This is a genomic window from Streptomyces sp. Ac-502 (assembly GCF_045222935.1).
GTDB classification, from domain to species: domain Bacteria; phylum Actinomycetota; class Actinomycetes; order Streptomycetales; family Streptomycetaceae; genus Streptomyces; species Streptomyces monomycini.
The window spans coordinates 6,706,229-6,820,052 of the sequence record NZ_JBHFFO010000001.1 but is presented as its reverse complement, the minus strand read 5'-3'; the positions used below and the strand labels follow the sequence as shown (position 1 = coordinate 6,820,052).

The window sequence follows — 113,824 nt, the reverse complement described above, 5'->3', positions numbered from 1 at the left end:
CTCGTGGACGATCACGGCCGCAAGGTCCTGGTCCCGGCGGACCGGCTGGCCTATGTGGAGATCGGCGAGCAGACCGTCCGCAAGGTCGGCTTCGGCGCGCTGTAGCCGGCCGCGGGCCCTTGGACGGGCCCGCGCGCACCCGTCACGAGCGGCGGCCCGGAGAGATCGTCTCCGGGCCGCCGCTTCGGTGTCCGGCCCCGGTCGCGACTGCCTGCGCCGACGAGGGTTGCCACGCATTCTCCCTGGGTACGACCGCCTACGACCGATTTGTGTCGTCCAACCGGTCGTAACCGCGGGAGGGACAAGCCATGATCTGGGAAGCTCTCGGCGCCGTGATCGTCGGACTCGCCATCGCACTGGCCGCCACGCGCAAGCTGCCGGGCCGGTTCCCCTCACGCCCCCTGACGCTGGCGACCGGCCCCGCCGCGGCCCTCCTCGGCGCCTTTCTCGCCCATTCCATCCTGGGCCCCGGCCATTTCTTCCAGACGCTGCTGGCCGCCGCCGGCCTGGGCGCGGCCATGCTCTCGCTGCTGATCCGGCCCGCACACCGGCTGACGGCGCTGCGGTCCGGGGTGTGAGCCGGGCGGGCCCGGACCCGCCCGGAGACGGGGCGGCGGCCCTTCGAGACCTGCGCTGGTCCGATGATCCCTACGCCGGAGGGGCTGGACATGTGTCCAGCCCCTCCGGCGTAGGTACGGGGACGCGGCACCCGGGGCCGCCCACCGGCCGCGGGCCGGTGGGCGGCACGGCACCGCGCACTCCGCTCCGCTACGCGGCCAGCCCCAGCGCCGCCATCCGCTTCGTGTGCGCCTCGGTGATCCGCGAGAACATCCGCCCGACCTCCGCGAGGTCGAACCCGTCGGCCACGCCGCCCACCAGCATCGTCGACAGCGAGTCCCGGTCGGCCACCACCCGCTGCGCCTGGGACAGCGCCTCGCCCATCAGGCGCCGGGCCCACAGCGCGAGCCGCCCGCCGACGCGCGGATCGGCGTCGATCGCGGCCCGTACCTTCTCGACGGCGAACGTCGCGTGCCCGGTGTCGTCGAGGACGCCCAGGACCAGGCTCCGGGTGTCGGAGTCGAGCCGGGCCGCCACTTCGCGGTAGAAGTCACTGGCGATCGAGTCGCCGACATACGCCTTGACCAGGCCCTCCAGCCAGTCCGACGGAGCGGTCTGCCGGTGGAACTCGTCCAGCGCCGCAGCGAACGGCTCCATCGCCTCGTTCGGCTCCGCCTCGATCTGCGCGAGGCGGTCCCGCAGCCGCTCGAAGTGATGGAATTCGGCCGACGCCATCTTGGCCAGCTCCGCCTTGTCGTCCATCGTCGGCGCCAGCTTCGCGTCTTCCGCGAGGCGCTCGAAGGCGGACAGCTCCCCGTAGGCGAGGGCGCCCAGCAGGTCGATCACCGCGGCCCGGTACTGCGGCTCCGCGGAGGCCGCGGCCCAGTCCTGAGCGGCGATCCCGGTGTGTTCTCGGTCATCTTCGGCGGTGTGCGCTGCGTTGTCAGGCGTCTCCATGAAGCGCACAATAGCCCGCTGCGCAACCGGGGGAAGTGGCTGGTCAGCCACTCCCGCCCCACCCGACCGAACGATTGCCCGGACACACGTCTGGCTATCCGGGGTATGGTGGTAATGCGCCCGCCGAGTATCGGTGGGTTGTTCCACGCATGCGGATGCCCGGTCGGTGGCCCGATCGGCTCCAACCCGACCGCCCTCTTTCGCAGCGCGTACGAGACGTACGCACAGCGGGAGGGACACCGCTCGCGGTTCGAGTGCTTGAGCGAAGGCAGTGGTCCCGCGCCCGTCCGGCCGATCAAGGCCGGCCCGTACGAAACCGTACGAGGGCGCGGTACGACCCCCTTGGCCGCCTCGTACCGCGTCTCACAGAAGAGGCAAGATTCTGTCTACGTTCCGAGACCTCGGGATCCTCCCCGAGACCGCCGAAGCCCTTGAGGCCGTCGGCATCATGTCCCCCTTCCCCATCCAGGAGATGACGCTCCCGGTGGCCCTCGCGGGCTCCGACGTCATCGGCCAGGCCAAGACCGGCACCGGCAAGACCCTGGGATTCGGCCTCCCCTGCTGGAGCGCGTCACCGTCCCCGCGGACGTCGAGGCGGGCCGGGCCAAGCCCGAGCAGCTGACGGAGGCCCCGCAGGCCCTCGTGGTGGTTCCCACCCGCGAGCTGTGCCAGCAGGTCACCAACGACCTCCTGACCGCCGGCAAGGTCCGTAACGTACGGGTGCTGTCGATCTACGGCGGCCGGGCGTACGAGCCGCAGGTCGAGGCCCTGAAGAAGGGCGTCGACGTGATCGTCGGCACCCCGGGCCGGCTGCTGGACCTGGCGGGCCAAAAGAAGCTGAACCTCTCGCACGTCAAGGCGCTCGTCCTGGACGAGGCCGACGAGATGCTGGACCTCGGCTTCCTGCCGGACGTCGAGCGCATCATCAACATGCTGCCGGCCCGCCGCCAGACCATGCTGTTCTCCGCGACCATGCCGGGCGCGGTCATCGGTCTGGCCCGCCGCTACATGTCGCAGCCCACGCACATCCGCGCCGCCGCGCCGGACGACGTGGGCCAGACCGTCGCCAACATCAAGCAGCACGTCTTCCGCGCGCACTCGATGGACAAGCCGGAGATGGTCTCCCGCATCCTGCAGTCGAACGGCCGCGGCCTCGCGATGATCTTCTGCCGTACGAAGCGGACCGCCGCCGACATCGCCGACCAGCTCGCGCGCCGCGGCTTCGCCTCCGGCGCGGTCCACGGCGACCTCGGCCAGGGCGCGCGCGAGCAGGCGCTGCGCGCGTTCCGCAACGGCAAGGTCGACGTGCTGGTCTGCACCGACGTCGCCGCCCGCGGCATCGACGTCGAGGGTGTGACGCACGTCGTCAACTACCAGTCCCCCGAGGACGAGAAGACCTACCTGCACCGGATCGGCCGGACCGGCCGCGCGGGTGCCAAGGGCATCGCGATCACGCTGGTCGACTGGGACGACATCCCGCGCTGGAAGCTGATCAACAAGGCGCTGGACCTGCCGTTCGACGAGCCGGAGGAGACGTACTCCACCTCCGCGCACCTCTACGAGCTGCTGGAGATCCCCGAGGGCACGACCGGCGTCCTGCCGCGCGCGGAGCGCAAGCGTGCCGGGCTGGCGGCCGAAGAGGTCGAGGACCTGGGCGAGACCGGCGGCCGCGGCCGCGGTCCGCGCCGGGGCGCGCCCGCCGTCGAGGAGGAGCGCCCGAGCCGCAGCCGTACGCCGCGCCAGCGCCGGCGCACGCGGAACGGCGCGCCGGTGGACGCTTCGGGCGCCCCCGAGGCGCCCGGCACGTCCGGTGCGCCCGGTACGCCCGAGGGCGACGCCGCCGTCACGGACGGGCCGCGCCAGCCGCGCCGCCGTCGCCGTACCCGCGGCGGCTCCGGCAACGCGCCGGCCGCCGTGACGCCGGCCCGTGCCGAGGCGGCGCCCGCCGAGACCGTCGCGTCCGAGGCCGTGCAGGCCGCCGACGCCACCGCGGGCTCGTCGAAGCCGCGCCGCCGCCGTACGCGGGGCGGCGCGAACTCCGCCGCCAAGGCGGAGACGGCCCGGACGGCGGCAGCCACCGCCGTGGACACGGCCGAGGGCTCCACCGGGACCGTCAAGGTCCCGGCGCAGGCCACCGCCGAGGCGCCGGTCGTCGCGGAAGCGCCGGTCGCCGCCGAGCCGGTCGCGGACGAGGCCCCGGCCAAGCCGCGCCGCCGGACGCGCAGCGCCAAGCCCGCGGCGGAAGCCGTCGTGGAAGCGGCGGAGAGCGCCGAGCCGGCCGTCGTGACCGAGCCGGTCGCGGACGAGGCGCCCGCCAAGCCGCGCCGCACCCGCAAGACGGCCGCCGCCAAGAAGGCCGAAGCGGAAACCGCGGTCGACACGGCCGAGGCCGCCGAGACGGTCGCGGACGAGGCGGCCGCCAAGCCGCGCCGCACCCGCAAGACCGCCGCCGCCAAGAAGGCCGAGGCCGCCGTGGAGACGGCGGAGGGTGCCGAGGTCGTCGCGGACGAGGCGGCCGCCAAGCCGCGCCGTACGCGCAAGACGGCCGCTGCCAAGAAGGCCGAGGCGGAGACCGCGGTCGACACGGCCGAGGCCGCCGAGACGGTGACGGACGAGGCCCCGGCCAAGCCGCGCCGTACGCGCAAGACCGCCTCTGCCAAGGTCGCCGAGGCGGCCGTGGAGAGCGCCGAGCCCGTCACGGACGAGGCGGCCGCCAAGCCGCGTCGCACCCGCAAGACCGCCGCTGCCAAGAAGGCCGAAGCGGAGACCGCGGTCGACACGGCCGAGGCCGCCGAGACGGTGACGGACGAGGCCCCGGCCAAGCCCCGCCGTACGCGCAAGACCGCCTCCGCCAAGGTCGCCGAGGCGGCCGTGGAGAGCGCCGAGCCCGTCACGGACGAGGCGGCCGCCAAGCCGCGCCGCACCCGCAAGACCGCGGCCAAGAAGGCCACCGCGGAGGCCCCGGCGGCCGACGCCGGTACCGCTGCGGAGGACGACGCGCCGGCCAAGCCGCGCCGTACCCGTAAGACGGCCGCCGCGAAGGCCGAGGCGGCCCCCGCCGCCGACGCCGGTACCGCTGCGGACGAGGCTCCGGCCAAGCCGCGCCGCACCCGCAAGACGGCCGCGAAGAAGGCCACGGCGGAGGCCCCGGCCGAGGGCTGATCCGACCGTACGACGGCCCGGTTCCCGCACACGCGGGGGCCGGGCCGTTCGGCATGTGGGCGGGGCCGGACCGTCGGCGTGTACGGCGGGGCCGGACCGTCGGCGTGTGCGCCCGCGCGCGATGGCTTTCCGGGCCCCGGATAGCCTCGTCCCATGAGCAGGCCGCCCACCCTCACCTTGCCCTCGTGCGCCCGCGCGCGCCGACTCGTCACCGCGCGCGGTGAGTTCGCCGTCCACGACGCCCGGCCCGACAGGACGCCGGCCGGGACCGCGCTGCTCGTGCCGGGGTTCACCGGCAGCAAGGAGGACTTCATCGCCCTCCTGGCACCGCTGGCCGCCGCGGGGTTCCGGGTGGTGGCCGTGGACGGCCGCGGCCAGCACGAATCACCCGGACCGCGTGACGAATCCGCTTATACTCAGGGCGAGTTGGCGCAGGACGTGGCCGCTCAGGCACGCGCCCTGGGCGACGGTCCGGTACACCTCCTCGGGCACTCCCTCGGCGGCCTCCTCACCCGTGCCGCCGTCCTGCGCGACCCCGCGCCCTTCCGTTCCCTGACCGTCATGAGTTCGGGCCCGGCCGCCATCGCCGCGCCCCAGCAGGCCCGGGTACGGATGCTCATCGACGCCCTCGGGACGCTGGACATGCAGGCGGTGTGGCTGGCCATGCGCGAGCTGGACCCGCCGGAGGCCGAGGACGCGTCCACCCCGCCGGAGATCGGCGCCTTCCTCCACCAGCGCTGGATGAACACCGTCCCGCAGCAGCTGGTCGCCACCGCGCGGCAGATGGTGTCGGAACCGGACCGGGTGGCGGAGCTGGCCGCCGTACCGCTGCCCAAGCACGTCGTGTCGGGCGCCGTCGACTACGCCTGGCCGGTGCCGGAGATGGACGCGATGGCCGGACGGCTGGGAGCCCGGCGTACGGTCGTCGTGGGTGCGGAGCACTCCCCCAACGCGGAACGTCCGGCCGAGACGGCGGCGGCACTCGCGGAGTTCTGGCACAGCGTCCACTGAGCGGGGCGCGCGCCCCGGCGCGCGTCGCCTCCGTACCCCCGCGAAGCCGCCCACGCGCCCGTACGTACAGCCTTCCGCCGCCCCGCGCATCGGGCGCCGGAGCCGGATCCGGAGTGCGTGCCCACCCGGCAGCTAACACTGCGCCTGTACGTGCTCCCAGAAGCCGTCCCGCAGCACCCGCCGCAGGTCCGCGTGCCCGCGCAGGGAGTGGTGCAGCAGCACCTCGGCGGCCGTCAGCAGTTCCTGGTCGACCGCGCCCGGCAGATACGGGTGGCCGGGCAGCAGCTCGCTGATCCACGGGACGCCGCGTTCGCCCAGCCAGCGCGCGGCGACCCGCGCGCCGACGAAGCGCACCTCGTCGCGGGTGGGGGCGAGCCGCCGTTGCCGGTGCCATCGGCCGCCGTGTCCCCGTGGTCGTGGACGACGGCCCGCCGGGTCACGTACGGCTTGCAGAACTCCAGGTCGAAGGTGCGCTGGCTGTCGACCTCCCACAGCAGCGGCTCGGCCTGGTTGCGCCCGCCGGCCGCCTCGATGCCCCACAGGTGGACCCGGGCGCCGTAGCCCTGGGCGGCCTCCACCGCCGAGACCAGGTCCTCGTCGCCGCCGATCAGGACCGCGTCGCTGATCGCGCGGTGCCGGGCCAGCGACTCCAGGTCGGAGCGGATCAGCGAGTCGACGCCCTTCTGCTGGTTGTTGGCGTTCAGGTTGCCGAGCCGCACCTTGACGTCCGGAAGCTCGGCGACGCGCTGCTGCTCCGTGGTGTGGATGCGGCGCCGGGCGCCGTCGTACCAGTACACGCGCAGCAGCCGGCTGTCCGGGAAGATCGTGCGGGCCTTGTCGATGAACGCCTCGATGAGTCCCTCGGCGTCCAGCTCGAAGGCCCTGCGGTCCTCGGTGCCGGCGACCAGCCGGCCGGCGGCCGCGTACACATAGCCCGCATCGACAAAGGCCGCATGGGTGGACGGGGTGGTGGCGACCTCGGCGAGCACCCGGGTGAGCAGCTCGTTGGTGCGCTCGATCCCCGAGAGCACCGCGGTCAGGTCGGGTGAGGGGCCGATGGGCCGGGCGTCGTCGTTCATACGGGTCCATTGTCCGGCCGGTCACTCAGCGCGCACAACCGCTCCCTCTACCCACCGGTATTTAGACGGCCGAAAATTTTCTTTAGCGTAGGGAATGATTGCAGGGAGCATGTCGTTGTACCCACTGGGAACGCAGGGCACCGACGCCCCGCGAGTACCCCGTACAACAGCAAAGTTCTCCGCAGGAGGATCAGACGAAGGGAGAAGCCGTTATGCGCTTCGAGATCATGCGCCTGGACGATGTCGACGGCGCCGCCGTGGACAGCACCGTCGTGGACGCCGCCTCCGTCAACCGGATCGTGCAGCAGGCCGCCGCAGTCGGCCAGCGCATCTACATCCGCCCAGCCGACACCGCCGCCCGGTGACGCCCGACCCGCGTCACTCATGAGCGCGTGACGCGCACATGTCCGGCGCACGGAGCGCCCCGCACGAAACCTTTCGCGCGGGGCGCTTCGCGCGTCCGGGCCCGGCCGGGCGCGCCCGGCGCGCGTGCGCTCAGCCGCCGCGTACGACCTGCATGACGCCGTTGATGATCTGCTGCACCGCGAGCGCGGAGAGCATCATGCCGGCCAGCCGGGTCACCAGCACCACCCCGCCGTCCTTGATCACCCGGATGATGACCAGCGAGAAGCGCATCACGAGGTAGAGCACCACATGGATGGCGGCGATCGCCGCCCACACCGACAGCTCACCGCTGACCCCGTCCGCGTGCTGCACCGCGAGGATCACCGAGACGATGGCGCCCGGTCCCGCCAGCAGCGGCATCCCCAGGGGCACCAGCGCCACATTGACGTCCTTGGTCTGCGTGGGCTGCTCCGACTTGCCGGTCAGCAGGCTGAGCGCGACGAGCAGGAGCAGCAGCCCGCCCGCGATCATCAGCGCGGGCGGGGTGATGTGCAGCCGGCCGAGGATCTGCTCGCCGAAGAGACCGAAGACGGCGATGACGCAGAACGCGACGGTGGCCGCCTGCCAGGCCATCTTCCGCTGCGCCTTGGCGGGGCGGCCGGAGCTGAGGGCGAGAAAGATCGGGATGATCCCCGGCGGATCCATGATCACGAACAGGGTGACGAAGAGCGTACTGAAGACAGCGAAGTCGAACACAGTGAAGGCCTTGCGAGAGGTGGTACGAGAGAGCGGTGTGACGAGAGAACAGCGGTAGGAGAGCGGTGGTAGGAGAGAGAAGTGGTACGAGAGAGCAGTGGTACGAGAGAGCAGTGGTACGAGAGAGCGCGGTGGTACGTCAGGGGGAAGACGGAAGGCTGGTGAGGGGGAGCGCGCGCAGCCTCACGCGCGCGGGCGCGTGAGCGGGATGCGGCAGCCCGGACAGGGCGCGGCCAGGTGGAAGCCCGCCGGCCGGAGCGCGCTCGCGCCCGTCCGGCCGGGACGGAAACCTGCCCGCCGGCCGGGACGGGAACTTCCCCGCCGGCCGGAGCGCGGTACGGTCAGCCGCCCGCGCCGGGCACGGGGAAGGCGCCGAACGCACGGCGCACGATCTCGCCGTATATCTCCGGGTCGGTGGTGTACTCGCCGAGCGCGACGGTCTTGCGGCTGCCGTGGTAGTCGCTGGAGCCGGTGGTCAGCAGACCGAGGTCGGCGGCGAGTCCGCGCAGCCGGGACCGCGCGGCGTCGTCGTGGTCCATGTGGTCCACCTCGACCCCGTCCAGCCCTGCCGCCGCCAGCTCGGCGATGACGCTCTCGGGGACGGTGCGGCCGCGCTTGACCGCCAGCGGGTGTGCGAAGACCGTCACCCCGCCCGCGGCCTTGACCAGCCGGATCGCGTCGAACGGGTCCAGCTCGTGCTTGTCGACGTAGGCCCGGCCGTCGTTGGCGAGCCACTGCGGCGTGAAGGCGTCGGAGACGGTCTCGACGACGCCCAGTTCCACCATCGCGGCGGCCACGTGCGGCCGCCCCACGGCACCGTCACCGGCGATCCGCGCCACCTGTTCCCAGGTGACCGGGACGCCCAGTTCGCGCAGCTTGGCCACCATGCCGCGGGCCCGCGGCACCCGGTCGTCGCGGACCAGTTCGCGCTCCCGGGCCAGCTCGGGCTCGTCGGGGTCGAAGAGGTACGCCAGCATGTGCATGCTCACCCCGCCGACCCGGCAGGACAGCTCGGCACCGGTGACCAGCGTGAGCCCCTCGGGCAGTGCGGCCCGCGCCTCGGCGTGGCCGCCCACGGAGTCGTGGTCGGTCAGCGCGACGACGTCCAGCCCGGCAGCGGCGGCGTTGCGCACCAGCTCGGCGGGGGTGTCCGTACCGTCGGAAGCAGTGGAGTGGGTGTGCAGATCGATGCGCACGACGCTGAACTCCAGACTGCTGCGGGGCCGGCCAGGGGACGTCAGAAGGATACCGGCCGCCCGCCGGCCCTCGAACACACGCCCGCGCGAGCCGGCCACCGGCCGCACCGGCGCCCAGGGAGCCGGTGACCGTCCTCCTCACGTCAGCAACCGCGGCGACAGCGCCCCGCACGGCAGCAGGTCGACCTCGGCGCCCGCGTCCCGGAGGTCGGTGAGGACCAGCTCGTCGTAGAGCAGCAGCCCCGACTCGGCGGGCCAGACCACGGCCCACAGCCACAGCCCGCGCGCCTCCCCGGCGAAGACCGCCCGGTCCTCGGGCGCCCCTTCGACGTGCCACAGCGGGGTCGGCCGCCCGGCTGCCAGCACCTTCACGTGCGGCGGCTTGTTCACGCACATGTGCGGGCCGGGGTCGGGGCCGTCGATGCCCGCGTACCGCGCGCCCAGGCCGACGCCCAGCTCCTCCGCGATCAGCAGCAGCTCGCCGGGCCCGCCGAGCGGTCCGGGCCCCGAGCAGGCCACCGCGGTGGCGCGCCCGCCGCTGCGGTCGTCGCCCGCGCAGGACACGCCCGTGAACAGCCAGCCGACGGGCAGCGGCCAGGGCATCCACACCGGCACCCGGGCGCGGCGGACGACCACGGCCAGCGCTTCGACGCTGGGCGGGACCACCGGTTGCAGAGGGTGCACGGTGCCGTGCACGCCGCACTGCCAGGAGTCGGCAAAGAGACCGGGCGCCCGCACCCGGCCACCGCACTTCGGGCAACTGGGTTCGCCCCTCATAGAGCCCCACGGTCCTCCCGGCCGGGCGCCGCGTCAAGGACGATCACCCATCCGGCGTCCCCGACCAGTGTGCCCAGCCCCTGGCCCATTTAGTTGTAGCTTGCATTCTTTAGGTCGGCTAACTTATTGTGTGTAGGCAGCAACGTTTCGGTGGACGCGCCGGACGACACCGGTAACCGGGGCTCGCGCCACCTGAGCAGAGACCACCCGAGCAGAAACCACCCGAGCAGGAAGGGGACAACGGCATGTCGGCACACGGCAAGAGCGGCCGGCACGGCGGCGCCGGAGACGATCCGTTCGACGAGGGCGGCACCAGCATCCTGCGCCAGCCGATGGCCGTCTGGGCCACCGCGGGCGCCTCGGTCGTCGCCTTCATGGGCATCGGCCTCGTCGACCCGATCCTCCCCTCGATCGCGCAGGGGCTGCACGCCTCCACCAGCCAGGTCTCCCTGCTGTTCACCTCCTACTTCCTGATCACCGCGGTCGCGATGCTGGTCACCGGCTTCGTCTCCAGCCGGATCGGCGGCCGTAAGACGCTGCTCGCCGGGCTGGCGCTCGTGGTGGTCTTCGCGGCCCTGTCCGGCACCTCGTCCTCGGTGGGCGAGCTGGTCGGCTTCCGGGCCGGCTGGGGCCTGGGCAACGCGCTGTTCGTCTCCACCTCGCTCGCCGTCATCGTGGGCGCGGCGGCCGGCGGCCACGCCGCGGCGATCCTGCTGTACGAGTCGGCGCTCGGCCTCGGCATGGCCTGCGGGCCGCTGCTCGGCGCGGTCCTGGGCGACATGAAGTGGCGCTACCCCTTCTTCGGCACCGCCGCCCTGATGGCCGTCGGCTTCATCGCCATCACGGTCTTCCTCAAGGAACAGCCCCGGCCGGCGCGCAAGACCTCGATACTGGACCCGGTCAAGGCCCTGAGCCACGGCGGGCTGGCCTCCGCCGCCGTCTCCGCGTTCTTCTACAACTACGCGTTCTTCACGGTGCTGGCCTTCACACCGTTCGTGCTGGACATGAGCCCGTACAAGTCCGGCGGGGTCTTCTTCGCCTGGGGCGTGCTGCTCGCCGTCTTCTCCGTACTGGTGGCGCCGCGCCTCCAGGAGCGCTTCGGGTCGCTGAAGGCCCTGGGCGGCTCCCTGGTCCTGCTCGCCGTCGACCTCGTCGTCCTCGGGTACGGCAACCACACCACGGCCGTCGTCTGCACGATCCTGTCCGGCGCCTTCATCGGCCTGAACAACACGGTCTTCACGGAGCTGGCGCTCGGTGTCTCCGACGCGCCGCGGCCGGTGGCGAGCGCGGGCTACAACTTCGTGCGCTGGTTCGCCGCCGCGGCCGCGCCGTTCCTGGCGCCCAAGATCGAGGAGTGGACCGACATCCACATCCCGTTCGTGGTCGCGGCGCTGGCGGCGCTCGTCGGCGCGGGCATCGTGGCCGTACGGCGCCGGGCGCTGACCGTACGGGCGCACGAGCTGGAGCCGCGGCACGCCACCGAGGACGGTGTGTCCGCCTTCGCCCGCTGAGGCAGCCTCACCGCGGCCGGGTACGGGCGCGGGGCTACGTCAGCGCCACGCCCGTACGCAGCGGATCACGCAGGTCCGTCCCGCCCTTGAGCCAGCGCTCCTGGAGCGCCTCGGCGCCGTGCACCCGCTTCCAGGCGGCCTCGTTGGGCGTCATCGGCAGCAGGGGCAGGAAGCGGACCGGGTCCAGCGGCTCGTCCAGCTCCAGGTCCTCCACCAGCCCGCCGGACTCCGCGACCAGTACGGAGGTGAAGGGCGCGCCCGGCCACAGCGGCTCCCCCACGTCCAGCGACGCCCCCGGCGCCACGACCACGCCCTCGACCTGCGGGGACGCGGCGAGCACGGCGAGCGGCCGGAGCACCTTGTCGACGTCGGCCCGGCCCGCCTTGACCGACAGCACCAGTTCGGCGCGCGGGCCGCGCAGCGGGTCGGCCAGCACCGCCGTGGGGTCGGTCATCGGCCGGTCCGACATGCCGAGCGTGACATAGCGCACCAGATCGCCGTCCGGGCCGCCGCCGGTGAAGCGCAGGACCTCGACCCGGTCGGTTCCGAGGAAGGTGACGGCGGCACGCGCGTCCGGCTCGCCCAGGGCCGTACGCAGGCGGGCTTCGACCAGATCGAGAACGTCAGACATGCCGCGAGCATAGGCCCGGGCCCGCGCCCGGCCGCGGCCGCCCGGCGGGCCGACCGGCCGCACGGGGCGGCTGTTCGTATGGAACGGGCAAAGGCGCGCCTGATCGGTTCTGACGGCTGATAGCCTTGCCGTCTGGTCAGGGAATGACGTTCGTCCCCCAGCGGGGACCGGCCGGAGGAGGTGGGGCTGCGGTGGATCCAAGTCGACCGTGCAGTACCGACAGTTCTCCTGTCATCCCCCAGCGCGCCCAGCGGCTTTCTTGATCCAGGGGCTTCCGTACCCCCGCCGCACGCGGTGAAACCCGTGAAGTGCCTTCGCGCCGGAAACAGATGACGGAAGAGCGCCTTCGACTCTCGTTTCCGTGTTTTCTGCGAACTGCCGTCAGACCTGCGCACGGAGCGCCGCCCGCTTTGTGGACGTACGGCCAGCGCCGTCGTGTACGTCCTCGTTCCGGACAGCGTTACGCCGCGCGCCCGCGGCTGGCGGCCGGCCCGTGAAGGAGCCTGCCCATGTCGATGATCCGCGACCTGCGTGCCGCCGTCCGCCCCTCCCGTCGGCGTGAGGACTCCCCGTACGAGTACGAGAACGACCACGGCAAGGCGCACACCAACAGCGCCATCGTGGACTGCGGCGTCTACCGTGACGGCCGGCGCGTCAGTGACCACGTCACGCCGTCCCAGGCGATGGCGGGCGTACGCGGCGACGGCGGCTTCGCCTGGATCGGGCTGCACGAGCCCACCGAGGCGGAATTCGCCGAGATCGCGCGGGAGTTCGGGCTGCACCCGCTGGCCGTGGAGGACGCGGTCCACGCCCACCAGCGGCCCAAGCTGGAGCGCTACGACGACACTCTGTTCACCGTCTTCAAGACGGTCCACTACGTCGAGCACGCGGAGCTGACCGCCACCAGCGAGGTGGTCGAGACCGGTGAGGTGATGTGCTTCACCGGCCGGGACTTCATCGTGACCGTGCGGCACGGCGGCCAGGGCTCGCTGCGCGCCCTGCGCCACCGCCTCCAGGACGATCCCGAGCTGCTCGGCAAGGGCCCGTCCGCGGTGCTGCACGCCATCGCCGACCAGGTGGTGGACGGCTACATCGCGGTGGCCGGCGCGATGCAGGACGACATCGACGAGGTGGAGATCGACGTCTTCAGCTCCGGCTCGGACGGCAAGAACGCGGGCGCCGGCAAGGGCTCCTCGAAGGGCGGCGACGCCGCCGGGCGGATCTACCAACTCAAGCGTGAGGTACTGGAGTTCAAGCGGGCCGTGTCGCCGCTGCTGCGGCCGATGCAGGTACTGAGCGAGCGGCCGATGCGGCTGGTCGACTGCGACATCCAGAAGTACTTCCGGGACGTGGCCGACCACCTGGCCCGGGTCAACGAGCAGGTGCTCTCCTTCGACGACCTGCTCAACTCGATCCTCCAGGCCAACCTGGCGCAGGCGACGGTGGCCCAGAACGAGGACATGCGCAAGATCACCTCCTGGGCGGCGATCTTCGCCGTACCGACGATGATCGCCGGGATCTACGGCATGAACTTCGAGTACATGCCCGAGCTGAAGTGGAAGTACGGCTATCCGCTCGTCCTGCTCGTCACGGTCGGCATCTGCTTCGGCATCCACCGCGGCTTCAAGCGCAACGGGTGGCTGTAAGCGGGCCGAGCGGTCCGGGCGGCGAGCGCGCCGCCCATTAGGCTGATCCCATGACGGAGACCGTGTCGCAGGCGCTGCTGGACCGCGCGCTCATCGAAGAGGCCACGAAGAAGTCCGGTCTCATCTGGGTACGGGGCGCCACCGGCCCGGCGCGGGCCCTGTGGCACGTCTGGCACGACGGCGCCGCGTGCGTCGTCGGAGCGGGCTCCGGCCGTACGGCGGACGGGCCGGCCGACCCGGCCGACGAGCAGCCGCTGCACGACCTCGGGCTGACCGACGGCGGCACCGCGACCGTCACCCTGCGCAGCAAGGACAAGGGCGGCCGGCTGGTCGGCTGGCAGGCCCGGGTCACCGAGCTGGAGCCGGACAGCGAGGCGTGGCAGGCCGCCGTGGAAGACCTCAAGGGCAAGCGGCTCAACGCGCCGGACGCGGAGACGATGCCGCGCCGCTGGGCGCGCGAGTGCCGCGTCCTGCGCCTGGAGCCGGTCACGGACGCGCCGGCCACCACGGCTTTCGACGACGGCTCCCAGGCCGCCCGTCCCCTCCCCACCACGGCCACTACCCGCGATCCCGTCCCGGCGGCGCTGCCCAGGCTGCTGCGGGGGAAGCGGCGGGGGCGCTGAGGAGCGGCCGATTCCACGGCCTCCTCTGCATACGGGACGGACGGGCGCCGCCGGTCCGGAAGGCGCACGCCGGGCGCGCGGCACACCTGGGCGGCCCTGCTCACCGCCACTCCGGTCCGGGCCGACCGCCCGTCAGCAGAAGCCGAGCATTCCAGGTGAGTCGATGTCGACGGTGACCACGCCGGGCGGACAGGCGTTCTCATCGGCGGTCAGCAGGATCGGCATGCCGGTGAACTCGGGGCGTGGCAGTGCGCAGTAGAGCGCGTGGCAGGTGTCCGGGCCGCCGTAGCCGTCGCGGATCATGGTGCCGACGCTGACAGCGGCCCTCGTGTCGAGGCTGTCGACGGCCACTGAGGAAAAGACGCAGGACGCGCTGCGCGAGGTTCGCTTCACCGGCTTCGGCCTGGGTGAGGCACAGAGCGGGGATGCTCAGGTGTTCGCCGGGTGTCTTCGCCATGTTGCCGGCCAGGAGGTTCAGCGTCTTGTGGCCGCCGGCGAGCGCCGTGACGGCGCTGGTGTCCAGGATGATCACGCTGCGGTGCCCTTGGCCGCCCGGACCTTCTCGGCAGCGATCTTGTAGATGTTGCCGAGCACGTCGGGGGCTTGCTCGAACTCTTCGTCGCGGATGCCCACGCCCATCATGCGGCGTACGGCTTCCCGGTCGGCGGCCAGCCGCTCGGCCCGCTGCGCTGCCGTCGGCTGCTCTGCGGCAAGCGCTCCGACCAGCTGGCCGATGCTCATACCGCGCTCTCCGGCCAGCTCGGCAAGGTGATCACGGGTCTCTCGCGGGACCTGAATCGTCGTCGTTGCCATGGCCGCAATACAGAGCGACTATGGCGCCGGGATTGCTGCGTTCAGTCGCCCAGTGTGATCGACTTGCCGTAGTCGATGACCTGGCTGTCCGCCGGTGCCTGGATCTCCACCGGCTTTCCCCAGTCGGTGAGACGCACCTCGCCCGCGTCGCCCGCGCGGCGCAGCCGGAGCGGGTAGGGCTCGCCCTCCAGGGAGACGTCGAGGGTGCCGCCCGCGCCCTGGCCGGCGGCGATGCGGATGGTGCGGGTGCCGTCGAGGGTGCCGCGGTCGCCGGTGGCGAGCTTGCCGTGCAGGCCGAGGAGGCTGCTGAGCAGGACGTCCTTGTCCGTGAAGCCGCTGAAGCGCTTGTAGACGGGGTCCGTGGCCGGCACCTTCACGTACTTGCCGACGAGCTTGGCGACGGACGTCTCGTCGTTCTTCGACGGGTTGGCGTTCTTCTCGCGGGCCCAGAACCCGGCGTCCGCCTTCAGATAGAGCGCGCCGCCGGCCCGCAGCAGCTGGAAGGTGGCCGCGTCGGTGGCGAGTTGGCCCCGGGCGCCCTCGGGGCCGAGCCGCATGTCCAGCTTGTAGGTGCGGCCCTGGCTGACGAGGTTGCCGGAGAGCCGTACCGTTCCGGCGCCGCGGGCGGCCGTCTGCGCCTTGGCCTGGATCTTGTCGGCGGGCAGTCTGCCGACCCCGTTGGTCCCGGCGTCCGGGTCCTTGGACGCGCACCCCGCCAGCGCCCCGGCGAGCACCGCGCACACCGCCGCCGTCAGCGTCGCCCCGCGCCTGCGACGGGGTGCGGCCGGGCGGCGGGAGCAGGCACCGGCGGGGCCTGCCGAGGGGAAAGCGGTCACGACGGTTCTGCCTCCTGATACGGATGACCTCGACGGCAGTACGGCAGCGTACCCGGGCCCGGGCACGTCGTACGGCGGAGTGCGCGGTGGACACCGTACGGCCCTTTCCGCCGGGGCGGCACCGGGTGGTGCACGTTAGCCTGATTTCGGATCAAGCCCGCCTGAGGGGCTTCACCTGCGCAGAAGCGGCAACACGTAACGCCAGGGAAGAGGGGGCGCGGCCGCGCGGCATCGCGGCGGCCCGCTACGGCGCAGCGGAACGGAAGTGGAGGCACTCGGCATGGCGGTGGTCACCCCTCGGGTGTTCGTCTCCCATCTCGCGGGCATCGCCGTCTTCGACCCCAACGGCGACCAGGTCGGCCGGGTCCGGGACCTGGTCGCGATGTTGCGGGTGCGCGGCCGGCCGCCGCGGCTGCTGGGCCTGGTCGTCGAGGTCGTCAGCCGCCGCCGGATCTTCCTGCCGATGACCCGGGTGACGGGTGTGGAGTCCGGCCAGGTCATCACCACCGGCGTGGTCAACATGCGGCGCTTCGAGCAGCGCGCGTCGGAGACCCTGGTCCTCGGTGAGCTGCTGGACCGCCGGGTGAGCCTGGTCGAGACCGGCGAGGAGGCCACCGTCCTGGACATCGGCATCAGCCAGCTGCCGGCCCGCCGTGACTGGGAGATCGACAAGGTCTTCGTACGGAAGGGGAAGGGCGGGGCGCTGCGCCGCAAGGGAGAGACCCTGACGGTGGAGTGGTCGGCGGTGACCGGGTTCTCGCTGGAGGAGCACGGGCAGGGCGCGGAGAGCCTGCTCGCCACCTTCGAGCAGCTGCGCCCGGCGGATCTGGCCAGCGCGCTGCACCATCTGACGCCGAAGCGGCGCGGCGAGGTCGCCGCCGCGCTGGCCGACGACCGGCTGGCGGACGTCCTGGAGGAGCTGCCGGAGGACGACCGCGTCGAGATCATGGGCAAGCTCCAGGACGAGCGGGCCGCCGACGTCCTGGAGGCGATGGACCCGGACGACGCCGCCGACCTGCTCTCCGAGCTGCCGGAGGAGGAGAAGGAACGGTTGCTCGGTCTGATGCGCCCGGACGACGCGGCGGACGTCCGGCGCCTGATGGCGTACGAGGAGCGCACCGCGGGCGGCCTGATGACGACCGAGCCGATCGTGCTGCGGCCGGACGCGACGATCGCGGACGCGCTGGCCCGGGTGCGCGACCCGGACCTGTCGCCGTCGCTGGCGGCGCAGGTGTACGTGTGCCGGCCGCCGGACGAGACGCCGACCGGCAAGTACCTGGGGCTGGTGCACTTCCAGCGGCTGCTGCGCGACCCGCCGTTCACCCTGGTCAGCTCGATCGCGGACACGGATCTGCCGCCGCTGCCGCCCGGCACCCCGCTGAACGAGGTGACCAGCTATCTGGCGACGTACAACATGGTGGCGGCACCGGTCGTGGACGAGAGCGGCTCCCTGCTGGGCGCGGTGACCGTCGACGACGTACTGGACCACCTGCTGCCCGACGACTGGCGGGAGGCGGAGATGCACGGGCCGCCGGGCGCGGCAGCGGACCGGGAGGGAGAGCCGGACGATGGGCGCTGAGGAACGGGACGGTGTCAAGGAGCGTGCGCGGGCGCTGAGTGCGACGCCGGGGCCCGGGCCGGGCGGCGGGCGCCCCCGGGTGCGCCTGGACCAGCCGCGCGCGCCCCGGCGCAGTCTGCTGCCGGAGTACGACCCGGAGGCGTTCGGGCGGCTGTCGGAGAAGATCGCCCGCTTTCTGGGGACCGGCCGGTTCATCGTCTGGATGACGGTGATCATCGTGGTGTGGATCATCTGGAACATCGCCGCGCCCGGGCATCTGCGCTTCGACAACTACCCGTTCATCTTCCTGACCCTGATGCTCTCGCTCCAGGCGTCCTACGCGGCGCCGCTGATCCTCTTGGCGCAGAACCGGCAGGACGACCGGGACCGGGTCACCCGTGAGCAGGACCGCAAGCAGAACGAGCGGGCCATCGCCGACACCGAGTACCTGACCCGGGAGGTGGCGGCGCTGCGGCTGGGCCTGGGCGAGGTGGCCACCCGTGACTGGATCCGCTCCGAACTCCAGGATCTGCTGAAGGAGCTGGAGCTGCGTCAGATGGTGGACGCGGAGAGCGAGCAGGAGAGCCGGCGCCGGGAGTAGCGCGGGCGCCGGGGCCGGCGAAGGCGGGCGGTGCCGCGGGCGGAGCGGCTGCCCGAAGTGACGAACACGACCGCCCGCCGGCCTTTCCGGAGGCCCCCACCGGCCCCTTACCCTTGGGGCATGGCTACCGACACGCCCCAAGGCGCAGCGCCCAGCGAGGACGCGGTCCACGCCGCGCTCGCCACGGTGAACGACCCCGAGATCCACCGCCCCATCACCGAACTGGGCATGGTCAAATCGGTGGAGATCGCGGCGGACGGCGCGGTGGCGGTGGCGGTCTACCTGACGGTCGCCGGCTGCCCGATGCGCGAGACGATCACCTCGAACGTGCGCGAGGCCGTGAGCCGTGTCGAGGGCGTCACCGGCGTCTCGGTCGACCTGGACGTGATGAGCGACGAGCAGCGCAAGGAGCTGGCGTCGTCGCTGCGCGGCGGCACCGCCGAGCGCGAGGTGCCGTTCGCCAAGCCGGGGTCGCTGACCCGGGTCTACGCGGTCGCCTCCGGCAAGGGCGGCGTCGGCAAGTCGTCGGTGACGGTCAACCTGGCCGCGGCGATGGCGGCCGACGGCCTGAAGGTCGGCGTGGTGGACGCCGACATCTACGGCCACTCGGTGCCCCGGATGCTGGGCGTGGACGGCCGTCCCACCCAGGTCGAGAACATGATCATGCCGCCGTCGGCCCACGGCGTGAAGGTGATCTCCATCGGCATGTTCACCCCGGGCAACGCCCCGGTGGTCTGGCGCGGTCCGATGCTGCACCGCGCGCTCCAGCAGTTCCTGGCGGACGTGTACTGGGGCGACCTGGACGTCCTGCTGCTCGACCTGCCCCCGGGCACCGGCGACATCGCCATCTCGGTGGCGCAGCTCGTACCGAACGCCGAGATCCTGGTCGTCACGACCCCGCAGCAGGCCGCCGCCGAGGTCGCCGAGCGGGCCGGCTCCATCGCCGTACAGACCCACCAGAAGATCGTCGGCGTGGTGGAGAACATGTCCGGGCTGCCCTGCCCGCACTGCGACGAGATGGTGGACGTGTTCGGCACCGGCGGTGGCGAGCGGGTCGCCGAGGGCCTGACGAAGACGACCGGCACGCAGGTGCCGGTGCTGGGCTCCATCCCGATCGACGTACGGCTGCGCGAGGGCGGCGACGAGGGCAAGCCGGTCGTGCTGACCGACCCGGAGTCCCCGGCCGGCGCGGCCATCCGTGCCATCGCGGGCAAGCTGGGCGGCCGCCAGCGCGGCCTGTCGGGCATGTCGCTGGGGATCACGCCGCGCAACAAGTTCTGAGGCGCCCGGCGGCCGGGGACGGCGGCCGGGACATGCGGAGGGGCGGGCCCGACGGGCCCGCCCTTCGTCGTCGTGCGGCGGGCGAGCCCGTCGGTCCGTGCCCGTGCGCCCCGCCCGCGCCCGGCTCGGTCCGCCGTCACACTTCCGCGGGCGCGTCGTGCGTCCGCGATCGGCTCAGTCCGCCGCCACGCCTTCCGCCGCCACGCCTTCCGCGGGCACGTCGCCGGTCCGCGCGTCGCCGGTGGCCGCCGTCCGCGGGCCGCTGTCGCCGCTCTCGTACGCGGCGATGTCCTTGACCACCGCGAAGCCCAGCCCGTACGCGCTCATGCCGCGCCCGTACCCCCCGATGTGCACGCCCTCCGGGCCGTCGCCCGCCGAGCCGGCCAGCACCCAGCCGTACTCCGACTCCCGGTAGCGGAACGGCGTCGGTACGCCGTCCACCGGCAGCGTCAGCGCGCTCCAGCCCTCGCCGCCGAGGTCGTCCGCCAGCTCCCAGGCGAGCATCGTCTGCTGGTCGAGCCAGTCCTGGCGGAGCGTGCGGTCCATCTGGATCGGCCAGGTGCGGGAGAGCAGGCCCGATCCGGCGAGCCAGGCCGCGGTGGACGTGGAGGTGGCGTCCAGGACCCCGGTGCCGTCGGCGCTGCGCCGCACGGGCCGGCTGGCGACGGTCACCACGACCGCGAAACGTTCCGCGTCCGGTGTGCTCTCCACCTTTATGGTGGGCTGCTGGCCGTGGCCGGTCGCGCCGTGCTCGACCGTGCCGTCCGCGGCCGCGCCGACCTGCAGCAGCCAGCGGGGACCGGTGAACGCGTCGTCGAGTCCGTACCACGGGAACGCGGCCGACAGATAACCGTCGACCTTCCGTCCGGTGCCGGCGGTGACCGCCTGAACTCCTGCCCGACCCGTCGTCTCCATCTGCGCGGAGCCTCCTATTTGCCCTGCGTCGTGGGCGGCCCGCCCCCTCAGGCGACCTCACCCCGGACACCGGGAGCATAGTCAACCCGTTCGGCACCAGCGGGCATAAGGCTTGCATAAGACGAGTCAGGTGGCATCGGGATCGAACGGAGGGCGCTCGCCGCGGGCCGGCTTCGCGCCCTTGGTGAACATGTCCGGCGCGGCGGACCCGCCGCCGGAGCCGGTCCCGGCGGCCGGGGACTCCTTGCTGAAGTTCACCCGGGACGCGGGCCCCGGGTCGGCGGCGGAGGCGCCCTCGACGCCGTGCACGGCGTCCGTGACCTCGGCCATCTCCTTCTTCAGGTCGAAGCCGTTACGGATCTCCTGGAGGCCGTACTGGTCGTTCTCCAGCACGTGCTTGCGGACGAAGTTCCTGGGCTTGAGGTCCTCGAACTCGAAGTCCTTGAACTCCGGCCCCAGCTCGCTGCGGATGTCTTCCTTGGCGTTGTCCGAGAACGCCCGCACCTTGCGCACGAACCCCATGACATCGGCGATCACCTTCGGCAGCTTGTCCGGCCCGAAGATCAGTACCGCAAGGATCACGAGCGCGACCAGCTCTAGGGGTCCTATGTCGAAGAACACCTTGCAGCTCCTTGGGTCATCCGTGGCCTACCAGGACCCAGGGGGTCTGGGGGGACGTGTCGGGCCTATGGGCCAGGCCGCCTATCACGGTACCTGGCCCGCGGCGTCCGGCGGGAGTCGCCCGTCCCAACACCGTGCAAACGCTCCCGCGCCCCGCTACTCCTGACCGGCGGCACCGAGCGTCAGCGGGGCGGTCTGCTCCTTGCCGTCCCGCCGCAGGGTCAGCGTGAGCCGGTCGCCCGGCCGGTGGCTGCGGACCTTGATGATCAGCTCCTCGCCGCTGTGCACGGGCTGCCCGTCCACCTTGGTGATCACGTCCCGCGGCTTGATGCCCGCCTTGTCACCCGGGCCGCCGGGCGTGACGGGGACGCCGCCGTCCTTGCTCTTGGAACTGACCCGCGCGCCGTCGCCCGCGTACTCCATCTCCAGCGTGACGCCGATCACCGGGTGCAGGACCTTGCCCTTGTTGATCAGCTGCTCGGCCACCCACTTGCCCTGGTTGATCGGTATGGCGAAGCCCAGGCCGATGCTGCCGCCCTGGCTGCCGCCGTCCAGGCCGCCGCCGGAGCTGCCGGCCGCGCGGATGGCGCTGTTGATGCCGATCACCCGGGCCCGGGAGTCGACGAGCGGGCCACCGGAGTTGCCCGGGTTGATCGGAGCGTCGGTCTGCAGGGCGTCCACGTACGAGATGTCGCTGCCGTCGCCCTTCTTGCCGCCCGCCGTGATGGGCCGCTGCTTGGCGCTGATGATGCCGGCGGTGACGGTGTTGGCGAGGTCGTACGGGGCGCCGATCGCCACGACCGGGTCGCCGACCCGTACCGAGTCGGAGTCGCCGAGCGCCAGCGGGCGCAGCCCGGAGACGCCCTGGACCTGCACGACGGCCAGGTCGTAGCCGCCGTCCCGGCCGATGACCTTGGCCTTGGCCGTCTGGCCGCCGCTGAAGGAGACCGATATCTCCCCGCCGGTGCCGGCCGGCTCGACGACATGGTTGTTGGTGAGGATGTGGCCCTGCTTGTCCAGGACGAAGCCGGTGCCGGTGCCCTGCTCGCTGTTGCCGCGTACGTGCAGGGTGACCACGCTGGGCAGCGCCGCCTGCGCGATGCCGGCCACGCTGTCCGGCTTGCGGCCGCCCTGGTCGCCGGAGTCCTGCGGCAGCTCGATGCTGCCGAGGCCGCCGTTGCGTTCGATGTACGCGCCGACGCCGCCGCCGACACCGCCCGCCAGCAGCGCCAGGACCACCGCTCCCGCGGCCAGCGCGCCGCGGCGGTTGCGCCGGGGAGCCGGCGGCGGTGGGGGCGGCGTGCCCAGGGGCATCGCCGCGCCGTGCTGCGCCGCCCGCCAGGGGTCGTACTGCTGCCAGTGGGGCTGCTGGTCGGCCTGGGGGTGGGGCGGGTGGGGCTGCTGGGGTGGGGTCTGGTGTGCCTGGTGGGGCTGCGGGCTCTGGTGGGGCAGGTGGGGTTGCCCGTCCGCCGGCGCGCCCGGCTGCGGCTCCGTGCTGGCCGGGCCGGGCGGCGGGGCGTGCGGGGGCTGCGGCGCGCCGTGCGCCTCGGGCGGGAGCGGGGCGCCACCGGAGGTGTCGTGCGACCCGGCGGGGAGCCGGGCGCCGTCACCGGCGGCGAACTGGGTGGTGTCCGTGCCGGGCGGCGGGGTGGCCCCGGCGGGGTGCGGCGCGGGCTGCGCCTGCGGGGACTGGGCGGACGAAGGCTCAGCGTGCGGCGGCTGGGCGGCCGAGGGCTGCGCGTGCGGCGGCTGGGCGGCCGTCGGCGACGGCTCGGCCCGCGGCATCGGCGTACGGGCGGCGGAGCCCTCGTACGGCTGCGGGCCCGTCGGAGGCTGCTGCTGGGGCGGGAACGGCTGCTGGGAGGGCGCTACGGGCGCGCCAGTGCCGTACGCGGCCCGCTGCCCGGCAGGCATCGGCGCCGCGCTCTGAGGGGCGGGAGCTGCGGCCTGCGGTGCGGGGCCCGCGCCCTGCGGCGGAACTCCCGTGCCGTGCGCCGGAGTGGCCGTCGGGCGCTGGACCGGCGGCGCGGGCGCCCAGGGCCCCGGATCGCCGTACGGAGGCGTGCCGTACGGGTCCTGGGCGTGCAGGGGCTGCCGCGGCGAAGCGGCCGGCGGGGCGCTCGGCGGAGCGGGAACCTGCTGCTCGGAACCGTGCGGAGCGGGGGCTTGCTGCTCGGAACCGTGCGGGGCAGCGACCTGCGACTCGGCGCCATGCGGTACGGAAACCTGCTGCTCGACGCCATGCGGCACGGCAACCTGCCGCTCGGAACCGTGCGCTACGGCAACCTGCCGCTCGACGCCCTGCGGTACCGGCTGCTCGGACGCATGCCGACCGGGGACGTGCGGCGCGCCGGTGCCCGCCCCCTGCCCGGTGTCCGTCGACGTACCCGGTGCGGCTCCGGCCTCCCCTGGCAGGGCCGGGAACTCCCGGGTGGCGGCGGCCGCTTCGGCGTCGGGTGCCGCGGGACCGGGCGCGGCGGGCGCCTGTTCCGACGGTTCTGCGGGCTGCTGCCCCGACCGGCTCCACCAGTTCCGCTTCGGCCCGGCGGCCGTCCCCTCGTCCATGTTCTCCCCACCGATTCGCCCGCTGTGTCAGGCGGGCACCACCACCTCGCCGGAGGCGCGCCCCCGCAGGGGACCGCCGCCCGGAAGGCGATTCAACCAGGTTCGCGCGGCCCCGCGCAGAGCCCGGTCAGCGCGGGGCCGGGTGGTGGGCGGTCATCGCCTCCCGGGAGGCCGGGTTGGCCGGTACGGCGGGCCCCGCCAGGGACTGTCCGGCGTCCGCCGGAGGCTGGTACGGGCCGGCGACGCGGGCGCCGGTCAGCGGGGCGGACGCGCTGCCCCGCGCGGGGTGGTACGGCAGCAGCTGACCGGTCTGGAGCGTCAGGACGGACCGGCCGTCGGCCGGGAACGCGATCTCGGACAGCGGCAGCGTCGGGGCGGGGCGTGCGGCCGACAGCGCCGACGGGCCGGTCAGGCCGAGCGAACTCGGGGCCGGCTCCGGGGTCGGTCCCGCGTCGGGGAGCGAGCGCGCCCAGGGGTGGCTCGTGGCGAACAGCAGGGCCTCGCCGCGGGTCGTGCCGGGCGGGCCGACCGGTCCCGGGGTGGCGCCGAGCGGCGTCATCTGGCTGCCCGTACCGTCGCCGCGGCTGCTCGGGGTGTCGACCGCCGCCTCCAGCGGCAGGGTGCCGCCGAGCGCGAACGCCGCCAGGGAGACCGCGCCGGCCGCCGCGAAGGCGAACCGGCGGCGCTGCGGCGCGGGCCGGTCCGGTTCGTGGATACGGAAGCCGCGGGAGCGCGGCTGGCGGGGCACCGCGCCGACGGCGTGGCCGCCGGACGGCAGGTACCGGAACGAGCCGCCGCGCGCCTCGAACTCGCCGCCCTCGGTGACGTCACCGCCGAAGGCACGGCTGCCGAAGCGCCCGGGGCCCAGCCGACTTCCGGAGCCGTCGGCATCACCTCCGGGCAGCCCCTGGAGACGCGCCAGCAGCCCCTCGGAGGGACCGGGGGGCGCCGTCTCGGCGAAGACGTTCTTCAGCTGCCGCTGGTCGTCGGCCTCCGCCTTGCACTTTCCGCACGTAGCGAGATGCGCGAGCACCCGCTCGCGCGCGTCATGCCCCAACTCCCCGTCGACCAGAGCCGCGAGGCGGTCGCCGAGATGATGCTCGGCGGGGGACGGACCGCCTGTACCGCTCACGCGATTCCGACCTCCCCTGTAGTGACCGAAGTGAGCGGCCGCCGGTCGCGCTCGCGCTCCTCGGCGCGCGCCGCCGGGGAGCGGTGCTTGAGCGCCTTGCGCAGGTGGGAGCGGCCGCGGTGGATCCGGCTGCGGACCGTGCCGAGCTTCACACCGAGGGTGGCGGCGATCTCCTCGTACGACAGGCCCTCGATGTCGCAGAGCACCACGGCGGCGCGGAACTCGGGCGCGAGGGTGTCCAGCGCCTGCTGGACGTCGGCGTCGAAGTGGGTGTCGTTGAAATGCTGCTGCGGGGAGGGCTCGCGGCTGGGGAGCCGCTCGGCCGCGTCGTCACCGAGCGCGTCGAAGCGGATGCGCTGGCGGCGACGGACCATGTCCAGGAAGAGGTTGGTCGTGATGCGGTGCAGCCAGCCCTCGAAGGTGCCGGGGGTGTAGGTCGACAGCGAGCGGAAGACGCGGACGAACACCTCCTGCGTCAGATCCTCGGCGTCGTGCTGGTTGCCGGTGAGGCGGTAGGCGAGACGGTAGACCCGCGCGCTGTGGGTGCTGACGATCTCCTCCCAGCTGGGCGGGGTCCAGGCCTGCGCATCCGCTTCGGCGGCGAACGTCGCTGTCGTAGCGGTGTCAAAGGCCCCTCCCCTACCCTTGAGGCCGTGGGAGCGGGAACGGTCAGCGGTGTCTGTCACGGATTTCGGCTCGGCGGCCGACCGCCTGAGACGCCTGCGCGCCCATCGGTCACCCGTCGCAGCCGCACCTCCCCTGGTGGCTCTGGTGGTGTCCAGTAGAGCCCCTACCATATCCACCTCGCCCGTTAGCTCCGGATAAGCAGATTTGACCTGCTTTTGGCCTGGCTTCGCGTCATGCCGCATATCTCGTTGGGTCTTCACCGATGCATCCCCCTGCTGTGCATCAACGCCCGGTCCCATCTGCGGGTTCCCGCACGCAGCGGATACAGTCACGGTTGCGTCAACTACGGGGACAGGAGAGGGCCATTACCGGCAACCGGCAGACGAGCTTGGCATTCGCCGAGGCGTACGGCGCCGGGACCATCGACGACGAGGCCGACGCCGCCCTGCACTGGTCCCGGGAGCGGGCGCGGGAGGCGGGCATCCGCGCGGTGTCCACCGGCACCGGCACCGCGTTGCGCCTGCTCGCCGCGACGGCCGACGCCAAGGCGGTCGCCGAGATCGGCACCGGCACGGGAGTGTCGGGCATCTACCTCCTGCACGGCATGCGCCCTGACGGCGTCCTGACGACGGTCGACCTGGAACCGGAGCGGCAGCAGTTCGCGAAGCAGGCGTTCCGGGAGGCGGGCTTCGCCGGCAACCGCGCGCGTTTCATCCCCGGCCGCGCCCTGGACGTCCTGCCCCGGCTCGCCGACGGCGGCTACGACCTCGTCTTCTGCGACGGCGACCGCATGGAGTGCCTGGACTATCTCGCTGAATCGTTGCGGCTGCTGCGCCCCGGCGGCCTGGTCTGCTTCGAGGGCGTCTTCGCCGACGGCCGTACGGTCGACTCGGCGGCCCAGCCCGCCGAGGTGCTGCGCCTGCGGGAGCTGCTGCGCACGCTCCGCGAGACGGACGCGCTGGTCTCGTCCCTGCTGCCGGTGGGCGACGGCCTGCTGTGCGCCGTCAAACGCGGCTGAGCGCGGACCGTGGTGCGTACGGGGCTGCCGGAGCGGCGTCCGGCGGGACAACCGCACGGACAAGCCGGAGCGGCGCACGACGTGACGTACGGCGGGACCACTGTACGGACGGGAGGGCCGCCGCGCACACGGGCCGGCCGCCCGGGAACGAACGCGGCCCCGGTGGGTGCCGCGCGCGTGCGCGGCGCCCACCGGGGCCCGGGTATTCGGCTGGGGGTCCAGGGGTCACCCCGGGAAACCGCAGCATCAGGGCGGCTGCTGCCCTGTCAGACGGTGACCTTCTCCAGGGCCTCGCCCAAAGCCTTGGCCTCGTCGGGAGTCAGCTCGACGACGAGTCGACCGCCGCCTTCGAGCGGAACGCGCATGACGATGCCCCGCCCCTCCTTGGTCACCTCGAGCGGGCCGTCGCCCGTCCGCGGCTTCATGGCCGCCATGCTCGTTCCCCTTCCTGAAACCAGCTCACGCAGCCGACAACCCAGGTGTCACCGGCATCGAACACATTGCTTCCAGGCCATTATCCCGCATCGCACGACCCGATGACCAACATCGGGGGCATCCCTTCGGCAACGCGCTCTCGCAAAACCACCCAATTCGGGGAGTGGGCTGCGATACTTCGCCCTCCTCCGGCGTCCGGTCCTCGCCGGTTGTTTGACGTACGTCACATGACGGGCGCCGATGATCTCCGGCATCCTGAGCGCTGGCCGCCACTGCCCGGCGGCCGCGAGCCGCGACGGAGGGACCCCTCACCATGGCCGACACCGTGCTCTACGACGTGACCGACGGCGTCGGGACGATCACGATCAACCGTCCCGACGCCATGAACGCGATGAACACGGAGGCCAAGGCCGCCCTGCGGGACATCCTGCGCGAGGCCGCCGCCGACCCGGCCGTACGGGCCGTCCTGCTGACCGCCACCGGGCGCGCCTTCTGCGTGGGGCAGGACCTCAAGGAGCACATCGGGCTGCTGGCCGAGGACCGCGCGACCGGCTCCGGGCAGACCATGAGCACGGTGCGCGAGCACTACAACCCCGTCGTCACGGCGCTCGCCGGGATGCCCAAGCCGGTGGTGGCCGGGGTCAACGGGGTCGCGGCGGGCGCCGGCGCCGGCTTCGCGCTGGCCGCGGACTACCGGGTCGTCGCCGACACCGCCTCCTTCAACACCTCCTTCGCGGGCGTGGCGCTCACCGCCGACTCCGGCATCTCCTGGACGCTGCCCCGCCTGATCGGCCACGGCCGCGCCGCCGACCTGCTGCTCTTCCCGCGCAGCATCTCCGCCCAGGAGGCGTACGACCTGGGCCTCGCGAACAAGGTCGTCCCGGCGGCGGAGTTGGCGGCCGAGGCGGCGGCGGTGGCGCGCGCGCTGGCCGAGGGGCCGACCGCCGCCTATGCCGCGATCAAGGAATCCCTCGCGTTCGGGGCCGGTCACTCGCTCGTCGAGACGCTGGCCAAGGAGGACGAACTGCAGACGCGGGCGGGCGCCTCGGAGGACCACCACATCGCGGTGGAGGCGTTCGTGAAGAAGGAGAAGCCGAAGTTCCTGGGACGCTAGGCCGGATCTGGGCCGGCAGGCCCGGCCGGGGCCCGCGGCCCCGGCCCGGTCGCGCCTCACACCTCCGCCGCCGCCTCCACCGCGTCCCGCACATGGCAGTCCGCCAGATGGTCGTTGACCAGGCCGCACGCCTGCATCGTCGCGTACGCGGTGGTGGGGCCGACGAAGCGGAAGCCGCGCTTCTTGAGGTCCTTGGCCAGCGCCGTGGACTCCGGGGTGACGGGCGCCACGTCGGACAGCGTGCGCGGGGCCCGGCGGCCGCCGCGCTCGGGCGCGTACGACCAGATCAGCCGGTCCAGCTCGCCCGGGGCCAGCTCGGCCGCGACCCGCGCGTTGCCGATCACCGCGTTGATCTTCGCGCGGTTGCGGACGATGCGGGCGTCGGTGAGCAGCCGATCGGCGTCCGCGTCGGTGAACCGGGCGACCGCCTCGATCCGGAAGTCCGCGAACGCGGCCCGGAAGCCCTCCCGGCGGCGCAGGATCGTGATCCAGGACAGCCCGGACTGGAACGCCTCCAGGCACATCCGCTCGAAGAGCGCGTCGTCGCCGTGGACCGGCAGGCCCCATTCGGTGTCGTGATAGGTGCGATAGTCGGCCATTTTCTCCGACTCCATGCCCCAGGGGCAGCGGGGCACCCCGTCCGGCGCCGTGCTCACTCCCGTCATGAGGCGGTCTTCCCCTCTTCCTCGTCCCCGGTGACCGGGGACTCCTGTGCGGCTGGTGCGGCCGGACGTTCCCCGGGCCGCTTCCCGTCCCGGTCCCCGGCCGCGGCCCCCGGGGTGTCCTCCGGGCCGTCCTTGACGAGGTCCGGCGGACCCATCGCCGCGGCGTGCGCGCCCGCGAGGGCCGCCTCCAGCTCGGCGATCCGCGCGTCCCGTTCGGCCAGCTCGGCGCCGAGCCGGTCCAGCACGTCGTCGACGTCGTTCATCCGGTAGCCGCGCACGCCCACCGGCAGGCGTACCGCCTCCACGTCGGCGCGGGAGACGGGCCGGTCGGCGGGCAGCGGCTCGTACAGCCGGTCCGGAGCGGCCTCGCCGAGCCCGCCCGCGTCGCCGCCGCCGACCACGGCGAGCGTGACCGCGGCGACCACCACGACCATCGCGATCAGCAAGAACCAGAACACGACCATCTCCCCGAGCTATGTGTTGGCACTGATCGTGCCATGCGGGTGTGACGGTTAGGGTCGCTGCCGGACCAGGAAGAGGGAGAAGCAATGCTGCGGCTGGGGAATCGAGAGTTCACCGTTCACGAGCCGGTGATCATGGCCATCGTGAACAGGACCCCGGACTCCTTCTACGACCAGGGGGCCACCTTCACGGACGAGCCCGCGCTCGCCCGGGTGGAGCAGGCGGTGGCCGAGGGCGCCGCGATCATCGACATCGGCGGGGTGAAGGCGGGCCCCGGTGAGGAGGTCAGCGCCGCGGAGGAGGCCCGGCGCACGGTCGGCTTCGTCGCCGAGGTGCGCAAGCGGTTCCCGGACGTGGTGATCAGCGTGGACACCTGGCGGCACGACGTCGGCGAGGCGGTCTGCGAGGCCGGCGCCGACGTGCTCAACGACGCGTGGGGCGGCTGGGACCCGAAGCTGGCCGAGGTCGCGGCGCGCTACGGCGCCGGTCTGGTGTGCACCCACGCGGGTGGTGTGGAGCCGCGTACCCGCCCGCACCGGGTGGCGTACGAGGACGTGCTGGCGGACATCCTGCGGGTGACGCTGGGGCTGGCCGAGCGGGCCGTGGAGCTGGGCGTCCGGCGCGACGCGATCATGATCGACCCGGGGCACGACTTCGGGAAGAACACCCGGCACAGCCTGGAGGCGACGCGCCGGCTGGAGGAGATGACGCGCGCCGTTCCGGCGGACCTCGGCTTCCCCGGGGCCGGGGACACCCCGCTGCCGGTGCTGGTCTCGCTGTCGAACAAGGACTTCGTCGGCGAGACGCTGGACCGGCCGGTCAAGGAGCGACTGATCGGGACGCTGGCCACGACCTCGGTCTCGGCGTGGCTGGGCGCGCAGGTCTACCGCGTCCACGAGGTCGCCGAGACGCGGCAGGTCCTGGACATGGTGGCGTCCATCGCGGGCCACCGGCCCCCGGCGGTCGCCCGCCGGGGACTTGCCTGACCGCTCCCTACTTCCCGGTCTCCTTGGACACCAGCGCGACCGCCTCGTCCACGTCGTCCGTGACGTGGAAGAGCAGCAGGTCGTGCTCCGACGCCTTGCCCTGCGCGACCACCGTGTCGCGCAGCCAGTCGACCAGGCCGTTCCAGTACTCCGTACCGAAGAGCACGATCGGGAAGCGGGTGACCTTGCGCGTCTGGACGAGGGTCAGCGCCTCGAACAGCTCGTCGAGGGTGCCCATGCCGCCGGGCAGCACGACGAATCCCTGCGCGTACTTCACGAACATCGTTTTCCGGACGAAGAAGTACCGGAAGTTGACGCCGATGTCGACGTGCGGGTTCATCCCCTGCTCGAAGGGCAGCTCGATGCCCAGTCCGACGGAGACGCCCTTGGCCTCCCTGGCGCCCCGGTTGGCGGCCTCCATCACGCCGGGGCCGCCGCCGGTGATCACCGCGAAGCCGGCCTCCACCAGCGCCCGGCCGAGCTCGACGCCCGTCTCGTACTCGGGTGAGCCGACGGGTGTCCGGGCCGAGCCGAAGACGCTGATCGCGCTCGGCAGTTCGGCCAGTGCGCCAAAACCCTCCACGAATTCCGACTGGATGCGCATGACCCGCCAGGGGTCGGTGTGCACCCAGTTCGTGTCGCCCTCGGCGGTGTCCAGCAGCCGCTGGTCCGTGGTGCCCCTCTGCACCTGCTCGCGTCGGCGCACCACGGGTCCCAGGCGCTGTTCCTCCCACGCCCGCTCTTCCTCGGGGCTGGCCATATCGTGCTCCCTCCGCTGCCGGTCAGTGTCCGGCAAGGGTAGATCGGCGCAGGTGACGGGCAGGGCAATTCCGGATGCCGGGACACCGGTGGGGCAGGTGGGGCCCGTGGGCTACGCGGTGAGCCAGGACCGCAGGCGCTCCTCGCAGTGCAGGATCCGCTCGACGGCGACCCGTTCGTCCTTCTTGTGCGCCAGTACGGGGTCGCCGGGCCCGTAGTTCACCGCGGGCACGCCCAGGGCGCTGAAGCGCGAGACGTCCGTCCAGCCGAACTTGGGCTTCGCGACGCCGCCGACCGCCTTCATGAAGGCGGCGGCCGCGGGGTGCGACAGGCCCGGCAGCGCGCCCGGCGAGTGGTCGTCGACGATCATCTCGGCGACGCCGCAGTCCGCGAAGACCTCCCGGACGTGGTCGAGCGCCTCCTGCTCGCCGCGGTCGGGCGCGTAGCGGAAGTTCACGGCGACGGTGCAGGCGTCGGGGATGACGTTGCCCGCCACACCGCCCTCGATCCGTACGGCGTTCAGCCCCTCGCGGTATTCGAGACCGTCGATGACGGCCCGGCGCGGCTCGTAGGAGGCCAGGCGCGCGAGGATCGGCGCCGCCGCGTGGATGGCGTTGCTGCCCATCCAGCTGCGCGCCGAGTGGGCCCGCTCGCCCTCGGTGCGCAGCAGCACCCGCAGGGTGCCCTGGCAGCCGCCCTCGACCTCGGTGTTCGAGGACTCCAGCAGGACGGCGAAGTCGCCCTCCAGCCAGTCCGGGTGCTCCTCGGCCAGCCGCCCGAGGCCGTTGAACTCGGCGGCGATCTCCTCCATGTCGTAGAAGATGAAGGTCAGGTCGCGGTTGGGCGCGGGGACGGTGGCGGCGATGCGCAGCTGCACGGCGACGCCGGACTTCATGTCGGTGGTGCCGCAGCCCCACAGGACGCCGTTCTCGTCGAGCCGGGACGGCACGTTGTCCGCGATCGGCACGGTGTCCAGGTGGCCGGCCAGCACGACCCGCTCGGCATGGCCCTGGTCCGTGCGCGCGACGATGCAGTTGCCGTCGCGCTCCACCGTCAGGTGCGGGAGCGCACGCAGCGCGTTCTCGACGGCGTCCGCGATGGCCTTCTCGTCCCGGCTGACGGAGGGGATGTCGACGAGCTGAGCGGTGAGCTCGGCCGCGTCGAGGGAGAGGTCCAGTGCGGGGGTCTGCGTAGCGGTCTCCATGCGTCCGACCCTACCGGCGCCCCTCCAGTACCGTTGGCTGCGTGTCTCCCCAGTCCTCCACCCCCTCCCGCGGCACCCGCGGCAAGCGCCTCCTGCGGGCCGGCGCGGCCTTCGCCGTGCTCGTCGGGCTGGGCGTGTATCTCGTCGTGCAGTACGTGACCGGCGGTCCGGGAGCACCGCGCTGCTCGGTGCGGGCCGCGGACGGCGGGAAGCCGTACGAGATCTCGCCGGAGCAGGCCGCGAACGCCGCGACCATCTCGGCCGTCGGCTCCGCGCGCGGGCTGCCGCAGCGGGCCGTGACGATCGCGCTGGCGACCGCCATGCAGGAGTCCGGGCTGCGCAACATCGGCTTCGGCGACCGCGACTCGGTCGGCCTCTTCCAGCAGCGTCCGTCCCAGGACTGGGGCACGGTCGAGCAGATCATGGACCCGGTCTACTCGGCCGGGGAGTTCTACACGCACCTGGTCAAGGTGCCGGGCTACTCGCGGCTGCCGCTGACGGTGGCCGCGCAGAAGGTGCAGCGCAGCGGCTTCCCGCAGGCGTACGCCAAGCACGAGCCGGACGCCGCGCTGCTGACCGGCGCCCTGACCGGGCGCGACGGTGCGGCGATGACGTGTTCGGTGAACCGTCCGGCGGACCGGAAACGGCCGGGCGGTACGGACGAGGTGCGCAAGAAGCTGGTGCGCGAGTTCGGGCCCGACGTCCTGCCGCACCCGGACGGGACGGCTCCGGGCGGCAAGGACGACGGCGGGGACGGCGGCAAGGACGGCGGCCGGGTGCTGACGGTGCCCGCGCGGGCGGTCTCCCACGGTGACGCCGAGGACGCCGGGGACCCCGGGGTCGCCGGGGCCGCGGCGGGCCCGGGGCAGGCCGGCGGCGCGTCGGCGGCCGGGGCCGGTTCCGGGTCGGCGGCCGGTTCCGGGGCGGAGCGGCGCGGCTGGGAGCTGGCCACCTGGGCGATGGCCCACTCCGGGGCGTTGGGCATCGAGCAGATTTCCTACGCCGGGAAGATGTGGTCCGCGGCCGATTCCGGGAAGGGCTGGCAGAAGGCGACCGGTGCGGCGGCGCGGGCTTCCGGTACGGACGTACGGATCGTCACCGCGAAGTGAGGCCGCGGGCCACTGCCGGAACGGGGTGAGCCACAGACAGCCGCCGGAACAGGGCGGGGCCGCAGACGACTGCCGGAACGGGAAGAGGCCGCGGACGGCCGCCGGACCACCGGCCCCGGCGAGGCGCTCGCGCGAGCGCCTCCGGAGCCCCCGCGCGGCGCCGCTCCGTCACCCGTACGGCCGTCACGCCGTCAGCCTCGTGGTCACCGCGCAGCCGTCCGGCCGGTCCCTCGGCCGAGTTAACGTCGTCAACCCCGGGCAGCGGCGCCGCATCACCGTCGCCGGGGTCACTCGAACGGCGTGGAACCCGCCCGCGCCCTGAGGCGTGACGTTTCAGCACCGTACTGCGCACGGCGCAGTTTGCCCGGTTTCCTCCGGAGCAGATTATGTGACCCCCCACTGATTCTTTACCAGCCGTGCCGCAACCTTCCCGGGCCTGGCGCGGTAGTCACGTCGTGCGTCCGGCAGCCACCGCGCCCCGCCGGCGGACACGGCACGTCTGTCAGAAGAACCAGTCCCTCTCCGTAAAAGGAGCACCATGTCCCTCCCCCTCTCGCGTCGGATCGCCCGAGCCGCGCTGCTGGTAGCAGCCGGCGCAGCCCCCGTGGTCGGTGCGGGCTCCGCGAGCGCCGTGGAACTGCCGCACTCGTCCGACCTGGGCGGACTGACCGCAGTGGACACCGCGAGCCTCGCCGACACCGCCGACGGCGCGGTCCAGGGTGCCGGCGACCTCGCCGGCGAGACCGGCGCGAACGCCACCGAGGCCGGCAGCAAGGTCGTCCGCAAGGCCGTACCGGCCCTGAGCAAGACCGCGGGCAAGACCGCGGGCAAGACGCTCGGGGAGACCGCGCCGGCCGCGAAGCAGGCCGCGGGCAACGCCGCCAGCGACACCGCGGACAGCGCGGGGGACATCCTCACCGACACCCTCCACACCGCCACCGAGGACGGCCTGCCGACCGACGGTCTGACCGACGCGCTGCCGGGCGACGGGCTGTCCACCGACGGGGTGACCGACTCGCTGTCCACCGACGGCCTGGCCCAGGCGGTCGGCGACAGCGGTCTGGCCTCGGACCTGCTGCCGACGAACGGGCTGCCCATCAGCTGACGGAGCACCGCCGCACAGCGAAGCCCGGAGCGGACGCCTGAGGTACGGCGTCCGCTCCGGGCTCGTCGCGTGTGCGGCTGGTGCTCCGGGCGTGCGGCTACGGGCTACGGCGTGCGGCTACTGCGCCAGGCGCCGTACGGCCTCGTCCACCCGCTCGTCGGTGGCGGTGAAGGCGACCCGTACGAACCGCTCCCCCGCGCTCCCGTAGAAGTCGCCCGGCGCGACCAGGATGCCGCGCTTGGCGAGGTCGCCGACGGTGTCCCAGCACGACTCGTCGCGGGTCGCCCACAGGTAGAGCGACGCCTCGCTGTGCTCGACCCGGAAGCCGGCGGCCTCCAGTGCCTCGCGCAGGGCCGTACGGCGGCGGGCGTAGCGCTCGCGCTGCTCGCCGACGTGCTCGGTGTCGCCGAGCGCCGCGACGGTCGCGGCCTGCACCGGCGCGGGGATCATCATGCCGCCGTGCTTGCGGATCAGGAGCAGTTCGCCGAGGACGGCGGCGTCGCCCACCAGGAAGGCGGCGCGGTAGCCGGCCAGGTTGGAGCGCTTGGACAGCGAGTGGACGGCCACGATGCCCTCGTAGGAGCCGCCGCACACGTCCGGGTGCAGGACGGAGACCGGGTCGGCCTCCCAGCCCAGTTCGATGTAACACTCGTCGCTGAAGAGCAGCACGCCGTGCTCGCGCGCCCAGGCGACCGTACGGCGCAGCTCGTCGGCGCCGAGCACGCGGCCGGTCGGGTTGGACGGGGAGTTCAGCCAGAGCAGCTTGAGGCCGGTGGGGTCCAGCTCCCAGGGGTCGTCGTAGACGACCGGCTCGGCGCCCGCCAGGCGCGCGCCGACCTCGTAGGTGGGGTAGGCCAGGCGCGGGTAGGCGACGCGGTCGCCGGCGCCCAGGCCGAGCTGGGTCGGCAGCCAGGCGACCAGTTCCTTGGAACCGACGACCGGCAGCACGTTGGTGTGGTCCAGGCCGGTGGCGCCCAGGCGCTTCGCTGCCCAGCCGGTGATCGCGTCGCGCAGGGCGGCGGTGCCCCACACCGTCGGGTAGCCGGGGCTGTCGGCGGCGTCCGTGAGGGCTTCGCGCACGAGTTCGGGCACGGGGTCGACCGGAGTGCCGACGGACAGGTCCACGATGCCGTCGGCATACGCGGCCGCCGTGGTCTTGTACGGCTCCAGCCGGTCCCAGGGGAAGACCGGAAGACGGGACGATACGGGGCCCACGGTACTCTCTTTCCTCACGTTCCTCTGGCCGCACAGGTCTGGAAACGCCTCGGCCCCGTGCGGCATCGGCATCCCGGTCTCAGGTGACGGGGAGGCCGGCCGTACGGGACCGGGGCGGCGCCATGCGGCCGCTTACTGGTTCTGCGGCGGCAGCGCTGCGATGAAGGGGTGGTCGCGCTCGATCAGGCCGAGCTTGCTGGCACCACCGGGCGAACCGAGCTCGTCGAAGAACTCCACATTCGCCTTGTAGTAGTCCTTCCACTCCTCCGGGGTGTCGTCCTCGTAGAAGATCGCCTCGACCGGGCAGACCGGCTCGCAGGCGCCGCAGTCAACGCATTCGTCCGGGTGGATGTACAAGGACCGGGAGCCCTCGTAGATGCAGTCGACGGGGCACTCCTCGATGCATGCCTTGTCCTTGACGTCGACACAAGGCTGCGCGATGACGTAGGTCACGCTGTCGTTCCTCCTCGGTAGGGCTGGCGGACCGATTGGCAGTTCCGCCGCGGGGCGCGCGGGAGCGCGGCGTCGTCGATGCCCGCACCTAGTATCTCCGTTCCCGGGCACGAGACGAACAAGAGGGGCGGGTAGAGCCGTGGAATTCACTACCGGCGGACGGCTGGAGGTCCACATCACCCGTGCTGACGTGGGCAAAAGGGTATCTGTCCGGCGTCTGCTCGACGCCGGGGAGGGGGCTGCCGGGTTCACCGACACGGTCGGTGTTCTCACATCCTGGGACGGTGGTGTGCTGAGCATCACACGCCGGACCGGAGAGACCGTCCGGATTCCCGAGGCCGCTCTGGTCGCCGGGAAGACGGTCCCGGCGGCTCCGGCCCGCCGCCGCTCCCCCGCGACGAGCACGCCGGAACTGGACCGGGTGGCCGCCCGCGGCTGGCCGCCGGTGGAGAGCGAGTGGCTGGGCGAGTGGCAGCTGCGGGCCGGCGCCGGGTTCACCCGGCGGGCCAATTCGGTGGCGGCCGCGGGCGATCCGGGGCTGCCGTTGGACGCCGCGCTGGACCGGGTCCGCGCCTGGTACGCGGAGCGCTCGCTACCCGCGTACGTACAGCTCAGTACGGGTGCCCAGGGCGCCCAGGAGGACCTGGCGGCCGAACTGGACCGGCGCGGCTGGACGCGCGAGGCGACGGCGGAGCTGCGGACCGCCGCGCTGGCGCCCATCGGCGATCTGGACGCGGACGTGTCCCGGGTGGCGCTCACCCGGGAGATCGGCCCGGACTGGCTGCGGCGCTACCGGCGGTCCGCCGAGCCGGGGCCCGAGGTGCTCAAGGTGCTGCGGGGCGGCCCGTCCGTGTGGTTCGCGAGCGTGCCGGACGACGACGGCGACGTGGCCGCGATCGGGCGGTGCGTGGTGGACGGGCGCTGGGCCGGATTCGCGGCGGTCGAGGTCGGTATGGAGCACCGGCGGCGCGGTCTGGCCTCGGCCGTGATGGCGGCGCTCGCCCGCAAGGCCCTGGACGAGGGCGCCTCGGCCGCGTACCTCCAGGTGGAGACGGACAACGAGAGCGCCCGCGCGCTGTACGACGGGCTGGGCTTCGTCACCCACCACCACTACCACCACTGGCGCGCCTCCCAGGGAGGCCCGAGCTGAACGGGTACGAACCTCGTATGCATCCGGACTGGGACCCGGACGGGGACGACACGTCCGCCGAGCGGCGCCGGCAGTTCGCCGAGGCCGCGCGCGACGAACGGCCGGACCTCGCCCGGCTGTGTCTGCTGATCGCGGCGGAGGCCGATCCCGCGCTGGACGAGGCGGCCCTGGACGCGGCGCAGATCGAACTGGACGCGCTGGCCGGGCGCCTGCCGTACGCCCCCACGGGCGGGCCGCGCCCCTGGGCCCGCAACGTCGCCGAACTGCTCGGCGCGCGCCTCGGGTTCCGCGGCGCGCCCGCCGACTACCGGCGGCTGGAGTCGTCGCTGCTGCACGAGGTGCTGCGGCGCCGGCGGGGGCTGCCGATCCTGCTGTCAGTGGTGTGGATGGAGGTCGCGCGCCGGGCGGGCGCGCCGGTGTACGGGGTGGCGCTGCCGGGGCACTTCGTCGTCGGCTTCGGCGACCCGTACGGCGCGCACGTCCTCGTCGACCCGTTCGACGGCGGGCGGCTGCTGACCGACGAGGACGCGGGGGTGCTGGTCGCGGGCGCGACCGGCGCGCCGCTGACCGAGCGGATGCTGGCGCCGGCCGACCCGCTGGAGATCGTGCTGCGCATCCTGAACAACATCCGGGCGTGGGCGGTGGCCCGGCCGGAGCGCAGCGACGTGCAGCTGTGGGCGGTCGAGCTGTCCCTGCTGCTGCCCAGCCACCCGGCGCGGCTGCGCCACGACCACGCGCAACTGCTCGTGCAGCGGGGTGATTTCCTGGGCGGCGCGGCCGGGCTGGAGGAGTACGCGAAGGTGGTGGAGGAGATCGACCCGGCCGCTGCCGCCGCGGTACGGCGTCAGGCGGCAGCGGCGCGCGCGATGCTCAACTGATCCTGCTCGGCCTGCTCCGTCTGCCCTGTCTGCCCTGCCTGCCCGCTCAGCTCTGCCCGCTCGACCTGCTCTGCCCGCTCGGCCTGCCCTGTCTGCTCGTCCTGCCCTGTTCGCTCTGTCTGCTCGGCGGTGTGCGGGCCGCGGCGCACGATCAGTACGGTCGCGTCGTCCTTCAGCTCACCGCCGGTGAACCGCTCCAGGTCGGCGCGGAGCGTGTGCGCCAGCTCGTCCGGCTCCAGGTGCGTCCAGCGGGCCAGCCGGTCGGCCAGCGGGTAGAACGCGCCGTCCGCGCCGCGGGCCTCGGTCACGCCGTCGGTGCACAGCACGATCCAGTCGTCCGCCACCGGCTCGACGGTCACGCTCTGCCGTGCCTCGCCGGTGAGCCCGCCGAGCCCCAGGGGCAGGCCGCCTTCGCCGTCGCTGCGCTCGGTGACCTGGCCGTCCCGTACGAGGTAGTACGGGATGTGGCCGCAGGAGAGCACCTTCGCACCGTTCTCGCCGCGTACCTCCAGCAGCAGCGCGGTGACGAATCGTTCCTGGCCGCCGCGCTCGGTGGAACGGGCGTTGTAGCGGGCCAGGGCCTGCTCCATCCGCTCGGCGACGGCTTCGAGGCTGTCCTTGTAGTAGGCCGCCTCCCGGAAGGAGGCGAGGACCTCGTGACCGGCGCCGATCGCGGGCATGCCCTTGCCCTGGACGTCGCCGATCATCAGCCGCAGCCCGTGCGGCGTCTCCACCGCTTCGTAGATGTCCCCGCCGACCCGGGCCCCCTCCTGGGCGGAGACATAGAACCCGTACGCCTCCAGCGGTCCGGCGGTCAGCGGCAGCTCGCGCAGCATCTCCCGCTGCACGGCGTCGGCGACCATGCTCGTACGGGCGTACAGCGCTTCCCGCTCCAGCCGGGTCCGGCACAGCACCAGCGCGAACACGGCGACCAGCAGCGCCCCGAAGACCCCGACGATCTTGCTGGCCACCGACCAGTCCGGCACCGACCGCACCTGGATGAACACCTGGCACAGCACGTACACGGCGGCCACCACGGCCGTCCGGCGGTAGCCGCAGCGCAGCGCGGCGATCAGCGGTGCGATGCCCATGAACAGGGCGAAGTGCAGCTGCGGGCCGGTCCCCGCGTCCGCCAGCGTGATGGCCAGGGTCGCGACGACGAGCAGCACCGCCACACCGCGGTCACGCGCCGGGGATCGCTGGAAAGTCGACACATGTTCCAGCGTGCGGGCGCCGTTCCGCCTCGCCCAGGGCCGAAAGTCCTGGTGAGGCGGTTGTGAGGGGTGAGACTCCTTACAGCGTGGGCCCGTCGTCGTCCGGGCTACAGCCAGCCCTTGGCGCCTGCCGTGCGGACGGCTTCGGCGCGGTTGCGGGCGCCCGTCTTCTGGATGGCGGTGGACAGGTAGTTGCGCACCGTGCCGTGCGAGAGGTGCAGGGCGGCGGCGATCTCGGCGTTGGTGGAGCCGTCCGCCGCCGCGCGCAGCACGTCGCACTCCCGGTCGGTGAGGGGTTCGCCCCCTCGGACAGCGCGGCGGCGGCGAGCGCGGGGTCGATGACCTGCTCACCGCGGAGCACCCGCCGTACGGCGTCCGCGAGCTGCGCGGCCGGGGCGTCCTTGACCAGGAACGCGTCGGCGCCGGACTCCATGGCGCGGCGCAGGTAGCCGGGCCGTCCGAAGGTGGTGAGGATGACGACCTTCAGCGCCGGGAACTCGGCGCGCAGCAGCGCGGCGGCGTCCAGGCCGCTGAGGCCGGGCATCTCGATGTCGAGCAGTGCCACGTCCACGGGCTGCTCCCGCACCGCGCCGACCACCTCGTCACCCCGCGCGGCCTGGACCACGACCTCCATGTCGGGTTCCAGCCCCAGCAGCGCGGCCAGCGCTTCCCGGACCATGGACTGGTCCTCGGCGAGGAGGAGGCGCACTTTCTTCACGGGCTGCTCGCCGTGCGGGTCAGTCATGCGGCCACCCTAGCCAGGCGGGGGAAGGCGCAGGTCGGCGGGCGAGGACGGCGCGGAAGAAGGCAGCGCGGGCGGCCGGTGCGAGCGGGCTGCCGGTCCCAGCGAGGGGTCCGGTGCGAGCGGAGGGCCGGTGCGAGCGGAGGGCCGGTGCGAGCGGAGGGCCGGTGCGAGCGGGGGCAGGACTCACATGTAGAAGCGCTTGTGCTGCTGCGTCGGTTCGAAGGTCTGGCGGCAGCCGGAGCACCACCAGTGCCAGGTCTCCGGTGCCCGGCCCGAGTCGCTGGTGTCCTTCCACAGGCGGCGCCGGTCGCGGCAGGCCGGGCAGCCGGGCGGGGCGAGGGGACCGACGACGGCCCGCGGGTCGATGGGTGGCATGGCGCCAGCCTGCACAACCCGGAGCGCCGGTGCGCCGGTTCCCGCGCCGGGCCACTCCAACGGGCGGAGCGGGAGCGTACGCCCGCGCGCCGGAGCCAACCGGAGCGCACGTTCCTACGCCTCACGCCCCCCGACGCGCCTCACGCCCCCGACGGGCTCTGCTCCGTGGGCCGGGCGACGGTACCGGACACCGGCGGGCCGCCGAGCGGCACGTACGCGCGGAGCGCGAAGCCGCGGCCGCGTGGCGCCGCGCCCGTCTCCAGGCGGCCGTCGGTCAGCGCCAGCCGTTCCCGCAGTCCGCTCAGGCCGTTCCCGTCCTGGCCCCCGCCGCGCGGCGGCCCGGTGCCGTCGTCGATCACGGACAGGCACAGGTACCGCCGCTCGTCGGCCTCCCACTCTTCGGTGAGCAGCACCTCGCAGCGGCCCGCGCCACTGTGCCGTACGACGTTGGTGACGGCTTCCCGCAGCGCCCAGGCCAGGGTGCCCTCCCCGTCCTCCGCGAGACCCCGGTGCTCCTGTTCCACGGCCGGGTCGATGTCCGCCCTGATCCCCGCGGTGCGCAGCGCGGCACGTGCCCCGGCCAGTTCGACGACGAGGCGGGGGCGCCGGTAGCCGGTGACGGCCTCGCGGACGTCCACCAGCGCCTGGCGGCTGACCCGTTCGATGTCGGCGACCTGCTGGGCCGCGCGGTCCGGCTCGGCGGGCAGCATCCGCCCGGCCAGTTCGCTCTTGAGCGTGATCAGCGAGAGCGAGTGGCCGAGGAGGTCGTGCAGGTCCCGGGCGAGCCGCAGCCGCTCCTCGTTGGCGGCGAGCCGCGCGACCTCCTCCCGCGCCGCGCGCAGCTCCTGCGTCGTACGGATCAGATACTGCACGCCGACCATCGCGAACCCGCTGAGCAGGCAGGGCAGGGCGTACGCGAAGAGGTAGACCCGGACGTCCTCGTAGCGCATCCCGATCAGCACCAGGACGGCGGTCAGCGCGGGGATGGCCCACCGCGAGACGCCGAAGGGCTGGGTGACGGCCACCGCGACACACACGAAGGTGAAGAGCACCAGCCAGTTCGGCCCGAGGACCGAGGACAGCAGGACGGCGAGCGCCGCGAGGACGGCCACGGCGGCCCGGACCACCGGGTTCTTCACGGGCCGGTGGGCCATGTGCCGGAAGAGCACGACGAAGTAGACGGCGACGAACGTCAGGAGACCGGCGCAGCCCAGCAGCTCGTGCGCCGGGGACATCCCGCCGTCGGCGAGGTCCCCGATCGGCCCCGCCAGGTACAGGAACCAGATGACGACCCAGGCGCTCTTGACCAGCGCCTGCCGACGGGTGCGGGGTGCCGATCCGATCAGCACCGGGTTGCACTCGGTCTCCGCTTCTCTCATGCCGTACGCGTGTCCTTCCGGTAGAGCCAGCCCGCGCCGCCCGCGAAGACGAGCAGGTAGCCGGCGAGGATCGCCAGGTCCTTGGCGTCCGGGGCGTGGCCGCCCTCGATGGCCGTGCCGAGCGCGGCGTACGCGTGGGTCGGCAGCCACTCGGCGATGTTCTGCACCCACTGCGGCAGGATCGTCAGCGGCATCCACAGACCGCCGAGGAACGCCAGCACGAAGTAGATCATCATCGCGATCGGGCGGACCGCGTCACCGCTGGCCAGGTAGCCGATGGCGACGCCGAGCGCGGCGAAGACGAAGCTGCCGAGCCAGGTGGCGACGAGGATGGCGATCCACTGCCAGGCCTCCAGCCGGACGCCCTTGACCGTCGCGGCGACCAGCATGACCAGCACGATCGACGGCAGGCTGACCGTCGCGGCGGAGCCCATCTTCGCGGCGACGTAGCCACGTCCGGGCAGCGCGGTCAGCCGCAGCTGCCGTACCCAGCCCTTCTCGCGCTCCTTGGCGATCATCTCGCTGTTGCCGATCAGTACGGCGGTCATCGCGCCGAACGCCGCCATGGCGACCATGAAGTACAGGGGCATGTTCAGCTGCATGCCCGGTATCGGCTTGCTGTCGGCGCCGCCCGCGATGATCAGGTAGAGCACCGGCGGGTAGATCACCGAGAAGAACATGAACTTCTTGTTCCGCAGGGCGCGGACGATCTCCAGCTTGATCAGGGTGGTCATCGTGCCGCCTCCTCGGCGGTCGCTGCGTCGGTGATGGCGATGAACGCCTGCTCCAGGCCGAGTCCGGCCACTTCCAGGTTGTGCGGGTACAGGCCGAGGCCGTACGCGGCGTGCACCGTCGCGTCGGCGTCCCCGGACTGGATGCGCACGGTGCGCCCGGAGACCTCCAGGGAGGTCAGGTGCGGCAGCCGGCGCAGTACGTCGTGATCGACCGGCCCGTCCAGGTCGAAGACGATCCGGCGGGCACCGGCCCGTGCCTTGATCTCGGCGGCGGTGCCGTCGGCCAGCACCCGGCCGCGGTGCAGCACGATCACCCGGTCCGCGATCTCGTCCGCCTCTTCGAGGTAGTGGGTGGCGAACAGCACCGTACGGCCCTGCCGGGCCTGCGTCCGCATGGTGCCCCAGAACGTCTGCCGGGAGGAGACGTCCATGCCGGTGGTCGGCTCGTCCAGCACGATCAGGTCGTTGGCGCCGGCCGTGGCGAGCGCGAAGCGCACCCGCTGCTCCTGGCCGCCGGAGAGCTTGTCGACCATCCGGTCGGCGATCTCGGTGATCCCGGCGGCGTCCATGATCTGCTCGACCGGGTACCCGCCCGGGTGCAGGTCGGCGGCGAGCTTGACCAGCTCACGGACCTTCACCCCGGTCATCAGCCCGCCACTTTGCAGCATGGCGCCGACCTTGCCCTGCTCGATGGCGCGCTGCGGGCTCGTGCCGAACAGCGACACGGTGCCGGTGTCGGCGTTGCGCAGGCCCAGGAGCAGGTCGAGGGTGGAGGACTTGCCGGCGCCGTTGGGGCCGAGCAGGGCGACGGTCTCGCCCGGGTACAGCTCCAGGTCCAGGTCGGCCACCGCCCGTACGGCGCCGTAGTTCTTGCTGACTTTACGGAAGCTGACCACGGGCTCCGGACCCGCCCGGCGCCCCGCGGCCCGGTCTGTGGTGGTGGCAGTGCTCGTCATGGGACCCAGCTTCACAGCGGGGCGGTGACCTGCGGCAGTGTCGCCTGTCGCAAGTACGGGGTGACAGATGTCATGGGGGGTGTCCCCTAGGGTGCGCCTGCGGATCCTCGCGCGCCGGGTTCTTCACGCGAGTGCGGTCAGCCGGGCACGCTCATCCGCTGCGTGCCGATCACCGACAGCAGCCGCAGGGCCTCAGCCGACGGCGAGCCGGGGGCGGCGGTGTAGATGACGACGCGCTGGTCCCGGTCGGCGATGTCCAGGACGTCGCAGCTGACGCTGACGGGGCCGACGAGGGGGTGCTCGAAGGTCTTGCAGAGGGTGGGCCGGGCGGCCACGTCGTGGGCGGCCCAGAGCCGGGCGAACTCCTCGCTGCCGGCCAGCAGCTCCTCGACCAGGCCGGTCACCTCGGGGTCACCGGGGTAGCGGGCCGCCGAGGCGCGCAGTTGCCGGGCCGCGGTCCGGGCGAAGCCGTCCGCGTCCGAGACGCCGTACAACCGCCGGCCGTACGGGTGCGGGCCGAGGAACGCGCGCCGGAGGAGGTTGCGGTCCCGGCGCGAGAGGGCGGAGAAGTCCTCCATCAGCGCGGCGGCCAGCTCGTTCCAGGCGATGACCTCGTACGTCGCCGAGATGACGATCGCCGCGGCCTCCGGCAGCCGCCGCAGCAGGTCGACGATGCTCTGCCGTACCTCACGGGACGGCCCCGGAGGGGGCCGGGCGGGGCACCGGCGAGGTGGTGCAGGTGGTCGCGCTCGGCGTCCGACAGGCGCAGCGCGCGGGCCAGCTGGGCCAGCACCTCGCGGGAGGGCTGCGGGCCGCGCGCCTGCTCCAGCCGCGTGTAGTACTCGGTCGAGATGAACGCCAGCTGCGCCACCTCCTCGCGGCGCAACCCCGGGGTGCGGCGGCGCGCTCCGGCGGGCAGCCCCACGTCGGCGGGGGTGATGCGCTCGCGCCTGCTGCGCAGGAAGTCGCCCAGTTCTCGTCGTACGTGTCGGTCCACGCCCCCAGTGTGCGCGGACGCCGGACGGCCCATCCAGGTACAGCCGGTGCCTGGATGGGCGGGGCGGCCGGGCACAGGCTCGTCGGCATGAACAACACACCGACCCCGTCCACCACGACCGCGGGCCTGCTCACCGGCAAGGTCGCCTTCATCACCGGAGCGGGCCGCGGCATCGGCGCCGCCGCGGCACGGCTGTTCGCCCGGGAGGGAGCCGAAGTACTTCTCGCGGCGCGCACGGAAGCCCAGCTCAAGGCGGTGGCCGAGGAGATACGGGCGGCCGGCGGGACCGCGGAGCACGTGGTGTGCGACCTGGCCGACGCGGCGAGCGTCCGCGCCGCCGTCGACCGGGCCGTGCAGCTGTACGGACGGCTCGACGTGGCCTTCAACAACGGCGCCACGGGGCAGCCGCCCGGCCCGCTGGACGAGCTGCCGGAAGCCGAGTTCGACCTCGTCAGCGCCGTGAACTTCAAGGGCCCGTGGCTGGCGATGTCCGCCGAGATCGCCGCCATCCGCGCCACCGCGGGGCGCGGGGCGATCGTCAACACCTCCAGCGTCGGCAGCCTGGCGGGCAACCCGCAACTGCCCGTCTACGGCGCGGCCAAGCGGGCGGTCAACAGCCTCACCGCGTCGGCGGCCGTCACGTACGGCCCCGAAGGCATCCGCGTCAACGCCGTCGCCCCCGGCACCACGCTCACCGAGATGCTGCACACGTGGGACGAACAGTCCCCCGGCACCATCGAACAGCTCAACGCCCGTACCCCGCTGGGCCGCGCCGCCGCCCCGGAAGAGATCGCCCAGGCCGCGGCCTGGCTGCTCAGCGACCGTTCCTCCTACGTCACGGGGACGGTCCTGCGGGTCGACGGCGGCATGTACGCCTGAGCGGCCATGACGGGCGTCGGCGCGGCGGGTTCAACGCTTCCGTGTGCCGCAGAACTCGGCCTCGACGACCCCCACGTACGTGGCGGCGTCGCCCATCCAGTCGCCGTTGATGTTGAACGTCAGCTGGTGGCCGCCGTCCCGGGTGCCGACGACCCCGGAGACGGAGCCGTTGGCTCGGCCCGTCTTGCCCACCACGGTCACCCCGCAGGAGAGGGTGACGGACTCGATGCCGAGTCCGTAGCGGTAGCCCGCGACCTCCGCCGGCACGGTGGTGAACATCGCGCGGGTCGCCGCGGGGCCGAGCAACTGCCCCTTGGTCAGGGCGCGGAAGAAGGTGTTCAGGTCGCCGGTGGTGGAGATCATGTCGCCCGCCGCGCCGAGCCACGACATGTTCTGCTCGGTGGCGTCCACGACCGGCGCGTCGGGTTCCTTCTGGCGCAGCCGTGAGTAGGCGGTGGGGTGCGGCAGCGGCATCCGGGGGCTCAGGCCGGGGAAAGAGGTCTCCCGCAGGCGCAGCGGGGCCAGGATGCGCCGCTCCGTCTCGTGGGCGTAGGAGCGGCCCGTCGCCTTCTCGATGATCATGCCGACGAGGACATAATTGGTGTTGCTGTACCGGGCCGCCTCGCCCGGGGCGCTGTGCGGCGGCCGCTTCGTCGCGAGGGCCACCAGGTCGGTGGGGCGGTAGGTGTCGTAGCGGTGTCCGGGGAACCCGGGGCCGGAGGAGCGGCGGGCGAACTCGGCGTCCTCGGAGTAGTTGGCGAGGCCGCTGGTGTGGTTCAGCAGCTGGCGCAGCCGGATGGCGCGGCCGTCGTTGCCGTTGCCGCGCACGAGCCCGGGCAACCACTTCTCGACGCTGTCGTCCAGGTCGAGCGCGCCCTCTTCCGCCAGTTGGAGGAGGACGGTGGCGAGGAAGGCCTTGGTGATGCTGGCGGCACGGAAGTGGTCGGCGCGGGTCCGCTCGCGGTGCGTGGAGGTGTCCGCGTACCCGGCCGCCCCGGACCACCGGCCCCGCCCGTCCCGGGCTTCGGCGACGACCCCGGGGAGACCGCCCTTCTCCACGACGTCCCGCAGCGCCTGTTGGGTCGCCTGGTGACGACCGGCCTGGTGCTGGGGAGTCGCGGCCTCGGCGGCCGACCCGGTGGCGAGGACGGCCGTGACGGCCAGGGCCAGGGCCGTGGCACGGGTGACGGCCGGGCGTGCCGGACGGTGGGAGCGGTGGGAGGTGCTGCGGGAGGCGGTGTTGCGCGAGACGGTGCTGCGGGAGGCGGCGGGCCCGGCGGTGCGGGTCCGGCTGTCGGTTACGGAGATCATGCCCGGGACGCTATGGCGCGGCGCGGCCGCACAGTACCGACGAAAGTAAGGTCCGCGTTCTTACCTATGGGGGTACCCACGGGCGGGTTCCGTCCGCCGCGGCACGTCATGGCAGCGCCGCGGCGCATGAAGCCCGGAAAAGTCTGGAAATCCCGGTCCCGCGCCTGGGGCGACGTCGAGACGGTTCCGTACGACGGTACGGGGGGAGCGACGCGCCGGGACCGTATCGACGTGACGGTAGTGGAGCGACGTGACGGAGACAGAGCGTCGCGACGGGGGCGGAGCGTCGTGACGAGTACGGAGCGTCGTGGCGGGACCGTATCGACGAAACTGGTCCGACTCGACGCGCCGGGGCCGTAGCGACGCGACAGCTCCGACTCGTCGCGCCGGGGCCGTAGCGACGTGACGGCCCCGGTACGACGTAACGGCCCCGGTACGACGCACCGGCAACGTCTCGACGTACCGAGGACGGAGCGACGCAACAGGCTCGACCCGACGTACCGGGGCCGTATCGACGGACCGGGACCGTATCGACGTAACGAGCCCGGCCCGACGCACCAGCACCGGAACGACGCACCGAGGGCGGATCGACGCAACGCCACCGGGGCGACGTACCGGACCCGAACCGACGCACCGGACCCGGCCCGGCGCACCGGACCCGGCTCGACGCAGCCGGGTCCGGTTTGACGGCTGGTCAGCCCGCCGTGGCGCCCTCGACCTTGGCGACGCGTTTCTGCGGTGCGGGCGGGGCGGGCTTCCTGAGGGCCTGCGTCATCGCCGCGGCGGCGTGCTGCGGGGTCATCTTGACCTTGCCGGCGCCGCCGTCGATCGACACGTTGTCGAAAGCGTGACCGTACTTCTCCTCCAGCTTGGCCAGGTCTATGACCGGCTGGAGCTTGCCGTCGGGAGCGGCGGTGAAGGTCAGCAGTTCGCCGATGGAGCGCTGGCTGAACGGCACCTCGACGCCGCCCGCCGACAGGTAGACCCATCCGGAGACGGCCGGTTCGGCCATCTCCCGCAAGGCCCGGTCGACCTCCGCCTTGCCCGCCTTCGGCTGCTGCTCGACGGCGGCCAGCACCACCGGGGTGTTCTTGCCGGTGGCGGCCCGGTCCAGGTACGCCTTTTCGATCTTGCTCTTGGACGCCTTCACGTCGACGGCCTTGTAGGGCGTGCCGTAGTGCGGGACGGCCTTGCCGTTCTCGAAGGTGATGCTGCCGTCCTTGGCGGCGCCCGCCGGGCCGGCCACCGCCTTGAGCGCGACGTCCAGCTTCTCGTCGTCGGTGATCATCGCGGGCTTGGCGGTCCGTGTGCCGCCGAACAGCGAGCTGATGACGGAGACCGGGTTGTAGTCGCGTCCGGAGGCGTCCCGGACCGTGGCCTGGGTGTCGATGTTCAGCCCCGCCTTGGCCGGCACGAGCGTCTGCTCCTTGCCGTCCACGGTCAGCTTCAGCGGCTCGTTGCGGGTCTTGCCGACGGCCGCGTCCAGCTTCTTGACGGCCTCTTCCTTCGTGGCGCCGCCGATGTCCACGCCCAGCGCGGTGGTGCCGTTGGGCACGTCCGCGTGGTCGAGCAGCAGCCCCGCGCCGTACGCGACGCCGGCCAGCACCACGACCGCGACACCCAGCAGAACGACCTTGTTGCGGCCCTTCTTCTTCGGGTTTATCGGCTCGGGGATCTTGGCGCGCGGCGGGGCCGGGGTGTCCTGGCCCGCGCCCGGTCCGGGCGGGAAGGGCGCCGCGGGCGCCGGAGCGGCGTCGGCGGGGACCGTCGGGATGCCGCCGACCAGGGTGTCGCTGGAGAGCTGGTCGCCGCCGGCACGGCCGGAGCCGGCGGGCGCGCCGCCGGGGAAGCCACCGGCGTTGCCGCCCTTGCCGCCTCGGCCGCCCTTGCCGCCGGACGCTCCGCCACGGCCGCCGGCCCCCTGAGCACCGGCCGGTACGCCGCCCGCGATGCCACCCGGGGCGCCGCCCGTGACGCCGAGGCCGCTGCCGGGTCCGGCAGCGGGGGCGGGGGCTGCGGGGTGAGCACCGCGGTGTCGTCGGTCATGCCGGGACCGCCGTTCGCGCCCGGAACACCCGGAGTGCCCGGTGCGCCCGGAGTGCCCGGTGTGGGGAAACCGGTGGGCAGGTCGAAGGCGGAGTCACCGGTGGCCGGACCGGTCGTCGGACCACTCGGGCCGTTCGGACCACTCAGGCCGGTCAGGCCGTTCGGGCTGCCCGCGCCGGTCAGCCCGCTCGGCTCACTCGGGCCGTTCAGACCGTTCAGACCGTTCGGGCCGCCCAGACCGTTCTGGCCGTCCGGACCGCCCAGGCCGCCGTGGTCAGCCCCCTGGCCGACGCCGCCACCGACGCCGCCCGTACCGCCCGGCGAGTCGAACGGGCTCGCGCCGCCCTGCCCCAGGGACCCGTCGAACGGGCTCGCGGGCGTGTCGAACGGCGACGGGGCCGTGTCGAACGGCGAGCCGCCGTCCGACGCGGCCGCGTCGGAGAAGTACGGCAGGTCCGGGCGGTGCGAGCCGCCCGTGCGGTCCTGCGGCGCGGCGGAAGCCTGAGGGTCCGGCGCCGGAGCGGGCGCCGGGGTGCCGGCGGAGGCCGCCGTCGGCTTGCGGGGCGAGAACCAGTCGCTGGTCTTCTCGGCCGGAGCGCTCTTGGCGCCGTCGGCACCCGGCGCGTCCGGCTTGCGGGTGCCGCCCGTGCGCTCGGACCCGGCGGCCCCCGCGTCGGGCGCGCCCTGACCGAGCGGCCGCCCCTGGCCGAGCGTTCCGGACGTACCGGATGTGCTGGACAGCGGGGACGGGGACGCCCCGGCACCGGCGGATCCGCCGGCCCCGGACTCCTCACCGACGGGCTTGCGCACGACGACCGGCGGGATGGGGCGGGACCCCGGAATATTGATCTTGATCCGCGTGGTCAGCGTGGTCTCGGTCTTCGGCTCCTCCGGCTTCGCCGCGGCGTCGGCCGCCACTGCGTCGTCCGCCTCGGACCGAGGCGTTCCGTACGGCGGTGTCCCCGACGGGTACGCGGCACCGCCGCGCCCCTGGGCACCGGAGGACGAACTGTCAGATTCACGACTCAAAGCAGGTTCTCCCGGTTGGCTCCGCCGCTCGTCAGTACGGTGCTTGGGCGGCTCGGCGGCGCGCACCACCATACTGGCCGCTGTCGGCGGTCACCCCGGGAGCAGGACGACGCCCCGCTCCCGGACCGCCGTGCGGTCCTGAAAATGATCACTGGGACCGGTGCTTACTTGCCAAGTCGGGCCGCTTGCGCACCGTTGGCCCGCATCTGCGAACCGGTGGCGCAGATCACAGCCAGCACGATGCCGCCGACGAGGAAGACGTACGTGCCCGGTCCGGCACCGAAGAGGAAGTCTCCCTCGGGGCGGGCGTCGCTGAGCAGGATCACGGTCACCAGCCAGCCCGCGCCCGGCGCCAGCACGCCACCCGTCCGGCCGAGTGCCACCTGGCCCCCGTAGAAGAGGCCGCCGGCCGCCGCCAGCGCGAGGAGCAGCCCGCCGGGGAACCACGCCGCCTGGACGAGCCCGCCCGCGGTCGCCACGACCGCGCCGAGGACGAACAGCAGGACGTACGCGGCCACCCGGCCGGGGCTCAGCGGCGCGGCGAGCCCGCTTCCGGCCGCCTCGCCCCTCGCGCCACCCGCGCCCCTCGCGCCCCTCGCGCCCCCAGCGCCACCCGCGCCCGCCGTCCCGGCACCAGCACCCGCGCCACCACCGGCACCGCCCCTGACCGCCGCGCCCTTGCCACCCTTGGGGGCCGCCGCGCCCTTGCCACCCTTGGGGGCCGCCGACGCGCCCGCCTTCGGCCCCTTGCCGCCGGACGCGGCCCTGGTGCGCTTCTTCGCGCCGCTCATACCGCCTGCTCCTTCTCGTCCTCGGTGCGCTCCCCGTTCCCCGTGTCGTCCGCCACGCCCGCGAAGAGATCGTCCTCGCGCTCCCCTGCCGCGGCGCCGGATTTGCCCCGTACGAGCTGGTAGTACTCGGTCCCGTACAGGGGCTGCCCCAGGCCGTTGGAGAGCGCGAAGAAGGGGCCTTCGACGGCGATCTGTGTGGCGTGTGCCCGCATCGCCGCCGCCTTCGCGGCCGCGCAGCGCTCGCCGCCGGAGACCTCGGTGGTCACCACGCTCTCGTCCACGATCCCCGGCACGTCCTCCGCCACGCCGACGCCGGGGAAGGACGGGCCCGCCGCGCGCAGCCGCGCGAAGCCCTCCTCGACCACCGGGCGCGGATTACGGTTCCAGTAGATCTTGCCGATCCGGTGCGGCACCCCCAGCTCGGGACGGAAGTCCGGGTCGGCGGCGAGGTCGGCGGCCCGCATGGCGACGCGGTGCGCCTGGATGTGGTCCGGGTGGCCGTATCCGCCGTTGCCGTCGTAGGTGACCAGCACCTGCGGCCGCACCTCGCGGACGACGGCGACCAGGTGGCCGGCGGCCTCGTCCAGGTCGGCCTGCCAGAAGGCGTCCGGCCGGTCGTTCTGCGGGGCGCCCATCATCCCGGAGTCGCGGTAGCGGCCGGCGCCGCCCAGGAAGCGGTGGTCGGTGACCCCGAGCACCTGCATGGCGGCGGCCAGCTCCTCGACGCGGTACGGACCCAGGGCGTCGTCCCGGTCCGGCGCGAGATGGGCCAGCTCCGGCGGGATGACCTCGCCTTCTTCGCCGCGGGTGCAGGTCACGAGTGTGACCAGGGCCCCTTCGCCCGCGTACTTGGCCATCGTGGCGCCATTGTTGATGGATTCGTCATCCGGGTGCGCGTGCACGAGCAGCAGCCGGCGGGCGGGAAGGTCGGTCATGGAGACAGCGTACGAGCCGGGCGGCCGGGACCCCGCATCCCGATCCGGCCCGCCCGGCCCACCCCCGGTCAGGGGCCGGGCCCACCGCCCCCGCGCACGGACTCCGGCGGGGGCGCGGCACCGCGCGCGCGGATCCCTAGAACTTGATCCCGCCGAGCATCCCGGCGACGTTCGTCGTCAGCTGCTTGATGGTCGGGCCGATCGACGAACTGGCCAGATAGAAGCCGAGCAGCATGCACACCAGCGCATGTCCCGTCTTCAGCCCGGACTTCTTGACGAGCAGGAAGACGATGATCGCCAGCAGCACCACCGCCGAAATCGTCAGTGCCACGGCGGCTCACCTCCAAGTACGCACGGTCCGGACAGCGTTGGGACGACGCGGGGCCGACGGCTGACGGCCTCGCGGGCACGGGGAAGTCACGCTCCACTCCCTTACCCACTCCGCGGACTGGATCATAACTTTCCACGCTCGCGCATATGTCGGTGCACGGGAGCAGAACGGGGGCGCACGCGATCATCGCGGAAGCGGGCGCCCCGGGGGTGTGGCACCGTAGGCTCCTCCGCATGACCGGACAGCTCTCTTTTCCTCGGCAACACGCCCGTACCCAGCGCTTCTCGCTGGGCGCGCCGCGCGGCTTCGCGGTGGCGCCGGACGGCTCACGCGTCACCTTCCTCCGCTCCCGCGCGGGTACCGATCGAGCGAATCTGCTGTGGGTACTGGATCTTGACGAGGGGCGGGAGTACGCCGCCGCCGATCCGGCGGCGCTGCTCGCCGGCGCGGACGAGGAGCTGTCACCCGAGGAGCGGGCGCGCCGCGAACGTACGCGCGAGGGTTCGTCCGGTGTGGTGGGCTACGCCGTGGACGCCGCGGTGGAGCTGGCCGCCTTCACCCTCTCGGGCCGCCTGTTCACCGCCGAACTGCGCGCCGGCACCGCCCGTGAACTGCCCGTACCGGGCCCGGTGGTGGATCCCCGGCCGTCGCCCGACGGGCGGCACATCGCGTACGTGTCCCAGGGCCGGCTGCGGGTGGTCCCGGCCGACGCCGCGCCGGGCGACGGCGACGGCACGCCGGGCGACCGCTCCCTCGCCGAGCCGGACGGCCCGGACGTCACCTGGGGGCTCGCGGAGTTCCTCGCGGCCGAGGAGATGGGCCGCTACCGCGGCTTCTGGTGGTCCCCGGACAGCGACCGGGTGCTGGCCGCGCGCGTCGACGACGCGCCCGTGCGGCGCTGGTGGATCGCCGACCCGGCGCACCCGGACCGCGAACCGGCCCGGGTCGCCTATCCGGCGGCCGGGACCCCCAACGCCTCCGTGGGCCTGGCCCTGCTCGGCCTGGACGAATCGCGCACGGACGTCACGTGGGACCACGAGCGCTACCCGTACCTGACACGCGTGCACTGGTCGGCCGCGGGCCCGCCCCTCCTCCTCGTGCAGAGCCGCGACCAGCGCGCCCAGCGCTACCTGACGGTCGACCTCAAGACCGGCGCGACCAGCACCGTGCACGCCGACGAGGACCCCCGGTGGGTGGAGCTGACCACCGGGTCGCCCGCCTGGACGCCGGACGGGCGCCTGGTGCGCGTCGCGGACGAGGGCGGGGCCCGCCGGCTCTTCGTCGGCGACCGGGCGCTGACGGCGGCGCCGCTGCACGTCCGGGCCGTGCTGGACATCGGCGAGGACGACGTGCTGTTCACGGCGAGCGGCGAGGACCTGCACGACATCGGCGTCTACCGCGCCTGGTACCGCGGCAGCGGCGACCAGGGGGCTGGGAGCGGGTCGGCGAGCGCCCGTACCCGTCGGTGTCCTCCGCGGTGCGCGGCGGCGCCGTGACGGTCCTCTCGCACGCCTGCCCGGACCGGCCGGGGGCGCAGACGGAGGTGGTGCGCCTGGAGGCGGACGGCGGCGAGACCTGGCTGGCCGCGGTCGGCTCGTACGCCGAGGTGCCGGTGCTCGCCACCGGCCCGCGCTTCGTCCTGTCCGGCGAGCGGCGGATCCCCTGCGCGGTGCTGCTGCCGACCGGCTACCGGGAGGAGGACGGTCCGCTGCCGGTCCTCATGGACCCGTACGGCGGTCCGCACGGGCAGCGGGTGGTGGCCGCGCACAACGCCCATCTGACGTCGCAGTGGTTCGCCGATCAGGGTTTCGCGGTGATCGTCGCCGACGGGCGGGGCACCCCGGGGCGCTCCCCCGACTGGGAGAAGGCCATCCACCGGGACCTGGCGGCGGTGGTCCTCCAGGACCAGGTCGACGCGCTGCACGGGCTCGCGGACCGCTTCCCGCTGGACCTGGACCGGGTCGCGATCCGGGGCTGGTCCTTCGGCGGCTACCTGGCCGGGCTGGCCGCGCTGCGCCGTCCCGACGTCTTCCACGCCGCCGTCGTGGGCGCCCCGGTCACCGACCAGCGGCTGTACGACACCCACTACACGGAGCGGTACCTGGGGCACCCGGACGAGGACCCGGCGCTCTACGCCGAGAACTCCCTCGTCGGCGACGAGGGCCTGGTGGGCGCCGCGGAGCCGCACCGGCCGATGATGATCGTGCACGGGCTGGCGGACGACAACGTGGTGGTGGCGCACACCCTGCGGCTCTCCTCCGCACTGCTCGCGGCGGGCCGGCCGCACGAGGTGCTGCCGCTGTCGGGCGTCACGCACATGACACCGCAGGAGCAGGTGGCCGAAAACCTCCTGCTGCTGCAAGTCGACTTCCTCAAGCGCTCCCTAGGGGTGAACTGAGCCGGACGGCTCTCCCCACCAGTTCGGCGGAAGGTTCGAGGGCGGGGGCGGCGGCGCGTACCCCGGCGGCAGCCGCCCGCCCACGGGCCCGCACGGTACGTCCGCCCCGGCCGCCGGGTGGGCCGGCGCCGGCAGCACCACGAGGCCTGTCGGGACGCCGAACGCGGCGGTCACGACGTCGAGTTGAGTGCTCGGTGCCAGAGCACCGAAGTGGCCGATCAGCCCCGCGCGCTGCTCGGCGGCCAGCGCCGCGGCACCGTGCCCCCCGCCCCGGGAAGCCCGTCCGCGCCAAGGCTCCACAGTGGCGGCTCCCGGAACAGCAGCGTCGCCACGGCGACCGCACTCAGCGCGCGCGGAGCGGACGGCGCGCGGCGCTGCACCGCCACCACCGCGAAGAGGCAGCCGAGCCCCAGCACCGGATCCAGCAGCGTGGTCGCCCGGGCCACCGCACCCTCCGGACGCGTCGGCACGCCCGCCCACAACCACCAGACATCCAGGGAGTATTGAGCCACAGCGAGGCCGCGGGCGATCCAACCGGCGCTCAGCAGTGCGAGCAGCAGGCCCAACAGCGCGCCGAACCCTCCGACACCGCGCGCGAGCCCTTCTCCGCCCCATGACGTGACCCACCCCTGCCCCCGCACGGACAGGTCTACTCCACTCACCGCACCGGGACAACCGCGCGGCAGCAGACGGCGGACGGCGTCCGGGCGGCAGCCGGCCGGGGTGAGCACAGGGCCACCCCGGCCGGTTGACGGCACCCGCACGGCCGTACGCTGTCGAGCATGGCGCGTCCGTATATCGGCGTGACGACAGTCAAGTTACCCCGCTGTTACGGTCGTTGAGCGGGACATGTCGCCCATGCCGTGCACCGCGTACCGCTGTCAAGCACGCACTGGCGTCAATCTGCGCAATCTTCGCTCAAGAAGAGGAAACCACGCCGGCGAGCGTTCACCGTCCTCTTGACTGGGCCATAAATCACTTGCCAAAGTCCGCTCAACCAGCGGTGCGAATCAGCGCTGCGTCCCGTTGCAAGTGAACTCGGTGCGGGGGAACTTCGCGATGACCAGTCCGTCCCAGACCGCGGTAACGCAGGCCGATCCCTCCGGACTCGGGCCCGAAGGGCTGCGGAAAGTCAAGGACCGCACGGGCGGGGAACTGGTCGGCCGTTCCCCCGGCCAATTGATGTGGATCAGGTTCAAGCGCGACCGGACCGGAGTGATCAGCGGATGCGTCGTGCTGGCGTTCTTCTTGATCGGTCTGCTTGCCCCGCTGATCTCCACGTTGTACGGCAAGGATCCGTACACGCGGTACGGACAGATCACTCCGGGTCTGCTGGTGAACGGATATCCGGCGCAGCCGAACGGAGGCATCTCCTCTGAATTCTGGTTCGGAATCGAACCCACCCTCGGGCGTGACGTGTTCATGCAACTCGTCTACGGGATCCGGACCACGCTTTACCTCTCGGTCGCCATCACTCTCGTTTCGGTGCTCACGGCAATCGTCCTGGGTGTGGCCGCCGGATACTTCGGCGGCCGGATCGACTACTTCATCGGCCGCGTCATCGACCTGCTGATGGCCTTTCCCAACCAGCTCTTCTTCGTCGCCTTCGTCCCCGTGGTCGGCGCGATCTTCGTGGCCCCCGAGGACGCGATGGCGACCTGGATGCGCTGTCTCATTCTGATCCTGGTGCTGTGGTTCCTGGGCTGGATGAGTCTGGCCCGGCTGCTGCGCGGCACCACCCTGTCGCTGCGCGAGCGCGAGTTCATCGACGCCGCCAAGGTCAGCGGTGCCTCCCCGGCCCGGATCATCCGGCGTGAGCTGCTGCCGAACGTGATGACACCGATCCTGGTGCAGACGACCTACATGCTCCCCAGCTTCGTCACCTCGATCGCGGGCCTGTCCTTCCTCGGTGTCGGCCTCGTCGAACCCACCCCCGACTGGGGCCGGATGTTCGCCAACGCCGCCGAGTACTACCGCAACGACATCACGTACTTGTTCTTCCCCGGCATCGCGATGGTGCTCTTCATCGTCGCGTTCAACCTCCTCGGGGATTCCGTCCGGGATGCCTTCGACCCGAAACGCGCCCGGTGAACCGTGTTCCACGGGGGTGCTGCCACCCCAGCACCGCACACGTCAGGCAGCGGCCACGGAACTACGACAGGCAGGTGCATCCACCACCATGAACACAGCCCGTACGCACAGAGCGCGCGCCACCGTCGTGGCGCTGTCCGCGGGGGCCCTGGTCCTGACCGCCTGCAGCAGCGGCGCCGGTCAGGGGGCGGAGGACGACCAGGGACGCAAGGAGGCCGAGAGCCAGCGCGCCCAGATCGCCTTCGGCGACGCCAAGGCGTCCACCGGACCGGCCGAGCCGGTGCCCGACGCGACCCCCGGCGGCACGATCAAGGTCTACCAGCGCGACACCTACGACCACCTGGACCCGGCGCAGATCTACGTCAGCGACGAGGGCACCCTCTCGACGCTGATCTTCCGCCGGCTGACCTCCTACCACCTGGACAACAAGGGGAAGTACACGGTCGTCGGCGACCTGGCGACGGACAGCGGCAAGTCCACCGACGGCGGCCGGACCTGGACGTACACCCTGAAGAAGGGCGTGAAGTTCGAGAACGGCCGGCCGATCACGTCCAAGGACATCCGGCACACCTTCGAGCGGACCTTCGCCGACTTCATCTCCAACGGCCCGACGTACGTCCAGCGCTGGCTGGCCGACGCGGAGGGCAACGAGTACCGCAAGCTGCTGCCGGGCGGCCCGTACGGCGGCAAGCACCTGCCGGACAGCGTGCTGGAGACCCCGGACGCGAACACCATCCGCTTCCACTTCAAGAAGCCGGTGGGCGACCTCCCGTACGCGCTGGCCATGGCCGGTTACGCCGTCGTACCGGAGAAGGGCGACACCAAAGAGCGGTACGACAAGGCCCCGGTCTCCTCCGGGCCGTACAAGATCGCCCCGGGCTCGTTCAAGTCCGGCAAGGGCATGTCCCTGGTCAAGAACCCCAACTGGGACCCGAACACGGACATCGTCCGCCACCAGTACGTGGACAAGTTCGACATCCAGTTCGGCGTCTCCTACCCCGACTCCACCCAGCGGCTGATGTCCGACAGCGCCGACAACCAGACGGCCGTCAGCTTCAACAACCAGGTCGACGCGGCCAGCCTCCAGCAGGTGGCCGCCACCCCGGACATCAAGAAGCGCTCCACCAGCGGCTACCAGCCCTACGTCGGCGCCATCAACTTCAACATGAAGCGCCTGAAGGACAAGAAGGTCCGCGAGGCCATCGCCCACGCGATCCCGATCCAGGCGGTCCTGGACGCGTTCGGCACGCCGGGCGGCGGCGAGCTGGCGGGCAGCTACATCAGCCCGACGCTCACCGGGCACAAGGACATCGACCCGTACGGCAAGCTCAAGAAGCCGATGGGCGACGTGGAGAAGGCCAAGCAGCTGCTCAAGGAGGCCGGCAAGGTCGGCATGAAGCTGACCTTCGCCTACACCAACGCGCCCGAGCCGCAGAAGTACTCGGTGGCGATCGCCGACAACCTGCGCAAGGCCGGCTTCAACGTGCAGAACAAGGACCTGCCCTCGGACACGTACTACGACATCATCGGCAAGGTCGACAACCAGTTCGACATCTACCCGTCCGCGTGGGGCGCCGACTGGCCCAGCGCGCTGACCGTGCTCCCGCCGGTCTACGACGGCCGCCAGATCCAGGACAACGCGCCGAACTACTCGCACTACAACAACCCGGCGGTCAACAAGGAGATCGACCGGATCTCCCAGCTGACCGACCAGAAGCAGGCCGCACACGACTGGTTCGCGCTCGGCGAGAAGATCCTCAAGGAGGACCTGCCGCAGCTGCCGACCTTCTACTACAAGCAGGTCCAGCTGCACGGCTCCAAGATCGGCGGGGTGGTCAACAACGACATCATCAGCTCCGTCGACCCGACCAAGATGTTCGTGAAGAAGTAGCGGGCCGGCGCCCCGGCGCCGCCCGCCGCGCCGTGCGCCGCCCGCGTCCGGTGTGCCCGCCGTCCCGGGCGGGCGCGCCGCCCGGCGCACTCCCGACCCTCTGGCTGCCCAAGAGAGCTGCGACCGCCATGCTGCGTTTTCTCTTCCGCCGGTCCCTCGGCGCGATCGTGATCCTGCTGATCATCAGCGCGTTCACGTTCTTCCTCTTCTTCGCCGCCCCCGGGATCCCGCGCTGCTGGCCTGCGGAAAGAACTGCACGCCGGACGCCATCGCAGTGATCCACAAGAATCTCGGGCTCGACAAACCCGTACCGGTCCAGTACTGGCTGTTCATGTCCGGCATCGTCACCGGACGGGATTTCGCCGTCGGGCACTGTCCGGCGCCCTGTTTCGGCTATTCCTTCGCCAACAACGACCCTGTCTGGGACACGATTCTGGACCGGTTCCCCACCACCGTCTCGCTGACCATCGGCGCCGCCGCGGTGTTCCTGACCGTCGGTGTCGGTACCGGAATGATCGCCGCCTGGAAACAGGGCCGGCTCATCGACAAGATCTTCAGCTCGTCCTCGCTGGTGCTCTCCTCCATGCAGATCTATTTCGTCGGGCCGATCGTGCTCGCGCTGCTGGTCTACAACCTCGGCTGGTTCGGTCAGCCGAAATACGTGCCGATCACGGACGATCCGCTGGGCTGGTTCCTGGGGCTGATCATTCCGTGGTTCGTGCTGTCCCTCATCTTCACCGCGCAGTACACGCGTATGGCCCGCTCGTCGATGATCGAACAGTTGCAGGAGGATCACGTACGGACCGCCAAGGCCAAGGGAATGACGTCCCGTACGGTCTTCTTCCGCTACGCCTGGCGCGGGTCGCTCATTCCCATCGTGACCATTTTCGGTATCGACCTGGGGTCGCTGTTCGGCGGCGCGATGATCACCGAATACACCTTCGCGCTGCCCGGCCTGGGCACCCTCGCCGTGAAGTCGGTGCAGAACACCGACCTGCCCATGGTCATGGGCGTGATGCTGTTCGCCGCGACCTTCATCATCCTGCTCAACATCGTGGTGGACGCCTGCTACGCGTTCATCGACCCGCGCGTGCGGCTGTCCTAGGAGAGGCCCCGTGTCCACACTCACCCAGCCCGCGGGCGCGCCGGCCCCGGCCGCCTCGGACCCCTTCCTGTCCGTACGCGACCTGTACGTGCGGTTCGCCACCGAGGACGGCGTCGTCAAGGCGGTCGACGACCTCTCCTTCGACCTGGAGCGCGGCCGCACCCTCGGCATCGTCGGCGAGTCCGGCTCCGGCAAGTCGGTCACCAACCTCGCCATCCTGGGCCTGCACAGCCCCAACTACACGACGATCACCGGCGAGATCCTGCTGGACGGCGACGAGCTGACCGGCGCCAGGGAGAAGGACCTGGAGAAGCTGCGCGGCAACAAGATGGCGATGATCTTCCAGGACCCGCTGACGTCGCTGTCGCCGTACTACACGGTGGGCCGCCAGATCGCCGAGCCGTTCGTCAAGCACACCGGCGCGAGCAAGCGCGAGGGCCGGCGGCGCGCGATCGAGATGCTGGAGAAGGTGGGCATCCCGCAGCCGACGCTGCGGGTGGACGACTACCCGCACCAGTTCTCCGGCGGGATGCGGCAGCGCGCCATGATCGCCATGGCGCTGGTGTGCAACCCGTCGCTGCTGATCGCCGACGAGCCGACCACCGCGCTGGACGTGACCGTGCAGGCGCAGATCCTGGACCTGCTCAAGGACCTCCAGCAGGAGTTCGGCTCGGCGATCATCCTGATCACCCACGACCTGGGCGTGGTCGCCAACACCGCCGACGAACTGCTGGTGATGTACGCCGGGCGGGCCGTCGAGCGCGGCACCGTCAAGGAGATCCTCACCGAGCCGCACCACCCGTACACCTGGGGCCTGCTGGGCTCGATGCCGCGGCTGACGGCGAGCGTGGAGGAGCCGCTGACGCCGATCCCCGGCACCCCGCCGAGCCTGCTCGCCCCGCCGTCGGGCTGCCCCTTCCACCCGCGCTGCGGCTTCGTCTCCGAGGTCGGCGGCACCCGCTGCCAGGACGAACGGCCCACGCTGGCCCCCGGCCGCGCGGCGGCCTGCCACCTGACCCCCGAGCAGAAACACACCCTGTTCACCGAGCAGATCAAGCCCCGGCTGGGCTAGGAAGCGAAGCGACGACCATGAGCGCACCCGAAGACGTCCTCGTGCCCGCTCCCCGGCCGGCCGCCGCCGGTCCCGGCGAGGTGCTGCTGACCGCCCGGGGCCTGACCAAGCACTTCCCGATCATGGCCGGGTTCCCGTTCAAGCGGCGGGTGGGCGCGGTGCAGGCGGTGGACGGCATCGACCTGACCGTGTACAGCGGCGAGACGTTCGGCCTGGTCGGCGAGTCGGGCTGCGGCAAGTCCACCACCGGGCGGCTGCTGACCCGGCTGCTGGAGCCGACCGCGGGCTCGATCACGTACCGGGGCCGGGACATCACCCACGCCGGGCGCAGGGAGCTGGCGCCGGTCCGCTCCGAGATCCAGATGATCTTCCAGGACCCGTACTCGTCGCTGAACCCGCGGCAGACGGTCGGCACCATCATCGGCGGACCGATGGAGATCAACGGCATCGATCCGGAAGGCGGCCGGGAGCACCGGGTCCGCGAACTCCTGGAGACCGTCGGCCTCAACCCGGAGCACTACAACCGCTTCCCGCACGAGTTCTCCGGCGGCCAGCGCCAGCGCATCGGAGTCGCCCGCGCGCTCGCGCTGGAGCCGAGGCTGATCGTCGCGGACGAGCCGGTCTCCGCGCTGGACGTCTCCATCCAGGCCCAAGTGGTCAACCTGCTCCAGGAGTTGCAGCGGGAGCTGAACATCGCGTTCTTGTTCATCGCGCACGATCTGGCGATCGTCCGGCACTTCAGCCAGCGCGTCGCGGTGATGTACCTCGGCAAGATCGTCGAGGTCGGCGACCGGGACTCGATCTACCAGCGGCCGCGCCACCCGTACACCCACGCGCTGCTCTCCGCCGTCCCCGAGGCCCGGCTGCTGGACGCGCAGGAGGAAGCGGACGACCGCGAACGCATCCGGCTGGCCGGCGACGTCCCCTCGCCGATCAACCCGCCCTCCGGCTGCCGGTTCCGTACCCGCTGCTGGAAGGCGCGCGACAAGTGCGCCGCCGAGGAACCACCCCTGGTACAGATCACCGGCAGCGTCGGCGGCCACCTGACGGCCTGCCACTTCCCGGAGGAGCCCACCACGGCGGCGCGGGACGAGGACATCGTGCTGGACCCGGCGCTGGCGGCGATCGAGGACGCGGCCCCAGGGCCGGCGGCGGCCGACGAGGGTTTCTGAGCGGCCGGGGCGCCGGCCCGCGTCCCCGGTGTCGGATCAGCCGTCCGGGGCAGGTGCCGAGGACGCACTGGATCCACACAAGGACAGATGACACCTATGGCTCACCGCTCCCCGGCCCGGATACCCACCCGCGTCCCCCTCCTGGCCACCACCGGAGTCCTGGCACTCCTCTGCGCGAGCACCCCGGCCGCCGCTGCCGCCACCGGCCCGCACCGGCCCGCACCGCGCCCCACCTATGCCGTCGCCCACCGGGTGCTGACCGCCGACGGCGTGGACACGGCGCTGCGGCACGGCGCCAACGCCGTCGAGATCGACGCCACCGCCTGGAAGAAGGGCTGGTGGGCGGATCACGACGGCACTCCCACCAGCGCCGGTGACACGATGGAAGCCATGCTCCAGCGCATCGCGCAGCGGCGCGGCGAGGGCAGGACCGTCAACTTCGTGTGGCTCGACATCAAAAATCCGGATCACTGCCGCAGCGACGACGCGAAATGGCGGCACTGCTCGGTGGCGGCGCTTCGCGACCTGGCCCGCCGCACCGTGGAGAAGCAGGGCGTCCGCGTGCTCTACGGGTTCTACGGTACCGAGGGCGGCACCGGCTGGAAGGATGTCTCGACCGGCCTGCGCCCGCTGGAAGGGATCGACCTCAGCGGCGACGCCGAGGACGTGACGAAGTCCTTCGCGGCCCACGGCTCAGACATCCCCGCGAACCAGCGGATGATGGACAAGGGCCTCTTCAGCCTCTCGCTCAACGCCCGCAAGATCACGTCCGAACTCCGGGCCGGCGCCGAGGCCCGGAACCGCACGGAACTCGCCTCGACGGCCGGCTGGACGGTCGGCACGGGCGACGCGCAGCACGTCGCCAAGCTGCTGGCACCGTACGCCGCGGGCGGGGCCGACGCGGACAGTCTCATCTACGGGCTGCGGGCCGCCTGTTACCCGGACGGCACGTCCAAGTGGCGCGGCGGCTGCGGCACCGACGCATCCGCCGTCAAGAAGGCGCTGTCCTCCATCACCGATTACGTCGCCGGCCACCCGGCCGAGCGGCGCATGGCGACCAACAGCGACGTCCCCTTCGGCAGCTGACCAGCAGCGGGTCCCGGAGCCCGCACCCGCCGGCCCGTCATCCGCCCGGCACGACCTGCCGCTCCTCCGCGAAGTGGCACGCCGAGGCGTGCCGGGCCGGGCCCGCCACCCCCTCGAAGCCCTCCGGCACGTCCAGCGGCGGCACCTCCAGCGCGCAGCGCTCCCGCGCCTTCCAGCAGCGGGTGCGGAAGCGGCAGCCGGACGGCGGGTCGGCCGGCGAGGGGACGTCGCCGCTCAGCAGGATGCGGTCGCGCCGGGCGCGCGCCTCCGGGTCGGGGACGGGTACGGCGGAGAGCAGGGCCTGGGTGTACGGGTGCGTCGGATGGCCGTAGATCTCGTCCTCTGTACCGACCTCGGCGAGGCGGCCCAGGTACATCACCGCGACCCGGTCGGAGATGTGCCGGACGACCGACAGGTCGTGCGCGATGAAGACGTACGACAGGTCGAACTCGTCCTGGAGCCGTTCCAGCAGGTTGACGACCTGCGCCTGGACGGAGACGTCCAGCGCCGAGACCGGCTCGTCCGCCACGATCACCTCGGGGCGCAGCGCCAGCCCGCGGGCGATGCCGATGCGCTGGCGCTGTCCGCCGGAGAACTGGTGCGGATAGCGGTTGATGTACTCCGGATTGAGCCCGACCACGTCCAGCAGCTCCTGGACCTTCCGTCGCCGGTCCCCCTTAGGAGCCACCTCCGGGTGGATGTCGTAGGGCTCGCCGATGATGTCGCCGACCGTCATGCGCGGGTTCAGCGAGGTGTACGGGTCCTGGAAGACCATCTGGATGTTGCGGCGTACGGCCTTCAGCGCGCGCCCCGACAGCCTGGTGATGTCCTCGCCCCGGTACAGGATCTGCCCGCCGGTCGGCTTCTCCAGCCCGACCAGCAGCTTGGCGACCGTCGACTTGCCACAGCCGGACTCCCCGACGATCCCCAGCGTCTCGCCCTTGCGCAGGGCGAAGGAGACGGTGTCCACGGCCTTGACGGACCCGACCTGCTTGCGCAGCACGACGCCGCGCGTCAGCGGGTAGTGCTTGGCCAGGTCCCGTACGTCGAGGACGGTCTCCCCGCGCGCCCGGCCGCCTCAGCGTTCACCGGCGGTCTCCTCGCTCACTGATGGTGTCCTCCCAGAAGTGGCAGGCGCTGGCCCGGCCAGGAGCCACGTCGTAGAGCGGCGGCCGGTCCGTACGGCAGACGTCCTGCGCCTTGGGGCAGCGCGGGTGGAAGGGGCAGCCCGGCGGGATCGCGGTCAGACTGGGCGGCAGGCCCTTGATCGCGTACAGCTCGCGGCCCTTCTGGTCCAGGCGCGGGATGGAGTCGAGCAGGCCGCGGGTGTACGGGTGCGCGGGCGCCCGGTAGAGGTCGTGCACGGGCGCGGTCTCCACGATCCGGCCCGCGTACATCACCGCGATCCGGTCGGCGACGTCCGCGACCACCCCCAAGTCGTGGGTGATCAGCACCAGCCCCATGGCGTACTCCCGCCGCAGCTCCGCGAGCAGGTCCATGACCTGGGCCTGGACCGTCACGTCGAGCGCCGTCGTCGGCTCGTCCGCGATGATCAGGTCCGGACCGAGCGCCAGCGCCATAGCGATCATGATGCGCTGGCGCATGCCGCCACTGAACTGGTGCGGATAGTCGCCCACCCGGCTCCGCGCGGCCGGAATGCGCACCCGGTCCATCAGCTCGGCCGCGCAGCCACGCGCCTCCTTGCGGGACATCCCCCGGTGCACCTCGAACATCTCCCCGAGCTGCGTCCCCACGCTCAGTACGGGGTTGAGCGCCGACAGCGCGTCCTGGAAGATCATCGCCAGCCGCGTACCGCGGATCCGGCGCCGTTCCTCCGCGCCCATCCGCAGCAGGTCCCGCCCGTGGAAGAGGATCTCGCCGCCCGTGACGTGTCCCGGCGGCGTGTCCAGGATGCCCAGGACGGCCTGCGCGGTCACCGACTTGCCCGAGCCCGACTCCCCCAGCACGGCCAGCGTCTCGCCCGCGCTCACCCGGTAGCTGACCCCGTTGACCGCGTGCGCCACACCGTCCCGCGTACGGAACTCCACCTTCAGCTCCCGCACGTCCAGCAGCACGCCGCCACCGGAACCGTCCTCCTGCCGCGTCCCCTCCACCGTCATCCACCGTCTCCTCAGCGCAACTTGGGGTCGAGGGCGTCGCGCACCGCGTCGCCGAGCATGATGAACGCCAGTACGGTCAGGCTGAGCGCGCCGGCCGGCCACAGCAGCATGTGCGGCGCGTTGCGGATCTGTTTGGACGCCTCGGAGATGTCGATGCCCCAGGAGACGGTCGGCGGCTTCAGACCGACGCCCAGGTAGGAGAGCGTCGCCTCCAACGCGATGTACGTACCGAGGGCGATGGTCGCCACGACGATCACCGGCGCCACCGCGTTCGGCGCCAGGTGCCGCAGCAGCAGCCGGGTGTTCCCCGCCCCCAGCGCCCGCGCGGCCTGCACGAAGTCGGCCTGCTTGACGGTCAGTACGGACCCGCGGGCGATCCGCGCGAGCTGCGGCCAGCCCAGCAGCACGATGAACCCGACCACCGGCCACACGGAACCGGACGGCACCACGGACAGGAACACGAGACCGCCCAGCAGCATCGGAATGGCGAAGAACATGTCCGCGATACGGGAGAGCAGCGCGTCCCACCAGCCGCCGAAGAACCCGGCCAGCCCGCCCAGCGCCCCGCCGAGCAGGGCGGCCCCGGCCGTGGCGCACACACCGACCGTCACCGACGCCCGAGCCCCGTACACCGTCCGCGCGAAGACGTCGCAGCCCTGGGTGTCGAAACCGAACGGATGGCCACTGCGCGCGCCCTCCTGCGACAGGGTGATGTCGCAGTCCAACGGATCGGTACCGGTCAGCAAGGACGGCCAGACCGCGATCAGCAGAAAGAACAGAATCAGCAGACCGGACACGATGAAGACCGGATTACGGCGCAGGTCGTGCCAGGCGTCCGACCACAAGCTGCGCGCCCGGCCGCCGCCCGGCTGCACGCCGGCCCCCTGCGGCGCCCCCGGGGCCCCGGGCACCTCCGGCGTCCCCCCGGGCCCGCCCACGGTCTCCGCCTCGACGGCGGGCAGCGGCGTCCCGACACCCGACGGCTGGAACGACTCGGGACGCTCGGGCTCAGGCATAGCGAATCCTCGGGTCGAGCACGGCGTACAGGAGGTCGACGATCAGGTTGGCCAGCAGGAAGACGATGACCAGGACGGTCACGAAGCCGACGACGGTCGGGGAGTTCTGGCGGACGATGCCCTGGTACAGCTCGTAGCCGACGCCGTGCACATTGAAGATCCGCTCGGTGACCACCGCGCCGCCCATCAGCGTGCCGATGTCCGCGCCGATGAAGGTGACCACCGGGATCAGCGAGTTGCGCAGCAGGTGCCGTACGACGATCCGGCGCCGGGGCAGGCCCTTGGCGACGGCCGTACGCACGTAGTCCGCGCGGGCGTTCTCCGCGATCGATGTCCGGGTGAGCCGGGTGACGTACGCCAGTGACACCAGCGCCAGCACACAGCCCGGCAGCAGCAGTTCGTCCAGGGGCGCGCCCAGCGCGACGGCCGGGCTCACCCACGCCCACTTCACGCCCAGCAGGTACTGGAGCACGTACCCGCTGACGAACGTCGGTACGGACACCACGATCAGCGTGAGCACCAGCACCCCGGAGTCCAGCAGCCGCCCCCGCCGCAGCCCGCCGAGCACGCCGAGCGACACCCCGACGACGATCTCCGCGACGACGGCGACGGCGGTCAGCCGCAGGGTGACAGGAAAGGCCGTACCCATCTTGTCCAGGACCTGCTGTCCGTCGAAGGTGGTGCCGAAATTGCCCGTGAAAATCTGCCCCATGTAATGCAGGTACTGCTGCCACAGCGGCTGGTCCAGATGCAGCTCGCGGCGGATCTGCGCGGCCGTGGCAGGGTCGGGCGCACGGTCACCGGAAAGGGCCGCGACCGGATCGCCGAGCGCGTACACCATGACAAAGATAAGAAAGGTGGCACCGACAAAAACCGGCACCATCTGCAACAACCGCCGGATCACATAGCGCCCCACGACCGCCCCCCTCAGCCCTTGATACGAATCTGGCCGTACACCGGAACACTGAAAGGGTTCAGCGCGACATTCTCGACCCGTTCCCCGTACCCGCCACTGCCGTTCTGATACCAGAGCGGAATCGCCGGCATCTCCCGGGCCAGAACCCGCTCGGCCCGGTGATACGTCTCGTTCACCTGCCGCTGCTCGCTCTCCGCGTTGGCCCGGCTCACCAGCCGGTCGAACTCCTTGTTGCTCCAGCCCGAGTCGTTGGACGAAGCGCCGGTGAAGTACTGGCTCTGCAGAAAGGTCTGGATCAGCGGATAGTCCATCTGCCACCCGGCACGGTAAGGACCGCTCATCTTCTTCTGCGTGACCTTGGTGCGGTAATCGGCGAAGGTCCCCATCGGCGCGCCGTCGCACACATGCCGGCCCAGCGCCTTGTTCACGCTGTTGCACAGAGCGTCCACCCACAACTTGTGCGACCCGGTGTCCGCGTTGTACGTCACCTTCATCGAGCCGCCCGGAATCCCGCCCCCTCGGCGACCAGCTTCCGGGCCCCGGCGGGGTCGTACGTGCACGCCGCGCCGCACAGCCCCGCCTGGTAGCCGCCGTGCTCCCCCAGGGCCATCGCGGACCAGTCGGTGGCCGGCGTCCGCGTCCCCCGGAAGATCTGCCGGGTGATCGCCGGCCGGTTGACGGCCATGGAAATCCCCCGCCGGACCTTCTCCACTCCCGCCTTCGACCACTTCGCGTCATACATCGGGAACGACAGCGTCTGAATGATTCCCGCAGGCTGATTGATGTACCGCCCGCCCAGATCCTTTTTCACATGCTTCAGCTGCGGAGCCGGCACATCATCGACCAGATCCAGATTCCCCGCCATCAAATCAGTATAGGCAGTGTCATTATCCGTATAAACCTGAAGATCCACCCCACCATTTTCCGCACGGTCCGGCCCCGGATACCCATCCCACCTCCGCAGCCGCATGACCCCACCCTTGGCATACGACCGCACGGCATACGGCCCATTACCGACCGGCTTCGCCAGCCACGCGTCGTGATCGGTGAAGAACAGCCGGGGCAGCGGCAGGAAGGCGTTGTACCCGAGCATGTCCGGCCACAGCCCGAATTTCTGGTTCAGCCGCACCGTGAACGTCAGCTCATCCCGCACCCGCAGCCCACGCATGGTCTGCGCCGTCGGCTTCTCCCCGCCCCCTCGGGGTGCACGTCCCCATACCCCTCCACATAACTGAAGAACGGCGCGCCCTGCTGCCGATTGGTGACCAGCGCCCCGTAATTCCAGGCGTCCACGAAGGACCGCGCCGTAACCTTCTCCCCGTTGCTGAACGTCCACCCCGGCTTGACCTTGACCGTGAAATTCCGCGCATCCGACGACTCGACCGACTCCGCGACCATGTTCTCCGCGACAGCGGTCCGCGGGTTGTACCGCTTCAGCCCCCGGAAGGCGAGATCGAGCACCTTGCCGCCCTGCACATCGGTGGTGTTGGCCGGCTCCACCGGATTCTGCGGATCCCCCCAGGACGCCCGTACGACCGTGGGATCCTGCCCACCCCCGCCACACCCGGCACCCGCCAGAACGACCACGGCGCCCACGACGAACACCGACCCGACGCGCCAGGCACCCCGCAACGACCTGCCTCCTCAGAGCTGCGACCCCGGGCACCCCACCGTCCCGGCCTGTCGGCCCCAACCTGACACCTCCCACCCGCCGCACCCCGTCACCCGGGCGCAACACGGGCCAGAAACCCCCGTACGAGCGATCTTCGTCACTCCCCGTGGGGTTCACACCCGATCCCGTCGCCGTCCCGGTCGAGATGGTTCGGGTCGTCGGTCCCCACGACGGTGGGCCCGTCGAGGTCCGAACAGTCGACGTCCGGCCCACCGGCCGACGGCCCGGGACGAGGCGATCCTCCGCCCCCGCCACTCGGCGTCGGCCCCGCCACCGCCCGGATATCGGCGGCGACGACAGCTCCGTCCCGCACCGTGTACGTTCCGGCGAAGGTCCGCACGGACCCGTCCCGCTGCTCGGCTTCGAGGGCGTGGACGAGAACGGGCGCCCCCTGGCGGAGTGGTTGCGGACCCACGGAGTGAGCGAGGTCGACGTGGTCGGACTCGCCACGGACCACTGCGTGCGGGCCACGGCGGTGGACGCGGTGGCTGAGGGGTTCCGGGTGCGGGTACTGCTGGATCTCACGGCGGGAGTGGCACCGGGGACGACGGAGCGGGCCCTGGAACAGACGCGGACCGCGGGAGTCGAACTCACCGGCAAGCCGGTGGTGATCGCGGCCTGAGGGGGCGCGCGGTTTGCGCCCTTGGGCCGGTGGTGGGGGGCTCGGGGCCCCGCAGGGGTCACTCCTCGGCACCGTGCACGACCAAGTTAGAAACAAAGGGGAACGCAGATACCCGGCTGCCTGCGGGGAGCCCCCTACGTGTCCCCGAGCCCTGGCCGTACGGCGACTATCGGAGCGATCGGGCTGGGGATCTCACAAGATGAACACCCACGCATCGCGGCGCGGCCCTGCCGCCCGCCGCGCCCGCCGGCCCGACGCGCGCGACTCACCGCCGTACAGCGGCCCGCCCTACCGCCTCCACCTCGTGCGCCTCACCCCCCAGGAGTGCGGGCACCAGGGTGATCGTCCCCCCTCCCCCCAGCTGACCCGGACTCGCCAATCCGGCCGGAGGGGGCGTGTAGGGGGCCATCCCCGCAGGCAGCCGGGTATCTGCGTTCCCATTTGTTCCTGACGTGGTCGTGCACGGTGCCGAGGAGTTGGCCCCCTGCGCGCCCCCGCCACCACAACCAACGCAATGCGAGCCGCGCGCCAGCGCAAAACCTCGCGCGAAGCGCGCACCCCCGAAGCGCACAGCGCAAGACCAAACCTCACCCGAGCGCCCCCACCTTAAGCACCCGCACCAGCCCGGCCAACGCCCCCACGGAGACCCCGAGCACCGTCTCGGGCCCTGCGCTCTCCCGCACCCACCGGATGCCGTCCGGAACGGCCGCCACCTCGACGCAGGTATCGGCGCCGCCTTCACTGAAGCTGGACTTCTGCCACGTGAGCGGGGACATGCACGCCTTCCTAGAGCAGGGGATACAGGAGTCGCTGAATGATCCCCAGCGAGTCCTTGACCGCGTGCGCCTCGGGGAGGGCAGCCGCACCGACCGGAGGCAGGGCCACTTCGCTGAGCCTAGCGAAAGTGGCGTGGTACCTCGCAAGAGCGTCCGCATCACCGAGGTACAGGGAGTTCTCGACATGGGACACGACGACCGTGCCCAGCTCCTCGACCTCCGGCTCCACCACCGTGAACGAGGTGCCGAAAGGCACCGGCCCGGCGAACGGCAGTACTTGCACGGTGACGTGCGGCAGCCGCGACACCTCGATCAGCCGGATCAGCTGGTCGCGCATGACGCTGCGCCTGCCGAGCGACACGTGCAGGGCTGCTTCGTGAACGACCAGGTGGGTGCGCGGCGGCCCGTTGCCGTGGAGCACCTGCTGGCGCCTCAGCCGGAAGTCGACCGCGAGGTCCCGCTGCCGCTTCGTCTCCCGCGTGTACCCCTCATGGTGGATGGCAGCGGCGTACTCGCGGGTCTGCAACAGGCCCGGGATGAACATCGGTTCGTAGCAGAGCAGGCGTCCGGCCCCGGCTTCGAGTTCGGCGAGATCAAGGAGCGATGGCCGCACCGCGCTTCTGTAGGTGCTCCACCAGCCCTTCCCTCGGGCCTCGCCCATCGCGATCAACGCTTCGAGGTAGGTAGAACGTGTACCACTCGTGGTCTGAGCCAGTGCCCGCAGCCGCTCCGGCGCCAGCGGGGTGCGGCCGGCCTCCACATTGCTGACGTGCGACTGCCGCATGCCCATCACGTCCGCGGCCTCACTGACCGTCAGGCCCGCCTGCTCTCGCAGCCTGCGGACTTCGGCTCCGAAACGCCGCTGCCGGTACGTGGGATTCGCCCTCAGGCCCATGCATCCCTCCCAGGTCTCCCCTCGGCAGTATGGCCCAACTAGCCATTTCCGTGAGTTGGTTGCACGTATACGCCACACGTCGCTACCTTGTGTGTGACGCCAGTCACAGACCGCACTCACCTGGAGGCTGCCACATGCGCACGCCCAGCGAGACCTGGTCCTACGGCCTGTTCATCCCGCACGATCCACGGGCGGTCGGTGTCGTCAGAGCGGCGTTGCGGCACATCCTGGAAGGGGCCGGGCTGACCTGCCTGACGGAGACGGCGGAGCTGATGGTCTCGGAGCTGATCACCAACTCGTACCAGTACGCGAAGACCGACGCGTACGTGAGCGTGGACCGCTCACCGTTCGATCTGACGATCGCCGTGTGGGACACCGGCCCCGGCGTGCCGGAGCGGCAGAAGGCCGCGGTCGACGAGGAGTTCGGGCGCGGGCTCGGGATCGTGGAGGCGTGTGCGGACAGCTGGGGGTGCGGGACTACCCGAACGGGAAGGCGGTGTGGTTCACCGTCGCACCCAAAGAGGCGTGAGCCGAACGCGTACGCGGACGGGGGCGCACGGAGCCGAAGCTCCGGGCACCCCCGCGTACGCGCGTACGGGCCGGCTCAGGCCGCGCCGACCACGTCCTTCTCCTCCGCGAAGTGGCAGGCCGAGTCGTGCGCCGCCAGGCTGCCCGTGGTGGCGAAGCGCTCCGGTACGGCGAGCAGCGGCACCTCCTCGGCGCACTTGTCCTGGGCCTTCCAGCAGCGGGTGCGGAAGCGGCAGCCCGACGGCGGGTTGGCCGGGGACGGTACGTCACCGGAGAGGATGATCCGCTCACGGCCGGCGCGGGCCTCCGGGTCCGGTACGGGGACGGCGGAGAGCAGGGCCTGGGTGTACGGGTGGGTCGGGTGGTCGTAGATCTGCTCGTCGGTGCCGATCTCCGCCATCTTGCCGAGGTACATCACCCCGACCCGGTCGGAGATGTGCCGGACGATGGACAGGTCGTGGGCGATGAAGAGGTAGGACAGGTTGAACTCGTCCTGGAGCTTCTCCATCAGGTTGATGACCTGCGCCTGGACGGAGACGTCCAGCGCCGAGACCGGCTCGTCGCAGATGATGATCTCCGGGTTGAGCGCGAGGCCGCGGGCGATGCCGATGCGCTGGCGCTGGCCGCCGGAGAACTGGTGCGGGTAGCGGTTGAGGTACTCGGGGTTGAGACCGACGACGTCCAGCAGGTCCTGGACCTTCTTGCGCCGGTCGCCCTTCGGAGCCACCTCGGGGTGGATCTCGTACGGCTCGCCGATGATGTCGCCGACCGTCATGCGCGGGTTCAGCGAGGTGTACGGGTCCTGGAACACCATCTGGATGTTGCGGCGCACGGCCTTCAGCGCGCGCCCCGACAGCTTGGAGATGTCCTGGCCCTTGTAGAAGACCTCGCCGGACGTCGCCCGCTCCAGGTTCATCAGCAGCTTGGCGACCGTGGACTTGCCACAGCCGGACTCGCCGACGATGCCGAGGGTCTCGCCCTCGTACAGCGAGAAGGAGATGCCGTCGACGGCCTTGACCGCACCGACCTGCTTCTTGAACAGGATGCCCTGGGTGAGCGGGAAGTGCTTGACCAGGTTGCGGACTTCGAGGATGGGCTCGCGCGCCGCGTCCTTCGTGGGCTCAGCCATTGATCGTCTCCTCCCAGAAGTGGCACGCGCTGCCGCGGCTGTCGCTGACGCTGTGCAGCGGCGGCACCTCGGTACGGCAGATGTCCTGCGCCTTGGGGCAGCGCGGGTTGAACGCGCAACCCGTGGGGATGTTCAGCAGGTTGGGCGGCAGGCCCTTGATCGCGTACAGCTCCTGGCCCTTCTGGTCCAGGCGCGGGATGGAGTCGAGCAGGCCGCGCGTGTACGGGTGCGCGGGGTTGCTGTACAGCTCGTGCACGGGTGCGTGCTCGACGATCCGGCCCGCGTACATCACCGCGATCTTGTCGGCGACGTCGGCGACCACACCCAGGTCGTGGGTGATCAGGATCAGGCCCATGTTGTACTCGCGCTGGAGGTCCGCGAGCAGGTCCATGACCTGCGCCTGGACCGTCACGTCGAGGGCCGTGGTCGGCTCGTCCGCGATGATCAGGTCCGGTTCCAGGGCCAGCGCCATGGCGATCATGATGCGCTGACGCATACCGCCGGAGAACTGGTGCGGGTAGTCCGAGACCCGGGCCGCCGCGGCCGGGATCTTCACCCGGTCCATCAGCTCGATCGCCTTGGCCTTGGCGTCCTTCTTGGACATGCCCTGGTGGACCCGGAACATCTCGCCGAGCTGGTAGCCGACGGTGAGCACCGGGTTCAGCGACGACAGTGCGTCCTGGAAGATCATGGCGATCTTCGCGCCGCGGGTCCGGCGGCGCTCCTCGGGCGTCATCTTCAGCATGTCCTGGCCGCGGAAGAGGATCTCGCCCTGCGGGATCCGCGCCGGCGGCATGTCCAGGATGCCCATCACGGCCTGCGCCGTGACGGACTTGCCGGAGCCGGACTCGCCGAGCACGGCGAGCGTCTCGCCGGCGCTGACGTTGTAGTTGACGCCGTTGACGGCCTTGACGACGCCGTCCCGGGTGTGGAATTCGACGTGCAGGTCACGGACGTCGAGCAGCGGACCGCTGTCCTTGGCGTCCGTCCCCGGCCGGGCAACGTCCGCGGTCTTGGAGGTGGTGGTCACGTGAGCCTCCCTCAGCGCAGCTTGGGGTCGAGGGCGTCGCGCACCGCGTCGCCGAGGAGGATGAACGCCAGCACGGTGATGCTCAGGAATGCCGACGGGATGAGCAGGACGTGCGGGGCGTCGCGCAGCACGTCCTTGGCCGCGGAGATGTCCACGCCCCAGGAGATGGCCGGCGGCTGGAGGCCGATGCCCAGGTAGGACAGGGTGGCCTCGGCGGAGATGTAGCCGGCCAGCGCGATGGTGGCGACGACGATGACCGGCCCGATGGCGTTCGGCAGGATGTGCTTGAACAGGATGCGGGTGTGGCCCGCGCCGAGCGCCCTGGCGGCCGTCACGAAGTCCGACTGCTTCTGGGTGATGACCGCGCCGCGCATGACGCGGGCGAGCTGCATCCAGCCGAAGACGGACAGGCCCAGGGTCACCGTCCACACGGTGCGGTTGGTGAACGCCTGGAGCAGTACGAGCGCGCCGAGCAGCAGCGGGATGCCGAAGAACACGTCGGTGATACGCGACAGGAGGGCGTCCGCCCAGCCGCCGAAGTACCCCGCGAGCATGCCCAGCAGGCCGCCGAAGACGGTGACCGCGAAGGTCACACAGACACCGACGATGATCGAGGCGCGGGCGCCGTAGACCGTACGGGCCCACACGCTCTGGCCCTGCTTGTTGTAGCCAAACCAGTCCACCTGGAACAGGTGCGACCACTGGGGCTCGCCGAGGTAGTGGTTGCGCAGGTCGGCGTGGTCGGGGTCGGCGCCCGTGAAGAGCGACGGCACGATCGCCATCACGATCAGCAGCACGAGCAGCGCGCCGGCGATCCAGAACATCGGCCGGCCCCGCAGTTCGCGCCAGGCGTCCTGGCCGAGGCTGCGCGGCTTGTTGGCGGGGCCGCCGGCCGACGCGAGCTCGGAGGCGGCGGCGATGCTGGTCGTCGAGAGGTCCACGCTGTCGCCGGCCACGCCGGGGCCCGCTCCCGCGACGCTGCTGGGGGTCACAGTAATTTTCTCAGGCATAGCGGATCCTCGGGTCCAGGACGGCGTACAGCAGGTCCACGACCAGACTGCTCACGAGGTAGATGAGGACGAGCACCGTCACGATGCCGACCACGGTGGGCCCTTCACTGGTCTGGATCGCCCGGTAGAGCGTGTTGCCGACGCCCTGGACGTTGAAGATGCCCTCGGTGACGATGGCGCCGCCCATCAGCATGCCGAGATCGGTGCCGAGGAAGGTGACCACGGGGATCAGGGAGTTGCGCATCAGGTGCACGCCCAGGCGCCGGCTCTTCGGCAGGCCCTTGGCGAGCGCGGTGCGCATGTAGTCGGCGCGCAGGTTCTCCGCGACGGTGGTACGGGTGAGCCGGGTGACGTACGCGAGCGACAGGGCGCCGAGAACGATCGCCGGGACGGTCAGTTGCCCCAGGTTCATGGAGTCCTGGACCGTCGGTGTGATCAGCTGCCACTTCAGGCCCAGGAAGAACTGGGCGAGGAAGCCGAGCACGAACACCGGGACCGAGATCACGATCAGGGTGAGCACCAGGACCAGCTGGTCGACGAACTTGCCGCGCTTGAGGCCGGTGAGCATACCGAGCGCGACACCGATGACGACCTCGATGGCGAAGGCGTAGAGCGCCAGCCGAATGGTCACCGGGAAGGCCTCGCCGATCAGGTCGGCCACCGGGCGGCCGGTGAAGCTCTGCCCGAAGTCGCCCTTGAACAGGCCGGTCAGGTAGTTCCAGTACTGGGTCAGCATGGGCTGGTCCAGCCCGAACTGGTGCCGAAGTCTGGCGACGGTGGCCGGGTCGGCGGCCTTGTCACCGAAAAGCGCCTTGATGGGGTCGCCCGGCAGCGAATACACCATCAGGAAAATGAGCAGAGTGGTCCCGATGAACACCGGGATCATCTGGAGCAGTCGCCTCGCGACATAACGCCCCATGGTTCCTCCTGTCGCTGACGGGCCCAGTGGCCGCCACGCCCCGGGGGTGAGGGGACGGGCGGCTACTGGGCCTGCGTCACATGCAGCGTCCCGGTTACTTCTGCTTGACCTCGACGTCGGTCCAGATCGCCTGGCGGTAGGTGTCGAACTTCACGTTCTGCACGTTTTTCGAGTACCCACCGAGGGTGTGGTCGAAGAACAGCGGGATGGAGGGCATCGTCTCCGTCAGCTTCTTCTCGGCCTGGAGGTAGAGCTTGTTGGACTCCTCGATGGTCTTGGCAGCGTTGGCCTGGTCCATCAGCTTGTCCAGCGCGGGGTCGGAGAAGCCCATGTCGTTCGCGCCGGCACCGGTGCGGTACTGCTCGGAGATGAAGTTGGAGATGTTCGGGAAGTCCTGGACCCACGCCATACGGAAGGCGCTGTCCATCTTCTTGCCGGTGATCTCGTTACGGACCTGCTGGAAGGTCGGGCGCGGCTGGGCGGCGCAGTTCACGCCGGTGTTCTGCTTGATGTCGTTGCAGACCGCCTCGGCCCAGTCCCGGTGGCCGCCGTCATTGTTGAAGGTGATGGTCATCTTGTTGCCGGGGACGCCACCGCCTTCCTTGATCAGCTGCTTGGCCTTGGTCGGGTTGAACTTGCAGAACTCGCCGCAGGCGTCCTTCTGGTAACCCTCGACGACCGTGGGAACCCAGCCGTCGGCCGCGTCGTAGGCGTCCTTGAGGACGGTCTTGACGATGGTGTCGCGGTCGATGGCCATGGAGAGGCCCTGGCGGACCTTGGCCTTCTCGGGCTTGCCCCACTCCTTGTCGTACATGGGGAAGGCGATGGTGGTCTGGCCGCCGTACGGCTCGTTGACCGCGCGCTCACCGAGGTCCGCCTTGAACTTGCTGGTCGCCGAGTTCGGGACCTTGTACATGATGTCGACCTTGTCGGAGACCAGGTCGTTGTAGGCGCTGTCGTCCGTGTTGTAGAACTTGAAGATCACGCCGCCGTTCTTGGGCTTGTCCACGCCCTTGTAGTCGGCGAACTTCTTCGTCTTGAACTGGACCTTGTGCTCCCAGTTCCCGTCCTGCTGGTACGGACCGTTGCCGACGGGGTGCTCACCGAACGCCTTGGTGTCCTTGAAGAACGCCTTGGGCAGCGGGAAGAAGGCGTCGTAGAACAGCCGCTCCTTGAAGGTGGAGACGGGCTTCGACAGCTCGATGGTGAACTCGTTGTCGTTGACGACCTTCAGGCCCGACATCTTGTCGGTCTCCGGGTCGCCCTCCTTCGGGTGGATCTCCTCGTAACCCTTGATGGGCTCGAACCAGGAGGAGTTCAGCTGGGCGTTCTTGGCATTGGCGCCCCAGTTCCAGGCGTCCACGAAGGAGGAGGCCGTCACCGGCTCGCCGTTGTGGAACTTCCAGCCCTTCTTCAGCTTCACCGTGAAGTGCTGGTTGTCCGTGGACTCGACGCTCTCGGCGTTCTGGTAACGCAGCTTGCCCTTGGCGTCGAAGTCGACGAGACCCCGGAAGAGGTTCTTGATGATGTAACCGCCGCCGACCTCGTTGCTGTTGGTCGGGATCAGCTCGTGCTGCGGCTCGGTGCTGTAGTAGGTGTACGTGCCGTTGGGGTCAACGGCCGCGTTGTTGCCACTACTGCTGCCGCCGCCGCACGCCGTGGCGGTCAGGGCCACGGCTATCGCACCTGCGACCCAGGTGGCGCTCTTGGCACCGCGCATGGGACTGCCTCCTCATGAGTCCATTCACTTCATGGAAAGGAGCTGCCCGCAGCTGACACCCCTGACAGCCAGCGACCAGCTCCTGCTGCTCGTGAGTCGGCGCTCCCCACAGCGCGTGACCCATTGACCCGAGCTCAATGCACCCCAGTCTCAGTCACGTTCGCCCCATAAACCACGCGTAAGGGGTCTCGGTTTGGTCACATCCGTTTTCCTGGAGTTCGGAATCCGGACAAACCAAACCATCCAGACGGTAACGAAACGGACCGCCGGCACCGCACATGCTGATCTTCGTCCGCAATTCGGACCTGCCATGGCCCGATCGCAACCAGAATCCCGTTGACACGGTGATCATTAATGCGGTAGCCGGCCCGGCGTACCGGTAAACGGAAAGCGCCCCACCGGAACAGAAATCCGATGGGGCGCTCGCGGAGCGTAATCGCCGGGCGGCCGCGGGGCATCACCCAGCGTGGCCGCCCGGCGTCACGGTGCGTATTACCGCTTCGCGCGCGAAGCGGTGCGGCCGCGCTCCTTCTGGTCCAGGACGACCTTGCGGATACGGACCGCCTCCGGGGTCACCTCGACGCACTCGTCGTCGCGGCAGAACTCCAGCGACTGCTCCAGGGAGAGCTTGCGCGGCGGCACGATCGCCTCGAAGGAGTCGGCGGAGGAGGAGCGCATGTTGGTGAGCTTCTTCTCCTTGGTGATGTTCACGTCCATGTCGTCGGAGCGCGAGTTCTCACCGACGATCATGCCCTCGTACACCTCGGTGCCCGGCTCGGTGAAGAGCACGCCGCGCTCCTGGAGGTTGGTCATCGCGAAGGCGGTGACCGCGCCGGCGCGGTCGGCGACCAGCGAACCGTTGTTACGGGTCGTCAGCGTGCCGAACCAGGGCTCGTGGCCCTCGTGGATGGAGTGCGCGATACCGGTGCCGCGGGTGTTGGTCAGGAACTCCGTACGGAAGCCGATCAGACCGCGGGACGGCACCACGAACTCCATGCGGACCCAGCCCGAGCCGTGGTTGGACATGTTGTCCATCCGGCCCTTGCGGACACCCATCAGCTGGGTGACGGCGCCCATGTGCTCCTCGGGCACGTCGATCGTCATGCGCTCGACGGGCTCGTAGGTCTTGCCGTCGACCTCCTTGGTGACCACCTGCGGCTTGCCGATGGTCATCTCGAAGCCCTCACGGCGCATCTGCTCGACCAGGATGGCCAGCGCCAGCTCACCGCGGCCCTGCACCTCCCAGGCGTCGGGACGCTCGGTGTCCAGCACGCGCAGCGAGACGTTACCGATCAGCTCGCGGTCCAGACGGTCCTTGACCTGGCGGGCGGTGACCTTGCGGTCCTTGGTCGCGGCCTTGGCGTCCGCGCCCTTGCCGGTGCCGCCACGGCCGACCAGCGGCGAGGTGTTGGTGCCGATGGTCATCGAGATGGCGGGCTCGTCGACCGTGATCAGCGGCAGCGCGACCGGGTTCTCCGGGTCGGCCAGCGTCTCGCCGATCATGATGTCGGGGATACCGGCGACGGCGCAGATGTCACCGGGGCCGGCCACCTCGGCGGGCTTGCGGGTGAGCGCCTCGGTCATCATCAGCTCGGTGATGCGCACGCTCTGGACCGACCCGTCGCGCTTCATCCACGCGACGGTCTGGCCCTTGCGCAGCTCGCCCTGCTCCACGCGGAGCAGCGCGATACGGCCGAGGAAGTTGTCCGCGTCGAGGTTGGTGACGTGGGCCTGCAGCGGCGCCGACTCGTCGTACTGGGGGGCCGGGACGGTGTCCAGCAGCGTGCTGAAGAAGGGCTCCAGGTTGGTGCTGTCCTGCGGGACCGTGCCGTCCTCCGGCTTGGTCAGCGAGGCGACACCGTCACGGGCGCAGGCGTAGACGATCGGGAACTCGATCTGGTCCTCGTCCGCGTCCAGGTCCAGGAACAGGTCGTAGGTCTCGTCGATGACCTCGGCGATCCGGGAGTCCGGGCGGTCGGTCTTGTTGATGCACAGGATGACCGGCATCTTCGCGTCCAGCGCCTTGCGCAGCACGAAGCGGGTCTGCGGCAGCGGGCCCTCGGAGGCGTCCACCAGCAGCACCACCGCGTCCACCATCGACAGGCCGCGCTCGACCTCGCCACCGAAGTCGGCGTGACCGGGGGTGTCGATGATGTTGATGGTGATGACGTCGCCGCCATCCTTGGGGTGGTACTTCACCGCCGTGTTCTTGGCCAGGATCGTGATGCCCTTCTCACGCTCCAGGTCGTTCGAGTCCATCATGCGGTCGTCGAGGGACTCGGCAGCGTGCGCGGCGAAGGAGCCGGCCTGCTTGAGCATGGCGTCGACGAGGGTCGTCTTGCCGTGGTCGACGTGGGCGACGATGGCGACGTTACGAATGTCGTGGCGCGTGGGCATACTGCGGCGCTTCTCCCGGATCGTGGATGGCGGCACGTACGGTCCGGTACGTGTGCCTGCCGGGCATGAAGACGCCACGGCCTCACCCCATGGTACGGGGCTGCCGCGGCTTCGGCCGCCCCTGGGCCGATGAACCGCCTCTGACCTGCGGAGATACGTATTCGAACAGGCGCTGTGCGCCGGGGGCCACGCCTGCTTCGGCCGGACGCAACCTGTCCGTAACCGGTTCGGCGACCGGCCCGGCGACCGGGACCGGGCGTAGCGGACGACCGGTCCGGCGGCCGGACCGGTCGTCCGCTACGCCCGGTCCCTCACTTCTTGTAACCGATGTCCTGGAAGCGCGGCGTCGCGAAGCCGAAGGCGCCCGCGTTGACCAGGCCCTCCTTCGCCGCGACGACCTCGGGCCGCTGGTAGAGCGGTACGGACCCGGCCGCCGCCCAGATCCGCGCGTCGGCGCGGTCGACCAGCTCACGGGAGGCGTCCTCGTCCAGCTCGGCGGCCGCCTGGTCGAAGAGCTGGTCGATGTGGTCGGTGCCGACCCGGGTGTAGTTCTGCTCGACGGTGAGGCTGCCGTCGGCCGCGGGCTGCGGCTTGGCGTAGATCGGGCGGCCGTCGGTGGCCGGGTAGGCGGAGCCGGGCCAGGTGTAGAGCGCCAGGTCGAAGTCGCCGGCCGCGATGTGGTCCTCGAAATAGCTCTTGTCCGGCACCTTCTGCACGGCGGTCTGCACCCCGATGCGGGCCAGCATGCCGGAGATCCGGTCGGCCACCGTGCGCAGCCGTTCGGAGCCCGGGCCGTCGGGGAGCACGAAGCGCAGGACGAGCGGTTTGCCGTCCTTCTTGAGGGCCGGGACCGGGCCGTGGGCCGCGGGGTCGGCCCGGAAGGCGTCCACCGGAGCGGCCAGGCCGCCCTCGACCGGCTTGCCGTCGGCCGCCCTGACCCGGTGCGACCCGTTCCCGCCGGGGCCCCGGCCGCCGGGCGCCGGGGCCACCTCGATCATCTCGGCGGCGCTCAGCGCGCCCGCCGCCAGCATCTCGAAGCGCCGGTAGTCCGCGTACGCCGCGACGGTGGTGTCCCCCGGGCCGCCGTACGCCGGTCCGCCGCCACGTCCTTGTAGAGGCCGGCGCTCTGCCGCAGCAGCGTGGACCGCTGGAGGTCGGCGGACCGCACGCCGACCGCGGACAGCGGCGTCACCGGTACGGTGGCCGCCAGTTCCCGGTCGCCTGCCTTGCCGTCGTCGGAGCCGCCCCGGTCGGCGTCCACCTTCTTCTCCGGCTTCTGCTCCGGGTTCCGCGGCTGCGCCGAGGCGCCGCCCGGCGCCCGCCAGCCCGCGTCCGCCAGCATCGCCCGTGCGGCCGTGGTGTCCGGCCCGCCCAGGGCGCCGCTGTGGTCCGCGTAACCGGGCTGGCCCGCCATGAGCAGATGACTGCCCAGCGGCTGGTTCGGCAGGCCGAGGGGCTTGAGTACGGAGTCGGCCAGCTTCTGCCGGTCGACGGCGCGGGCCACCGCGCGGCGCACCCGGTCGTCGTTGAGCGGGCCGGTGCTCCCGTTGAGGGCGAGCTGCGTGTAGGCGGGTTCCAGGGCCTTGCGGACGGTGTAGCGGCGCAAGGCGTCATGCTCGGCGGCGGACGCTCTGCGCGGCGGGGTGTCGTCGCCGCCCGGGGCCGGCGAGCGCCCGGCGTCGGCGTCCTCGACGCGCCCGGCCTCCGATGTGCCGTCCGGCGCTCCGGCGCTCGGTGAACCGGCTTCCGGCGATCCGGGGCCGGACGGGCTGCCGCCGGTCGAACCGGGGCTCGCCGGCCGCGACGCCGGGGGCTTGCGCGCCGCGATGATCGCCCGGGCGTCCGCCGGGTCCACCTCGGCCAGATCGACCTTGCCCGCCGCCAGCGCCGCGGCCCGCCGCTCGCGCGGCAGCGCGGTCAGCACGATCGTGTCCAGCTTGGGCCGGGCGCCCCACCACTTCGGGTTCCGCGCGAGGGTGAGCATGCCGGCCTCGCTGTCCCGCTCCCCAAGGTGAACGGCCCGGCGACCTCCTTGAGCTGTTCGCGCGCGCCGTCGTTGAAGGCGCGCGCGTCGCCCGTCACGCTCTTCGGGTACAGCGGAGTGAACAGTGACTTCCAGTCGGCGTACGGCTTGGCGAAGGTGACCTTGACCTCGCGCGCGGCGTCGCCCTGTTCGACCTTCTCGATGCGGTCGTACCCGGCGTTGCGCGCGCTCCAGTAGGCGTTGTCCTTGCCGTTCAGCGCCTTCCACTGCGCGGTGAAGTCCTCCGGTCCGACGGTTCGCCCGTCGCTCCACCGCGCCTTCGGGTTGATCTTGTAGACGACCGTCTGGCGGGGCTCGCGGTCGGTGACGTCGGCGGCGTCCAGGTAATCCGGGTTGCGCTGCGGGCGGCCCCGCTCGTCCAGGGTGAACAGCCGGGGCAGTACGGCGTCGGTGACACGCCGCGTGGCCGCGTCCGCGCGCGCCTGGAAGGCGTTCAACGTGCCGGGCACGGCGTCCACCGCCCAGCGCAGGGTGCCGCCCTGGCGCACCTTGTCGCGCGGGGTGACGGAGATGTCCTGGGCACCGGGGCCGGCCTGCTCGGCGTCGTCGCCTCCACCGCAGCCGGTCAGGACCGGCAGCGGCAGCAGCACTCCGGCAGCGAGGAGCGCGGCGCAGCGGCGCCTGCGGCAGGCCGCGCCGCCTGAGCTGACGGGGTGGGTCATCACGGTTACCTCCGGGGCTCGCCCGCGCCGCGCCGCCGCCGCGGCGGGCCGCGGGACCACGGATCACGTTCGGCCGACTTTGCGGCTCATCACATCTATGGCTCCACCACTGAAGGGGACCGGCCGCCACCGGGGCGGGCGACACGTCGGCGGCCGCCGTGAAGGCCACCCGCCCGGCCCAACCGTTTCCGCTCCCGGCCGTTCCCGCCCCCGGGCGCGCGGCGGCCCGTACGGCAGGCTGCGCGGTTCCGTCCGCGGCCCCGTCCGCGAACGGAACGGGAGGGCGTACGGGGCCCCGCGCCCGCGGGCGTACACGCCGCCGTACGAAAGCACGCCCTCCGGCGCGGACCGACGGCGCACACGTGCCGAAACACGCCGGTCCGGTTCCGCAATCACGGCAGATCCCTTCCCAATCGCGACTGTGACGCGCGACACTCGCAGGCGCACGCCGCCGCGCCCGGACGGGTCCGGGCGAGGGGCGAGGGCGCGCCGACCACACCCGCGGAGGTGAGGCAAGTCATGTCCTTGCAGGACGATCTGACGGCAGCTCAGCGCAGTCTGGACGACCTGGAACGGTCGGTCGGACGACTGGAGAAACAGGTCGGCGGCGGCCTGGACATCCGGCGCGTACGCAGCGACACGGACCATCTGCGCGAGAGCCTGCAACTGCTGCGGGACGGCAGTACGGACGCGCCCGGCGGGCGGCCCGCGTACACCGTGGGCGCGCGCTCCGGCCGCCCGCCCGTGCCCGCCCCCGAGATGGTGACCATCCCGGACGCGCCGTACGACGCCGCCCTGTGGGCCGACGCGGAGGACGAGGGCCTCGGCGCGCGCGACCGCCGGGCACCATAACCGCACCTCCGTACGGCCGCGCCCCGTACCGCGCGCCCCCGTACCCCCGCACCACCGCTGAGCGCCACCCGTCCCACCCCCAGACAGCCGTCCACGGAGACCGACGTTGGCCACTGGCACCGAACCCCAACCGCATACCGAGGCAAGCGGCGCGAAGGGCACGGCCGGTCCGCCCGGCACCGGCGTCCACGCGCCCTCGCGTGCCGCGATACCCGCCCGCCACCTGCGCACCGACCGCTGGTGGCTGTACCCGGCCACGACCGCGGCGGGCCTGTTCGCCTTCGTCGTGTACTCGACATGGCGGGCGTTCGCGAACGCGGACTACTACGCCGCGCCGTACGTCTCGCCGTTCTACTCGCCGTGCCTGGCGGAGAACTGCCACCCGATGCGCGGCGGCCCCAACTGGGACGTCTTCGGCAGCTGGTGGGGCCTGTCCCCCGCCCTGCTGATCCTGATCTTCCCGCTGGGCTTCCGGCTGACCTGCTACTACTACCGCAAGGCGTACTACCGCGGTTTCTGGGCCTCGCCCCGGCCTGCGCGGTCGCCGAACCGCACAAGAAATACACCGGTGAGACCCGCTTCCCGCTGATCCTGCAGAACATCCACCGCTACTTCTTCTACTTCGCGGTGGTCGTCGCGGGCATCCTCACCTACGACACCGTGCTCACCTTCCGCAACGCGGACTACGCGTGGGGCCACATGGGCCTCGGCACCCTCGTCTTCCTCGTCAACATCGCCCTGATCTGGGCGTACACCCTCTCCTGCCACTCCTGCCGGCACATCGTCGGCGGCCGGCTGCGGCACTTCTCCAAACACCCGGTGCGCTACCGCCTGTGGGGCTGGGTCGGCAAGCTCAACGCCCGGCACGCGGCGCTCGCCTGGGCCTCGCTGATCAGCGTGGCCGCCGCCGACTTCTACGTCTTCCTCCTCGCCACCGGGGCCTTCGACGACCCGCGTTTCTTCTAGGAAGGGTGCCTTGTGATGACGCAGATCGACCGGCAGGAGTGGGACGTGGTCGTGGTGGGCGCGGGCGGCGCCGGGCTGCGCGCCGCCATCGAGGCCCGTGAGCAGGGCATGCGTACGGCGGTGATCTGCAAGTCACTGTTCGGCAAGGCCCACACGGTCATGGCCGAGGGCGGCATCGCGGCCAGCATGGGCAACGTCAACGAGGGCGACAACTGGCAGGTGCACTTCCGCGACACCATGCGCGGCGGCAAGTTCCTCAACCACTGGCGGATGGCCGAGCTGCACGCCCGGGAGGCGCCGCAGCGGGTCTGGGAGCTGGAGACCTGGGGCGCGCTCTTCGACCGCACCCCGGACGGCCGGATCTCGCAGCGCAACTTCGGCGGCCACGAGTACCCGCGCCTGGCGCACGTCGGCGACCGTACGGGCCTGGAGCTGATCCGCACCCTCCAGCAGAAGATCGTCTCCCTCCAGCAGCAGGACGAACGCGAATTCGGCTCGTACGAGGCCCGGTTGAAGGTGTTCCAGGAGTGCACCGTCACCCGTGTCCTCAAGGACGAGGGCCGGGTGGCCGGCACGTTTTGCTACGAACGCGAGTCCGGCCGCTTCTTCGTCCTCCAGGCCCCTTCGGTGGTCCTGGCGACCGGCGGGATCGGCAAGTCCTTCAAGGTCACGTCCAACTCCTGGGAGTACACCGGCGACGGGCACGCGCTCGCGCTGCTCGCCGGGGCGCCGCTGATCAACATGGAGTTCGTCCAGTTCCACCCGACCGGCATGGTCTGGCCGCCGTCCGTCAAGGGCATCCTCGTCACCGAGTCCGTCCGCGGCGACGGCGGGGTGCTGCGCAACAGCGACGGCAAGCGCTTCATGTTCGACTACGTCCCGGACGTCTTCAAGGAGAAGTACGCCCAGTCCGAGGACGAGGGCGACCGCTGGTACGAGGACCCGGACCACAACCGCCGCCCGCCCGAGCTGCTGCCCCGCGACGAGGTCGCGCGCGCCATCAACGCCGAGGTCAAGGCGGGCCGCGGCTCACCGCACGGCGGGGTCTTCCTCGACGTCTCCACCCGGATGCCCGCCGAGGTCATCCGGCGGCGGCTGCCCTCCATGCACCACCAGTTCAAGGAGCTGGCGGACGTGGACATCACCGCCGAGGCGATGGAGGTCGGGCCGACCTGCCACTACGTGATGGGCGGCGTGGACGTCGACCCGGACACCGCGGCGGCCGCCGGCGTCCCCGGACTCTTCGCCGCCGGCGAGGTGGCCGGCGGGATGCACGGCTCCAACCGGCTCGGCGGCAACTCCCTCTCCGACCTGCTGGTCTTCGGCCGCCGCGCGGGCCTGTACGCGGCCGAGTACGCGCGCGCCCGCTCCGCACGGCCCGCCGCCGACCCGCTCCAGCTCGACGCCGCGGAGGCGGAGGCGCTGCGCCCGTTCAGCGCCGAGGGGCCCGACGCGCACCACACCGGCCGCCCCGCCGAGAACCCGTACACCCTCCACCAGGAGCTCCAGCAGACGATGAACGACCTGGTCGGCATCATCCGCCGGCAGGGCGAGATGGAGGAGGCCCTGGCACGCCTCGCCGACCTGCGCACCCGGGCCCGCCGGGCCGGTGTCGAGGGCCACCGGCAGTACAACCCCGGCTGGCACCTGGCCATCGACCTGCGCAACATGCTGCTGGTCAGCGAGTGTGTGGCCCGTGCCGCGCTGGAACGCAGGGAGTCCCGCGGCGGGCACACCCGCGACGACTACCCCGAGATGGACCGGCGCTGGCGCCGCATCAACCTGGTCTGCGAACTGGCCGAGGACGGCGCCGACCTCCCGCCGCGGGACCCGGCCGTCGGCCAGATCCGCCTGACCCGCCGGGAGAACCCGCCGGTCCGGCCCGACCTGCTGGCCCTCTTCGAACGGGACGAACTGGCGAAGTACCTGACGGACGACGAACTGGCGGCGGACACCGGCCCGGCGGTACCCGCCACCGGAGCGGCGGACGACGAGGAGACGAACCGGTGAGCGCGCAGTCCGACGCCTACAAGGCGCACTTCAGGATCTGGCGGGGCGACGCGGACGGCGGCGGCCTGGCGGACTTCCGTGTCGAGGTCAACGACGGCGAGGTCGTCCTCGACATCATCCACCGCCTTCAGGCCACCCAGGCCCCCGACCTAGCGGTGCGCTGGAACTGCAAGGCGGGCAAGTGCGGCTCGTGCAGCGCGGAGATCAACGGCCGGCCGCGCCTGATGTGCATGACCCGGATGTCCGTCTTCGAGCGCGACGAGACGGTCACCGTCACCCCGATGCGGGCCTTCCCGGTCGTCCGCGACCTGGTCACGGACGTCTCCTTCAACTACACCAAGGCCCGCGAGATCCCCGGCTTCGTCCCGCCGCCGGACCTGGCGCCGGGCGAGTACCGCATGCGGCAGGAGGACGTCGGCCGCTCCCAGGAGTTCCGCAAGTGCATCGAGTGCTTCCTGTGCCAGGACACCTGCCACGTCGTCCGCGACCACGAGGAGAACAAGGCCGCCTTCGCCGGCCCCCGCTTCCTCATGCGCATCGCGGAACTCGACATGCACCCGCTGGACGCCGCCCCCGAAACCGGCCTCGACCGCAAACGCACCGCCCAGGAGAACCACGGCCTCGGCCACTGCAACATCACCAAATGCTGCACCGAGGTCTGCCCCGAGCACATCCGCATCACCGACAACGCCCTGATCCCCCTGAAGGAACGCGCGGCCGACCGCAAGTACGACCCGCTGGTGTGGCTGGGGAACAAGATCCGGCGGCGGAAGGAGTGAGCTGAGGGGCGGCGACCGCGTAGGACTCGGAAGCCGGAGCCCGCTACGGGAGCCGTCCGGTGGCGGGGCACAGCGACCGCGGTGAGAGCCGGAGGGGGCGGGGCGACCCCGCCCCGCCCCGGCTCAGAACAGACTCAGCAGCGCATCCGCCGGATCGGGCAGGGCGGTGTCCCCGTCCGGGAGCGGCAGTTCGAACCAGACGGTCTTGCCGCGCGGGGTCCGGCGGCTGCCCCAGCCGGCGCTGAGGAGCCCGACGAGCTGGAGGCCGCGGCCGCCCTCGTCGGTGTCGCGGGCCCTCCGGCGGCGGGGCTGGGCCAGGTCCGCGTCCCACACCTCGCACACCAGGGTCCGGTCCAGCAGCAGCCGCAGCCGGATCTCGCCGTGCCCGTGCCGCAGCGCGTTGGTGACCAGTTCGCTGACGAGCAGTTCGGTGGTGTCGACCAGGGCCTCCAGGCCCCAGTCCGTGAGCTGGTCACGGGCCAGCTCGCGGGCGCGGGAGACCGAGCGGGCCTCGGGGGCCAGGTTCCAGTCACCGACGGAGTCCTTGGGCAGGCCGTGCACGCGGGCCATCAGCAGCGCGATGTCGTCCTCGCCGTGCCGGGTGTCCAGCGCGTTCAGCACGTGGTCGCAGACGTCCTCCAGCGGGCGCCCGGCCTCCGACAGGGCCGTCTGGAAGGCGCGCAGCCCCTCGTCCAGCGGGTGGTCACGGGATTCGACCAGGCCGTCCGTGTAGAGGGCGAGCAGCGCGCCGTCCGGCAGCTCGACCTCCGTCTCCTCGAACGGCTCGCCGCCGACGCCCAGCGGCATGCCGGGCGGCACGTCCAGCAGCAGCGCGTCCTCGCCCTCCTCGACCATGACGGGCGGCAGGTGCCCGGCGTTGGCGAAGGTGCAGCGCCGGGTGACCGGGTCGTAGACGGCGTAGACGCAGGTGGCGAGGTAGACCTCGGAGAGATCGGCGGTGCCGGAGCCGCAGCGCGAGGCCTCCGCCGTGGAGCCCGCCTGCGCGCCGGAGGGGGCGCGGAACGGCTGCGCGAGGCGCGTGATGCCGTACGGGCGCCGCCGCCGGTCGCCCCGAGCCCGCGCGCGATCTCGTCGAGCGCGGAGAGCACCTCGGCCGGTTCCATGTCGAGCAGCGCCAGGGTCCGTACGGCCGTCCGCAGTTCGCCCATGGCCACGGCGGCGCGCAGCCCCCGCCCCATCACGTCGCCGACGACGAGCGCGGTGCGGTGGCCGGGCAGCTCGATGACGTCGAACCAGTCGCCGCCGACCTCGGTGGCGGTGGTGCCCGGCAGATAGCGGCAGGCGATGTCCAGGCCGGCCGCCTCGGGGTCGCCCGGGGGCAGCAGGCTGCGCTGGAGGATCAGGGCGCGTTCGTGCTCCCTGCGGTACAGGCGGGCGTTGTCGATGCAGACCGCGGCGCGCGCGGCCAGGTCGACCGCGAGGGCGGTGTCCCGCTCGCCGAACGGCTCGCTGCCCTTCGTCCGGGAGAACTGCACCAGCCCGACCACCGTGTCACGGGCGACCATCGGCACGGCGAGCGTCGAGTGCACCACGGCGCCCAGCTCGGCCCGGTCCTCGTTCTCCCGGCCCGGGATGATCTGCGCCTGCGCCGTACGCAGCGCGCCGGCGCACGGGGAGTTGAACGGGTAGCGGTGGACGGCGCCGACCGCGACCGGCCCGGCCTCGCCCTCGGGCACGTCGCAGGCCATGGTGGCCAGCGGCGCGTCCGAGACGGCGCTGGAGAAGGCGACCCGGCGCAGCTCGGCGCTGCCGTCGGCCATCCCCGGCGGCGCCTCGTCACCGGCCAGCAGGCCCTGGTAGAGGTCCACGGAGGCCAGGTCGCAGAACTGCGGCACGGCCACGTCGAGCAGCGTGCGGGCGGTGGTCTCCAGGTCGAGGGAGTTGCCGATACGGGCGCCCGCCTCGTTGAGCAGCGCCAGGTTGCGGCGGGCGCTCGCGGCTTCCCGTTCGGCCCGGCGGCGGCCCGTCACATCGGCGGCCAGCGCGGCGACCCCGATGGGGCGGCCGCTGGCGCCGTGCAGGCGGTACAGGGAGACCGACCAGCGGCGCCGGTCGGCCTCACCGGCCGGGCCGGAGGGGTAGCCCGTACCGGCGGGCGCGGAGGGGTATGCCGTGCCGGAGGGGGCGGAGGGCTCGGGAGCAGTGGGGGCGGGAATGGCGGCGGAGGCGGGCGCGGGGACCGTACCGACGAGCTGCATCTCGCCGACCGGCTCACCCGTCTCCAGCACCCGCCGCAGCGCCGCCTGCAGCCGCTCGGCCTCGGAGCGGGGCAGGAAGTCGTGCGGCCCGCCGCCGCGATACTTGGCCGCGGGGCCGCCGAAGACGGTCGCGAAACGCTCGTTGACGCGGCGGATCCGCAGATCCGTGCCGAAGAGCAGGAAGCCCGTCGGAGATTGGCCGAAAACGGCTTGAGAGGCCGCGAGGTCGGTCTCGATGCCACGCAGCGCGCGGACGTCGACCACGAGACAGACCGCGGCCCGCTCGCCGTCCGCCGTCTCGGACGGCATCACGTAGATCTCCGCGAGTCCGTCCTCCCCGGCGTCCGGCCCGCCGTCCCGGTCCGCGCCACGGGGGCGGTACGGGACCAGCCCGGTCCACTCCCGGCCGTCCAGGATCTGCGAGACCGTGCGGTGGGCCTGTTCGTGCAGCTCGTGCGGGACGAAGGCGGTCACCGGGTCCTTGCCGACCGCGTCGGCGGCGGGGATGCCGAGCATCTCGGCGGCGCGCTCGCTCCACCGGTCGATGCGCCCGTCGGGGCCGAGGGAGAAGGACGCGACCCGGATGTAGTCGTAGATGGAGCCGGGTGGGCTGCTCTGCCATATCGGCGGGCCTTCCGGGCCGTCCGGCCCCGAGCGGCCCGACGGCCGCGCCGGACCGTCCGTACCGCCCGGCCCGGCAGGCTGCGCGGGTCCTGCCCCGCCAGATGACTTCTCGCTCACGAGCCCCGTCCCCTCCAGCTCATCGTGCCCGGACCGGACGAGCCGAGTATCCAGCACCGCGGCTGTCCGGAACACGGTCTTCACGATCACAGCACAGTCTCGATCGCAGGCCGTCCACAGAATGTCAATGAAACGGCAACGATCAGGCCGCCACCAGACTCCTAACCCGCCACAGACAGCTCGAACCACACTGTTTTACCGGTCCTGCCATGTCGGGTGCCCCAACACCGTGACGTGCACGCCACCAGCTGGAGTCCCCGGCCGCCCTCGTCCTCGACCGTCGCGGTGCGCTCCCGGGGCGGGTCGGGCACCGGGTCCGAGACCTCGACGAGCAGCCCGCCCCCGCTCTTGAGGACGATCCGTACGCCGATGGGCCCGCTCGCATAGCGCAGCGCGTTGGTCACCAGCTCGCTGACGAGCAGGACGGCCAGGTCGACGACGGGGTCCAGTCCCCAGTCCTGCAGCGTCTCGCGGACCACGGCACGGGCGGTACGGGCGGAGCCCGGCTCGGCCGGAAAGCTCCACTCGGCGAGCGGGGAGCCGGAGATCATGCCGCGTCGGGGCGCGTAGGAGGCGGATTCGGGAACCCCTGCCGCTGCGTTGTCGCTCACGCCGATCACTTCCCAGCCCGATGCGAACACCCTCCGGATGGTCCGTGGTGAGGGGGTAAACAGCACATACCCGGTATCAGCGCATCAATATCGCCCTCAATGGCGCACTGTGGCACAAACGGCGTACTGAGGCATACGGGGCCGCGACGCGCGCGCCTCGTGTGCGGCGGGGCACCCCGGTGCGCCGCCGCACTGCGGCAGACCCGTACGAGGGATCCGTCCGATCCGATGATCGGCCCGTACGGGGGAACGGTGAGGTGACAAGATGACCGGTCCGCCTGGGGTGGCGCGCCGGGAGCGTACGGGGCTACGGGGGTCGGGCGCGTTCCGGGGTATACGGGGTGCTGGGCACGTTTCGGGGTATACAGGGCGCCGGGCACGTTTCGGGGCATCGGGCGCGTTACGGGGCGCCGCGCGCGATCCGGGGCGTCGGGCGCGTTACGGCGCGTACGGGGCACCGGACGGATACAGAGCCCCCGACACCTCCGCGGTTCCGAGACGGCGCATCACCTCGTCGACCGCCGGACGGTCCTGGTCCAGCCAGTCGACCTCGCCCTCCTGCCCCGGCGCCAGCCAGCGCAGATCGTCGTGGTCCTGGAGGGGCCGGGGCTCGCCGGACACCAGCCGGGCCGTCCACACCCGCAGGACGAGACCGGGCCGCGGCGCCCACTCCCCGGAATCCGGTCCAGCGGCTCGACCTCGATGCCCAGCTCCTCGCGCAGCTCGCGGACCAGCGCCTCCTCGGGCGTCTCGCCGGGTTCGACCTTGCCGCCGGGCAGCTCCCAGCGGCCGGCCAGCGCGGCCGGAGCACTGCGCCGCGCCGCCAGCAGCCTTCCCCCGTCGAGCACCGCTCCACCCACCACCACACGCACGTCCGTCATGCGCGGCAGCCTACGTCCCGCGCTGCCGCCCCTTCGCCTCAGGTGGCGGCGTGCCCCACCCGCTCCACGACGTACAGCCGCCCGTTCCTGCGGGTGTCGAGCCGGTCGGCCACCTGCTCCGCTTCCGCGCGCGTGGCGTAGCGGCCGACGCGATAGCGGTTGCCGCCCTCGTCCTGGCGAATGACGAGCCAGGGCAGCACCGCGCCACTGTCGGTCATCGCGCCCCTCCGTCCGCCGTCCAGCGCGCCGTCGCGCGCCCCTCCTGCACTGATGCCGAAACCGCATTCCGCATATGCCCGAGCCTACGCCCGACCTTTACGCACCGGATACGGCTTTGCACAAAGAGGTACCGAACCGGCCATCGCACGGGGCCCGAGGGGCGCGCGGGCGGCCCTTCGAGCGCCCCGGGCGCACACACGAACGGGCGCCGCCGGTGGCTCCTGCCACCGACGGCGCCCGTCGGATTCCGTGCGCGAGAAGGCACGGCGCCCTGCGCGAGAGGGTGTCACGCGCTGCCCGAGAGGACCGGCACCGCGCCCCCAGAGGCGTTACGCCCCGACCTTCTACGACTTGGCGCCGGCCGCGTCACCGGCCTCGGCGCCGGCCGCGGCCCGCTCCTCGGCGGCCTCGGCCTCGGCCTCCGCCAGCGACTCCGCCTCGGCCGCGATCAGCGACGGGTTGCGCCAGGAACTGCGTACGCCCCACATGTAGAAGAGCAGGCCGATCACGGCGACCACGACGATGTCCCAGCCCGGCGGCAGATAGCCCTTGCCGCCGAACTCCTCGCCGCCCATGTACGAGACGCATGCCATGACCAGCAGATACGCCACCATCCAGGCGCCCGCCTTCAGGTGCGGCTTCAGCTCGGCCCACGGCTTGCGCAGCTCGTACCAGGCCCAGACCGGCAGACCGACCGCCATGATCAGGATGACCTTGCCGGTGAGCGGCCAGCGCCCCCAGTACAGGACGAGCGAGCCGAAGACCATCGCGATCGGCGCGATGTACGGCATCGCGCGCAGCTTGACCGGCCGCTTGAGGTCCGGCGAGAGGCGGCGCAGCGACATCACCGCGACCGGACCGGTGATGTACGAGATCACGGTGGCCACCGAGACGATCTCGGCGAGCGAGCCCCAGCCGCGGAAGACCGCGAGGAAGAGGAAGGCGATGAACAGGTTCAGCACCAGCGCCGGACGCGGCACACCGGTCTTCTTGTCGACCCGGCCGAAGATCTTCGGCAGGTGGCCGTTCTCCTGCACACCCTGGATCATGCGCGAGGTGGTCGCGGCGTAGATCATGCCGGTGCCGGACGGGGAGACGAAGGCGTCCGCGTACAGCAGCAGCGCCAGCCAGTTCAGGCCCCAGGCGACGGCGAGGTCGGCCAGCGGCGAGTTGTAGCCGAGGTGGGCCCAGCCGCCGACGGACTCCAGCTTGCCGCCGGGGACCGCCATCAGGAAGGCGACCTGGAGCGCGACGTAGATGACGAGCGCGATCAGGATCGAGTAGATGACGGCCTTGGGCAGCGACTTGCCCGGGTTACGGGCCTCACCGGCCATGTTCAGCGGCGACTGGAAGCCGTTGTAGGCCCAGACGATGCCGGAGACGGCGACGGCGGTGAAGACCGCGCTCCAGCCGTTCGGCGTGAAGCCGCCGTGGTCCTTGATGTTGCCGGTGTCGAAGTGCGCCAGCATCAGGGCGCTCGCGGTCAGGATCGGGACGACGACCTTGAAGACCGTGATCGCGGTGTTGGTCTTCGCGAAGAGCGAGATCGCGAACCAGTTCAGGAAGAAGTAGAAGATCAGCAGGAGGCTGGCCAGCGCGACACCGCTGCCGGTCAGCTCCTTGCCGTCGTACAGCCCCTGGGTCCAGCCGAAGCTCCAGGAACTCATGTACTGGACGGAGGCGGTCGCCTCCCCGGGTATGACGGAGACGATCGCGATCCAGTTGGCCCAGGCGGCGAGGTAGCCGGCGAGCGAACCGTGCGAGTACTGGCCGTAGCGGACCATGCCGCCCGCCTTGGGGAACATCGAGCCGAGCTCGGTGTAGGTGAGGGCGATCGTGAGCGCGACGGCCGCGCCGATGACCCAGGCGAGGATGGCGGCCGGACCGGCGATGGCGGCGGCCCGCTCGGCCCCGAAGAGCCAGCCGGAACCGATGATCGACCCAAGACCCGTGGCGGTCAGGGCAATGGTCCCGAGGGACCGTCGGTAATTCGAGTGGGAGCCCTGCTCCGCGCTCTGGGTCTGCGTCGTGCTCAACGTGCTTGGTCTCCTGATCTTCCCCCGTGCCGTGCACAAACTTCGCCATCGTAAGAGCGAATTGGAAGATCGGATTCCCATGCAGGGTCAAAACGTGGCCCTGGCTGAAGGTGTGTGAGGTTTCCAACATGCCAATTGACCGCCCAAATCCCGACATACCAGGAATTAGGGGGTGGCTACTGGCGGGTTACGCATCAGTACACAACGTGCGATCTTGACTCTGGCCCCGAGAAAACCGCCCCCAGGAACGGGTTTCAGCCGCCACAAACAAGGGAAGGACGCGCCCCCCTGCCCCCACCCCCTCAATGCACCGGCAAGTGATAAGCCACCCGATGGCGGTCGGCGAGCGTCACGACGTCGGCGGTCTCCACAGGGCGACCGCCCGCGAAGTACGTACGCGAGATGACCAGCACCGCATGGCCCGGCACCCCGCCCAGCGCCATGGCTTCCTCCGCCAGCCCGGGGCGCGCCCCGACCTCCTCCACCACGTTGTCCACGATCACGTCGATGGCCGCCATCCGCTCGACCACCCCGCGCCCGGCCAGCGGCCCCTCCTCGGGCAGCATCACCGGCGTGCGTCCCGTGATGTCCAGCGGCTCCCAGGACGTCGAGAGCATGGCCGGCTCACCCTCCGCCCGGAAGAGATAACGCGTGCGCATCACCCGGTCCCCCACCTGGATACGCAACCGGGAGGCGACGACCGGACCGGCCTCCTCCCGCTCGCTGCTGGACTCCCAGGTCCCCTTGACCCGCTCGTCGGCCTGCTCCTGCCGGAAGGGCGTGGCGCCGACGCCGGTGCGGTAGCCGGCCCGGGCGATACGGCGCGGGACGGGCTGCTCGCGGACGTACGTCCCCGACCCGGAGCGGCCCTCGACCAGACCTTCGGCCATCAGGACCTTGCGCGCCTCCAGGGCGACCGTGTCGGAGACGCCGTACTCTTCGCGGATGCGGGCCTGGGAGGGGAGGCGGGTGTGCGGGGGCAGCACACCTTCGACGATCTTCTGGCGCAGGTCGCCGGCGACGCGAAGGTACGCGGGCTGCTCACCGAAAGGCACATGCCCCTCCCAACAGCTTGACAGTCAGCAACAGCGTGGCAACCGCGCGTTGTTGACCGCAAGCCTGGGCCAGTAATTCACTCGATGTGATGAAGCCCAGCTCAACCGGCGTTCTGATCATGGAAGTGGCCCGCCTTCGGACACCCGTTCCCAGCCCGTTCCCGGCCGCCCGGCACGCCCGTACCATCCGTGCAGAAGTCGATACGCCACAAGTCGACACGACACGCGCAGCGCGCCCGACACCCGAAGCCGTACGGGAAGGCCCCACCATGCCCGACTCCCGCACACCCCCTTCTTCCCCTCCCTCTCCCCCTCCCTCCCTGTCCCCCATGCCGGAGGACTGGCAGCGCGCCCTGGCCGTCGTCGCCCACCCCGACGACCTCGAATACGGCGCGGCCGCCGCCATCGCCGAGTGGACCGGCCTGGCCCTACTGGTTGTTGATCAGGGCCAGCAGTTCGGCGTGCGTCTGTGGGGCGGACGCCACCAAGAGGCCGCCCGCGCCGGTGTGCAAGGGCTGGCCGTGGATGCGGTCACCGTGCAGCCGGCTGCACGGCACAGGGCGATCCCGGCGGCGAAGTGCACGCTGTCGCGGAGGTCTCCGTCGGTGACGTAGGCGGCTCGTCGGCCCGCGGCGACCCAGGGCACGGCCAGCGAGGAGGAGACGACGCGCGGCCGGAACCCCGCGACGAAGCCCGGGTCGGTGAGGAGGCGGACCGCCTGGAAAGCGGGGGCCTTGGGGAAGGGGCGATCGAAGGTCACGACGGCGCCCGGCCGACAGCCCGGGCGCACCATAAAATGACGGCAGTCCCGGACGCGTATCTTCACAGACCGATGACTCGTACCCGCTGCCCACACAGCTTGACCATGTCGTCGGCATCCGACGTGAGCACCGCCGTCGGCCCCGGCAGACGCAGCGCCACTTCGGCGACCATGGCGTCGATCGCGTACTTATGCCCATGCAGCCTCGCCTCCTTCAGAAGCTGGGCACTGCGGCGGGCGCTCTCCTTCGACACCGCCTCCACGCGAATTCGGGACAACAGCCAGTTCAGCCGCGCCATGTCCACGCCGTCGTAGGAGACTTCGATGATCGTGGCAGCCGACATGGCGACATCTACCCCGTCACGCTCCGCCTGCTCCAAGAGCCGCATCACCTTGCGGTCCCGGTCGATCCACGAGGAGAAACCTTGCGAGTCAAGCACCAGGAACTCAATGTTCACGCCGCGCGCTCCGCTTCCCCCTCGGTTCCGTGCAGGAGCGCGCGGGCCTCAGCCATCTCCTCATCGGTGAACGCACCGAATTCCCCTGATAGCGGTCCAGCTCTTCCCGCAGAAGCCTGCGCCGCTCGGCCCGCTCGGCCAGCTCGGTGATATAGCCGGAGACGTTGTCGGTGTGCGCCTTCATGCTCTCCAGCAGCTCTGCCGGCAGCGTGATCGTGACCTTTTTCGTCTTCGCCATACCGCGACCATACCACGGTGTTACCACCAGGCGCAGAGGAGTAATCCGCGCCAGAGGCATGCGATCCCGCGTCCTGAATGCTGACGGTCACCCCACCCTCAAGAGCTGGAATTGATTCCGGCACTCGAGAGGGTGCTCCCCCTCCCACCAGGCGCCGCATCGCCCACCACCCAGCACGGGCGCCCTCATCCCATCCCGGCACAATCCCAGCACGGTAGGGATGAGCAGGGGGGATGACAGGTGACGAGGGGTCAGCTACCCCAGCACGGGAAAAATCTAAGGGCCCGACCCCGAAGAGTCGGACCCCACCTGACCTGCATGTTTGCCAGATCAGCGACGTAGTGATATGTCAGCCGCTACACGTTGAAGCGGAACTCCACCACATCCCCGTCCTGCATCACATAATCCTTGCCTTCCATCCGCGCCTTCCCCGCAGCACGCGCCTCGGCCACCGACCCCGTCTCCACCAAGTCCTCAAAAGAGATGACCTCGGCCTTGATGAAGCCCTTCTGGAAGTCCGTGTGGATGACGCCGGCCGCTTCGGGGGCCGTGGCGCCGCGCTTGATGGTCCAGGCGCGGGTTTCCTTGGGGCCGGCGGTGAGGTAGGTCTGGAGGCCGAGGGTGTTGAAGCCTACGTGGGCGAGGGTGGCGAGGCCGGGTTCTTCCTGGCCTACGGACTGGAGGAGTTCGAGGGCCTCCTCCTCGTCGAGTTCGGCGAGGTCGGCTTCCAGCTTGGCGTTGAGGAAGATGGCCTCGGCGGGGGCGACCAGGGCGCGCTGTTCGGCCTTGAAGTCGTCGTCGGTCAGCTCGTCCTCGTCGACGTTGAAGACGTAGAGGAAGGGCTTGGTGGTGAGGAGGTGGAGGTCGTGGAGGAGTTCCGAGCGCTCGGAGCCCTGGACGATGCCCTGGGAGAAGAGGGTGTCGCCCTTCTCCAGGATGGCCTTGGCCTCTTCGACCGCCTTGACCTTCGGTGCGACGTCCTTCTTGATGCGCGACTCCTTCTGGAGGCGCGGCAGGACCTTCTCGATGGTCTGGAGGTCGGCGAGGATCAGTTCGGTGTTGATGGTCTCGATGTCGTCCCGGGGCGAGACCTTGCCGTCGACGTGGACGACGTTCTCGTCCTTGAAGGCGCGGATGACCTGGCAGATCGCGTCGGACTCGCGGATGTTCGCCAGGAACTTGTTGCCCAGGCCCTCGCCCTCGGAGGCGCCGCGGACGATGCCGGCGATGTCGACGAAGTCGACGGTGGCCGGGAGGATCTTCTGGGAGTCGAAGATCTCGGCCAGCTTGGCGAGGCGGGGGTCGGGGACACCGACGACGCCGACGTTGGGCTCGATGGTGGCGAACGGGTAGTTGGCCGCCAGCACGTCGTTCTTGGTCAGGGCGTTGAACATGGTCGACTTGCCGACATTCGGCAGACCGACGATTCCGATCGTGAGCGACACGGTGGCGACTTCCCGGAGAGGATGCGGGTGGACTGGGCGACGGTGCGTACGGCCCGCTGCGGGGCCGGGCGGCCGTAAGGGGTGCGGTCCATGGAGGACCGGACCGGTCGTCCAGTCTACGGGGCGGGGAAAGGGGTGGGGTGAGGGGCGGGAGAAGGCGGCCGGAGAGCGATCTCGGGCGGGGTTCGTGGGGCTTGGGGGCGGGTACGCGTACGCTGCGTTACGGCCGTGGGGTGATTTGTACGCCGAATGGGCCGGTCAGGTCAGACAAAACGCGTGTCCTGTAACCGGTTGATACCACATGGCGGCCTACCGTTGCCGAGTGGAGCAACACAGAGCGCGCAGCCCCCAGCACAGTCCGCCCCGGACCGGCCGTCCGGCAGCGGGCCAGGACGCACGGCTTCCCCGCCCCGCGGAGGCCTTGCCGACGAACGCTCCGGAGGTCCGGGGCACCCGGGGCGCCCGGAATGCCGTGAATGCGGCGGGCACTCCGGGAGCACCCCGGGCCCCGGGCGGACCGGGCGCCCCGCGCGGCCCCGGAGCCGACGGGTACGGCGAGGAGAGTTCGACCGTCTACCGCGTCCGCGCGCGCCGGAGCGGGCCGCTGGCTCCGCTCGCGGCGGCCGCCGCGCGGCTGCCCGCGCCCCGGCTCACCGGGCTGGGGTGCGGCCTGCTCAGCACCCTCGCCCTCTTCGGCTTCGCCTTCCTCGACCGGCTGCTGTTCGGCGCCGCGCCGACGGCCTACGGGGTGTTCTTCGTCCTGGTGAGCGTGTGCGCCGGGCTGTGGGTACGGCCGTACGACCTGATCACGGCGCCGGTCGCGCTGCCCATCGCGTACACCGTCGGAACCGTACCGATCAGCCACAACACGGGCGGGGTCGGCGGCCTGCTGATGGGCGTCTTCACGGTGCTGGCGACGCAGGCGGGCTGGCTGTACGCGGGCACGCTGACCTGCACGCTGATCGTCCTCGTACGCAAGGTGGCGGCCCTGGCACGGCGGCAGGCCGAACGGCACGCGCGGCGGCAGGCGGCGCGTGCGGCGGGCCGGGCGCCCGCACGGGCGCAGAGCGCCGGGAAGGCGCCGGGCGCGGAACCGGAGCGCGTGCGCCGGCGGGTGGAGCAGGCGCCGGGGCCGGGACAGCGCCCGGGGCTGGGCCAGGGGCCGCACCGCCCCGGCCGCACGCCGGGGCAGTCCGCCGTCCAGCGGGCGGGCCAGGTCAGGGATCGGCCGGCCAGCCGACCTGCGACGTAGCGGAGGAGGGGGAAGGAGAAGCGCCGGGAGTGGCGGTGGAGAGGGGGCCTGCCGACGCGCCTGCGCCGGCGGGGGCCGCCGTGCCTTCCTGGCCCGCTGCCCGTGCGGCCATCGCGGCGCCCACGATGCCCGCGTTGTTCTGCAACTGGGCGGGCACGATCTCCGCCCGGATGCCCTCGATCAGCGGCAGGAACTTCGCCGCCTTGCGGCTGACGCCGCCGCCGATCACGAACAGCCGGGGCGAGAAGAGCATCTCCACGTGGGCCAGGTACTTCCGTACCCGGTGGGCCCACTGCTCCCAGCTCAGGTCCTCGTCGTCCTTGACCTTGGTGGACGCCCGCTTCTCCGCGTCGTGGCCGTGCAGCTCCAGGTGGCCCAGCTCGGTGTTGGGCACGAGCTTGCCGTCGGTGAAGACGGCGCTGCCGATGCCGGTGCCGAAGGTGAGCACGATGACCGTGCCGCCGCGGCCCTTGCCCGCGCCGAAGTGCATCTCGGCCAGGCCCGCCGCGTCGGCGTCGTTGAGGACCGTGACCGGGCAGCCGTCGGTCTCGCCGCCGAGGCGGCCCGCCAGCAGCGCGGCCGCGTTCCGGTCGATCCACCCCTTGTCGACATTGGCCGCCGTACGGGTGACGCCGTCCGTCACCACGCCGGGGAACGTCGCGCCGACCGGTCCCGTCCAGCCGAAGTGGTCCACGACCTGCTGGACGCAGTCCGCGACCGCGTCCGGGGTCGCCGGCCGCGGGGTCAGTACCTTGTACCGCTCGTCCGCCAGGTCACCGCGCTCCAGGTCCACCGGGGCGCCCTTGATGCCCGACCCGCCGATGTCCACACCAAAGACCTTCATGCCTAGAGGCTAGGCGGGGACGGGGCGGTTCACCCCTCGACTTTCGGGTTCGGGAGGGATCCGCCGGGCCGATCGGCCCGGGCGCCGCCCGGAGCATCAGCCCTCGGCGGCGGTCTTCGCCTCGGAGCGCAGGTCGCGGCGGAGTTCCTTCGGCAGGGAGAAGGTGATGGACTCCTCGGCGGCCTTGACCGTCTCCACGTCCTCGTAGCCGCGCTGGGCGAGCCAGTCCAGTACGCCGTGCACCAGGACCTCGGGGACGGAGGCACCGGAAGTCAGGCCGACCGTGGTCACGCCCTCCAGCCAGCTCTCGTCGATCTCCTCCGCGCCGTCGACCAGGTGGGCCGCGCGGGCGCCGGCGCCGAGGGCGACCTCGACGAGGCGGACGGAGTTCGAGGAGTTCTTGGAGCCGACGACGATGACGAGGTCGGCCTCGGCGCCCATCTGCTTGACGGCGGTCTGGCGGTTCTGCGTGGCGTAGCAGATGTCGTCGCTGGGCGGGGAGAGGAGGTTGGGGTAGCGGCCCTTGATGGCGTCGACCGTCTCCATGGTCTCGTCGACCGAGAGGGTGGTCTGGGAGAGCCAGACGACCTTGTCCGGGTCGCGGACCTCGATGTTCTTCACGTCCTCGGGGCCGTCGACGAGGGTGATGTGCTCGGGGGCCTCGCCGCTGGTGCCGATGACCTCTTCGTGGCCCTCGTGGCCGATCAGGAGGATGTCGAAGTCCTCCTTGGCGTACCGGACGGCTTCCTTGTGGACCTTGGTGACCAGCGGGCAGGTGGCGTCGATGGTGGCCAGCTTGCCCTGCTTGGCCTCGTCGTGGACGACCGGGGCGACGCCGTGCGCGGAGAAGATGACGATGTTGCCCTCGGGCACCTCCGCCGTCTCCTCGACGAAGATCGCGCCCTTCTTCTCCAGGGTCTTGACGACGTACTTGTTGTGGACGATCTCGTGGCGCACGTAGACGGGCGCGCCGTACTGTTCCAGGGCTTTCTCGACGGCGATCACGGCACGGTCCACGCCCGCGCAATAGCCGCGGGGCGCGGCGAGCAGGACCCGGCGGCGGTCCTCGCGCGGTGCGGCGTCTCCGTCCGGAACGGTCTCGCCGTCCGGAACGGTGGCGGGCGACGGGCTGGGCGTAGCAGCAGTCATACGATCCATCGTACGGGGCCGACTTCGGGGTTCGTGATGCCGCCGGGACGTGGCGGGGCGCGCAGCGCGACGGGGGCGTGCGGGTTCCGCTTCACGCGGGTTCCCGCGGGTCGCGCGGGTTCACGAGGGTTTACGCGGGCGTGGGCGCCCCCCACCGCTCCCCCACCGCCCCTCCGGCTCCCGGCGCGCCCTTCATGCACCCGCCGCGCCCCTGACCGCCTCCCCGGTCGCCTCCCTCGGCCGCCTCTCCTGGCGCGTCACCCCCGTCCGGATGCGGCCTTGCCCGAAGCTGGGAGACAGCCGACGATCATCGTCGGCCGTACGTCCCCTGCTGGAGTGACCGCCATGAGCGCACCGTCCGAGCCGAACCCGCCCGCCCGTCGTTCACCGCCGCCCTCCCCGGGCGCGCTGCGCGCGACGCCGCCTCCGGTACCGCCACGGCGCCCGGCGCGTCCGCCGCGCCCGGTGGCGGCGGGCTCCGGCGCACGCTGTCCTTCCGCGACCTGGTCGTCTACGGGCTGCTGTTCATCGCCCCGATGGCGCCCGTCGGGATCTTCGGCACGCTCCAGGCCAAGTCGCACGGCGCGATCACCATCGTCTACGTGGTGGCGACGGTCGCGATGGCCTTCACCGCGTACTCGTACGCGCAGATGGTGCGGGTCGCCCCGCAGGCCGGGTCGGTCTTCACCTACGCGCGGGCCGGGCTCGGCGACGGGGCGGGCTTCGTCGCCGGGTGGATGGCGATGCTCGACTACCTGCTGATCCCGGCGGTGGCGTACCTCTTCTCCGGCATCGCCATGCACGCGCTGGTGCCGTCCGTGCACCAGTGGGTGTGGACGGCGCTCGCGGTGGTCGTCACCACGCTGCTGAACCTCCTGGGGGTACGGACGGCGGCGGTGGCCGGCTTCGTGGTGCTGGCGATGGAGCTCGCGGTGCTGGTGGTGTTCGTGGTGACGGCGGTGTGGGTGCTGGCCACGGACGGGGCGCAGCGCGGCTGGTCGGTGCCGCTGACCGGCGAGGGGGCGTTCTCCACGAGTGCGGTGCTGGCCGCGGTGTCGGTCGCGGTGCTGTCGTATCTGGGGTTCGACGCGATCGCGTCGTTCGCGGAGGAGGCGAAGGAAGCGCCGCGCGAAGCACGTCCGGGGCAAGGTGGCGGCGGGCGACGGGCGGGCGGAACCCGGGTGGCGCGGGCCGTACTGGTCTGCCTGGTCGTCGCGGGGGTGCTGTTCGCCGTACAGACGTACCTGGCGGCGCTGCTGGCGCCGATGTCGGCGGCGGAGCTGGCGGAGAAGCCCGCCGAGCAGGGCGACGCCTTCTACACGACGGCGAACGCGGCCGCCGGCGAGTGGCTGCAGAAGCTGGTGGCGGCGAGCAAGGCCGTCGGGGCGGCGTTCGCGGCGCTGGCGGGGCAGGCGGCGGCCGGGCGGCTGCTGTTCGCGATGGCGCGGGACCGGCGGCTGCCGGGCGCGATGTCGAAGGTGGACGCGGGCAGCGGGGTGCCGCGGCGGGCCTTGCTGGGCGCCGCGGTGGTGACGCTGGTCGCGGCGGTGTGGGCGGCCCGCCGCGACGACGGGCTGGATCACCTGTCCTCGATCGTCAACGTGGGCGCGCTGACCGCCTTCGGACTGCTGCACGCCTCGGTGATCGGCTGGTTCTGGGTACGCAAGCGGGCCGAGCGGCCGAGCCTCCTCAAGCATGTGCTGGTGCCGGTGCTGGGGCTGGGTGTGGTGGTCGCGGTCGTCGTGGAGGCGTCCCGGACCGCGCAGATCGTCGGCGCGGCCTGGCTGGTGGTGGGGCTGGTGGTACTGGCGGTGCAGTACGGGCGGCGGAAGGCCAGGGCGGCGGGTGGCTGACGCCGCTACGGGCCGTACGGGCACAGGGCCACCGCGCCCCGGCGGTCCGTACGGGCACAGGGCCACCGCGCCCCGGCGGTCCGTACGGCGCCTGGAGCCGCACGCCCCGGCGGACCGTAAAGACGCAGAGCCGCGCACTCCGGCGTTGTCAGTGCCGGGCTATACGCTCGTGGCATGAGTGTGAGGACGTCTGCGGAGGCGCCGATCCCCGTCGGCGAGGTGTCGCGGCTCATCGGGGGGTGGATCGACCGGCTGGGAGCCGTCTGGGTCGAGGGGCAGATCACGCAGCTGTCCCGGCGGCCGGGCGCCGGTGTGGTCTTCCTGACGCTGCGCGATCCGTCGTACGACATCTCGGTGAGCGTGACGTGCTACCGCCAGGTCTTCGACAAGATCGCGGACGTGGTCAGCGAGGGCGCGCGCGTCGTCGTGCACGCCAAGCCGGAGTGGTACGCCCCGCGCGGCCAGCTCTCGCTGCGGGCCGCCGAGATCAAACCGGTGGGCGTCGGCGAACTGCTGGCGCGCCTGGAGCAGCTGAAGAAGTCGCTCGCCGCCGAGGGCCTGTTCCGGTCGGAGCGCAAGCGGGGCTGCCGTTCCTGCCGCAGCTGATCGGCCTGGTGTGCGGCCGGGCCAGCGCCGCCGAGCGGGACGTCCTGGAGAACGCCCGGCTGCGCTGGCCGGCGGTCCGCTTCGAGGTGCGCAACGTGCCGGTGCAGGGCGTGCACGCGGTGCCCCAGGTGATCGAGGCGGTCAAGGAGCTGGACGCGCTCCCCGAGGTCGACGTGATCATCGTGGCGCGCGGCGGCGGCAGCGTCGAGGATCTGCTGCCGTTCTCGGACGAGCAGCTCGTACGGGCCGTGGGTGCCGCCCGTACCCCCGTCGTCTCCGCGATCGGCCACGAACCGGACTCGCCGCTGCTGGACCTGGTCGCCGATCTGCGCGCCTCGACCCCGACGGACGCGGCGAAGAAGGTCGTACCGGACGTCGGCGAGGAGTTCGCCCGCATCCAGCAGTTGCGCGAGCGGGCGCTGCGCGCGATCAGCGGCTGCCTGGACCGCGAGGAGCGCGGCCTGGCCGCGGCCCTGAGCAGGCCCTCCATGCAGCGGCCCCACCGGATGGTCGAGGAGCGCGAGGACCAGGTCACAGCCCTGCTGGAGCGCGGCCGGCGCACTCTGGGGCATCTGCTGGACCGCGCCGACTCGGAGCTGTCGCACACACTGGCGCGGGTCGTCGCCCTCTCCCCCAAGGCGACCCTGGAACGTGGCTACGCGGTGCTCCAGAAACCGGACGGCTCGGCCGTGCGGTCGCCGCGCGAGGTCGCGCCGGACGACGAACTGCGGGCCCGGGTCGCCGAGGGCGAGTTCCGGGTACGGGTGTCCGGGAACGGCCCACGGTCCGATGTCACACCCCCGGAATAGGGTGGGAGCCATGGCGAAGGCGAAGACGGACGACGACACGATGGCGGACGGCACGGCGGACGCGGCGCAGTCGGACGGCTCCACGCTCGGGTACGAACAGGCCCGGGACGAGCTGATCGAGGTCGTCCGCAGTCTGGAGGCCGGCGGGACCACGCTGGAGGAGTCCCTCGCGCTCTGGGAGCGCGGCGAGGAGTTGGCAAAGGTCTGCCGCCGCTGGCTGGACGGGGCGCGGGCGCGCCTGGACGCGGCGCTGGCGGAGGAAGCGGAAGAGGAGGAGACGGGCGAGGACGCGGCCGGGTAGCGGCCGCGTAGATCCGGGCAAGGCCGCGGTGGAGCCGCGCCTCAGTGGCCGAAGCCTCGGAGGCTGAAGCCTGAGTGGCCGAAGCCTCAGAGGCCGAACAGAGCCGGGCCCGGGCTGCCACCATCCGTACGCCCTCGGGGCCGCACGCCCGCCCCAAGGCATCACCACCCTGTGGAACCTTGTGAATCGGGTCACGATTCCACCGTATTAGTTGAAACTTAATCTATCTTGGTTACAGTTGATGACGAACACGGAAATCCCGACTTACGAGGTGCCCTCATGTCTCTCGCGCTCGACGCCGCCGCCCAGGACCTCCTCTTCCGCGAGGCTCAGACCGCCAACTCGTTCACGGACGAGCCGGTGACGGACGAGCAGGTGCAGGCCATCTACGACCTGGTGAAGTACGCCCCCACCGCCTTCAACCAGTCGCCGCTGCGCATCACCATGGTCCGCTCCGAGGACGCCCGCGAGCGCCTGGTGCGGCACGCGATGGGCGCCAACGGCCCGAAGACGCTGAGCGCGCCGCTGACCGTGATCCTCTCCACGGACCTGGACTTCCACGAGAAGCTGCCGACGCTGTTCCCGCACGCCCCCGGCATCAAGGACACCTTCTTCTCCGAGGCCGCCGTCCGTGAGGTCGCCGGCGTCCAGAACGCCACGCTGCAGGCCGGCTACTTCATCGTCGGCGTCCGCGCGGCGGGCCTGGCCGCGGGCCCGATGACCGGCTTCGACTTCGCCGGCATCGACAAGGAGTTCTTCGGCGACGGCAAGCAGAAGTCCTTCATGGTCATCAACATCGGCAAGCCGGGCGCCGACGCGTTCTTCCCGCGCTCGCCGCGGCTGGGCTTCGACGAGGCCGTCACCACCGTCTGATCCGGCCGGGGGCCCGGGGGTCGCCCCCGGACAGACACAGCCCGCGCTCGCCGCGGCTGGGCTTCGACGAGGCCGTCACCACCGTCTGATTCGGCGCCGCCCGACCAGCACGTACGACGAGGCCGCCGCACCCATCCCGGGTGCGGCGGCCTCGTCGTATCCGTCCGGAGCGGCCGGCCCGTCAGCCCTTCTCGGCCTTCAGCGAGGCCGCCAGCTCGGCGAGCCGACCGTACGGCGCGGTGCCGGTGAGGACGGTCGTGACGCCCTCCTCCTCGCGCACCAGCGCGCGGTACTTCTCGCCCTTGTAGCGGTCCCACTTCACGCCGCCGACGGCCTGCCGGCCCGCGGCCTTCTCGGCGCCCAGCGTGACGTCCTGAATGAACTTCTTCGCGGGCGCGTCGCTCTGCTCCAGCGACGCGTACTCCTGCTCCGGGTCGAGGAAGCCCAGGTGCCAGGCGCCGCCCTTGCCGTCCTTGCTCGCCTTGTACGTGACGGAGGTGGCGCGCCAGCCCTCGGGCAGTCCCTCGGGCGCGGCGACCGGGTACGGCGCGGCACGCCGGGCGGTCGCGAGCTCGACGCGGTAGTCGACCGTCTTGACCGCGTTCACCTCGGCGGTCCTGCTGTCGTTGTGCGGGATGAAGACATAGATGCCCGCGACGAGGGCGCCGATCACCGCCATCGACAGGACCATGTCCCGAACCGTCTGCTTGCCTCGCATACCTGCCACGCCTCTATGGTCCCCCATCCCCGGCTCCGCGAAGACACGCCCCCCGCCCGCCGCCCGCCGCGCGGGGACACGCCCGCATGGCTCCATGTCGCCGCTCATGCGTAGGGCCCGCTGCTCATTTTGGCGACGTACCGATAAAGTCATAGCCACCCTCACCATTCCGGCCGTCGCCGTACAGAAAGGTGCGCTCGATGACCGAGCATCATCTGCCGTCCCAACTAGAGGTCAGCCCCGAGGCTCCCGACCGCAACCTCGCGCTGGAGCTCGTCCGGGTGACCGAAGCCGGAGCCATGGCCTCGGGCCGCTGGGTCGGGCGCGGCGACAAGAACGGCGCCGACGGCGCCGCCGTCAAGGCCATGCGTGCCTTGATCCACACCGTCTCGATGAACGGCGTCGTGGTCATCGGGGAGGGCGAGAAGGACAACGCCCCGATGCTCTACAACGGCGAGCGGGTCGGTGACGGCACCGGAGCCGAGTGCGACGTGGCCGTGGACCCGGTCGACGGCACCACGCTGACCGCCAAGGGCATGGCCAACGCCGTCTCCGTGATGGCCGTGGCCGAGCGCGGCGCCATGTTCGACCCGTCCGCGGTCTTCTACATGGACAAGCTGGCCACCGGCCCGGAGGCCGCCGACTTCGTCGACATCACGGCGCCGGTCGGCGTGAACATCCGCCGGATCGCCAAGGCGAAGAAGTCCGCCGTCGAGGACGTCACCGTCGTCATCCTGGACCGGCCGCGCCACGAGGGCCTGGTCAAGGAGGTACGGGAGGCCGGCGCCCGGATCAAGTTCATCTCCGACGGCGACGTGGCCGGCGCGATCATGGCAGCCCGCGAGGGCACCGGCGTCGACCTGCTGCTGGGCATCGGCGGTACGCCGGAGGGCATCATCGCCGCATGTGCGCTGAAGTGCCTGGGCGGCACCCTTCAGGCCAAGCTGTGGCCCAAGGACGACGAGGAGCGGCAGCGCGCGATCGACGCCGGGCACGACCTGGACCAGGTGTTGCAGACCGACGACCTGGTCCGCGGCGACAACGTCTTCTTCGTCGCCACCGGCATCACCGACGGCGACCTGCTGCGCGGGGTGCGCTACCGCGCCGAGACCGCCACCACCTCATCGCTGGTGATGCGCTCCAAGTCCGGCACGATCCGCCGGGTCGACTCCGAGCACCGGCTCTCCAAGCTGCGCGCGTACAGCTCGGTCGACTTCGAGCGCCCCAACTAGCCCGAACCGGCCACAACCGGTCACGACCGGTCCCGGCAAGGCCGTCGCGGCACCCGGCAACCGCCTTCGGGCGCCCCGGTCGGCCCCGCACACACTCGGGCCGGGACTCCGCCGTCTTCCCGGCGGGGTCCCGGCCCGTCACGCGTGCCGGTCGCACGGGCCGCTCAACCGGCGGCGGCCTGCATACGGGCCGAGCGCTGCAGCTCGGTCTCCCGGCGCCGGCGGCGGGCCAGTACGACCCGGCGTTCGGCGGCGGTCAGGCCGCCCCACACCCCGTAGGGCTCCGGCTGCACGAGGGCGTGCTCCCGGCATTCGATCATCACCGGGCAGCGGGCACAGACCCGCTTGGCGGCTTCCTCCCTCGCCAGGCGCGCGGCGGTCGGCTCCTTGGACGGTGCGAAGAACAGGCCCGCCTCGTCACGGCGGCACACCGCCTCCGCGTGCCAGGGACCGGCCTCTTCGCGAGAGGGAACCCGCTGGGACGGAACAACTGCGGTGTCCTGCAGAGGCTGATGCGGTAGCAGCACGGTCTACTCCTGACGACGGCTTCGGCGAAGAGTCACCCTTGCCCGTCTCGCTGCGCACGACTTTTCGCACCCCGCAGCCGTACGAGAGACGATGCACCAGCCCTACCCGCTGTACGCGTGCTTATGCACACGGTTGCGATCGGCCGCCGAGCAGTACGGACGCGCCGCGGAAACACCGCCTCCGGGGCCGGAGCGCCGCCGTCGCGGCCCCGGCCCGCCGGCCGGTCAGTCGCGGTGGCCGCCGTGCGGCCGCCCGCGCCGCTCGTCCCGCCGCTCGTCGCGCCAGGCCCGGCGCTGGTCCCGGCGGCCCTCGAACCGGTCCCGGCGCTCGTCGTACCGGTCCCGGCGCTCGTCGCGCCGCTGCTCCTGCCACGCGCGCCGGGCGCCCCGCAGATCGTCACGCAGGTCGCGCAGCCACTTGCCGCGCTTGGCCCGGGCCTCGACGCTGCCGAGCACCGCGTAGCCGTTGACGAGGACGACCGGGGCGTCGGCGTCCACCGACTCGTGGGTCTCGACCTCGAAGGCGCCGAGCACGCCGGAGCCGTTGCTGCGCAGGGTGACGTTCTCGGGCACCCGGATCTCCACGCTGCCGAAGATCGAGGTGACGTTGATCCGGACCTGCTGCTGCTGGAAGATCCCCTCGGTCAGGTCGATCTCCACGCTGCCGAAGACCGCGACGGCGTTGATACGGGCGGGCACCCGCCAGCGGCCCTTGCGGGTCGACGCGCTGAAGATCGCGACCATGCTCTGGTCCGGCAGCGCGCCGCCCGGCTCCGCCTCGTACGCGGCGGCCGCGGGCCGGGGCCGGGGACGTCGCCCTCCGCGGGCAGGTCGCGTACCAGCGGCTCCAGTTCGCCCATCGTCTTGGCGCGGTAGACCAGGTCGATGCGCTCGGAGTGCTCCTCGGCGTCCAGCCGCCCGACCGCCAGCGCCTCGCGCAGGATCTCCGCGATCCGGTCCCGGTCGGCATCGGAGGCCCTCAGCTCGGCCTCGGCCACGGGCTTGGTCAGGTTCACCGGCTGCTGGGCTCGCTTGGCGAGCGACGATTCGTCCACGGAGGCAGCCTACCGAAACGCGATAGATCGCGACTAGAGGACACACGGTCCCGAAGGCGTTCCAGGTGAGCCTTACCTCACAGCGGCGACCGGGAGCGGGGGTTCTACGCTGGTCAGGCGCTGCCGCAGATGTCAGCCGAAATCCACCGCCCAGTGAGGAATAACCCCTGATGCCCCCCGTCTCGCGCCCAGCCCGCCCGGAGTTCGCCTATACCGACCTGCTCCCCGTAGGCGAGGACAACACCCCCTACCGCCTCGTCACTTCGGAGGGTGTGAGCACCTTCGAGGCCGACGGGCGTACGTTCCTCAAGGTCGAGCCGGAGGCGCTGCGCAAGCTGGCCGCCGAGGCGATGCACGACATCGCGCACTACCTGCGCCCGGCCCACCTCGCCCAGCTTCGCCGCATCCTGGACGACCCCGAGGCGTCCGCCAACGACCGCTTCGTGGCGCTGGACCTGCTGAAGAACGCCAACATCGCGGCGGCGGGCGTGCTGCCGATGTGCCAGGACACCGGCACCGCCATCGTCATGGGCAAGCGCGGCCAGAACGTACTGACGCGGGGCCGTGACGAGGAAGCGCTCTCCCGGGGCATCTACGACGCGTACACCGAGCTGAACCTGCGGTACTCCCAGATGGCCCCGCTGACCATGTGGGACGAGAAGAACACCGGCTCCAACCTGCCGGCCCAGATCGAGCTGTACGCGAACGACGGGGACGCGTACAAGTTCCTGTTCATGGCCAAGGGCGGCGGCAGCGCCAACAAGTCCTTCCTCTACCAGGAGACGAAGGCCGTCCTCAACGAGGCGAGCATGATGAAGTTCCTGGAGGAGAAGATCCGCTCGCTGGGCACGGCCGCCTGCCCGCCGTACCACCTGGCGATCGTCGTCGGCGGCACCAGCGCCGAGTACGCGATGAAGACCGCGAAGTACGCCTCCGCGCACTACCTGGACGAGCTGCCCGCCGAGGGCTCCCCCACCGGCCACGGCTTCCGTGACAAGGAGCTGGAGGAGAAGGTCTTCGAGCTGACGCAGAAGATCGGCATCGGCGCGCAGTTCGGCGGCAAGTACTTCTGCCACGACGTGCGCGTGGTGCGCCTGCCCCGGCACGGCGCGTCCTGCCCGGTCGCCATCGCCGTCTCCTGCTCCGCCGACCGCCAGGCCGTCGCGAAGATCACCGCCGAGGGCGTCTTCCTGGAGCAGTTGGAGAAGGACCCGGCGCGCTTCCTGCCGGAGACCACCGAGGCGGAGCTGACCGAGGGCGCGGGCCCGGACCTCGACGCGGTGAAGATCGACCTGAACCGCCCGATGGACGAGATGCTGGCCGAGCTGACCAAGCACCCGGTCAAGACCCGGCTCTCGCTCACCGGCACGCTGGTCGTCGCCCGCGACATCGCGCACGCGAAGATCAAGGAGCGGCTGGACGCGGGCGAGGAGATGCCCGAGTACCTGAAGAACCACCCGGTGTACTACGCGGGCCCGGCGAAGACCCCCGAGGGGTACGCGTCCGGCTCCTTCGGCCCGACCACGGCCGGCCGGATGGACGCCTACGTCGAGCAGTTCCAGGCGGCGGGCGGCTCGAAGATCATGCTGGCCAAGGGCAACCGCTCCCAGCAGGTCACCGACGCGTGCGCCGCGCACGGCGGCTTCTACCTGGGCTCGATCGGCGGCCCGGCGGCCCGCCTGGCGCAGGACTGCATCAAGAAGGTCGAGGTCCTCGAATACGAGGAACTGGGCATGGAGGCGGTCTGGCGGATCGAGGTCGAGGACTTCCCGGCGTTCATCGTCGTTGACGACAAGGGCAACGACTTCTTCCAGGATCCGGCGCCCGCTCCGACGTTCACCAGCATTCCGGTGCGGACCGCCTGACGGCCGTACGGCCCCCTGAGGGGTTCGCTTCGCGCGTACCGCCTGACGGACGAAACCTGCCGGTGCCCGGGAACAGAATCATGGTTCCCGGGCACTGACACAGGTATGAGCGACAACGGCCTGAGCGGCGACCACGGCGATTACCGGACCGAGCACGACTCGATGGGCGAGGTGAAGGTGCCCGCCCGCGCGAAGTGGCGGGCGCAGACGCAGCGGGCGGTGGAGAACTTCCCGGTCTCCGGGCAGCGGCTGGAGCGGGCACATATCGAGGCGCTGGCCCGTATCAAGGCCGCGGCGGCCAAGGCCAATGCCGGGCTGGGTGTGCTGGACGAGGACGTGGCGGCGGCGATCCAGGAGGCCGCGGCGGAGGTCGCGGACGGGAAGTGGGACGAGCATTTCCCCGTGGACGTGTTCCAGACCGGCTCCGGTACGTCGTCCAACATGAACACCAACGAGGTGCTCGCGACCCTCGCCACCGAGCGGCTGGGCCGCGACGTGCACCCCAACGACCACGTCAACGCCTCCCAGTCGTCCAACGACGTCTTCCCGTCCTCGATCCACATCGCGGCGACCGCGGCCGTCACCCGCGACCTGATCCCGGCGCTGGAGCAGCTGGCGGCCGCGCTGGAGCGCAAGGAGACCGAGTTCGCCGAGGTGGTGAAGGCGGGGCGGACGCATCTGATGGACGCCACGCCCGTCACCCTCGGCCAGGAGTTCGGCGGCTTCGCGGCGCAGGTCCGCTACGGCGTGGAGCGGCTGCGGTCCGCGCTGCCGCGGCTGGCCGAACTGCCGCTGGGCGGTACGGCGGTGGGCACCGGCATCAACACCCCGCCCGGCTTCCCCGCCGCGGTGATCGCCGAGGTGGCGCGGACGACGGGGCTGCCGCTGACCGAGGCGCGCAACCACTTCGAGGCGCAGGGCGCGCGGGACGCGGTCGTGGAGACCAGCGGGCAGCTGCGCACCATCGGCGTCGGCCTGACGAAGATCGCCAACGATCTGCGGTGGATGTCCTCGGGGCCGCGCACCGGTCTGGCCGAGATCAACCTGCCCGACCTGCAGCCCGGTTCGTCCATCATGCCCGGCAAGGTCAACCCGGTCATCCCGGAGGCGGTGCTGATGGTGGCCGCGCAGGTCACCGGCAACGACGCGACGGTGGCCGCGGCGGGTGCCGCGGGCAACTTCGAGCTGAACGTGATGCTGCCGGTCATCGCGAAGAACGTGCTGGAGTCGGTGCGGCTGCTGGCCAACGTCTCCCGGCTGCTCGCGGACCGCACGGTCGACGGGATCACCGCCAACGTCGAACGGGCGCGTGAGTACGCCGAGTCGTCGCCCTCCGTCGTCACGCCGCTGAACAAGTACATCGGGTACGAGGAGGCCGCCAAGGTCGCCAAGAAGTCGCTGGCCGAGCGGAAGACGATCCGCGAGGTGGTCATCGAGTCCGGGTACGTCGGCCAGGGGCTGTTGACGGAGCAGCAGTTGGACGAGGCGCTCGACGTGCTGAGCATGACACATCCGTAACGTTCCGTGCGGCTTCCGTCACAGCCAGGACACCGGTGCCCCTCTAGGATCTGCCCATGACAGCGGACATGGTGGAGACGAGGAAGGGCGCCGCCGGGGCGAAGGGCACGCGGGCCGCCGTGGAGAGGCCGGGACGCTGGGCGCCCGGTGACCACATCCTGTGGCGGTACCGCGACAACGCCGGCGACGGTATCCACATCTGCCGTCCGATGACCGTCGTACAGGACACCGACGAGCTGCTCGCGGTGTGGATGGCGCCCGGCACGCCCTGCGTCAAGCCGGTGCTGGCCGACGGGACGCCCGTCCACCGCGAGCCGCTCGCCAGCCGGTACACCAAGCCGCGGCGCACCACCCGTGACCAGTGGTTCGGGACCGGGGTGCTGAAGCTGGCCCGGCCACGCGACCCCTGGTCGGTGTGGCTGTTCTGGGAGCCCGGCTGGCACTTCAAGAACTGGTACGTGAACCTGGAGGAGCCGCGGCGCCGCTGGGCGGGCGGCATCGACTCGCAGGACCACTTCCTGGACATCTGCGTGTATCCGGACCGGCATTGGGAGTGGCGTGACGAGGACGAGTTCGCGCAGGCGCAGCGGGACGGACTGATGCCGGCCGCGCTGGCGGGGGACGTACGGGCGGCGGGCCGCGCGGCGGTCGAGCACATCACCGCGTGGGGTGTGCCGTTCCGTTCGGGCTGGGAGGACTGGCGGCCCGACCCGGCGTGGGAGGTGCCGGGGCTGCCGGAGGACTGGGACCGGGCCGGGCGGGACTGAGAGCCCGGCTCCGGGGCGGATCGGCGGGCCCTCCGCCCGGTCGGTGCGTGGTGGGCGGCGGGCGTCCGCCCCGTCCGTGCGCGATGGGCTTCGGGAGCCCGCACGGGACGGCCGTACGAGGGGGCGGCTCCGGGCGCGCCGGCGGGCAGGTGAGGGCGCGGTGCGGCGTGCGAGTGAGCCCCCTTGATGCGCCCCTGGGGATCAACCGTAGGATCGTCCTCCACAAGACTGCACAGGCGTAACTCGAGACTGCACGGAACTGCACGGACGTGGCTCCCGAGGCGGAGTCCCGAACTTGACCGCGGTCGCAGGAGAGGCGAGGTCGTGAGCGCTGAAGGCTACGACGGATACGAGGGCCTGAACCGGTTAGTCCTGGACCGGGCGGGGCAGGCGGAGGCGTTCGACGCGATCGGCGACCGGTACGACGAGGCCTTCCCGCACAAGGAAGGACAGCTCGCGGCCGGCGCCCGGCTCGCGGCCGCGCTGCCGCCCGGAGCGCGGGTGCTGGACCTCGGCTGCGGTACGGGCCTGCCGACGGCCCGTCAGCTGGCGGACGCGGGGCACACGGTCGTCGGTGTGGACCTCTCCCCCTCGATGGTCGCGCTGGCCCGCGACAACGTCCCGGCGGCCCGCTTCCACCGGCTGGACGTCGCCGACCTGCGCGACGGCCGGCTCGGCGGTCCGGGCTCCTTCGACGGTGCCGTAGCCTTCTTCTCGCTGCTGATGCTGCCCCGCGCGGAGATCCCGTACACCCTGCGGATGCTGCACACCCTGCTGAAACCCGGCGGGCTGCTGGCCCTGTCCATGGTCGAAGCCGAGCTGGACGACTGCCCGATCCCGTTCCTGGGCAGCACGATCCGGGTATCGGGTTACCTGCGGGACGACTTGCGCCAGGTCGTGCACGACGCGGGCTTCGAAGTCACCGGGGAGGACTCCTATGCGTATGCCCCGGCCAGTACGGACACCCCACCCGAGTTCCAGCTCTTCCTGCACCTGCGACGCGCTTGAGACGCGGCGCGCGACGCGCGCAGCCCCGGACGGATGGAATCCCACGCGTGACGGAGCACCCGACCTCCCACGAACCGCGGCAGGCCGCCCCGCCTGCCGCGTCCTCGGCGACCCCGCACCAGGGCCGGCCCGAGCCGGCGCCGTGCACCGCGGCCGCCGATCCCCGCGGTTTTCCGGGGCGGTCCTCGGCCGGCGGACCGGCCGGGGTGGCTGACATGTCGGCCGCCGCGCCGCGCGGTGACGATTCTCCTGCGTGCGCCGCGGACGGCGGCCGGGCGGACGCCGGGGCCGGCCGGCCCCGGCCGCGCCCCGAGGAGACACCCGGGGTGCCGCCGCCCGCCGCACCGCACGGCGTGCCGGTGGAGACCGGCGCCCGCGGCGGGGCGGCCGGGCGCACCCCCGAGCAGACCGGCGGCCCCGGCGCGCCGCC

The 113,824-nt window shown here is 71.8% G+C and carries 91 protein-coding genes and 17 pseudogenes (2 of these 108 cut by a window edge); 43 read left to right on the top strand and 65 right to left on the bottom strand.

What is annotated here, in order from left to right; all coding sequences use genetic code 11:
* Both ACEXOX_RS31230 and ACEXOX_RS31225 read left to right on the top strand, forming a co-directional pair.
* On the top strand, positions 1–105 hold the 3' portion of the coding sequence (locus ACEXOX_RS31230; protein WP_030024620.1) for a DUF3107 domain-containing protein. Its footprint begins 123 nt before the window's first position; 105 of the gene's 228 nt are visible here — the last part of the coding sequence; its start codon lies off the left edge, out of view; it ends in the stop codon at positions 103–105.
* Between the two features lie 203 nt (positions 106–308).
* Positions 309–578: a hypothetical protein gene (locus tag ACEXOX_RS31225; RefSeq protein ID WP_406524388.1), complete on the top strand. Its 270-nt coding sequence runs from the start codon at positions 309–311 to the stop codon at positions 576–578.
* 190 nt (positions 579–768) lie between these two features.
* Here the strand turns inward: ACEXOX_RS31225 and ACEXOX_RS31220 are convergent, their stop codons facing one another.
* Complete coding sequence (locus tag ACEXOX_RS31220; RefSeq protein ID WP_406526523.1) at positions 769–1,524, bottom strand: ferritin-like fold-containing protein; 756 nt, start codon at positions 1,522–1,524, stop codon at positions 769–771.
* A gap of 463 nt (positions 1,525–1,987) precedes the next feature.
* Here ACEXOX_RS31220 and ACEXOX_RS31215 point away from each other — a divergent pair.
* Positions 1,988–4,677 (top strand): annotated as a pseudogene (locus tag ACEXOX_RS31215) (DEAD/DEAH box helicase).
* 153 nt (positions 4,678–4,830) lie between these two features.
* Positions 4,831–5,688, top strand: coding sequence for an alpha/beta fold hydrolase (locus ACEXOX_RS31210; RefSeq protein WP_406524387.1), 858 nt, complete (start codon positions 4,831–4,833; stop codon positions 5,686–5,688).
* Positions 5,689–5,820: 132 nt separating this feature from the next.
* Here the strand turns inward: ACEXOX_RS31210 and ACEXOX_RS31205 are convergent.
* Positions 5,821–6,767 (bottom strand): annotated as a pseudogene (locus tag ACEXOX_RS31205) (NYN domain-containing protein).
* 212 nt (positions 6,768–6,979) lie between these two features.
* Between ACEXOX_RS31205 and ACEXOX_RS31200 the strand changes: the two are divergent.
* A complete protein-coding gene (locus ACEXOX_RS31200) occupies positions 6,980–7,132 on the top strand; it encodes a hypothetical protein (protein ID WP_199810363.1) in 153 nt (50 codons plus the stop codon).
* 130 nt (positions 7,133–7,262) lie between these two features.
* Here ACEXOX_RS31200 and ACEXOX_RS31195 read toward each other — a convergent pair whose 3' ends face one another.
* The 3 genes from ACEXOX_RS31195 to ACEXOX_RS31185 form a co-directional block, all read right to left on the bottom strand.
* Positions 7,263–7,868 carry a MarC family protein gene (locus ACEXOX_RS31195; protein ID WP_406524386.1) on the bottom strand — a complete coding sequence of 202 codons (606 nt, stop codon included), beginning with the start codon at positions 7,866–7,868 and terminating at the stop codon, positions 7,263–7,265.
* Positions 7,869–8,209: 341 nt separating this feature from the next.
* Positions 8,210–9,064, bottom strand: coding sequence for a PHP domain-containing protein (locus ACEXOX_RS31190; protein WP_406524385.1), 855 nt, complete (start codon positions 9,062–9,064; stop codon positions 8,210–8,212).
* 138 nt (positions 9,065–9,202) lie between these two features.
* Positions 9,203–9,841: a DUF6758 family protein gene (locus tag ACEXOX_RS31185; RefSeq protein WP_030020315.1), complete on the bottom strand. Its 639-nt coding sequence runs from the start codon at positions 9,839–9,841 to the stop codon at positions 9,203–9,205.
* 245 nt (positions 9,842–10,086) lie between these two features.
* On the opposite strand from ACEXOX_RS31185, the gene ACEXOX_RS31180 reads away from it, so the two are divergent.
* Positions 10,087–11,352 carry an MFS transporter gene (locus tag ACEXOX_RS31180; protein WP_406524384.1) on the top strand — a complete coding sequence of 422 codons (1,266 nt, stop codon included), beginning with the start codon at positions 10,087–10,089 and terminating at the stop codon, positions 11,350–11,352.
* A 34-nt stretch (positions 11,353–11,386) separates the two neighbouring features.
* Here the strand turns inward: ACEXOX_RS31180 and ACEXOX_RS31175 are convergent, their stop codons facing one another.
* On the bottom strand, positions 11,387–11,983 hold the full coding sequence (locus tag ACEXOX_RS31175) for a suppressor of fused domain protein (RefSeq protein WP_030020313.1): 597 nt from the start codon (positions 11,981–11,983) through the stop codon (positions 11,387–11,389).
* Between the two features lie 509 nt (positions 11,984–12,492).
* Here ACEXOX_RS31175 and ACEXOX_RS31170 point away from each other — a divergent pair.
* On the top strand, positions 12,493–13,629 hold the full coding sequence (locus tag ACEXOX_RS31170; protein ID WP_406524383.1) for a magnesium and cobalt transport protein CorA: 1,137 nt from the start codon (positions 12,493–12,495) through the stop codon (positions 13,627–13,629).
* A 50-nt stretch (positions 13,630–13,679) separates the two neighbouring features.
* Complete coding sequence (locus ACEXOX_RS31165; RefSeq protein WP_406524382.1) at positions 13,680–14,252, top strand: hypothetical protein; 573 nt, start codon at positions 13,680–13,682, stop codon at positions 14,250–14,252.
* Positions 14,253–14,384: 132 nt separating this feature from the next.
* On the opposite strand, the gene ACEXOX_RS31160 is transcribed toward ACEXOX_RS31165, so the two are convergent.
* From ACEXOX_RS31160 to ACEXOX_RS31150, 3 genes are all read right to left on the bottom strand, one after another.
* Positions 14,385–14,603 carry a hypothetical protein gene (locus ACEXOX_RS31160; protein ID WP_406524381.1) on the bottom strand — a complete coding sequence of 73 codons (219 nt, stop codon included), beginning with the start codon at positions 14,601–14,603 and terminating at the stop codon, positions 14,385–14,387.
* A 177-nt stretch (positions 14,604–14,780) separates the two neighbouring features.
* Positions 14,781–15,065, bottom strand: a complete 285-nt coding sequence (locus ACEXOX_RS31155; protein WP_406524380.1) for a hypothetical protein — start codon at positions 15,063–15,065, stop codon at positions 14,781–14,783.
* Positions 15,066–15,106: 41 nt separating this feature from the next.
* Entirely contained in the window at positions 15,107–15,820 is a 714-nt protein-coding gene (locus ACEXOX_RS31150; RefSeq protein WP_406526522.1) for a hypothetical protein, read from the bottom strand.
* A 361-nt stretch (positions 15,821–16,181) separates the two neighbouring features.
* On the opposite strand from ACEXOX_RS31150, the gene ACEXOX_RS31145 reads away from it, so the two are divergent.
* The 3 genes from ACEXOX_RS31145 to ACEXOX_RS31135 all read left to right on the top strand — a co-directional run bounded on the left by ACEXOX_RS31145 (position 16,182) and on the right by ACEXOX_RS31135 (position 19,341).
* Positions 16,182–17,480: a magnesium transporter MgtE N-terminal domain-containing protein gene (locus tag ACEXOX_RS31145; RefSeq protein ID WP_406526521.1), complete on the top strand. Its 1,299-nt coding sequence runs from the start codon at positions 16,182–16,184 to the stop codon at positions 17,478–17,480.
* A complete protein-coding gene (locus tag ACEXOX_RS31140) occupies positions 17,470–18,060 on the top strand; it encodes a DUF1003 domain-containing protein (RefSeq protein ID WP_406524379.1) in 591 nt (196 codons plus the stop codon). Before ACEXOX_RS31145 ends, ACEXOX_RS31140 begins: the two co-directional genes overlap by 11 nt.
* A gap of 120 nt (positions 18,061–18,180) precedes the next feature.
* The gene (locus ACEXOX_RS31135) at positions 18,181–19,341 is read left to right on the top strand and encodes an Mrp/NBP35 family ATP-binding protein (protein WP_406524378.1); all 1,161 of its coding nucleotides are present in this window, start codon (positions 18,181–18,183) and stop codon (positions 19,339–19,341) included.
* A gap of 174 nt (positions 19,342–19,515) precedes the next feature.
* Here ACEXOX_RS31135 and ACEXOX_RS31130 read toward each other — a convergent pair whose 3' ends face one another.
* The 5 genes from ACEXOX_RS31130 to sigE form a co-directional block, all read right to left on the bottom strand.
* Positions 19,516–20,256: a hypothetical protein gene (locus ACEXOX_RS31130; RefSeq protein ID WP_406524377.1), complete on the bottom strand. Its 741-nt coding sequence runs from the start codon at positions 20,254–20,256 to the stop codon at positions 19,516–19,518.
* A 126-nt stretch (positions 20,257–20,382) separates the two neighbouring features.
* On the bottom strand, positions 20,383–20,877 hold the full coding sequence (locus ACEXOX_RS31125) for a sec-independent translocase (RefSeq protein ID WP_406524376.1): 495 nt from the start codon (positions 20,875–20,877) through the stop codon (positions 20,383–20,385).
* 156 nt (positions 20,878–21,033) lie between these two features.
* Positions 21,034–23,442 carry a trypsin-like peptidase domain-containing protein gene (locus ACEXOX_RS31120; RefSeq protein ID WP_406524375.1) on the bottom strand — a complete coding sequence of 803 codons (2,409 nt, stop codon included), beginning with the start codon at positions 23,440–23,442 and terminating at the stop codon, positions 21,034–21,036.
* A gap of 127 nt (positions 23,443–23,569) precedes the next feature.
* Positions 23,570–24,574 carry a zf-HC2 domain-containing protein gene (locus ACEXOX_RS31115; protein ID WP_406524374.1) on the bottom strand — a complete coding sequence of 335 codons (1,005 nt, stop codon included), beginning with the start codon at positions 24,572–24,574 and terminating at the stop codon, positions 23,570–23,572.
* Positions 24,571–25,260: an RNA polymerase sigma factor SigE gene (gene sigE, locus ACEXOX_RS31110; RefSeq protein WP_030020300.1), complete on the bottom strand. Its 690-nt coding sequence runs from the start codon at positions 25,258–25,260 to the stop codon at positions 24,571–24,573. The genes ACEXOX_RS31115 and sigE overlap by 4 nt, the downstream gene beginning before the upstream one ends.
* Before the next feature lie 275 nt (positions 25,261–25,535).
* On the opposite strand from sigE, the gene ACEXOX_RS31105 reads away from it, so the two are divergent.
* On the top strand, positions 25,536–26,219 hold the full coding sequence (locus tag ACEXOX_RS31105) for an O-methyltransferase (RefSeq protein WP_030020299.1): 684 nt from the start codon (positions 25,536–25,538) through the stop codon (positions 26,217–26,219).
* Between the two features lie 266 nt (positions 26,220–26,485).
* Here the strand turns inward: ACEXOX_RS31105 and ACEXOX_RS31100 are convergent, their stop codons facing one another.
* Positions 26,486–26,653, bottom strand: a complete 168-nt coding sequence (locus ACEXOX_RS31100; protein WP_003985072.1) for a DUF3117 domain-containing protein — start codon at positions 26,651–26,653, stop codon at positions 26,486–26,488.
* A 314-nt stretch (positions 26,654–26,967) separates the two neighbouring features.
* Here ACEXOX_RS31100 and ACEXOX_RS31095 point away from each other — a divergent pair, with 314 nt between their 5' ends.
* Positions 26,968–27,768 carry an enoyl-CoA hydratase/isomerase family protein gene (locus tag ACEXOX_RS31095; RefSeq protein ID WP_406524373.1) on the top strand — a complete coding sequence of 267 codons (801 nt, stop codon included), beginning with the start codon at positions 26,968–26,970 and terminating at the stop codon, positions 27,766–27,768.
* A 56-nt stretch (positions 27,769–27,824) separates the two neighbouring features.
* Here ACEXOX_RS31095 and ACEXOX_RS31090 read toward each other — a convergent pair whose 3' ends face one another.
* Entirely contained in the window at positions 27,825–28,433 is a 609-nt protein-coding gene (locus ACEXOX_RS31090) for a DNA-3-methyladenine glycosylase I (RefSeq protein ID WP_406524372.1), read from the bottom strand.
* Positions 28,430–28,891 (bottom strand): DivIVA domain-containing protein, encoded by a 462-nt coding sequence (locus tag ACEXOX_RS31085; RefSeq protein WP_406524371.1) that lies wholly within the window; start codon positions 28,889–28,891, stop codon positions 28,430–28,432. The genes ACEXOX_RS31090 and ACEXOX_RS31085 overlap by 4 nt, the downstream gene beginning before the upstream one ends.
* A gap of 90 nt (positions 28,892–28,981) precedes the next feature.
* Between ACEXOX_RS31085 and folP the strand changes: the two genes are divergently transcribed.
* On the top strand, positions 28,982–29,881 hold the full coding sequence (folP, locus tag ACEXOX_RS31080) for a dihydropteroate synthase (RefSeq protein ID WP_406524370.1): 900 nt from the start codon (positions 28,982–28,984) through the stop codon (positions 29,879–29,881).
* Between the two features lie 7 nt (positions 29,882–29,888).
* Here the strand turns inward: folP and ACEXOX_RS31075 are convergent, their stop codons facing one another.
* Together ACEXOX_RS31075 and dapE are read right to left on the bottom strand one after the other, a co-directional pair.
* Positions 29,889–30,641 carry a TIGR00730 family Rossman fold protein gene (locus tag ACEXOX_RS31075; RefSeq protein WP_406524369.1) on the bottom strand — a complete coding sequence of 251 codons (753 nt, stop codon included), beginning with the start codon at positions 30,639–30,641 and terminating at the stop codon, positions 29,889–29,891.
* A gap of 111 nt (positions 30,642–30,752) precedes the next feature.
* A complete protein-coding gene (gene dapE, locus ACEXOX_RS31070; RefSeq protein ID WP_406524368.1) occupies positions 30,753–31,844 on the bottom strand; it encodes a succinyl-diaminopimelate desuccinylase in 1,092 nt (363 codons plus the stop codon).
* Between the two features lie 41 nt (positions 31,845–31,885).
* On the opposite strand from dapE, the gene ACEXOX_RS31065 reads away from it, so the two are divergent.
* Positions 31,886–32,953, top strand: a complete 1,068-nt coding sequence (locus ACEXOX_RS31065) for a heavy metal transporter (protein ID WP_406524367.1) — start codon at positions 31,886–31,888, stop codon at positions 32,951–32,953.
* Positions 32,954–33,491: 538 nt separating this feature from the next.
* Entirely contained in the window at positions 33,492–34,058 is a 567-nt protein-coding gene (locus tag ACEXOX_RS31060; RefSeq protein WP_406524366.1) for an ATP-binding protein, read from the top strand.
* 117 nt (positions 34,059–34,175) lie between these two features.
* On the opposite strand, the gene dapC is transcribed toward ACEXOX_RS31060, so the two are convergent.
* Positions 34,176–35,273: a succinyldiaminopimelate transaminase gene (gene dapC / locus ACEXOX_RS31055; protein ID WP_406524365.1), complete on the bottom strand. Its 1,098-nt coding sequence runs from the start codon at positions 35,271–35,273 to the stop codon at positions 34,176–34,178.
* Between the two features lie 132 nt (positions 35,274–35,405).
* Positions 35,406–35,726: a ferredoxin gene (gene fdxA / locus ACEXOX_RS31050; protein WP_018089397.1), complete on the bottom strand. Its 321-nt coding sequence runs from the start codon at positions 35,724–35,726 to the stop codon at positions 35,406–35,408.
* Positions 35,727–35,865: 139 nt separating this feature from the next.
* Between fdxA and ACEXOX_RS31045 the strand changes: the two genes are divergently transcribed.
* Complete coding sequence (locus ACEXOX_RS31045) at positions 35,866–36,876, top strand: GNAT family N-acetyltransferase (protein ID WP_406524364.1); 1,011 nt, start codon at positions 35,866–35,868, stop codon at positions 36,874–36,876.
* A 17-nt stretch (positions 36,877–36,893) separates the two neighbouring features.
* Entirely contained in the window at positions 36,894–37,754 is an 861-nt protein-coding gene (locus ACEXOX_RS31040; protein WP_406524363.1) for a transglutaminase-like domain-containing protein, read from the top strand.
* On the opposite strand, the gene ACEXOX_RS31035 is transcribed toward ACEXOX_RS31040, so the two are convergent.
* The 7 genes and pseudogenes from ACEXOX_RS31035 to ACEXOX_RS31005 all read right to left on the bottom strand — a co-directional run bounded on the left by ACEXOX_RS31035 (position 37,721) and on the right by ACEXOX_RS31005 (position 44,187).
* Positions 37,721–38,968 (bottom strand): PP2C family protein-serine/threonine phosphatase, encoded by a 1,248-nt coding sequence (locus ACEXOX_RS31035; protein ID WP_406524362.1) that lies wholly within the window; start codon positions 38,966–38,968, stop codon positions 37,721–37,723. The two genes, ACEXOX_RS31040 and ACEXOX_RS31035, sit on opposite strands and share 34 nt — an antisense overlap.
* Positions 38,969–39,075: 107 nt before the next feature.
* Positions 39,076–39,713: pseudogene (locus tag ACEXOX_RS31030) on the bottom strand (response regulator transcription factor).
* Positions 39,714–39,896: 183 nt separating this feature from the next.
* Complete coding sequence (locus ACEXOX_RS31025; RefSeq protein ID WP_050510146.1) at positions 39,897–40,088, bottom strand: hypothetical protein; 192 nt, start codon at positions 40,086–40,088, stop codon at positions 39,897–39,899.
* Between the two features lie 140 nt (positions 40,089–40,228).
* A complete protein-coding gene (locus ACEXOX_RS31020) occupies positions 40,229–41,467 on the bottom strand; it encodes a sensor histidine kinase (RefSeq protein ID WP_406524361.1) in 1,239 nt (412 codons plus the stop codon).
* Positions 41,464–42,201, bottom strand: a complete 738-nt coding sequence (locus ACEXOX_RS31015; protein ID WP_406524360.1) for an ABC transporter permease — start codon at positions 42,199–42,201, stop codon at positions 41,464–41,466. Before ACEXOX_RS31015 ends, ACEXOX_RS31020 begins: the two co-directional genes overlap by 4 nt.
* Positions 42,198–43,157 (bottom strand): ABC transporter ATP-binding protein, encoded by a 960-nt coding sequence (locus ACEXOX_RS31010; RefSeq protein WP_406524359.1) that lies wholly within the window; start codon positions 43,155–43,157, stop codon positions 42,198–42,200. The genes ACEXOX_RS31015 and ACEXOX_RS31010 overlap by 4 nt, the downstream gene beginning before the upstream one ends.
* A 137-nt stretch (positions 43,158–43,294) precedes the next feature.
* A pseudogene (locus tag ACEXOX_RS31005) lies at positions 43,295–44,187 on the bottom strand (helix-turn-helix transcriptional regulator).
* 54 nt (positions 44,188–44,241) lie between these two features.
* Here ACEXOX_RS31005 and ACEXOX_RS31000 point away from each other — a divergent pair.
* Positions 44,242–45,033, top strand: coding sequence for an SDR family NAD(P)-dependent oxidoreductase (locus ACEXOX_RS31000; protein WP_406524358.1), 792 nt, complete (start codon positions 44,242–44,244; stop codon positions 45,031–45,033).
* 30 nt (positions 45,034–45,063) lie between these two features.
* Here ACEXOX_RS31000 and ACEXOX_RS30995 read toward each other — a convergent pair whose 3' ends face one another.
* The 6 genes from ACEXOX_RS30995 to ACEXOX_RS30970 form a co-directional block, all read right to left on the bottom strand.
* Positions 45,064–46,344: a serine hydrolase domain-containing protein gene (locus ACEXOX_RS30995; protein ID WP_406524357.1), complete on the bottom strand. Its 1,281-nt coding sequence runs from the start codon at positions 46,342–46,344 to the stop codon at positions 45,064–45,066.
* A 694-nt stretch (positions 46,345–47,038) separates the two neighbouring features.
* A complete protein-coding gene (locus ACEXOX_RS30990; protein WP_406524356.1) occupies positions 47,039–47,953 on the bottom strand; it encodes a hypothetical protein in 915 nt (304 codons plus the stop codon).
* Between the two features lie 50 nt (positions 47,954–48,003).
* Positions 48,004–49,419 (bottom strand): hypothetical protein, encoded by a 1,416-nt coding sequence (locus ACEXOX_RS30985; RefSeq protein ID WP_406524355.1) that lies wholly within the window; start codon positions 49,417–49,419, stop codon positions 48,004–48,006.
* Positions 49,420–49,583: 164 nt separating this feature from the next.
* The gene (locus ACEXOX_RS30980; RefSeq protein WP_406524354.1) at positions 49,584–50,210 is read right to left on the bottom strand and encodes a DUF6113 family protein; all 627 of its coding nucleotides are present in this window, start codon (positions 50,208–50,210) and stop codon (positions 49,584–49,586) included.
* Positions 50,207–51,145 carry an N-acetyl-1-D-myo-inositol-2-amino-2-deoxy-alpha-D-glucopyranoside deacetylase gene (gene mshB, locus ACEXOX_RS30975; RefSeq protein WP_406524353.1) on the bottom strand — a complete coding sequence of 313 codons (939 nt, stop codon included), beginning with the start codon at positions 51,143–51,145 and terminating at the stop codon, positions 50,207–50,209. The genes ACEXOX_RS30980 and mshB overlap by 4 nt, the downstream gene beginning before the upstream one ends.
* A 136-nt stretch (positions 51,146–51,281) precedes the next feature.
* Positions 51,282–51,476, bottom strand: a complete 195-nt coding sequence (locus tag ACEXOX_RS30970) for a hypothetical protein (RefSeq protein WP_030020272.1) — start codon at positions 51,474–51,476, stop codon at positions 51,282–51,284.
* A 233-nt stretch (positions 51,477–51,709) separates the two neighbouring features.
* Here ACEXOX_RS30970 and ACEXOX_RS30965 point away from each other — a divergent pair.
* Positions 51,710–53,874, top strand: a pseudogene (locus ACEXOX_RS30965) (prolyl oligopeptidase family serine peptidase).
* Positions 53,875–54,092: 218 nt separating this feature from the next.
* On the opposite strand, the gene ACEXOX_RS30960 reads toward ACEXOX_RS30965, so the two are convergent.
* On the bottom strand, positions 54,093–54,440 hold the full coding sequence (locus tag ACEXOX_RS30960) for a hypothetical protein (RefSeq protein WP_406524352.1): 348 nt from the start codon (positions 54,438–54,440) through the stop codon (positions 54,093–54,095).
* A 493-nt stretch (positions 54,441–54,933) separates the two neighbouring features.
* On the opposite strand from ACEXOX_RS30960, the gene ACEXOX_RS30955 reads away from it, so the two are divergent.
* The 6 genes and pseudogenes from ACEXOX_RS30955 (at position 54,934) to ACEXOX_RS30930 (ending at position 62,291) form a co-directional block, all read left to right on the top strand.
* Positions 54,934–55,965, top strand: coding sequence for an ABC transporter permease (locus ACEXOX_RS30955; protein ID WP_406524351.1), 1,032 nt, complete (start codon positions 54,934–54,936; stop codon positions 55,963–55,965).
* Positions 55,966–56,053: 88 nt separating this feature from the next.
* The gene (locus ACEXOX_RS30950; protein WP_406524350.1) at positions 56,054–57,856 is read left to right on the top strand and encodes an ABC transporter substrate-binding protein; all 1,803 of its coding nucleotides are present in this window, start codon (positions 56,054–56,056) and stop codon (positions 57,854–57,856) included.
* Positions 57,857–57,984: 128 nt separating this feature from the next.
* A pseudogene (locus ACEXOX_RS30945) lies at positions 57,985–58,961 on the top strand (ABC transporter permease).
* A 10-nt stretch (positions 58,962–58,971) separates the two neighbouring features.
* Positions 58,972–60,033 carry an ABC transporter ATP-binding protein gene (locus ACEXOX_RS30940; protein ID WP_406524349.1) on the top strand — a complete coding sequence of 354 codons (1,062 nt, stop codon included), beginning with the start codon at positions 58,972–58,974 and terminating at the stop codon, positions 60,031–60,033.
* Positions 60,034–60,050: 17 nt separating this feature from the next.
* Positions 60,051–61,205: an ABC transporter ATP-binding protein gene (locus ACEXOX_RS30935; RefSeq protein WP_406524348.1), complete on the top strand. Its 1,155-nt coding sequence runs from the start codon at positions 60,051–60,053 to the stop codon at positions 61,203–61,205.
* 96 nt (positions 61,206–61,301) lie between these two features.
* Entirely contained in the window at positions 61,302–62,291 is a 990-nt protein-coding gene (locus tag ACEXOX_RS30930) for a phospholipase (protein ID WP_406524347.1), read from the top strand.
* Between the two features lie 37 nt (positions 62,292–62,328).
* Here ACEXOX_RS30930 and ACEXOX_RS30925 read toward each other — a convergent pair.
* From ACEXOX_RS30925 to ACEXOX_RS30905, 5 genes and pseudogenes are all read right to left on the bottom strand, one after another.
* A pseudogene (locus ACEXOX_RS30925) lies at positions 62,329–63,360 on the bottom strand (ABC transporter ATP-binding protein); the annotation flags it as partial.
* A 16-nt stretch (positions 63,361–63,376) separates the two neighbouring features.
* On the bottom strand, positions 63,377–64,366 hold the full coding sequence (locus tag ACEXOX_RS30920; RefSeq protein ID WP_406526520.1) for an ABC transporter ATP-binding protein: 990 nt from the start codon (positions 64,364–64,366) through the stop codon (positions 63,377–63,379).
* Between the two features lie 56 nt (positions 64,367–64,422).
* Entirely contained in the window at positions 64,423–65,427 is a 1,005-nt protein-coding gene (locus ACEXOX_RS30915; RefSeq protein WP_406524346.1) for an ABC transporter permease, read from the bottom strand.
* Positions 65,420–66,343 carry an ABC transporter permease gene (locus ACEXOX_RS30910; protein ID WP_406524345.1) on the bottom strand — a complete coding sequence of 308 codons (924 nt, stop codon included), beginning with the start codon at positions 66,341–66,343 and terminating at the stop codon, positions 65,420–65,422. The genes ACEXOX_RS30915 and ACEXOX_RS30910 overlap by 8 nt, the downstream gene beginning before the upstream one ends.
* Before the next feature lie 11 nt (positions 66,344–66,354).
* Positions 66,355–67,975: pseudogene (locus ACEXOX_RS30905) on the bottom strand (ABC transporter substrate-binding protein).
* Between the two features lie 398 nt (positions 67,976–68,373).
* Between ACEXOX_RS30905 and ACEXOX_RS30900 the strand changes: the two are divergent.
* A pseudogene (locus ACEXOX_RS30900) lies at positions 68,374–68,637 on the top strand (isochorismatase family protein); the annotation flags it as partial.
* Positions 68,638–69,224: 587 nt separating this feature from the next.
* Here the strand turns inward: ACEXOX_RS30900 and ACEXOX_RS30895 are convergent.
* The gene (locus ACEXOX_RS30895; protein WP_406524344.1) at positions 69,225–69,413 is read right to left on the bottom strand and encodes a DUF397 domain-containing protein; all 189 of its coding nucleotides are present in this window, start codon (positions 69,411–69,413) and stop codon (positions 69,225–69,227) included.
* A 10-nt stretch (positions 69,414–69,423) separates the two neighbouring features.
* Positions 69,424–70,308 (bottom strand): helix-turn-helix domain-containing protein, encoded by an 885-nt coding sequence (locus ACEXOX_RS30890; RefSeq protein ID WP_406524343.1) that lies wholly within the window; start codon positions 70,306–70,308, stop codon positions 69,424–69,426.
* Between the two features lie 29 nt (positions 70,309–70,337).
* Between ACEXOX_RS30890 and ACEXOX_RS30885 the strand changes: the two are divergent.
* Positions 70,338–70,736, top strand: a pseudogene (locus ACEXOX_RS30885) (ATP-binding protein); the annotation flags it as partial.
* A gap of 176 nt (positions 70,737–70,912) precedes the next feature.
* Here the strand turns inward: ACEXOX_RS30885 and ACEXOX_RS30880 are convergent.
* The 7 genes and pseudogenes from ACEXOX_RS30880 to ACEXOX_RS30850 form a co-directional block, all read right to left on the bottom strand.
* Positions 70,913–71,965 (bottom strand): ABC transporter ATP-binding protein, encoded by a 1,053-nt coding sequence (locus ACEXOX_RS30880; protein ID WP_406524342.1) that lies wholly within the window; start codon positions 71,963–71,965, stop codon positions 70,913–70,915.
* Complete coding sequence (locus ACEXOX_RS30875) at positions 71,958–72,995, bottom strand: ABC transporter ATP-binding protein (RefSeq protein WP_406524341.1); 1,038 nt, start codon at positions 72,993–72,995, stop codon at positions 71,958–71,960. Before ACEXOX_RS30875 ends, ACEXOX_RS30880 begins: the two co-directional genes overlap by 8 nt.
* An 11-nt stretch (positions 72,996–73,006) precedes the next feature.
* On the bottom strand, positions 73,007–74,005 hold the full coding sequence (locus tag ACEXOX_RS30870) for an ABC transporter permease (RefSeq protein ID WP_406524340.1): 999 nt from the start codon (positions 74,003–74,005) through the stop codon (positions 73,007–73,009).
* Positions 73,998–74,924: an ABC transporter permease gene (locus tag ACEXOX_RS30865; protein WP_030020248.1), complete on the bottom strand. Its 927-nt coding sequence runs from the start codon at positions 74,922–74,924 to the stop codon at positions 73,998–74,000. The genes ACEXOX_RS30870 and ACEXOX_RS30865 overlap by 8 nt, the downstream gene beginning before the upstream one ends.
* 94 nt (positions 74,925–75,018) lie before the next feature.
* On the bottom strand, positions 75,019–76,644 hold the full coding sequence (locus tag ACEXOX_RS30860) for an ABC transporter substrate-binding protein (RefSeq protein WP_406524339.1): 1,626 nt from the start codon (positions 76,642–76,644) through the stop codon (positions 75,019–75,021).
* 492 nt (positions 76,645–77,136) lie between these two features.
* Positions 77,137–79,041, bottom strand: coding sequence for a translational GTPase TypA (typA, locus tag ACEXOX_RS30855; protein ID WP_406524338.1), 1,905 nt, complete (start codon positions 79,039–79,041; stop codon positions 77,137–77,139).
* Between the two features lie 311 nt (positions 79,042–79,352).
* Positions 79,353–81,747, bottom strand: a pseudogene (locus ACEXOX_RS30850) (ABC transporter substrate-binding protein).
* 519 nt (positions 81,748–82,266) lie between these two features.
* Here ACEXOX_RS30850 and ACEXOX_RS30845 point away from each other — a divergent pair.
* From ACEXOX_RS30845 to ACEXOX_RS30830, 4 genes and pseudogenes are all read left to right on the top strand, one after another.
* Positions 82,267–82,599: a hypothetical protein gene (locus ACEXOX_RS30845; RefSeq protein ID WP_406524337.1), complete on the top strand. Its 333-nt coding sequence runs from the start codon at positions 82,267–82,269 to the stop codon at positions 82,597–82,599.
* Between the two features lie 106 nt (positions 82,600–82,705).
* Positions 82,706–83,565: pseudogene (locus ACEXOX_RS30840) on the top strand (hypothetical protein).
* Between the two features lie 15 nt (positions 83,566–83,580).
* On the top strand, positions 83,581–85,575 hold the full coding sequence (locus ACEXOX_RS30835) for a fumarate reductase/succinate dehydrogenase flavoprotein subunit (protein WP_406524336.1): 1,995 nt from the start codon (positions 83,581–83,583) through the stop codon (positions 85,573–85,575).
* Positions 85,572–86,354 (top strand): succinate dehydrogenase/fumarate reductase iron-sulfur subunit, encoded by a 783-nt coding sequence (locus tag ACEXOX_RS30830; protein WP_406524335.1) that lies wholly within the window; start codon positions 85,572–85,574, stop codon positions 86,352–86,354. Before ACEXOX_RS30835 ends, ACEXOX_RS30830 begins: the two co-directional genes overlap by 4 nt.
* A gap of 123 nt (positions 86,355–86,477) precedes the next feature.
* Here the strand turns inward: ACEXOX_RS30830 and ACEXOX_RS30825 are convergent.
* From ACEXOX_RS30825 to ychF, 11 genes and pseudogenes are all read right to left on the bottom strand, one after another.
* Positions 86,478–88,438 (bottom strand): annotated as a pseudogene (locus tag ACEXOX_RS30825) (SpoIIE family protein phosphatase); the annotation flags it as partial.
* Between the two features lie 180 nt (positions 88,439–88,618).
* Positions 88,619–89,314 (bottom strand): annotated as a pseudogene (locus ACEXOX_RS30820) (PAS domain-containing protein); the annotation flags it as partial.
* Between the two features lie 161 nt (positions 89,315–89,475).
* Positions 89,476–89,865 carry an ATP-binding protein gene (locus ACEXOX_RS30815; protein ID WP_406526519.1) on the bottom strand — a complete coding sequence of 130 codons (390 nt, stop codon included), beginning with the start codon at positions 89,863–89,865 and terminating at the stop codon, positions 89,476–89,478.
* A gap of 498 nt (positions 89,866–90,363) precedes the next feature.
* A pseudogene (locus ACEXOX_RS30810) lies at positions 90,364–90,806 on the bottom strand ((deoxy)nucleoside triphosphate pyrophosphohydrolase).
* Positions 90,807–90,844: 38 nt separating this feature from the next.
* Positions 90,845–91,024 carry an SPOR domain-containing protein gene (locus tag ACEXOX_RS30805; RefSeq protein ID WP_030020236.1) on the bottom strand — a complete coding sequence of 60 codons (180 nt, stop codon included), beginning with the start codon at positions 91,022–91,024 and terminating at the stop codon, positions 90,845–90,847.
* A 345-nt stretch (positions 91,025–91,369) separates the two neighbouring features.
* Complete coding sequence (locus tag ACEXOX_RS30800) at positions 91,370–93,061, bottom strand: APC family permease (protein ID WP_406524334.1); 1,692 nt, start codon at positions 93,059–93,061, stop codon at positions 91,370–91,372.
* A gap of 302 nt (positions 93,062–93,363) precedes the next feature.
* Positions 93,364–94,116 (bottom strand): GntR family transcriptional regulator, encoded by a 753-nt coding sequence (locus ACEXOX_RS30795; protein ID WP_030020234.1) that lies wholly within the window; start codon positions 94,114–94,116, stop codon positions 93,364–93,366.
* Between the two features lie 442 nt (positions 94,117–94,558).
* Positions 94,559–94,909: an inositol monophosphatase family protein gene (locus ACEXOX_RS30790; RefSeq protein WP_406524333.1), complete on the bottom strand. Its 351-nt coding sequence runs from the start codon at positions 94,907–94,909 to the stop codon at positions 94,559–94,561.
* A gap of 29 nt (positions 94,910–94,938) precedes the next feature.
* Positions 94,939–95,334 (bottom strand): PIN domain-containing protein, encoded by a 396-nt coding sequence (locus ACEXOX_RS30785; protein ID WP_406524332.1) that lies wholly within the window; start codon positions 95,332–95,334, stop codon positions 94,939–94,941.
* Positions 95,324–95,572 (bottom strand): hypothetical protein, encoded by a 249-nt coding sequence (locus ACEXOX_RS30780; protein WP_406524331.1) that lies wholly within the window; start codon positions 95,570–95,572, stop codon positions 95,324–95,326. Before ACEXOX_RS30780 ends, ACEXOX_RS30785 begins: the two co-directional genes overlap by 11 nt.
* A gap of 356 nt (positions 95,573–95,928) precedes the next feature.
* Positions 95,929–97,017 carry a redox-regulated ATPase YchF gene (ychF, locus tag ACEXOX_RS30775; RefSeq protein WP_406524330.1) on the bottom strand — a complete coding sequence of 363 codons (1,089 nt, stop codon included), beginning with the start codon at positions 97,015–97,017 and terminating at the stop codon, positions 95,929–95,931.
* Positions 97,018–97,489: 472 nt separating this feature from the next.
* On the opposite strand from ychF, the gene ACEXOX_RS30770 reads away from it, so the two are divergent.
* Positions 97,490–98,269, top strand: a complete 780-nt coding sequence (locus ACEXOX_RS30770) for a DUF6542 domain-containing protein (protein ID WP_406524329.1) — start codon at positions 97,490–97,492, stop codon at positions 98,267–98,269.
* On the opposite strand, the gene ppgK is transcribed toward ACEXOX_RS30770, so the two are convergent.
* Entirely contained in the window at positions 98,235–99,113 is an 879-nt protein-coding gene (ppgK, locus tag ACEXOX_RS30765) for a polyphosphate--glucose phosphotransferase (RefSeq protein ID WP_406524328.1), read from the bottom strand. The two genes, ACEXOX_RS30770 and ppgK, sit on opposite strands and share 35 nt — an antisense overlap.
* Before the next feature lie 96 nt (positions 99,114–99,209).
* Positions 99,210–100,271 (bottom strand): 4-hydroxy-3-methylbut-2-enyl diphosphate reductase, encoded by a 1,062-nt coding sequence (locus ACEXOX_RS30760; RefSeq protein ID WP_406524327.1) that lies wholly within the window; start codon positions 100,269–100,271, stop codon positions 99,210–99,212.
* Between the two features lie 527 nt (positions 100,272–100,798).
* Here ACEXOX_RS30760 and ACEXOX_RS30755 point away from each other — a divergent pair.
* From ACEXOX_RS30755 to ACEXOX_RS30740, 4 genes and pseudogenes are all read left to right on the top strand, one after another.
* Positions 100,799–102,115, top strand: coding sequence for an APC family permease (locus ACEXOX_RS30755; RefSeq protein WP_406524326.1), 1,317 nt, complete (start codon positions 100,799–100,801; stop codon positions 102,113–102,115).
* A gap of 174 nt (positions 102,116–102,289) precedes the next feature.
* Positions 102,290–103,530 (top strand): annotated as a pseudogene (xseA, locus tag ACEXOX_RS30750) (exodeoxyribonuclease VII large subunit).
* Between the two features lie 10 nt (positions 103,531–103,540).
* Complete coding sequence (locus ACEXOX_RS30745) at positions 103,541–103,831, top strand: exodeoxyribonuclease VII small subunit (RefSeq protein WP_406524325.1); 291 nt, start codon at positions 103,541–103,543, stop codon at positions 103,829–103,831.
* Positions 103,832–104,110: 279 nt separating this feature from the next.
* Positions 104,111–104,704 (top strand): malonic semialdehyde reductase, encoded by a 594-nt coding sequence (locus tag ACEXOX_RS30740; protein ID WP_030024650.1) that lies wholly within the window; start codon positions 104,111–104,113, stop codon positions 104,702–104,704.
* A gap of 181 nt (positions 104,705–104,885) precedes the next feature.
* Here the strand turns inward: ACEXOX_RS30740 and ACEXOX_RS30735 are convergent, their stop codons facing one another.
* Positions 104,886–105,422 carry a DUF4245 domain-containing protein gene (locus tag ACEXOX_RS30735; protein WP_406526518.1) on the bottom strand — a complete coding sequence of 179 codons (537 nt, stop codon included), beginning with the start codon at positions 105,420–105,422 and terminating at the stop codon, positions 104,886–104,888.
* A 200-nt stretch (positions 105,423–105,622) separates the two neighbouring features.
* Here ACEXOX_RS30735 and glpX point away from each other — a divergent pair, with 200 nt between their 5' ends.
* Entirely contained in the window at positions 105,623–106,654 is a 1,032-nt protein-coding gene (gene glpX, locus ACEXOX_RS30730; RefSeq protein WP_406524324.1) for a class II fructose-bisphosphatase, read from the top strand.
* Positions 106,655–106,818: 164 nt separating this feature from the next.
* Here the strand turns inward: glpX and ACEXOX_RS30725 are convergent, their stop codons facing one another.
* Together ACEXOX_RS30725 and ACEXOX_RS30720 are read right to left on the bottom strand one after the other, a co-directional pair.
* Entirely contained in the window at positions 106,819–107,181 is a 363-nt protein-coding gene (locus ACEXOX_RS30725; protein WP_033040133.1) for a WhiB family transcriptional regulator, read from the bottom strand.
* 387 nt (positions 107,182–107,568) lie between these two features.
* Positions 107,569–108,236: pseudogene (locus ACEXOX_RS30720) on the bottom strand (DUF1707 domain-containing protein); the annotation flags it as partial.
* Between the two features lie 170 nt (positions 108,237–108,406).
* Here ACEXOX_RS30720 and ACEXOX_RS30715 point away from each other — a divergent pair.
* The 5 genes from ACEXOX_RS30715 to ACEXOX_RS30695 all read left to right on the top strand — a co-directional run.
* Positions 108,407–110,101, top strand: a complete 1,695-nt coding sequence (locus ACEXOX_RS30715; protein ID WP_406524323.1) for a fumarate hydratase — start codon at positions 108,407–108,409, stop codon at positions 110,099–110,101.
* 105 nt (positions 110,102–110,206) lie between these two features.
* Entirely contained in the window at positions 110,207–111,619 is a 1,413-nt protein-coding gene (locus ACEXOX_RS30710; protein ID WP_406524322.1) for a class II fumarate hydratase, read from the top strand.
* Between the two features lie 56 nt (positions 111,620–111,675).
* Positions 111,676–112,386 (top strand): DUF402 domain-containing protein, encoded by a 711-nt coding sequence (locus tag ACEXOX_RS30705; RefSeq protein ID WP_406524321.1) that lies wholly within the window; start codon positions 111,676–111,678, stop codon positions 112,384–112,386.
* A 324-nt stretch (positions 112,387–112,710) separates the two neighbouring features.
* Positions 112,711–113,394, top strand: coding sequence for a class I SAM-dependent DNA methyltransferase (locus tag ACEXOX_RS30700; protein ID WP_406524320.1), 684 nt, complete (start codon positions 112,711–112,713; stop codon positions 113,392–113,394).
* 47 nt (positions 113,395–113,441) lie between these two features.
* Positions 113,442–113,824, top strand: the 5' portion of a protein-coding gene (locus ACEXOX_RS30695; protein ID WP_406524319.1) for a SpoIIE family protein phosphatase. The gene runs 1,774 nt beyond the window's last position; only the first 383 of its 2,157 coding nucleotides appear in the window; the start codon lies at positions 113,442–113,444; its stop codon lies off the right edge, out of view.

Excerpts from the sequence above, each read along its gene's own strand:
- ACEXOX_RS31000 (WP_406524358.1), top strand. The coding sequence starts at position 44,242 with ATGAACAACACACCGACCCCGTCCACCACGACCGCGGGCCTGCTCACC.
- ACEXOX_RS30705 (WP_406524321.1), top strand. The coding sequence starts at position 111,676 with ATGACAGCGGACATGGTGGAGACGAGGAAGGGCGCCGCCGGGGCGAAG.
- ACEXOX_RS31155 (WP_406524380.1), bottom strand. The coding sequence starts at position 15,065 with ATGGCAACGACGACGATTCAGGTCCCGCGAGAGACCCGTGATCACCTT.
- ACEXOX_RS31135 (WP_406524378.1), top strand. The coding sequence starts at position 18,181 with ATGGCTACCGACACGCCCCAAGGCGCAGCGCCCAGCGAGGACGCGGTC.
- ACEXOX_RS30915 (WP_406524346.1), bottom strand. The coding sequence starts at position 65,427 with ATGCCTGAGCCCGAGCGTCCCGAGTCGTTCCAGCCGTCGGGTGTCGGG.
- ACEXOX_RS31170 (WP_406524383.1), top strand. The coding sequence starts at position 12,493 with ATGTCGATGATCCGCGACCTGCGTGCCGCCGTCCGCCCCTCCCGTCGG.
- ACEXOX_RS30935 (WP_406524348.1), top strand. The coding sequence starts at position 60,051 with ATGAGCGCACCCGAAGACGTCCTCGTGCCCGCTCCCCGGCCGGCCGCC.
- ACEXOX_RS30760 (WP_406524327.1), bottom strand. The coding sequence starts at position 100,271 with ATGGATCGTATGACTGCTGCTACGCCCAGCCCGTCGCCCGCCACCGTT.
- ACEXOX_RS30835 (WP_406524336.1), top strand. The coding sequence starts at position 83,581 with ATGACGCAGATCGACCGGCAGGAGTGGGACGTGGTCGTGGTGGGCGCG.
- ACEXOX_RS31200 (WP_199810363.1), top strand. The coding sequence starts at position 6,980 with ATGCGCTTCGAGATCATGCGCCTGGACGATGTCGACGGCGCCGCCGTG.
- folP (WP_406524370.1), top strand. The coding sequence starts at position 28,982 with ATGCTGCGGCTGGGGAATCGAGAGTTCACCGTTCACGAGCCGGTGATC.
- ACEXOX_RS30865 (WP_030020248.1), bottom strand. The coding sequence starts at position 74,924 with ATGGGGCGTTATGTCGCGAGGCGACTGCTCCAGATGATCCCGGTGTTC.
- ACEXOX_RS30805 (WP_030020236.1), bottom strand. The coding sequence starts at position 91,024 with ATGACCGACAGTGGCGCGGTGCTGCCCTGGCTCGTCATTCGCCAGGAC.
- typA (WP_406524338.1), bottom strand. The coding sequence starts at position 79,041 with ATGCCCACGCGCCACGACATTCGTAACGTCGCCATCGTCGCCCACGTC.
- ACEXOX_RS31010 (WP_406524359.1), bottom strand. The coding sequence starts at position 43,157 with ATGACGAGCACTGCCACCACCACAGACCGGGCCGCGGGGCGCCGGGCG.
- ACEXOX_RS31225 (WP_406524388.1), top strand. The coding sequence starts at position 309 with ATGATCTGGGAAGCTCTCGGCGCCGTGATCGTCGGACTCGCCATCGCA.
- ACEXOX_RS30870 (WP_406524340.1), bottom strand. The coding sequence starts at position 74,005 with ATGCCTGAGAAAATTACTGTGACCCCCAGCAGCGTCGCGGGAGCGGGC.
- ACEXOX_RS31040 (WP_406524363.1), top strand. The coding sequence starts at position 36,894 with ATGCATCCGGACTGGGACCCGGACGGGGACGACACGTCCGCCGAGCGG.
- ACEXOX_RS31185 (WP_030020315.1), bottom strand. The coding sequence starts at position 9,841 with ATGAGGGGCGAACCCAGTTGCCCGAAGTGCGGTGGCCGGGTGCGGGCG.
- ACEXOX_RS30860 (WP_406524339.1), bottom strand. The coding sequence starts at position 76,644 with ATGCGCGGTGCCAAGAGCGCCACCTGGGTCGCAGGTGCGATAGCCGTG.
- ACEXOX_RS31015 (WP_406524360.1), bottom strand. The coding sequence starts at position 42,201 with ATGACCACCCTGATCAAGCTGGAGATCGTCCGCGCCCTGCGGAACAAG.
- ACEXOX_RS30740 (WP_030024650.1), top strand. The coding sequence starts at position 104,111 with ATGTCTCTCGCGCTCGACGCCGCCGCCCAGGACCTCCTCTTCCGCGAG.
- ACEXOX_RS30715 (WP_406524323.1), top strand. The coding sequence starts at position 108,407 with ATGCCCCCCGTCTCGCGCCCAGCCCGCCCGGAGTTCGCCTATACCGAC.
- ACEXOX_RS31120 (WP_406524375.1), bottom strand. The coding sequence starts at position 23,442 with ATGGACGAGGGGACGGCCGCCGGGCCGAAGCGGAACTGGTGGAGCCGG.
- ACEXOX_RS30735 (WP_406526518.1), bottom strand. The coding sequence starts at position 105,422 with ATGCGAGGCAAGCAGACGGTTCGGGACATGGTCCTGTCGATGGCGGTG.
- ACEXOX_RS31090 (WP_406524372.1), bottom strand. The coding sequence starts at position 28,433 with ATGACGGGAGTGAGCACGGCGCCGGACGGGGTGCCCCGCTGCCCCTGG.
- ACEXOX_RS30895 (WP_406524344.1), bottom strand. The coding sequence starts at position 69,413 with ATGTCCCCGCTCACGTGGCAGAAGTCCAGCTTCAGTGAAGGCGGCGCC.
- ACEXOX_RS31145 (WP_406526521.1), top strand. The coding sequence starts at position 16,182 with ATGGCGGTGGTCACCCCTCGGGTGTTCGTCTCCCATCTCGCGGGCATC.
- ACEXOX_RS31175 (WP_030020313.1), bottom strand. The coding sequence starts at position 11,983 with ATGTCTGACGTTCTCGATCTGGTCGAAGCCCGCCTGCGTACGGCCCTG.
- ACEXOX_RS30890 (WP_406524343.1), bottom strand. The coding sequence starts at position 70,308 with ATGGGCCTGAGGGCGAATCCCACGTACCGGCAGCGGCGTTTCGGAGCC.
- ACEXOX_RS30780 (WP_406524331.1), bottom strand. The coding sequence starts at position 95,572 with ATGGCGAAGACGAAAAAGGTCACGATCACGCTGCCGGCAGAGCTGCTG.
- ACEXOX_RS31210 (WP_406524387.1), top strand. The coding sequence starts at position 4,831 with ATGAGCAGGCCGCCCACCCTCACCTTGCCCTCGTGCGCCCGCGCGCGC.
- ACEXOX_RS31025 (WP_050510146.1), bottom strand. The coding sequence starts at position 40,088 with ATGCCACCCATCGACCCGCGGGCCGTCGTCGGTCCCCTCGCCCCGCCC.
- ACEXOX_RS30755 (WP_406524326.1), top strand. The coding sequence starts at position 100,799 with ATGGCGCCCGTCGGGATCTTCGGCACGCTCCAGGCCAAGTCGCACGGC.
- ACEXOX_RS30710 (WP_406524322.1), top strand. The coding sequence starts at position 110,207 with ATGAGCGACAACGGCCTGAGCGGCGACCACGGCGATTACCGGACCGAG.
- ACEXOX_RS31130 (WP_406524377.1), bottom strand. The coding sequence starts at position 20,256 with ATGGAGACGACGGGTCGGGCAGGAGTTCAGGCGGTCACCGCCGGCACC.
- ACEXOX_RS30845 (WP_406524337.1), top strand. The coding sequence starts at position 82,267 with ATGTCCTTGCAGGACGATCTGACGGCAGCTCAGCGCAGTCTGGACGAC.
- ACEXOX_RS31060 (WP_406524366.1), top strand. The coding sequence starts at position 33,492 with ATGTCCCTCCCCCTCTCGCGTCGGATCGCCCGAGCCGCGCTGCTGGTA.
- ACEXOX_RS30995 (WP_406524357.1), bottom strand. The coding sequence starts at position 46,344 with ATGATCTCCGTAACCGACAGCCGGACCCGCACCGCCGGGCCCGCCGCC.
- ACEXOX_RS31095 (WP_406524373.1), top strand. The coding sequence starts at position 26,968 with ATGGCCGACACCGTGCTCTACGACGTGACCGACGGCGTCGGGACGATC.
- glpX (WP_406524324.1), top strand. The coding sequence starts at position 105,623 with ATGACCGAGCATCATCTGCCGTCCCAACTAGAGGTCAGCCCCGAGGCT.
- ACEXOX_RS30790 (WP_406524333.1), bottom strand. The coding sequence starts at position 94,909 with ATGGTGCGCCCGGGCTGTCGGCCGGGCGCCGTCGTGACCTTCGATCGC.
- ACEXOX_RS30955 (WP_406524351.1), top strand. The coding sequence starts at position 54,934 with ATGACCAGTCCGTCCCAGACCGCGGTAACGCAGGCCGATCCCTCCGGA.
- ACEXOX_RS30815 (WP_406526519.1), bottom strand. The coding sequence starts at position 89,865 with ATGATCTCCGGCTCCCCGCTCGCCGAGTGGAGCTTTCCGGCCGAGCCG.
- ACEXOX_RS31075 (WP_406524369.1), bottom strand. The coding sequence starts at position 30,641 with ATGGCCAGCCCCGAGGAAGAGCGGGCGTGGGAGGAACAGCGCCTGGGA.
- mshB (WP_406524353.1), bottom strand. The coding sequence starts at position 51,145 with ATGACCGACCTTCCCGCCCGCCGGCTGCTGCTCGTGCACGCGCACCCG.
- dapE (WP_406524368.1), bottom strand. The coding sequence starts at position 31,844 with ATGGAGACCGCTACGCAGACCCCCGCACTGGACCTCTCCCTCGACGCG.
- ACEXOX_RS31140 (WP_406524379.1), top strand. The coding sequence starts at position 17,470 with ATGGGCGCTGAGGAACGGGACGGTGTCAAGGAGCGTGCGCGGGCGCTG.
- ACEXOX_RS31100 (WP_003985072.1), bottom strand. The coding sequence starts at position 26,653 with ATGGCGGCCATGAAGCCGCGGACGGGCGACGGCCCGCTCGAGGTGACC.
- ACEXOX_RS31165 (WP_406524382.1), top strand. The coding sequence starts at position 13,680 with ATGACGGAGACCGTGTCGCAGGCGCTGCTGGACCGCGCGCTCATCGAA.
- ACEXOX_RS30880 (WP_406524342.1), bottom strand. The coding sequence starts at position 71,965 with ATGGCTGAGCCCACGAAGGACGCGGCGCGCGAGCCCATCCTCGAAGTC.
- ACEXOX_RS31020 (WP_406524361.1), bottom strand. The coding sequence starts at position 41,467 with ATGAGAGAAGCGGAGACCGAGTGCAACCCGGTGCTGATCGGATCGGCA.
- ppgK (WP_406524328.1), bottom strand. The coding sequence starts at position 99,113 with ATGAAGGTCTTTGGTGTGGACATCGGCGGGTCGGGCATCAAGGGCGCC.
- ACEXOX_RS31180 (WP_406524384.1), top strand. The coding sequence starts at position 10,087 with ATGTCGGCACACGGCAAGAGCGGCCGGCACGGCGGCGCCGGAGACGAT.
- ACEXOX_RS30950 (WP_406524350.1), top strand. The coding sequence starts at position 56,054 with ATGAACACAGCCCGTACGCACAGAGCGCGCGCCACCGTCGTGGCGCTG.
- ACEXOX_RS30980 (WP_406524354.1), bottom strand. The coding sequence starts at position 50,210 with ATGAGCGGCGCGAAGAAGCGCACCAGGGCCGCGTCCGGCGGCAAGGGG.
- ACEXOX_RS30930 (WP_406524347.1), top strand. The coding sequence starts at position 61,302 with ATGGCTCACCGCTCCCCGGCCCGGATACCCACCCGCGTCCCCCTCCTG.
- ACEXOX_RS30745 (WP_406524325.1), top strand. The coding sequence starts at position 103,541 with ATGGCGAAGGCGAAGACGGACGACGACACGATGGCGGACGGCACGGCG.